The organism is Tengunoibacter tsumagoiensis, from assembly GCF_003967535.1.
GTDB lineage: Bacteria > Chloroflexota > Ktedonobacteria > Ktedonobacterales > Ktedonobacteraceae > Tengunoibacter > Tengunoibacter tsumagoiensis.
The window spans coordinates 2018501-2133843 of the sequence record NZ_BIFR01000002.1; the positions used below are offsets into that span (position 1 = coordinate 2018501).

91 protein-coding genes (2 of these 91 running past the window's edge) are annotated in these 115343 nt (G+C 47.6%); 48 read left to right on the forward strand and 43 right to left on the reverse strand.

Annotated elements, in window-relative coordinates; genetic code table 11:
- Nucleotides 1–389: the start of a VPS10 domain-containing protein gene (locus EL628_RS28175; protein WP_126583302.1), read on the reverse strand. Its footprint begins 2674 nt before the window's first position; only the first 389 of its 3063 coding nucleotides appear in the window; it begins with the start codon at nt 387–389; the stop codon falls past the left edge of the window.
- A gap of 260 nt (nt 390–649) precedes the next feature.
- On the opposite strand from EL628_RS28175, the gene EL628_RS28180 reads away from it, so the two are divergent.
- Nucleotides 650–1693, forward strand: a complete 1044-nt coding sequence (locus tag EL628_RS28180) for a LacI family DNA-binding transcriptional regulator (protein WP_126583303.1) — start codon at nt 650–652, stop codon at nt 1691–1693.
- A gap of 251 nt (nt 1694–1944) precedes the next feature.
- Here the strand turns inward: EL628_RS28180 and EL628_RS28185 are convergent, their stop codons facing one another.
- Nucleotides 1945–2700 carry a hypothetical protein gene (locus EL628_RS28185; RefSeq protein ID WP_126583304.1) on the reverse strand — a complete coding sequence of 252 codons (756 nt, stop codon included), beginning with the start codon at nt 2698–2700 and terminating at the stop codon, nt 1945–1947.
- A 654-nt stretch (nt 2701–3354) separates the two neighbouring features.
- Here EL628_RS28185 and EL628_RS28190 point away from each other — a divergent pair.
- The gene (locus tag EL628_RS28190; RefSeq protein ID WP_126583305.1) at nt 3355–4215 is read left to right on the forward strand and encodes a zinc metalloprotease; all 861 of its coding nucleotides are present in this window, start codon (nt 3355–3357) and stop codon (nt 4213–4215) included.
- A 69-nt stretch (nt 4216–4284) separates the two neighbouring features.
- Here the strand turns inward: EL628_RS28190 and EL628_RS28195 are convergent, their stop codons facing one another.
- Nucleotides 4285–4488 (reverse strand): hypothetical protein, encoded by a 204-nt coding sequence (locus EL628_RS28195; RefSeq protein ID WP_126583306.1) that lies wholly within the window; start codon nt 4486–4488, stop codon nt 4285–4287.
- A 49-nt stretch (nt 4489–4537) separates the two neighbouring features.
- Entirely contained in the window at nt 4538–4861 is a 324-nt protein-coding gene (locus EL628_RS28200) for a hypothetical protein (protein WP_126583307.1), read from the reverse strand.
- A 762-nt stretch (nt 4862–5623) separates the two neighbouring features.
- On the opposite strand from EL628_RS28200, the gene EL628_RS28205 reads away from it, so the two are divergent.
- The 5 genes from EL628_RS28205 to EL628_RS28225 all read left to right on the forward strand — a co-directional run bounded on the left by EL628_RS28205 (nt 5624) and on the right by EL628_RS28225 (nt 10080).
- Entirely contained in the window at nt 5624–6640 is a 1017-nt protein-coding gene (locus EL628_RS28205; protein ID WP_126583308.1) for a glycoside hydrolase family 25 domain-containing protein, read from the forward strand.
- A gap of 144 nt (nt 6641–6784) precedes the next feature.
- Nucleotides 6785–7750, forward strand: a complete 966-nt coding sequence (locus EL628_RS28210; protein ID WP_161975843.1) for a Kelch repeat-containing protein — start codon at nt 6785–6787, stop codon at nt 7748–7750.
- Nucleotides 7751–7972: 222 nt separating this feature from the next.
- Nucleotides 7973–8536 carry a TetR/AcrR family transcriptional regulator gene (locus EL628_RS28215; protein WP_126583310.1) on the forward strand — a complete coding sequence of 188 codons (564 nt, stop codon included), beginning with the start codon at nt 7973–7975 and terminating at the stop codon, nt 8534–8536.
- Nucleotides 8537–8653: 117 nt separating this feature from the next.
- On the forward strand, nt 8654–9316 hold the full coding sequence (locus EL628_RS28220; RefSeq protein WP_126583311.1) for a peroxiredoxin-like family protein: 663 nt from the start codon (nt 8654–8656) through the stop codon (nt 9314–9316).
- 353 nt (nt 9317–9669) lie between these two features.
- Entirely contained in the window at nt 9670–10080 is a 411-nt protein-coding gene (locus EL628_RS28225) for a nitroreductase family deazaflavin-dependent oxidoreductase (protein WP_126583312.1), read from the forward strand.
- A gap of 277 nt (nt 10081–10357) precedes the next feature.
- On the opposite strand, the gene EL628_RS28230 is transcribed toward EL628_RS28225, so the two are convergent.
- Complete coding sequence (locus EL628_RS28230; RefSeq protein ID WP_126583313.1) at nt 10358–11584, reverse strand: zinc-dependent alcohol dehydrogenase; 1227 nt, start codon at nt 11582–11584, stop codon at nt 10358–10360.
- A gap of 15 nt (nt 11585–11599) precedes the next feature.
- Complete coding sequence (locus EL628_RS28235) at nt 11600–12826, reverse strand: zinc-dependent alcohol dehydrogenase (RefSeq protein WP_126583314.1); 1227 nt, start codon at nt 12824–12826, stop codon at nt 11600–11602.
- 345 nt (nt 12827–13171) lie between these two features.
- Here EL628_RS28235 and EL628_RS30920 point away from each other — a divergent pair, with 345 nt between their 5' ends.
- The 7 genes from EL628_RS30920 to EL628_RS28270 all read left to right on the forward strand — a co-directional run bounded on the left by EL628_RS30920 (nt 13172) and on the right by EL628_RS28270 (nt 24045).
- A complete protein-coding gene (locus EL628_RS30920) occupies nt 13172–13774 on the forward strand; it encodes a lytic transglycosylase domain-containing protein (protein ID WP_126583315.1) in 603 nt (200 codons plus the stop codon).
- Between the two features lie 232 nt (nt 13775–14006).
- On the forward strand, nt 14007–15311 hold the full coding sequence (locus EL628_RS28245) for a glycoside hydrolase family 140 protein (protein WP_126583316.1): 1305 nt from the start codon (nt 14007–14009) through the stop codon (nt 15309–15311).
- Between the two features lie 221 nt (nt 15312–15532).
- Nucleotides 15533–16753: an MFS transporter gene (locus EL628_RS28250; RefSeq protein ID WP_161975844.1), complete on the forward strand. Its 1221-nt coding sequence runs from the start codon at nt 15533–15535 to the stop codon at nt 16751–16753.
- A gap of 212 nt (nt 16754–16965) precedes the next feature.
- Nucleotides 16966–19263, forward strand: a complete 2298-nt coding sequence (locus tag EL628_RS28255) for a hypothetical protein (RefSeq protein ID WP_126583318.1) — start codon at nt 16966–16968, stop codon at nt 19261–19263.
- A 122-nt stretch (nt 19264–19385) separates the two neighbouring features.
- Entirely contained in the window at nt 19386–19898 is a 513-nt protein-coding gene (locus EL628_RS28260; protein ID WP_126583319.1) for a hypothetical protein, read from the forward strand.
- A gap of 548 nt (nt 19899–20446) precedes the next feature.
- Nucleotides 20447–22189, forward strand: coding sequence for an ABC transporter ATP-binding protein (locus EL628_RS28265; protein ID WP_126583320.1), 1743 nt, complete (start codon nt 20447–20449; stop codon nt 22187–22189).
- Nucleotides 22186–24045, forward strand: a complete 1860-nt coding sequence (locus EL628_RS28270) for an ABC transporter ATP-binding protein (RefSeq protein ID WP_126583321.1) — start codon at nt 22186–22188, stop codon at nt 24043–24045. The genes EL628_RS28265 and EL628_RS28270 overlap by 4 nt, the downstream gene beginning before the upstream one ends.
- A gap of 205 nt (nt 24046–24250) precedes the next feature.
- Here EL628_RS28270 and EL628_RS28275 read toward each other — a convergent pair whose 3' ends face one another.
- The 4 genes from EL628_RS28275 to EL628_RS28285 all read right to left on the reverse strand — a co-directional run bounded on the left by EL628_RS28275 (nt 24251) and on the right by EL628_RS28285 (nt 27429).
- The gene (locus EL628_RS28275; protein WP_161975845.1) at nt 24251–24646 is read right to left on the reverse strand and encodes a PPOX class F420-dependent oxidoreductase; all 396 of its coding nucleotides are present in this window, start codon (nt 24644–24646) and stop codon (nt 24251–24253) included.
- Nucleotides 24647–24783: 137 nt separating this feature from the next.
- Complete coding sequence (locus tag EL628_RS30045; RefSeq protein WP_161975847.1) at nt 24784–24921, reverse strand: hypothetical protein; 138 nt, start codon at nt 24919–24921, stop codon at nt 24784–24786.
- 107 nt (nt 24922–25028) lie between these two features.
- Nucleotides 25029–26210: an RNA-guided endonuclease InsQ/TnpB family protein gene (locus EL628_RS28280; protein WP_126583323.1), complete on the reverse strand. Its 1182-nt coding sequence runs from the start codon at nt 26208–26210 to the stop codon at nt 25029–25031.
- A 148-nt stretch (nt 26211–26358) separates the two neighbouring features.
- Nucleotides 26359–27429 (reverse strand): PLP-dependent cysteine synthase family protein, encoded by a 1071-nt coding sequence (locus EL628_RS28285; protein WP_126583324.1) that lies wholly within the window; start codon nt 27427–27429, stop codon nt 26359–26361.
- Nucleotides 27430–27825: 396 nt separating this feature from the next.
- On the opposite strand from EL628_RS28285, the gene EL628_RS28290 reads away from it, so the two are divergent.
- The gene (locus tag EL628_RS28290) at nt 27826–29046 is read left to right on the forward strand and encodes a glycosyltransferase (protein ID WP_126583325.1); all 1221 of its coding nucleotides are present in this window, start codon (nt 27826–27828) and stop codon (nt 29044–29046) included.
- Nucleotides 29047–29050: 4 nt separating this feature from the next.
- Here the strand turns inward: EL628_RS28290 and EL628_RS28295 are convergent, their stop codons facing one another.
- The gene (locus tag EL628_RS28295) at nt 29051–31000 is read right to left on the reverse strand and encodes a bifunctional homocysteine S-methyltransferase/methylenetetrahydrofolate reductase (protein WP_126583326.1); all 1950 of its coding nucleotides are present in this window, start codon (nt 30998–31000) and stop codon (nt 29051–29053) included.
- A gap of 210 nt (nt 31001–31210) precedes the next feature.
- Entirely contained in the window at nt 31211–31525 is a 315-nt protein-coding gene (locus EL628_RS28300) for a hypothetical protein (protein WP_126583327.1), read from the reverse strand.
- 176 nt (nt 31526–31701) lie between these two features.
- On the opposite strand from EL628_RS28300, the gene EL628_RS28305 reads away from it, so the two are divergent.
- Nucleotides 31702–32790, forward strand: coding sequence for a hypothetical protein (locus EL628_RS28305; RefSeq protein ID WP_126583328.1), 1089 nt, complete (start codon nt 31702–31704; stop codon nt 32788–32790).
- Nucleotides 32791–32843: 53 nt separating this feature from the next.
- Here EL628_RS28305 and EL628_RS28310 read toward each other — a convergent pair whose 3' ends face one another.
- The gene (locus tag EL628_RS28310; RefSeq protein ID WP_126583329.1) at nt 32844–33131 is read right to left on the reverse strand and encodes a DUF1330 domain-containing protein; all 288 of its coding nucleotides are present in this window, start codon (nt 33129–33131) and stop codon (nt 32844–32846) included.
- 200 nt (nt 33132–33331) lie between these two features.
- Between EL628_RS28310 and EL628_RS28315 the strand changes: the two genes are divergently transcribed.
- On the forward strand, nt 33332–34246 hold the full coding sequence (locus EL628_RS28315) for an LLM class flavin-dependent oxidoreductase (protein ID WP_126583330.1): 915 nt from the start codon (nt 33332–33334) through the stop codon (nt 34244–34246).
- Between the two features lie 130 nt (nt 34247–34376).
- Here the strand turns inward: EL628_RS28315 and EL628_RS28320 are convergent, their stop codons facing one another.
- Nucleotides 34377–34946: a DinB family protein gene (locus EL628_RS28320; RefSeq protein ID WP_126583331.1), complete on the reverse strand. Its 570-nt coding sequence runs from the start codon at nt 34944–34946 to the stop codon at nt 34377–34379.
- Nucleotides 34947–35113: 167 nt separating this feature from the next.
- The gene (locus tag EL628_RS28325) at nt 35114–35740 is read right to left on the reverse strand and encodes a polysaccharide deacetylase family protein (RefSeq protein ID WP_161975849.1); all 627 of its coding nucleotides are present in this window, start codon (nt 35738–35740) and stop codon (nt 35114–35116) included.
- A 503-nt stretch (nt 35741–36243) separates the two neighbouring features.
- Between EL628_RS28325 and EL628_RS28330 the strand changes: the two genes are divergently transcribed.
- The 7 genes from EL628_RS28330 (at nt 36244) to EL628_RS28360 (ending at nt 47885) form a co-directional block, all read left to right on the forward strand.
- Complete coding sequence (locus EL628_RS28330) at nt 36244–39126, forward strand: LuxR C-terminal-related transcriptional regulator (protein WP_126583333.1); 2883 nt, start codon at nt 36244–36246, stop codon at nt 39124–39126.
- Between the two features lie 135 nt (nt 39127–39261).
- Nucleotides 39262–39885 carry a Yip1 family protein gene (locus EL628_RS28335; RefSeq protein ID WP_126583334.1) on the forward strand — a complete coding sequence of 208 codons (624 nt, stop codon included), beginning with the start codon at nt 39262–39264 and terminating at the stop codon, nt 39883–39885.
- 30 nt (nt 39886–39915) lie between these two features.
- Nucleotides 39916–40422, forward strand: coding sequence for a hypothetical protein (locus EL628_RS28340; RefSeq protein ID WP_126583335.1), 507 nt, complete (start codon nt 39916–39918; stop codon nt 40420–40422).
- Nucleotides 40423–40866: 444 nt separating this feature from the next.
- Nucleotides 40867–42843 carry a serine/threonine-protein kinase gene (locus EL628_RS28345; protein ID WP_126583336.1) on the forward strand — a complete coding sequence of 659 codons (1977 nt, stop codon included), beginning with the start codon at nt 40867–40869 and terminating at the stop codon, nt 42841–42843.
- Between the two features lie 464 nt (nt 42844–43307).
- Entirely contained in the window at nt 43308–44918 is a 1611-nt protein-coding gene (locus EL628_RS28350) for a glycosyl hydrolase family 28-related protein (RefSeq protein ID WP_126583337.1), read from the forward strand.
- 378 nt (nt 44919–45296) lie between these two features.
- Nucleotides 45297–46313 (forward strand): zinc ribbon domain-containing protein, encoded by a 1017-nt coding sequence (locus EL628_RS28355; RefSeq protein WP_126583338.1) that lies wholly within the window; start codon nt 45297–45299, stop codon nt 46311–46313.
- Nucleotides 46314–46337: 24 nt separating this feature from the next.
- Entirely contained in the window at nt 46338–47885 is a 1548-nt protein-coding gene (locus tag EL628_RS28360; RefSeq protein ID WP_161975851.1) for a CHAT domain-containing protein, read from the forward strand.
- Nucleotides 47886–48137: 252 nt separating this feature from the next.
- On the opposite strand, the gene EL628_RS28365 is transcribed toward EL628_RS28360, so the two are convergent.
- On the reverse strand, nt 48138–49244 hold the full coding sequence (locus EL628_RS28365; protein ID WP_126583340.1) for a DUF929 family protein: 1107 nt from the start codon (nt 49242–49244) through the stop codon (nt 48138–48140).
- Nucleotides 49245–49687: 443 nt separating this feature from the next.
- Between EL628_RS28365 and EL628_RS28370 the strand changes: the two genes are divergently transcribed.
- The 3 genes from EL628_RS28370 (at nt 49688) to EL628_RS28380 (ending at nt 52610) form a co-directional block, all read left to right on the forward strand.
- Entirely contained in the window at nt 49688–50416 is a 729-nt protein-coding gene (locus tag EL628_RS28370; protein WP_126583341.1) for a ThuA domain-containing protein, read from the forward strand.
- A gap of 90 nt (nt 50417–50506) precedes the next feature.
- Entirely contained in the window at nt 50507–51463 is a 957-nt protein-coding gene (locus tag EL628_RS28375; protein ID WP_126583643.1) for an aldo/keto reductase, read from the forward strand.
- A gap of 151 nt (nt 51464–51614) precedes the next feature.
- The gene (locus tag EL628_RS28380) at nt 51615–52610 is read left to right on the forward strand and encodes an aldo/keto reductase (RefSeq protein ID WP_126583342.1); all 996 of its coding nucleotides are present in this window, start codon (nt 51615–51617) and stop codon (nt 52608–52610) included.
- 130 nt (nt 52611–52740) lie between these two features.
- On the opposite strand, the gene glk is transcribed toward EL628_RS28380, so the two are convergent.
- Both glk and EL628_RS28390 read right to left on the reverse strand, forming a co-directional pair.
- Entirely contained in the window at nt 52741–53724 is a 984-nt protein-coding gene (glk, locus tag EL628_RS28385; protein ID WP_126583343.1) for a glucokinase, read from the reverse strand.
- Between the two features lie 487 nt (nt 53725–54211).
- Nucleotides 54212–55456, reverse strand: a complete 1245-nt coding sequence (locus EL628_RS28390; protein WP_161975852.1) for a YihY/virulence factor BrkB family protein — start codon at nt 55454–55456, stop codon at nt 54212–54214.
- A 460-nt stretch (nt 55457–55916) separates the two neighbouring features.
- Here EL628_RS28390 and EL628_RS28395 point away from each other — a divergent pair, with 460 nt between their 5' ends.
- The 3 genes from EL628_RS28395 (at nt 55917) to EL628_RS28405 (ending at nt 57966) form a co-directional block, all read left to right on the forward strand.
- Nucleotides 55917–56777, forward strand: coding sequence for a PHP domain-containing protein (locus EL628_RS28395; RefSeq protein WP_126583345.1), 861 nt, complete (start codon nt 55917–55919; stop codon nt 56775–56777).
- Nucleotides 56778–56810: 33 nt separating this feature from the next.
- Nucleotides 56811–57272, forward strand: a complete 462-nt coding sequence (locus EL628_RS28400) for a nitroreductase family deazaflavin-dependent oxidoreductase (protein WP_126583346.1) — start codon at nt 56811–56813, stop codon at nt 57270–57272.
- A 142-nt stretch (nt 57273–57414) separates the two neighbouring features.
- A complete protein-coding gene (locus tag EL628_RS28405; RefSeq protein WP_161975853.1) occupies nt 57415–57966 on the forward strand; it encodes a GNAT family N-acetyltransferase in 552 nt (183 codons plus the stop codon).
- A 254-nt stretch (nt 57967–58220) separates the two neighbouring features.
- Here the strand turns inward: EL628_RS28405 and EL628_RS28410 are convergent, their stop codons facing one another.
- Nucleotides 58221–58760 (reverse strand): methyltransferase, encoded by a 540-nt coding sequence (locus EL628_RS28410; protein ID WP_126583348.1) that lies wholly within the window; start codon nt 58758–58760, stop codon nt 58221–58223.
- A gap of 208 nt (nt 58761–58968) precedes the next feature.
- Nucleotides 58969–59199 (reverse strand): hypothetical protein, encoded by a 231-nt coding sequence (locus EL628_RS28415; RefSeq protein WP_126583349.1) that lies wholly within the window; start codon nt 59197–59199, stop codon nt 58969–58971.
- A 538-nt stretch (nt 59200–59737) separates the two neighbouring features.
- On the opposite strand from EL628_RS28415, the gene EL628_RS28420 reads away from it, so the two are divergent.
- The 3 genes from EL628_RS28420 to EL628_RS28430 all read left to right on the forward strand — a co-directional run bounded on the left by EL628_RS28420 (nt 59738) and on the right by EL628_RS28430 (nt 63189).
- Nucleotides 59738–61144: a helix-turn-helix domain-containing protein gene (locus EL628_RS28420; RefSeq protein WP_126583350.1), complete on the forward strand. Its 1407-nt coding sequence runs from the start codon at nt 59738–59740 to the stop codon at nt 61142–61144.
- A gap of 114 nt (nt 61145–61258) precedes the next feature.
- Nucleotides 61259–62281, forward strand: coding sequence for a hypothetical protein (locus EL628_RS28425; protein ID WP_126583351.1), 1023 nt, complete (start codon nt 61259–61261; stop codon nt 62279–62281).
- 152 nt (nt 62282–62433) lie between these two features.
- Nucleotides 62434–63189, forward strand: a complete 756-nt coding sequence (locus EL628_RS28430) for a carbon-nitrogen hydrolase family protein (protein ID WP_126583352.1) — start codon at nt 62434–62436, stop codon at nt 63187–63189.
- 124 nt (nt 63190–63313) lie between these two features.
- Here the strand turns inward: EL628_RS28430 and EL628_RS28435 are convergent, their stop codons facing one another.
- Entirely contained in the window at nt 63314–63703 is a 390-nt protein-coding gene (locus tag EL628_RS28435) for a winged helix-turn-helix transcriptional regulator (protein WP_126583353.1), read from the reverse strand.
- 188 nt (nt 63704–63891) lie between these two features.
- Between EL628_RS28435 and EL628_RS28440 the strand changes: the two genes are divergently transcribed.
- The 4 genes from EL628_RS28440 (at nt 63892) to EL628_RS28455 (ending at nt 67540) form a co-directional block, all read left to right on the forward strand.
- Entirely contained in the window at nt 63892–64245 is a 354-nt protein-coding gene (locus EL628_RS28440) for a DoxX family protein (protein ID WP_126583354.1), read from the forward strand.
- Between the two features lie 349 nt (nt 64246–64594).
- The gene (locus EL628_RS28445; protein ID WP_126583355.1) at nt 64595–64831 is read left to right on the forward strand and encodes a ferredoxin; all 237 of its coding nucleotides are present in this window, start codon (nt 64595–64597) and stop codon (nt 64829–64831) included.
- Complete coding sequence (locus EL628_RS28450) at nt 64821–66248, forward strand: NAD(P)/FAD-dependent oxidoreductase (protein ID WP_126583356.1); 1428 nt, start codon at nt 64821–64823, stop codon at nt 66246–66248. The genes EL628_RS28445 and EL628_RS28450 overlap by 11 nt, the downstream gene beginning before the upstream one ends.
- A gap of 20 nt (nt 66249–66268) precedes the next feature.
- Nucleotides 66269–67540: a cytochrome P450 gene (locus tag EL628_RS28455; RefSeq protein WP_126583644.1), complete on the forward strand. Its 1272-nt coding sequence runs from the start codon at nt 66269–66271 to the stop codon at nt 67538–67540.
- Between the two features lie 204 nt (nt 67541–67744).
- Here the strand turns inward: EL628_RS28455 and EL628_RS28460 are convergent, their stop codons facing one another.
- Nucleotides 67745–67975 (reverse strand): PNPOx family protein, encoded by a 231-nt coding sequence (locus EL628_RS28460; RefSeq protein ID WP_245994514.1) that lies wholly within the window; start codon nt 67973–67975, stop codon nt 67745–67747.
- A gap of 204 nt (nt 67976–68179) precedes the next feature.
- On the opposite strand from EL628_RS28460, the gene EL628_RS28465 reads away from it, so the two are divergent.
- The 4 genes from EL628_RS28465 to EL628_RS28480 all read left to right on the forward strand — a co-directional run bounded on the left by EL628_RS28465 (nt 68180) and on the right by EL628_RS28480 (nt 74884).
- Nucleotides 68180–69184 (forward strand): pentapeptide repeat-containing protein, encoded by a 1005-nt coding sequence (locus tag EL628_RS28465; RefSeq protein ID WP_126583357.1) that lies wholly within the window; start codon nt 68180–68182, stop codon nt 69182–69184.
- Nucleotides 69185–69417: 233 nt separating this feature from the next.
- A complete protein-coding gene (locus EL628_RS28470) occupies nt 69418–72615 on the forward strand; it encodes a WD40 domain-containing protein (RefSeq protein ID WP_126583358.1) in 3198 nt (1065 codons plus the stop codon).
- 54 nt (nt 72616–72669) lie between these two features.
- Entirely contained in the window at nt 72670–73977 is a 1308-nt protein-coding gene (locus tag EL628_RS28475) for an ArsB/NhaD family transporter (protein ID WP_126583359.1), read from the forward strand.
- A 103-nt stretch (nt 73978–74080) separates the two neighbouring features.
- A complete protein-coding gene (locus EL628_RS28480) occupies nt 74081–74884 on the forward strand; it encodes a formylglycine-generating enzyme family protein (protein ID WP_161975854.1) in 804 nt (267 codons plus the stop codon).
- Nucleotides 74885–75026: 142 nt separating this feature from the next.
- Here the strand turns inward: EL628_RS28480 and EL628_RS28485 are convergent, their stop codons facing one another.
- Both EL628_RS28485 and asnB read right to left on the reverse strand, forming a co-directional pair.
- Nucleotides 75027–78575 (reverse strand): nSTAND1 domain-containing NTPase, encoded by a 3549-nt coding sequence (locus EL628_RS28485; RefSeq protein WP_126583361.1) that lies wholly within the window; start codon nt 78573–78575, stop codon nt 75027–75029.
- Between the two features lie 69 nt (nt 78576–78644).
- Nucleotides 78645–80495: an asparagine synthase (glutamine-hydrolyzing) gene (gene asnB / locus EL628_RS28490; RefSeq protein WP_126583362.1), complete on the reverse strand. Its 1851-nt coding sequence runs from the start codon at nt 80493–80495 to the stop codon at nt 78645–78647.
- Between the two features lie 226 nt (nt 80496–80721).
- Here asnB and lipP1 point away from each other — a divergent pair, with 226 nt between their 5' ends.
- A complete protein-coding gene (lipP1, locus tag EL628_RS28495; RefSeq protein ID WP_126583363.1) occupies nt 80722–81672 on the forward strand; it encodes a LipP1 family hormone-sensitive lipase in 951 nt (316 codons plus the stop codon).
- A gap of 26 nt (nt 81673–81698) precedes the next feature.
- Here the strand turns inward: lipP1 and EL628_RS28500 are convergent, their stop codons facing one another.
- On the reverse strand, nt 81699–83891 hold the full coding sequence (locus tag EL628_RS28500; protein WP_126583364.1) for a WD40 repeat domain-containing serine/threonine protein kinase: 2193 nt from the start codon (nt 83889–83891) through the stop codon (nt 81699–81701).
- 459 nt (nt 83892–84350) lie between these two features.
- Here EL628_RS28500 and EL628_RS28505 point away from each other — a divergent pair, with 459 nt between their 5' ends.
- Nucleotides 84351–85304 carry a phosphotransferase gene (locus tag EL628_RS28505; protein WP_126583365.1) on the forward strand — a complete coding sequence of 318 codons (954 nt, stop codon included), beginning with the start codon at nt 84351–84353 and terminating at the stop codon, nt 85302–85304.
- A gap of 162 nt (nt 85305–85466) precedes the next feature.
- The gene (locus tag EL628_RS28510) at nt 85467–86048 is read left to right on the forward strand and encodes a lysophospholipid acyltransferase family protein (RefSeq protein WP_126583366.1); all 582 of its coding nucleotides are present in this window, start codon (nt 85467–85469) and stop codon (nt 86046–86048) included.
- Between the two features lie 126 nt (nt 86049–86174).
- Here the strand turns inward: EL628_RS28510 and EL628_RS28515 are convergent, their stop codons facing one another.
- Nucleotides 86175–87071, reverse strand: a complete 897-nt coding sequence (locus EL628_RS28515; protein ID WP_161975855.1) for a 5'-3' exonuclease — start codon at nt 87069–87071, stop codon at nt 86175–86177.
- Nucleotides 87072–87381: 310 nt separating this feature from the next.
- Here EL628_RS28515 and EL628_RS28520 point away from each other — a divergent pair, with 310 nt between their 5' ends.
- Nucleotides 87382–87954 carry a GNAT family N-acetyltransferase gene (locus tag EL628_RS28520; protein WP_126583368.1) on the forward strand — a complete coding sequence of 191 codons (573 nt, stop codon included), beginning with the start codon at nt 87382–87384 and terminating at the stop codon, nt 87952–87954.
- Here EL628_RS28520 and EL628_RS28525 read toward each other — a convergent pair.
- Nucleotides 87951–91508: an adenylate/guanylate cyclase domain-containing protein gene (locus tag EL628_RS28525; RefSeq protein WP_126583369.1), complete on the reverse strand. Its 3558-nt coding sequence runs from the start codon at nt 91506–91508 to the stop codon at nt 87951–87953. The two genes, EL628_RS28520 and EL628_RS28525, sit on opposite strands and share 4 nt — an antisense overlap.
- A gap of 234 nt (nt 91509–91742) precedes the next feature.
- Between EL628_RS28525 and EL628_RS28530 the strand changes: the two genes are divergently transcribed.
- Together EL628_RS28530 and EL628_RS28535 are read left to right on the forward strand one after the other, a co-directional pair.
- Entirely contained in the window at nt 91743–92567 is an 825-nt protein-coding gene (locus tag EL628_RS28530) for a hypothetical protein (protein ID WP_126583370.1), read from the forward strand.
- A gap of 210 nt (nt 92568–92777) precedes the next feature.
- Complete coding sequence (locus EL628_RS28535; RefSeq protein WP_126583371.1) at nt 92778–93110, forward strand: hypothetical protein; 333 nt, start codon at nt 92778–92780, stop codon at nt 93108–93110.
- Between the two features lie 503 nt (nt 93111–93613).
- Here the strand turns inward: EL628_RS28535 and EL628_RS28540 are convergent.
- From EL628_RS28540 to EL628_RS28615, 16 genes are all read right to left on the reverse strand, one after another.
- Nucleotides 93614–94432: an ABC transporter permease gene (locus tag EL628_RS28540; RefSeq protein WP_126583372.1), complete on the reverse strand. Its 819-nt coding sequence runs from the start codon at nt 94430–94432 to the stop codon at nt 93614–93616.
- On the reverse strand, nt 94429–95436 hold the full coding sequence (locus EL628_RS28545; RefSeq protein WP_126583373.1) for an ATP-binding cassette domain-containing protein: 1008 nt from the start codon (nt 95434–95436) through the stop codon (nt 94429–94431). Before EL628_RS28545 ends, EL628_RS28540 begins: the two co-directional genes overlap by 4 nt.
- 206 nt (nt 95437–95642) lie before the next feature.
- A complete protein-coding gene (locus EL628_RS28550; RefSeq protein ID WP_218029018.1) occupies nt 95643–96302 on the reverse strand; it encodes an alpha/beta hydrolase in 660 nt (219 codons plus the stop codon).
- Between the two features lie 134 nt (nt 96303–96436).
- Complete coding sequence (locus tag EL628_RS28555) at nt 96437–97783, reverse strand: Nramp family divalent metal transporter (protein WP_126583374.1); 1347 nt, start codon at nt 97781–97783, stop codon at nt 96437–96439.
- Between the two features lie 27 nt (nt 97784–97810).
- Nucleotides 97811–99136, reverse strand: a complete 1326-nt coding sequence (locus EL628_RS28560) for a magnesium transporter MgtE N-terminal domain-containing protein (protein ID WP_126583375.1) — start codon at nt 99134–99136, stop codon at nt 97811–97813.
- A gap of 739 nt (nt 99137–99875) precedes the next feature.
- Nucleotides 99876–100580 carry a GNAT family N-acetyltransferase gene (locus EL628_RS28565; protein WP_126583376.1) on the reverse strand — a complete coding sequence of 235 codons (705 nt, stop codon included), beginning with the start codon at nt 100578–100580 and terminating at the stop codon, nt 99876–99878.
- 327 nt (nt 100581–100907) lie between these two features.
- The gene (locus tag EL628_RS28570; RefSeq protein WP_126583377.1) at nt 100908–102317 is read right to left on the reverse strand and encodes an ABC transporter ATP-binding protein; all 1410 of its coding nucleotides are present in this window, start codon (nt 102315–102317) and stop codon (nt 100908–100910) included.
- Between the two features lie 34 nt (nt 102318–102351).
- The gene (locus tag EL628_RS28575) at nt 102352–104169 is read right to left on the reverse strand and encodes an ABC transporter permease (RefSeq protein WP_126583378.1); all 1818 of its coding nucleotides are present in this window, start codon (nt 104167–104169) and stop codon (nt 102352–102354) included.
- A 543-nt stretch (nt 104170–104712) separates the two neighbouring features.
- On the reverse strand, nt 104713–104985 hold the full coding sequence (locus tag EL628_RS28580; RefSeq protein WP_126583379.1) for a metal-sensing transcriptional repressor: 273 nt from the start codon (nt 104983–104985) through the stop codon (nt 104713–104715).
- A 141-nt stretch (nt 104986–105126) separates the two neighbouring features.
- The gene (locus EL628_RS28585) at nt 105127–106200 is read right to left on the reverse strand and encodes an ABC transporter ATP-binding protein (protein WP_126583380.1); all 1074 of its coding nucleotides are present in this window, start codon (nt 106198–106200) and stop codon (nt 105127–105129) included.
- A gap of 5 nt (nt 106201–106205) precedes the next feature.
- Entirely contained in the window at nt 106206–107339 is a 1134-nt protein-coding gene (locus EL628_RS28590; RefSeq protein WP_126583381.1) for an ABC transporter ATP-binding protein, read from the reverse strand.
- Nucleotides 107339–108391 carry an ABC transporter permease gene (locus EL628_RS28595; RefSeq protein WP_245994517.1) on the reverse strand — a complete coding sequence of 351 codons (1053 nt, stop codon included), beginning with the start codon at nt 108389–108391 and terminating at the stop codon, nt 107339–107341. The genes EL628_RS28590 and EL628_RS28595 overlap by 1 nt, the downstream gene beginning before the upstream one ends.
- A gap of 3 nt (nt 108392–108394) precedes the next feature.
- Complete coding sequence (locus EL628_RS28600) at nt 108395–109375, reverse strand: ABC transporter permease (protein WP_126583382.1); 981 nt, start codon at nt 109373–109375, stop codon at nt 108395–108397.
- 176 nt (nt 109376–109551) lie between these two features.
- Nucleotides 109552–110667, reverse strand: coding sequence for a LacI family DNA-binding transcriptional regulator (locus EL628_RS28605; protein ID WP_126583383.1), 1116 nt, complete (start codon nt 110665–110667; stop codon nt 109552–109554).
- A gap of 385 nt (nt 110668–111052) precedes the next feature.
- Nucleotides 111053–112183: a LacI family DNA-binding transcriptional regulator gene (locus EL628_RS28610; protein WP_126583384.1), complete on the reverse strand. Its 1131-nt coding sequence runs from the start codon at nt 112181–112183 to the stop codon at nt 111053–111055.
- Between the two features lie 285 nt (nt 112184–112468).
- Complete coding sequence (locus EL628_RS28615; RefSeq protein ID WP_245994520.1) at nt 112469–114160, reverse strand: ABC transporter substrate-binding protein; 1692 nt, start codon at nt 114158–114160, stop codon at nt 112469–112471.
- A gap of 646 nt (nt 114161–114806) precedes the next feature.
- Between EL628_RS28615 and EL628_RS28620 the strand changes: the two genes are divergently transcribed.
- Nucleotides 114807–115343 carry the 5' end (the start) of a zinc ribbon domain-containing protein gene (locus EL628_RS28620; RefSeq protein WP_245994523.1) on the forward strand. 1347 nt of this gene lie beyond the right edge of the window, so the window shows 537 of its 1884 coding nt (coding positions 1–537); its start codon is at nt 114807–114809; the stop codon falls past the right edge of the window.

Sequence of the window (115343 nt, forward strand, 5' to 3'; positions counted from 1 at the left end):
CTGTCGTTTCCGCTCGCAACAATCACTTCTTTTTTATGCGATTGACTTAACGCAATACTTTCGACATTGTAATCGCTGGAAACACCATCAGAGACCCCATTGGCTGTGATCATCTGCACCCAGGCCTGTGTCTTAGCATCCCAACGATAAGCTCCCCCGACGTCCGTACGTACGTATCTAACGGATGGATCAGTAGGATGCATAACGATGCCAGTCACAAAGCCGCCACCACCAATTTTGAGTTGCTTCCAATCATAGCCAGATTTGGCACTGGCGTTTTGAATATTCTGGAAAAACTCTCCCCCAACCACAAAGAGGCCACTCGATAGTAGGACACTCGCCATCGCTGCGAGCAGAAAGATACGAAACCTGCGCTGTTGACGTATCATAATACCTCACCTTTGATCCAGGTTCCAACCCAATGCTGGCACCTGTACACTTCTAGAAGACAGAGCAAAGAAAAAGAACTACACGATTAGTTCTTCTCTATCTTGAGTGTAAATGCCAATAATACCGTTGTCAAGGGGATAGGGCTGATTAGTACTTTCATTCTTCGACGGAAAACGACTATAATGAAAGAGAGCCATCGCAAAGAGAAGATGGTTGCTGTTCCTACGCATCGGGGATAGCTACAGCTCCAGGATTGAATATGACAGAACAAAGATCGCACAAGCGCCGGGCCCCCTCATTAGAAGATGTAGCCAGAATTGCCGGGGTTAATCGGGTCACTGCGTCAATTGCTCTACGGCGGGGTTCTCGCGATACGACACGAGAGGGCACACGCATCTCAGAAGCTACACGCCAGCGTGTGGTTGAGGCAGCCGATTCGTTGGGGTATAGCCCGAATGCTATTGCCCTGGCCCTGCGCCGCCAGAGTACAGGCCTGATTGGATTTTATGGGGGTTATGGAGAGTGGATGAATGCTCATCTCCCATTTATCGCTGAACTCATCAACGGGTTGCAGTTTGGTTGCGTTAAACGGCAACATCATCTCTTATTCTATACTGGTTTTGAGGACCATACTGTTGATGAGCGATATCGAATCCTGGCCAATGGGAGCATCGATGGCCTGATTGTCTTTCCAGCCCCCTCTCACATTGCTCTGCTGGAGCGGCTTGCACACTCTCATGTTCCTCTTATTGCCATAGCCAATCCACAACCTGCTATCCCTTCAGTTACCGTTGATAATGCTCATGGCTCTTATCTGCTTGCCGAACATCTCGCAGCCCAAGGGCACCGTCGTGTTCTCTACCGTTGCGGAAACTTTGATCACACTTCAGCATCAATCCGCCGGAACGCTTTTCTTGAGGCTGCGCAAAAATTTGGTCTGGAAGTGATTATCTCGCCCCCAGAAACATTACCTGGCAATCTCACAGCTTTCGAGCGCGAGCTCTTGCAACAACCTCGCCAGCAACGCCCCACTGCTGCTGTGTGTTGGGAAGATATGAGCGCTTATATTCTATTGCAGGATTGTGAGCGCTATGGCATCACTGTCCCGGATGATCTAGCTATCGTTGGCTTTGATGGGATCGAAACACGCATCCATCCTTGCCGAAGTCTGACGACTATTCGCGCTCCCTGGAATAAGGTTGCTGAGACCGCTACAGATCTCCTTCTCGATCTCATTCATGGCAGAGGTGTCGCACCAGAGACTATTCTGCCTGTTTCTCTTGTGGTGGGTGATACCGCTTGAAGGTTGTCAACACTCTATCATTGTTTTATGCACACAGAAATAGGCCATCCATCGGTGGATGGCCCACTGTTCTCATCGTTCCTCTTAGATCGTCGTGCGCGCTTTGACCGCTACCAGGGTCACGTGCCCACTCTTATCATTCCTCTTAGATCTTAGTGCGCGCTTGTGACAGGAAAGCTATCCTGCCATTTCTTACAGCATCCTACTCAAAAATGTGCCAGACTCTGGTGCAAATAGGGGTGCTTTTTCTCTCAGACACTGACGCTCGATGATGGGCTGGAGGACTTACTCTCGTCATCGGCCTCGATCATAACCTGCCACTGATTAACCATGTGAGGGAAACCATCCTGACAGTCCACAATGTATCTGGATGATACCTCATTTGTAGCGACTTTTCCACGCATGCTCATAGAGCCACTTCGTGCGGTATATTTACGGCTCGTCGATTCTTTGCCTGCTGGCAGAACGTAAACAATCTTCCCTGCACTTTTCTGCTGATGATCTTCAATCGTTACCACGTCACCAATGTGATATTCACCCTTATGGAGTGGACCAAAAAGCTGCGTAAGCTGTTGTCTATCATTGACATTGAGGGTGTACTGCTCATAAATACGCTGCCCATCCCTGATATACTCCGCAATAGCTATGCGCTTATTTGTCTCCACGGTCAGAATCCAGAGGCTGGCAAAAGCTTGTGGTTGCACTACATCAACAGGGCTCCAGATCAAGACTTTGAGATCTGGGCGAGCTCCCATAGCCTGAAGAGCTGCATGCTCGAACAGTTTTATCTGAATGCTACGCAGAATTGAGGCACTATCCTGACGGGTCAGCTCTATCAGGTCCGCAATCTTGATCTTATTGACTGTCACACCCGCCCTCATCCCAAAATTCTGCCAGTCAACCGGATCAAGTTTGATCGAGAGGCCTTCACAAATGGTCGTGATCTGCTGGACTTTCTGCGCCGCCTCTTTTTGCTCTTCGACCATATTTCTGTGTGAGTAAACCATGGCTTTTAACTCCTTTTGAAGCAGACGTATGCCTGCTCTCTTCTCTGTTTAGGTTTCACCAGCGTCAACTCGCATGGAGAAATAGAATAGCTAGAGATCACTCTGGAGAAGCACAAGGAGTAGGGATACAGGAAGAAACATTCCTAGTCTCTCCTGTTCTCCTTTCACGGCTTACAAGAGCCGAACCTTGCATTGGCATTGTCTCCAATGAAAAGGAGAGAAGGTCTATCCCCGCAAGAGAGAACAAAACCATCCTCAGATGGCAGGGTCCGTTCATGCATGGAGATTCTGATCGCCAGTTTCTACAAGAGATCTAGTTGGAGGGTAATGCTCATAACAAATTTTATCAGCCTCTCTTAGTATACACTATTTTTGAGAAAATTGTAATGGGTACCAATTAGTATAAAGCAAGCCCACAAGAGGCATGAGATTGCTATCTCTGACGAAACTGGATAATGCTTGTTTATTGATCGGATTCTGGCTATACTGAAGTTTAGGAAACAAAAATTTAGGGAACAAATCATATGATAAAAGAAGTGAAGGTATGCCAAAATCTGCAACGTATGCTCTAGCAGAGGTTTTTTGCCATGGCTAAAACTATAGTCAGACTTATTATATGACTTCAGCATACCGTGAGAAGAAGGAGATGTATCAATGGAATTTTCGCCAATGCAAGAACAGCCTGTGAGAACGGATACAGAGCAGGTGCTGGCTCCTACAGCACGCATTGATTTGATAACGGTGGCAGCCATCGCTATTGTGGCCTATCTGCTGGGAGTAGTTGTTCATGAAGCACTGGGGCATGGTCTGGCCGCGCTCCTGGTGGGATTGCATCCAACTCGTGTGACTTCAGTCGATCTGGAAGTAGATTTCACTCATATCGATGCCTGGAAAGTTCGTGCTGTAGCGGCGGCTGGCTGTGTTGCAAATCTTATCACAGCACTGATTGGCCTTACGCTTCAACGTATCATCCCAAAAATGTCCCCAGGAACGCGTTATTTTCTCTGGTTACTTACAACCATCAATCTGCTTATCCCTGGCGGTTACCTGATGGTACTCACGTTTGCAGGCATTGGTGACTGGAACGATTTTATTCAAGGCTTGCCCAACCCAATCATCTGGAAAATAGGTTTCACTCTGCTTGGTATTCTCATCTCACTGCTGGGCCTGAGGTATGGCGTGCGAAGCATACGCCCATTCCTGGGTGCCGATCCCTCTCAACGCAGAACAAGAGCTCAAACGTTAACGCTTATCTCATACTTTGTCGGAAGTTTGACCAATACGCTGGCCGGTGCGCTTAATCCTACCAGCCCTCTGCTGATACTGATCTCTGCCGCCGCCTCTTCATTTGGTGGAACAGCTTTTTTGCTGTGGATTGGGGGTCTGGTCAATAAAACCCAGGCTGGAAATGCTGAAGTTTTTATAACGCCAACACGCGATTGGATCTGGATTGCGCTTGGTGGCGTTGCACTTATTGTCTACTTCTTTATTCTGGGGCCCGGTCTTCCACGTTAGGATAGCGATCATAGCCTATCTCCCTGTGTGCAATCGTACGTGCAGGCCGTCGGGAGGTAGGCATCGAGGCTAAAGATTATTCAGGGCTATTCGCACATCATCAACAAGCTCAGACGTAAGTTCTTGACTGACGCGAGCAGTGTTAGCTACTTCCCAGACAACGTTCCACTCGCGTTCCGAAGGAGAATCATTACTCGTATGCTTGCTTTCATAGGTTCTGAGATACGCATCTAAACGCATGGACAATCGCATTTGATGAATTGTATCAGCCATCAGTCTCGCCTCCCTCGCAAAAAGTATGTACACTAGGAACTTAAGGAACTTATTGAGCACTTGCCATAGTGTTCAATTCGCTTTTTTCCCAAGCCTGCTCTACTTCTTGCTTAAGCGCCTCTTTATTACTCATTCTGATCTCGTACACCTGAACTTCTCGTCCGAGCAGAAGCGTGAGGTCGGCCATATATTGCCGATAGGGGAGAATAAAAGGGCTGCTCTGGTCTAATGTCTGATAGTAGGCTCGCACGCGAGGATCATCCGACACCCACCAGTGATTCTCTCCATAACTAGTAAGAACTGCTAAGAGTTCCTGATAGGTGGTCGTCTCTGGGAGGAGATTCTTCTGCTTCAAATATTCTGCATTGTTCATATTTTTTACTCTTTCTTCTCTCACAGGGGTCTGATACAGACGCCCTGGTGCAATGAGATAACAGGTCTCTGCTTTATGAATGACAGAGGCCAGCGTCGCTAGAAGCATACCGTTACAGGCATGCATACAGGATGGTGAGGAGATCGGATAACAGATCTCATAACAATGGTGACAGATATCGTTCTACTCAGATCCAGAAGCACTCACAGACAATTGCTGAGGAAAGAGTAAAATGAGAGAGGAGACAGACATTCTCAAAAGCTGCCAATTGGCCTTTGAAGAAGATATGTTCCAGACGCCATTACATATGTGGGACATGGCTTGAGGAACGGGACCATAAGAAGATCTATGATCCTCTCTAAGCATAGTCTATTTTTTGTCGCAATGCAATCTTTTCACCGCCTCTATACAGAACATTCCGGCTCTGAGTCGGTCCTGTTCTTATAATCTGCTCCCTAAAACTGCGGTAAGAAGGGGCTATTCCTGCAAAATTATTTTTCCCATTCATCAAGAGTGTCTCTCTCATACTATTCTTTTGCTCATATGGCCCTCGCAAAATGAAATTTTCTCGCGTTAGTAGCCGCTTATTGAAATTACTGAATGAATATGTTATATCTATTATAGAATATATTCAATGCTCCATTGGCTTTAGTCGAATATGCAGTGAGAGGAGAACTGATGTAAAAAAAATCCTTATAGTATTTTGTTTTATATAGGATTATTTTATTCGTATGACAGGTCTACATATCGAAAGGACTCAGAATGAGACTTCGCCAACGCCCCTCAGAACAGATTCATGCTGATGCGCTAAAAATGGGTATACAGAAGGCCAAAAGTGGCTGTTTCTCATGTGCTGAAAATTATTTTGAACTGGCAAAACAACATGGCGCAACGGAAGAAGAGATCTGCCAGGAGCTTACAGCTGTAGCCGTCCCTCCAAAACAAGGCTTAACCCGACGCGAACTGATTCGTCTGGCCGCAGCTGGCGGATTGGCGGTGAGCGCAGCCGGGTTATTTACAACAACATCTCATGCAGCAGTCCCGACCTACTGGGGAACTGACAGTAATTCACAGTCATGCTGCCAGATCGCACAAAACTTCTATGTTGGTCGTATGGGCTACGGTGGCGAACCCAGCGGAGATGGCTATTATTTTAATACGGCTGCTGCAAGTGCCGCCGGAGCCTCAAATACCTTTGGCTATTGGGGAGTTGTTGGACCAGATAGCCGGGGAAGTTATTCAGCCTACGATTGGGGAAAAAAGCAGGCTGATAATGCCTGGAATGCCTGGTACCATAGCCCCTATGAGAGCTATATTCATGGCTATACCGTCTTCGGCGATATTGAATCGGGCTTCGGTGGCTGGAGCGCTGGCAACTATGGTCCTAATCAAGATGTTATCAATGGCTTTTGTACCGAACTCTATAATATTACACCCTCAAATCCTGTGGTCTGGCCAGGTATTTATGTCAGCCCCAATACCTGGAGCCAGTTTTTTGGCACGAACTTTAAAACTGCAACCTCATTTGTACTCTGGCTAACGGGCTGTGATACCTGTGGTGGAGATATCTGCGATCCCTGCGATAATTCCTGTAATACCCTGACCACGGTCGCCGCACGCCTTAACTCCACGGTCGTAAACATTGGCCTGGGAACCATGAAACCTGTCCTCTGGCAATACTGGATCAGCGATTGCGACTGCGGCGATTTCAATGTTGCTATTCAGCAGAACATCAGTTTCAGTGCCATCACTGGCGGGTCCATGTATTCATCTTGCTAAATGGCTGACGATTCTTTCTTTTGTCAGCCTCCGTCTGCTTTCCCACCCAGATCCATCACGAGATAGTATCAGACTTTCTGGCTGACAGAAGGTGTCACAGTGGTGTCCCTGATGAGAAGACAGTACAAGAAGAGGAAGGTACGTATGTCAATTCAACAGACGCAAAGTCGACAGTGGAAGCTGCTAAATCCAGCTCAGCAACCAGCTCCTCGCAAGGCGGGAAGCGTTGTCTATGCTGGCAGTCATGGATATAGTCTACTCTTTGGTGGTGGCGGCAAGCATGACACCTGGGCCTGGGATGGTTCGACCTGGAAAGAGCTAAAGCCAAAGACAGTCCCACCCGCACGTCTACAAGCAGTAATGACCTATGATGAACAACGACAGACAGTGGTATTATTTGGGGGCGTAGATGCACATGGAATGCCTCTGGGCGATACATGGCTCTGGGATGGGTCCAACTGGCAGCAAGCAAGTTCGACCCAATCACCACAGCCACGGCTAGGAGCCAGCATGACCTATGATGCAGGGCAAAAGTGCGTTGTCTTGTTTGGAGGAGAAGCACTGGATGGCCGCGTTGGAGCATTGTTGAATGATACCTGGGCCTGGGATGGTCAGTCATGGCAGCAGATCAGCACAACTGGCACACCTGATGCCCGCCGCGGTGCCTGCCTGACATATGATCAGCAGTATCAGCAAGCTGTGCTCTTCGGAGGGGTCTCCCAGACAACTATCCTGGGCGATACATGGCTACTAAACGGCTCACAATGGATACAGGCCGCTCCCATCGTAAACCCACCAGCACGTACCTGGGCCAATCTTACCTATCATGCTCAGTTACAACAGAGCTTTCTGGTGGCAGGCGTTGGCGATGGTCCAACCAGCCTGCATGATACCTGGACCTGGGATGGGGCCAATTGGCAGCTCACCGTTAGCTCCGCACCCTTTGAGGGAGGCTATCACAGTCTGGCTTATGATGCTAAACGTCAAGAATTGCTGCTTTATGCGACAACGACGGCCAGTAAACCTATTCTGCCTGGCAAACAGCAAACAAATATGCAACCGCTCCAGACAACAAAAGAGCCGACCAGCCTTACCTGCGTCTTAAGCTAGGATTAGTCCCGACATTGTTATTGCTGATAGAATCTTTCACTCTCAGACATCATTTTCACTGATCTTAGGGAACCTTTTCTTAGGATCAGTGACCGCTGCTCCATCTCTCTGATTTCATCTGAGTGCCACCCTACTTGACATAGTCACTTTTTTAATCCATAATTCAGTTAGTTATCTGACTAAAATCACCATCAGATCATCAAACGGAGGTTCCAGAGCACGATGGCAAGAGGCGAGAAACGAGAACGCTTGATTAAAGCCGCTCAACAACAGATGTACGAGCAAGGGGTTGCACAGACAACGCTAGCAAATGTTGCAAAGGCATCTGATGTACCATTGGGAAATGTCTATTATTATTTCCGCACGAAAGATGCTTTGATTGATGCTGTGTTGGATTCACGCCTGGATGAGATTCGCAGCGCTCTAGCTCGCTTTGAACAATCTTCTTCTGAGCCACTTACACGTCTGAAATTGCTGGCTGGTTCTGGGCGTGCATTTCAAAATCAGTTGGCAAGGTTCGGCTGCCCTTATGCCAGTTTATGCCAGGAATTAGAGAAACAAAGCGACCTGACCAGTGATCGCTCTGGTGATCTATTTCGCTTATACCTGGATTGGGCCGAACAACAATTCCGCCTGTTGGGCAAAGGGGATGCATCTGCTGATCTGGCACTTGACTTGCTCTCAGGGATGCAAGGTGCCTATCTTTTGACGCATTCATTGCATACACCTGAATTTCTAGAACGTAAAATTTTACGACTGGAAGCCTGGTTAGAAGACCTTGCCTGATGTGGTCAAGGGCTTCTTTTTTCAGATATACATGTAGATACAACCAGTTTTTTTTTCGCACATTGTAAGTTAGTTAACTAACTTACAATGTGAAGATAGTCTAAGAAAGGCTCACTTATGTCAACAACAACAACTCTACAGCAGCAGCTCGATGCTTTTAAAAGTCAGATGTCTAAACAGGCTCCGCCCGCAGTGATGGCACAGGTACAGCAGCACATTGATGATCTGGTCAACTCTGGGCTGGCCCAACAGGGTCTGAAGGCAGGGCAGAAGGCTCCAGATTTTAAGCTACCTGATGCATTAGGGAAACACGTCGAGTTAGCCACACTGCTACAGGAAGGGCCAGTTGTCGTCACTTTCTACCGTGGTGAGTGGTGTCCTTACTGCAACCTTCAATTACATGCCTATCAACAGATCCTGCCTCAAATTACGGCAGCAGGTGCAACCTTAGTTGCAATCTCACCACAAAATGCCGATCACTCGCTCTCTCTAGCAGAGAAACACGCTCTCACTTTTCATGTTCTGAGTGATGCAGGCAATAGAATCGCCCACCAATATGGCATTGTCTTCTCATTAGATGAGCAATTGCGCTCTTTATTCACTCAAATAGGCTCTGACCTGCCCTCCTTTAATGGCGACACGTCCTGGGAGATTCCGATGCCCGCAACTTTTATTATTGCTCAGGATGGCACTATTACGTTTGCTCATGTTGACGCCGATTTCACTCGTCGTCTGGAACCAGCCCGGCTCCTGGCTGAATTAGCAGCCTTAACCAAATAATTACTGCTTGTAAGCTAGAAATACCAGGCCTCCGAAAGTCACTTCTGTAACTTTCGGAGGCCTGTCGTGTATGAAGCCTCGACTGCAAGAAGGCGTTCCAATTCTTGCAGTCGAGGCTATGAACCAGGAAGAGGAAGAGAGGCGGGTAGGCGCGCTCAATTTCCTGATGCGGTCTTTTTCCTCTTCTTCCTGCTCTTCCCGATGCGAGAACCTCGTTGGCCGCCAGAGGACCAACTTCGTACTGGAACACTCTGAACTGCAAGAAAAGAGAAAACATGAGTAGCAATCTTATGCTAGAATAGAGTATTGAAAACCTATTTGTCTACCACAAAACTACAGAGGAGATCTGCTCAATGAATGAATGGAATGAGCGCAATCAGCACGTAATCGAGGAATTTCGTGCTAATCATGGCCATGTTAGAGGGGGGGCAGCATTGATCCTTCTCACTACTACGGGAGCTAAAACTGGTCAACCTCGTATTGCTCCGTTGATGTATGTTCCTGATGGCGATCGCATACTGGCTGTCGCATCTAAAGGTGGCGATCCTAAACATCCTGATTGGTTTCTCAATATTTTAGCCCATCCTGAGGTTACAGTTGAAGTTGGAAACGAGAAGTTTACCACAACGGCAAACATCCTTTCCGGTGCAGAGCGCGAAAAAGCTTATCGCAGAGCGGCTGAGGTCTTCCCTCCCTATGCCGAATATCAAAAGAAAACATCTCGTGAGATTCCTGTGATCGCGCTCGAACGCCCAGCAAAATAAAGGGATGTTGCGATAGATTGCACATAATGTAGAGCTCGCGTTGATGATACATGTCTGTTGAACAAGGCGCGCTGTTGATCTTTTACCATTCAGGATGACCAGAAGTCAAAAATGCGCCTTGCTCATAAAACGCAGGCCATGAAGATGACTGTCGAGAACACTATTCGCCTATGTGGCTTCCATTCTCAAAGATTAATGGCGCTCGCGCATTGTTGCCAGACGAAAACGTCGAGGATCACCTAATCTTTGGGCCAACTGAGCAGGCTGAATATTCAAGCTAGGACATTGCTGGCTGGAGCATAACTTTGATCCAGCCTGGTTGCCGTTCATCAAAGGCTTTGTAGGCATCTATGGCGGAGGTAAGGCTCTCTTTTTCTGTCAGAATGACAGTAGGATCAAGCACACCATCAGTAACCAGTTCGATCAGATGAGGAATATATTTACGGTGTGGACAGTGACCCATAGTGACAGTAATATTTCTATTCATCGCCATGCCCAACGGAAATTCTTGCACAACTTCTGGATACACCCCTATGATTGAGAAGGTACCAGCTTTGGCGGTTGCTTCCACTCCCCATGAGAGCGCACGACCAGGAGCATCTCCTGGATGCCAGTTATCGCCCTGTGGATTAGACTCTTGTTGAATTGAATGGCCATTGTGACCATTGGATTTATGCAGCACACCAAGTACAGCCGATTTTAGCTTATGTAAACCATGATGCGGACGATTGGCATCCACTCCGACAGCATCAATAACACGGTCTGCTCCGATCTGGTCAGTAAACCGCTTGATCGCTTTAACTGGATCTTCCGCGTTATAATCGATGACCTCTGCACCAAGCTCACGAGCTTTTTCCAGGCGCGAAGGGATGGTGTCAACGGCAAAAATGCGGCCAGCCCCTAACAGCTGAGCACACATAATGGTCGCGAGACCTACGGGCCCACAACCAAAGATAGCAACCACGTTCCCTGCTTTAATCTCTGCCAGCTCCGCTCCGTAGTATGCTGTGGGAAAGATGTCAGAGAGCAGGATCGCTTGCTCATCACTAATAGAGTTTGGCAATTTTATAAGGGTATTGTCTGCAAAGGGGATGCGCGCCTTTTCAGCTTGCAGTCCTTGAAATGATCCTGTGGTTTTGGGGCCACCAAAGAAGGCTGTTGCGCCTCTGGGTCCATTGGGATTGGCCTTGAGGCACAGATCATAACGGCCAGCCTGGCACTTTTCACAGGTGCCACAGGTAATAGAGGAGGTCACAACGACACGATCACCAACCTGAATCTCTTTGACGTTTGAACCAATCTGCTCCACAACGCCAATTGCTTCGTGTCCAAGGATCGTATTGGGCTCCATACCAGCCTCTGTCCCGCGTACAAGATGGAGATCAGTGCCACAGATGGCGGTCCCTGTAATACGGACAATCGCATCGGTCGCTTCTTGTAACTTTGGCTCGGTCACATCATCCAGGCGAATATCTCCAACTCCATGGAAAACAACTGCTTTCATCTTCGTGATCCTCCTCTATACGATAACCGGGCTCTTTGCTGGCACGAGCTCTACCTTAATCCAGCCGGGCTGACGTTCATCAAAGGCTCTGTAGGCATCAATGGCTGACAACAGTTGCTGATGTTGTGTGAGCACGCGAGAAGGTGCAAGAAGACCAGCCTCCACAAAACGCACGAGCTCGGGGAGGTACTTACGATGATTACAATTGCCCATATTGATCTTGAGCTGCTTCTCCATGGCGGCTCCAATTGGAAAGGACGTTGCCGTCTGGGGATAGACGCCAACAATGCCCAATGTGCCACCTTTAGCGATAGACCCAACAGCCCATTGTGCCACCTGCGAAGGTGCATCGCCCGGATGCCAGTTGCCGCCCTTCTCTTTCTTAACCGGCGCAACCTGCTTCTGCTCATGTGCGAATTGCTTTTTCTGCTCAGGTGTAGGTATCGCTGGACCTGAATGAGGCTGATTGGCATCTACCCCCACTGCATCTATAACATGATACGCTCCCAGGCCATGAGTGAGCGAATGAATGACCTCAATTGGATCCGCGCTATTAAAGTCAATCGTTTCAGCCCCTTGCTTGCGCGCCATCTCCAGGCGAGTGGGAATGGTGTCGATGGCAATAACACGCTCCGCTCCCAGAATTTTGCTACAGGCAATGACAAACTGACCAACGGGTCCACATCCAAAGACTGCAACCGTGTCACCAGGACCTACCTCAGCCAGAAGGGCACCAAAGTATGCCGTAGGGATGATATCTGACAGCATAATGGCTTCATCATCAGGAATAGCATCAGGAAGTCTGACCAGATTCACATTGGCAAAGGGCACACGTGCATATTCGGCTTGCAATCCATCAAATGGACCGGATAATTCAGGCCCTCCAAAGAAAGCTGTCCCCGCATTCTTTCCTTTTGGATTGGCGATATCACATTGTGCATAATACCCTTGACGACAATAGGCACAATTGCCACAGCCGATTGTTGAGGGGATCACCACCCTATCGCCTGGTTTAAAATTGCGTACGTCTTTGCCCACTTCCTCTACTATCCCCACCCCTTCGTGACCCAGAATCGTTCCTGGTCGCATGCCTGGAAAGGTACCACGGACCATATGCAGATCCGTCCCACAGATCGCGCTGGCTGTGAGACGGATAATGGCATCCGTGGGCTCTTTGATCCTGGGCTCGCGGACTGTATCGAGCCGAATATCGCCCAGTCCATGATAGACAACAGCTTTCATCCCCACAACTCACTTTCTCATCAATTAACGAACAGAAGATCACACAGGCTTCACAAGAGACTAACACTAACCCTACGGACGAAAGAGTATTTTCGTGTCTCATCCATTCAAACCAATAGAAGGATCGTCTTCACGCACGCCTTTTCCGCTTGTGAGCCCAATGGTAGAATTTTTTGCCTGAACGTGAGCCATATGTGAGGCAGAGCTTCTATACTTCAACCATTGAAGGAAACAGATCAACATCACAGCATGGATGTCTCACTACTCAAACAGTATCAGTAAGCGACTTACACGCACATTCCTGACACTATCCATTGAGTTCTCCTGCGAAAGGGAAATTTCTGTATGCTCAATCCGACAACTCTGCATCCTGTCCGCCGTACGAATAAAAAACAGACAACTGGCTGGAGTGCAGCTGTCGCCGGTTCCGTTGCTGGTCTGGCCCTTGTTGGAGTGATGGGCTTCCAGGCCATCACAAACGCTCCTCAAGCACATGCAGCAGCGGCGCAGCCTTCTACTTCAAGCACCATTCAATATGTTCAGACTTCGCCTGTTGCGGCGGTAAGCCCCTATGTGGCAACAGCCCGAGCAGCAGCAACCAGACATGGCATTAATCCAGATCTTTTTGTCCGTCAGATTCAGCAGGAAAGCGGCTTTAACCCCAATGCTCGCTCTTCAGCTGGTGCCATCGGTATTGCTCAGTTTATGCCCGCTACAGCTGCTTCGATGGGTGTTAATCCCCGCGATCCCAATGCTGCCCTCGATGGCGCTGCTCGCTTGATGGCCGATAACAATCGTATGTATGGTGGTGATTATGCGAAAGCGCTGGCCGCTTACAATGCTGGCCCTGGTACGGTGAATGCCGCTGTACGCGCTGGCGGAGCTCGCTGGCTCGCTTATACACCAGCTGAAACACAGCACTATGTGCATGTTATTATGGGTAAGTAAACAACCTGCTTATTTAAGCGCCAGGAAGATTCAGATGGCTGAATCTCCCTGGCGTTTTTGTATGCTTTATCTCTCTTTCCTTTAGAAAAGGTCTATTAGACAAAGGCGTTCTTTACAGAGTATGATGATGATAGTAAGGCTTCTCTTGCAACGACGCTGTACAAGAAAGTACGTTGAGATCCTTAAGAAGATAAGGATAGACTGAAGAGAGGGCTCTAAGGAAGGATAGACAATGCAGACGCTTAAGGTCAGTGATAATCGACGCTATCTGGTCACCGAAGACAATCAGCCATTCTTCTGGCTTGGCGATACCGCCTGGGAACTCTTCCATCGTCTCTCGCGCGAAGAGGCTCACGATTATTTAGAAAATCGTTCTCAGAAGGGCTTCTCGGTGATTCAGGCAGTTATTCTAGCAGAGGTAGATGGCTTACATACGCCCAATCCTTATGGTCAGATTCCACTCTTCAATGATGATCCAACGACCCCTAATGAGGCCTATTTTCAGCATGTTGATGCTATTTTGCAGATAGCAGAGGAACAGGGGCTCTATATTGGCCTGCTTCCAACCTGGGCCGATAAGATTCGCCCCGCCTGGGCAGCCAATTCTAAGGTTATTTTTACCCATGAGAATGCTTATATTTATGGGCGCTACCTTGGTGAACGTTATCGCAATGCCACAAATATTATCTGGGTACTGGGGGGAGATCGCAGTTCAGATGGCCTTGAGGAGTTCTGGGCTCAGATGGCTGCTGGCCTTAAGGAGGGTCTGGGGCATCCTTCTCTAATGACTTTCCATCCCATGGGAGGCTACTCTTCATCTGCCTGGCTTCAGCAAGCTGACTGGCTGGATTTTCATATGCTCCAATCAGGCCACAATAATCATGATAATCCAACCTGGGAGATGATTGCGCACGATTATGCATTGTTGCCTGTTCGCCCAACCTTCGATGGTGAGGCTAATTATGAGGATCACCCCGTCAACTGGCGACCTGAGCTCGGTTATTTTACAGATTACGATGTGCGCAAACAGACCTATCGTTCTATCTTTGCTGGTGGATTTGGAATTACTTATGGGCATCAAAGTATCTGGCAAATGTATCAAGAGAAGCGCGAACCGGTGGCTGCACCTCTCTATCATTGGCGCGCCGCTCTCGATCGGCCCGGGGCTTTCCAGATGCTTCATGTACGCAACCTTCTGCTTTCTCGCCCGTTTCTGACCCGTATTCCTGACCAGAAGTTACTTATTTCAGAACATGCAGTTCCTGCTAAATATGTAGTCGCAACACGTGACTCCGAAGGCAGCTTTGCCTTTGTCTATCTCCCAGTAGCAAATCAAAAGGTACATCTCGATCTGAGCTCATTAAGCAGCTCACGCCTCAAGATCTGGTGGTATAATCCTCGCACAGGGGAGCCCATGTTGTATGGAGAGATTGAACGTTCCTCGTCATTCAGCATTCGTTCTCCAGACAATGGTCCAGATTGGGTGCTGGTTATTGATGATGGAGAGAGAAATTCCCCCCCTCCTGGACAGTACTAGATTCTGCTCTTGCCCACTGAATGCTAAATTGTAGAGTTAGTTCAGCAGGATTTTGTGGCAGGATTGTGAGTAAAGCTGGTTGACAATCTAAATCATGTCGGTTACTCTGACCAGAGAGAAACGAAAAAATTTCACTATAGTAAGATGCAACATTGCATTATTATTATCAGCAAGTAAAATATTTTATACTCTCACTGTCATACATTAGATTGGATATCTTTGTGAACTCTCCTGCTTCCACTCCTTCACTAGCATGGCACAAACAGCCTATTGTGCGCTATCGTGTCTGGGTTGCTTTTTTTGCCCTGCTTCTGGTCGGGCTCAATGATGGCGTCATTGGTATTCTTATTCCAAGCTTTCGCAGTTATTATCACGTCAATGACGCGACCATTGGTCTGCTCTTCCTCTGCTCTACACTTGGCTACCTTCCAACGACCTTGAGTAGCGGCTGGATGATGGAGAAACTTGGCTTACGCACTTATTTGATTACAGGCATTCTTCTCTACGTTGTACTGTTTATTCTTCTTAGCCTCCATCCTCCGTTTGTCATGGTAATGGCGCTCCTCTTTCTGATTGGAGCCTGCGCGGCAATAGTGGACCCTGGCTTCAATGCCTATATTGCCACTTTTCCTGATAATACCGTGGTGTTTAATTTTCTCCATGCCTTCTATGGTCTGGGAGCGCTGATCGGACCACTCTTAGCATCGAGTATTATCGCGCTTTCGTCAGGCTGGAATCTTGTTTATGCAGTGGAGGCAGCGGCGGCGGCAGTGCTCTTAGCCGGATTTTTGCTGGCCTTCCGCTCATGGCAAGAGACGCCCCATGGCACTGGCGATCAGGTTCAAGGCAATATCTTCCTTGCAACCCTTCGTTTACGCCTGGTGACAATGGCTGCGTTTTTCTTGCTCTTCTATGTCGGGGTAGAGGTAAGCACTGGTGCCTGGGGCTTTACGTTTTTGACCGATCTACGCCTTGGAGTGCCGCTTCAGATGGGCTGGATTATCAGCGGCTACTGGACTGGTCTGACTCTAGGCCGGATCATTCTGGCGAATATGGCTCATCGTATCGGGGATAAATGGCTCATACAGCTCTGCCTCCTGGGTGTACTGCTTGGTCTCCTGTTAACCTGGACCTTCTCTCAAATAGGTGTCAATGCGCTCGGCCTCGGCTTTATGGGCTTCTGCCTGGGACCGATCTTCCCCACAACAATTGCTTTGCTGTCACGCCGTGTCCCCGGTCGCCTGATGCCCAGTGCGATAGGCCTGGTCACTGGTCTGGGAAGTATGGGTGCGGCCCTCTTTTCATGGCTGGCTGGAAATTCTATTCAGCATCTTGGACTCTGGTTCTTGATGCCCTACGAAATCATCTTGACTCTTCTGATGATTGGCTGCTGGCTAATTGTGCAATCACGTGCCGTCTCACAGCAGGCCGGTTTGAAATAAAACTTTCAAGCCAGCTCATCTTAAAAATCTTTCATAGTACAAAAGTCAGTAGAAGCGTAAAAATTCTACTGACTTTTCTTCTTTGTAGTGTTTCATCAATACCATAACTTTTTTCTATTTTACAATTTTTCTATCTTAGAATATGTCTGAAGAGGCTCATTACTGTGAACTGGCTTCAGAGATACTCTTATCACTATCCATAGGGAGTTGAAATGAAACACTATTACCAGGAATCGCAAGTGGAAGAGGGTATAAGCAACGTTCTTCTTCAAAATCGTTGTGGCAATCGTTTGACGTTACTTTTTCATGAACAAGAGACGGAAATCGAACTGGTCTATAAACCTCATGCAGGCCGTCGCCGCGAATTTAGGGCGCGAAACTTCTCTAATCGTGATAATCAAACAACATTATTTGCAGCCCTGCGTTTGCCAGAAATAACGGTCTCTATGGTCCAGAATTATGGCTATGATCCTTTTATTACTACTATAGACACAAAAGCCCCGATAGGCGCTCGTAACACGCTCACTTTTTTAAATCTGCCAGAAGAAAATTGTTTTGCCCTGGCGGCTCGCTGCCCGCTTCTTATAACGGTAACGCCTCATGCGAAATTTACGATTACAGATGGGCTGCTCAGCGAAAAATTTACTGATCGAGGCGAAGAGATCGTGTCATTCCTGCACTTTCCTGGCTTTGAAGAGAATCGTTTCCGCCAGCTTGAGGATGGTCGAGTTGTGCTTCAGCTCCTGGAGAATGATGTTATCTTACTGGGTGGAGAGGAGAATCTCTATCACGTTCAACGCGTCGTAAAAACATTGGGGAAGCTTTCATTACCTGAATTAACGGATCTCATCAACCGGCAATTGGCTCCCACCCTTGCTATTGCACAGCTCACGAGTAGTGATGAGCAGCTACAGCGCATTATTGATCTCAATAAACGCATCATCTATTCTGGCTTAGATCAAGGAGGAGCCTGCTTTGGGGCGCTCAACCGTATCTATTATCTTATCTGGATCCGCGATGGCTCTATGACGACAAGCTTTATGGCTCGCGCTGGCCTGCCCGAATGGTTGGGTATCTGGACGCCTTTCTTATTAGCCAATCCCAATCAGAAAAAAGATGCTGCGGGCATCATTGTTGAGGAGTTCTTACAGGCAGTTGGCACCCGCTGGTCAAAAAGCGAAGATGATGGTCTCTACTATGCGATACTGAGCCTGTTTACGCTCTATCAGACCACTGCTGATGCTCATCTCCTTCATCCCTCTGTTCTTGATCCACTTCTAAAGATTCTGAATCACACTATCGAGACCCGGTATGAACCCTCACTTCAACTCTTTGCCAGCGATACCCGTGGTGAGACGACGCTCGAGAGCTCTCCCTATTTTGGCTATGATATTGTCAATGGGACAATTGAACATTGGGTTCATGATAGCCAGCATCAAGGGAAAACGATCTGGAAGGCAGGCAGCCTTTATCACAATATAAATATGTATAATGTTCTTTTGATGATCGAAAATCTCCTTGCACAATCGCCCTTCTACCAGACACGCTCAGTTACCTATGTTCCTCTGGCTCGTGAGTTACAAACCTCCCTCAAAAAGAACTTTATCAATCCAGAGGGGAATTATTATTCAAGCCTGCTTTTCTTTGAGGATGGGACACAAAAATGGGATACCTTTGCTGAGGGGGATTTCTGGGAATATGCCTGGGCGGTCTCGATCGGCCCCTTCTTTCCTGATAGCATTACCGCACTCAAGAGTGCACAGATGGTCTACCAGACCTGGCCTGGCATTCGCAACTATGGCTATTGCCCCTGGAATACACTGGCTCGCACACTCAAAGAGTTTGGGATGAGCAGTACCGAATATCATCAGATGCTTCAAGATGAGATACGCGATGCCCTGCTCCAGACACGTAAGTATCCACTCATTGGAGCTCTTACAGAGTATCAGAATGATGCTGAAGGGTGGCGTGCCCTACCTTTCTCTGCTGGCAGTCTGATGTTCTCACTCAGTTCTCTTCTCTTGAACTCGCTTCCTCAAGGCCTGGCTGTACGAGCCAATACCTTGATTACTCAGATCGAGTATTTTCAGTTTCGTGCCTCTACCTTAAACATTCAACAGCAGCAGGGCGGCGATCAGGTTGTTGAATGGACCTTGAATGGTCAGACGATCAGCGGCACACTGCAAATTCCAGAACAGTTTCTGCGCACCGGCCCCAATACGCTGACAGTGAAAGGGGGGAAGACGTATAACAACTGGCGGCTCTACAGTTCAAATGCTCGCCTCTTTTCCATGACGACCTCAGCAACAGGTCACACCTATGAATTTATGAATAGTGCACCATCTGAGCTTATCGTTGAAAATTTTGGGCAGGCACGCTCCATCCAGGCGACAACACGACAGGGAGAGAGCATCAACCTTACGACGGAGAGTATTCCAACCACCAGTCTGACCAGGATTCTAATTGATACAAGCGGAGAATTTCTCTTGACCGTGATTTTGTCTTCCTAGCTCTATCTCACTCATTAGTGGGAGAGAAGAACCAGCCGTTTGTGTGATGCGATCCTGTCTGGAAGGTAGGTATACTGGTGGCGGATCTCCGGAAAGTTTTGCCATCACACAAGGAGTTAACAATGAATCTTTCAACAAATTTCTCTCCCGATGAGTGGAAAATACTTGCTGACACACCAGTCGTTGTAGGAAAAGCCATGATCGCTGCATCGCCATCTGGCATGCTCGGTGCAGCAGAAGAGGTCATGACGTTGAGTAATTCGCTGAAGGAGCTGACAAAAAAACAAACTGCCAACCCATTTTTAAATGAGCTCGGATCGCAGCTACAAAATAAGGTCAACGTCACTAAAGATATTGGCAATACGTTGACCGCTGAGCTCCGCTCGCTCATCAAAAAACCAGCGACCAACGACCCCAAAGCCCTGGCAATTGAAGCTTGTAATAATGCTTCTTCGATTATGGATAAGGCTGATCCGCAGGATTCAATGGCCTATAAGCAGTTTGTTGTCTCTGTCGCTCAGAAGGTGGCTGAATCTTCTCGTGAAGGTGCCATGAATTTTTCTAATCAAAAAGTCTCTCCTCAAGAGCAACAGTTCCTTACAGAGATCAAATCAGCCATTCATGTAATGCAGTAGCCTCCATTCAGAAAAAAGGGAGTGTGCTTCCCGGCACATTCCCTTTTTTTCTGTTCTTTCCAATCAAAGGCTGGCTCCTCCACGCTTTCTCTGCTCTGCTCTCACTCCACACACTAACAAATCCATCATCTCAACCCCTCGTTTTGCAAGGCTGACAGAAATGCTCTGCTGAAAGAAAACGTTTCAGCATCATTACAACGCCCCATATAGGCTTGAACTTTGAATTATTGTATGATACTATTCCTATAGATAATTAAGGTTTAAGAAACAGGTTACGCTCGAGCGCAAATACACTCCCTGCGCTCTCCAAATTTCATTCTTGACACAGCAGGCATCTATGCCTTCTACTGTTGTTTTGTTGTGCATGTTCAAACAATAAGCTACCTCAACTGATCATCCATCATCTTTGATACTACTGCCAGAGATAGGAAAAGTGTTTTATCTCTTGACTATTATTGTGCACTACAGGCGTATCATCTTATTCTGCTGTCTAATTAACCTATGTGAAACCTGGGGATAGTTGTGGGTGCCTACTGTAAGGAGGGACAATGCAAATTCCATTACAGCGCTATCTGACATTACTTGGCGTGTATCTCAAACCTCAATGGTATAAAACGGTACTGATGGTGGTATTACTATTGGGAAATATCGGTCTGGATCTCTATCGACCACAAATCACAAAAACATTTATTGATACAGCTGGAAACGGTGATGTCAACAATCTGTTACATCTGGCTATTCTATTTGTTGTCATCGCCATTGTAAGCCAGATCTTCTCGATGCTCTCGGGTTATTTGAGTACTGTGGTTTCCTGGACGGCTACCAATACCCTCCGCCGTGATCTGACAGAACATATCCTCTCGCTGGATATGAGCTATCATAAAGAGCATACTCCAGGTGAAATGATCGAGCGAATCGATGGCGACGTGGGCGAACTGGCCAGTTTCTTCTCGGAGTTTCTAGTCAATGTCTTTAGCAATGGCCTGCTCCTCATTGGGGTCCTCATTCTTTTTTATACGATCTCGTTGCTGGTTGGCCTGAGTATGACCATCTTTGTAATCTTTGCCTTTGTCGCACTCACAGCGATCCGACGCCGCTCCATATCTGTCTGGAAACAAAAACGCGAGATGAGTGCTCTCTTTTTTGGTTTTCTAGAGGAACGGCTACGAGGAACTGAAGATATCCGCGCCAATGGAGCCACAGGCTATACCATGCGGACATTTTTTCAAATGCGCCGTCTCTACTGGCCCATCAATTTACGCTCTGCATTTGCAGTTATCTCGCTCTATGGTGGTTCGCAGATACTCTTCGCTATCGGGACCGCTCTAACCCTGGGGCTAGGAGGCTATTTATGGAGCACAAAGAGCATTACGCTGGGAACAGCGTATCTGCTCTATTCCTATATGAACCGGCTTAACTGGCCAATTCAACAGATTCAATCTCAATTTCAGGATCTGCAACAGGCCGAAGCCAGCATGAAACGCGTTGAAGAGCTGTTCAATACACAATCGGCATTACAAGATGGCCCTGGCACTCCGCTTCCAGCCGGACCTCTCTCGGTCGATTTTGAGGGGATGACGTTTGGCTATCTGGAAGATGAGGCGATCCTGCATGATCTGACCTTCCGCATTCCAGCAGGCAGGGTCCTTGGGGTGTTAGGGCGTACAGGCAGTGGGAAGACCACACTTGGCAGGCTGCTCTTCCGTCTCTATGATGCGCAGCAAGGGACGATCAAACTGGGCGGGGTTCCGGTCAAAGAGGCGACCTTGCACGAATTACGCCAGCGTGTTGGCATTGTAACGCAGGATGTGCAGATCTTTCATGCGAGTGTACGAGATAATCTGACGTTTTTTAATCCTGATATTCCTGACGAGAAGATTATTCAGACGCTCTCTCGTATCGGGCTTTCCTACTGGTATGAGGCATTGGAGGAAGGTCTGGATACGACACTGGGGAGCGAAGGATCGGGGCTCTCCGCAGGTGAAGCTCAATTGCTGGCATTTACCCGCGTCTTTTTACATAATCCAGGTTTGATTATTCTCGATGAGGCCTCTTCACGACTCGATCCAGCAACGGAACATCTGATTGAGCAGGCTATTGATACATTGTTCACCAATCGGACGGCGATCATTATTGCCCATCGTCTGGCAACCGTCCAACGAGCTGACGATATCCTTATTCTAGAGAATGGTCGTATTCTTGAATATGGCGAACAGGCTGCCTTAGCCAGCCAGCCTGATTCTCGCTTCTCTTATCTATTGAAAACTGGTCTGGAAGGAGCATACGCGTGAAACAACAGACGGACACAATGCCAATAGCTCCTAGCCGTCCCTGGTACTCGCTCTGGCAGCTTATTCGCTATCAATTTGGCATCATTACATTTAATAGTCTGCTTCCTTTTCTTGCACAAGGAAGCGTCCTGGTGATGGGGCTCTTTCAGCAGTCCTTCTTCAATTCGCTCTCAACGGCTGATAAAGCTCAACATTTTACGTTTATTCCGCTTCTCTGGTCACTTCTTGCAGGCTATCTGGCAGCTAATGTGATTCAATTTGGGATTCTAGCGACATCAAATATAGCCAATACCTATACTAGTTTTGTCCTCATTAGTCTGCTTCAGCGAAATGTGTTTGATCGCGTGCTCAAACGACCAGGTGCCAGAGCAGTTCCGATGGCAACTGGAGCTGCGGTGAGTAGTTTTCGGGATGATCCACAGTTTATTGTGGACTTCATCGGCATTCTCGTCGGGCTGATGTCGCAGCTCTTCTTTTCTATCACAGCATTTCTCATCTTGCTCCAGGTTAACGCGACGGTCACACTGGTCGTCTTTCTACCCTTGATTGGGATTATTGCGCTCGCAGAAAGCTTTCGATCACGCGTCAAAACATATCGTAAAGCCAGCCGAGAGGCGACTGGAGCACTGACAGGGGCCATTAGTGAGATGTTTGGCGCAGTTCAAGCTATTCAGGTCGCTGGTGCCGAGAAACGGGTTGTCAAACACTTTGAAAAGCTCAATGCGAAGAGAATGCAGGTTGTTCTGAAGGAAGCGATCTTAATGTCTGTGACCAATGCGCTCTTCTATGGTGCCACTCCCATCTGCACTGGTATTATGCTTATCGTTGCCTCGCTCTCTCTGCGTACTCATCCGCTACAAGCTGGCGATATTGTGCTGTTCAATACCTATCTAGGCTCTGCAACTGGTCTGGTACAGATGATTGGTCGAACGAGAATGCAGTTTATTCAGATTCATGTCTCATTTGAACGTCTGATGAAACTGCTTCAGGGGGCGCCTGCTGAACAGCTCGTTGCTCACCATCCTCTCTATCTCCATAAGAATGAGCCTCCAGCCATTGAGTTTCAGTTCCGTACACAGGAGCACAAGCTTACCGAACTTTCTGTACGCAATGTAAGTTACCATTTTAGCGATACAGGTCGTGGAATCGATGACATCTCTCTGACGCTTCAGCCAGGCACATTAACTGTGCTGACTGGTCGCATTGGCTCGGGCAAAACAACGTGCGTTCAGACGCTACTCGGACTCCTGACAAAAGAGCGTGGAGAGATTTTCTGGAATGGGGAAGAAGTCTCTGATCCTGCCTCGTTCTTTGTCCCGCCTCGCAGTGCCTATACCGCCCAGATTCCTCATCTTTTCAGTGAAACGCTCAAGGAGAATATTCTGCTTGGTTTGCCGGAAGAGAAGGCCGATCTCCCCGGGTCTGTACGCATGGCAGTCATGGAGCGCGATCTCGAAACGCTCGAGAAAGGACTGGATACGCTCATTGGAAATCGTGGCGTCAAGCTATCTGGCGGTCAGGCACAACGTACTGCTGCTGCGCGTATGCTTGTACGCAATGCAGAGCTCCTGGTATTTGATGATCTCTCAAGCGCACTGGATGTAGAGACGGAGCGTATTCTCTGGGAGCAGCTGTTTCAGAATCAGAAGGAGCAACATACCTATCTGGTCGTCTCTCATCGGCGTTCCGTCTTACAACGCGCTGACCAGATTATTGTGTTAAAGGATGGACGCATCGATTCCCAGGGGACGCTCTCCTATCTGCTTAATACCAGTGAGGAGATGCGCAAACTCTGGCGCGGCGACTTTGGTGAACCTGCAACCGCCCCTGAAATCGAGCCGGTCCCAGCATCCTGATAGCCACCACACATGGGTCATGTGCCTATGGGGCAAGGCACGTTTTTTAGCTCTCCTCTCTTTTCTTCAGAAGAACAAAAGAAAGACGGGAGGTTTCCATGGCCATGATTATGGCTATAGAAACCTCCCGTCTTTCTCTACACACCAAACGGCTACGATCTTGACTGACTTCCGTCATAAAGCAAACATTATAAATGGTGGGCGCTCAAAGAACAGGTTCAACCACGATATAGGTGGTCTTCTCTGTCTCCTCACCTGCAATCTGATCGAACTGAACGCCGTATTTTTGACGTAATAGGGCACGAGCCTGCACACGTCCTTCCGCATCAATAATCTCATGAGCATTACCCTGGACCGTGGTGGCTTCCACAACCTGTCCCATCCGATCGGAAGGCGTTAATGTAACACGCGGATTATTGCGGATACGCTTTACCTTGCCTGCACCTTTTTGAGTCGTAATAAACAGCTTTCCACCTTCGTTGGCAAACCAGACAGTTGTAGGAACAGCTGTGCCATCTTTACGGAAGGTCGTGAAGTTGATAAAAGGATGACGGTATAAATAAGCGAAGGAATCTGTAGTCAATTCTTCTTGTAAAGACATAAAAGTATCATACTCCATGATGGAAACAATAAACTTCGCTCATTGTATCTTATGCAAGCGTGCTTGGCTCAGCAGCAATTCCTACAACAAACGAAGTTTGCCTCTCATTAATCAGACTCAACAACTTGTGAGTGAGCTCAACTTAACCGCAGGCCAGCCAGCCATTGAATGGACAAAGGTTCTCGGTGCAGGCCAGCAATATAAGAACGAAAAACACCACGATTGTGGGTAGTATCAAAAAAACTTCCTGCCTCTGCCATATTCATTGCCTGCACAGACGCTACCCTTTCTGCTCACAATCTACGCGATCGATATCGCTTATGTGGTTGCACCAGTCTAGTTTTGACATCCTCCCCCGACTAAAGCCGGGGGATTCCCGACCTCACGATCGGGGTTTCCTGCTTCGCGGAGACGTGCCAGGCTTGGTTTTCACCGCACCAGGTCTTACGGCCTCTCCACAGGCATTGAATATCGCCAGTCCGGCGACATGGATGTTTTTCGACGCATTGATGTCGCGATCATGATGGACTTTACATTTGGGACAGGTCCAATGGCGCACATCTAACGCTAAAGAGTCGAGAATATGACCACAATCAAAACAGCGCTTGGAGGACGGATACCACTTGTCGATCTTGACAAGGGTTCTGCCATACCATGCGGCTTTGTATTCCAGTTGGTTCACAAATTCCGACCATCCAACATCGCTGATCGCTTTCCTGAGATTCGGATTCTTGACCATGTTTTTCACAGCCAGACTCTCCACACAGATCGTTTGGTTTTCACGGATCAGGCGGGTGGAAAGCTTGTGCTGGAAATCGCGGCGACGATCAGCGATGCGAGCATGAATCTTCGCCACTTTGAGGCGAGCTTTGTTTCTATTCTTCGAGCCTTTTTTCTTTTTCGCGTGCCGTCTCTGGGCTTTGGCCAGCTTTTTCTCGTCAGTGCTGAAGAACTTGGGGTTACCGATGGTTTCTCCAGTGGAGAGGATCACATACGACTTCAAGCCCAGATCTGCACCTACCGTCTTTGGAGTTGTCGGCAGTGCTGCACTATCTTCTTCCACCAGAATACTGATAAAGTAACGATCAGTGCTGTCCTTTGAGACGGTAACACTCGAAGGGACCGCATGCTTGGGCAGAGGACGCGACCAAACAATCGTGAGAGGAGCACTCATTTTTGCCAGGGTGAGCACTCCATCTCTCCACGTGAAGGCATTGCTGGTATAGGTGGCTGATTGCTGGTTGCGTTTCTTTTTGAAGGTGGGATATTTGGCACGGCCTTCAAAAAAGTTGATGAACGCTTTATCGAGGAAACGCACTGTTTGTTGCAATGGAACAGACGAAACCTCATTCAACCATACATACTCCTCTTGTTGCTTCAATGCGGTGAGCATCTGGCTGAGGTCCTTATAGTACAGACGTTTCTGCTCGTTGTAAAAGGCATCGGTCTTCTGACGCAATGCCCAATTATAGACGACACGAACACACCCAAAGGTACGAGCGAGGAGGCTTTTCTGCTCGTCTGTTGGATAGAATCTGTACTTAAATGCTCTCTTCTGTTCCATACTTTACATGCTATCAGAGATGGTGTAAAATGTCAACCATATCAAAAAGGAACGGCGCTCTCATCCCCCGCATGAAATGCAGGGGTTTTCCCGCGCTCGGATTTATAACATATAAAAAATAGCCTGTCGAGAAAGGGTTATGGGATGGTCAGGCATCTTGTTTCCAGAAACCTGATTGAATAAATCGTCGCATCATCTCTAAATATGGTTCAATCTCAAAACCCTGATCGATCAACCATTGAGCATTATAATAAGTATCACGATACAGCTCGCCAGAATCACAGCCCAGCATAACCAACGAACCACTGACATTATGACGCACCATATCTGCCATTAAGAGACAGGCTCCATAAAAATTTGTCCCCGTAGAACCACCGTAGCGCTTCCCTACCAGCTCTTCGAGCAAGTGGATGGCTGCATAGGAGGCGACATTAGGAACTGAGATCATATGATCAATAATCTCAGGCAGAAACGAAGGCTCAATCTGAGGTCGACCAATTCCTTCAACTCCTGATCCACCGGTTGCTGTAGCACAGGTTCCACGATTTTTATAAAAGGTATAATACGCAGAATGCTCAGGGTCTACCACACAGACCTGTGTCTCATAGCTACAATAGCGAATATACCGTCCTAATGTGGCCGCCGTTCCACCAGTTCCTGCTCCACAGATGATCCACTGTGGAATCGGATATGGCTCATCTTTGAGCTGCTTAAAAATTGATTCTGCAATGTTGTTATTCCCACGCCAATCTGTCGCTCGCTCGGCAAAGGTAAACTGATCCATAAAATGACCATGCAGTTCAAGAGCGAGCTCGCGAGCCTTCGCCCGATCCTGTGTAGGGTCATCGACGAGGACACATTCGCCTCCGTAACTGGTGATACGTCGGATTTTCTCCAACGAAGTACTTCGACTCATGACTGCAATAAAGCGTAATCCCAGTAAGCGCGCATAGTAGGCTTCAGAAATGGCCGTACTTCCTGATGACGCTTCAATAATAGGTGTATCCCGCTGTATCCATCCATTACAAAGAGCATATAAAAAGAGTGAACGCGCCAGGCGATGCTTTAAACTTCCAGTGATATGTGTTGATTCATCTTTAATATATAACCGAATTTGCGGGAGGGATGGTAAAGGAACTGCTACAAGATGGGTATCCGCAGAACGGGTAAAATCAGCATTAATGGCTGCGATGGCTTCACGAACCCATGGGTTGGACATATTCTCTTCTCCTCGTCGTTCCAGACTCCTTCTGAAAATGAGCCTGCTTCCTTGATTGTAAACGATGAGTTTTCATGCGGTCAACTCGGACAGCTTGCAGATCAGGGCATTCCCATTCCGAATTGATCCTCGTCCTCTGGAGTTCGAAGGGGGTCTTGCATAAGGAACCTGTGTAAAAAAGAGGAAAATGCTGGATCTGGTTTGCAGACAGGCGTGGGGAACCTGTGTAAAAAGAGCTTTACCTACCCATATATCCAAAAATACTAATTTCTGGCATTTTTCAACTGAAGCATTCTATACTAGTAATGCGATCTACTACCTTTATATTGGTTGGCAAAGAAGGCTTACGCTCGTTAGTATTGTGGTTGTTTGTGTGGCGTGTCTGGAGGATAACTGATGAGGATTCTGTTTGTAGCTCCTTACCCTCTCTCGGATGTTCGTTCGCGTTCCTATGGATTTGCCAGTCAGTTGGTTAAGCACCATCAAGTGACGATTCTTGTACTTTGTTCAACACGTCAGGAAAAACGAGATGCTCAGAGACTTCGAGATAAGGGGTTTACGGTCATCGTCGTTCCCGATCAACGCATCTGGAAATTCTTTCGCGTCCTGTTCGCGCTCTTCAGCACCCTTCCTCTACAGGTAGCCTATGATGCTGCCCCTGGCTTCCGGGCAGCGATCACACAAGAACTTTCAAAAGGCTATGATCTCTTGCATGTTGAGTTTATTCGCTCGATTGGGGCCCTTCCTGAACAGAACGCTATCCCTATTGTGTGGGATGCAGTTGATTGTGTCAGTCATCTTTATCGACTGGGGTCGTCTTTTAAACCTACGCTCCTCTTGCGTCTGCTTGGAAATCTCGAATGGCGACGTACACAATGGTACGAATATCAATGCATGCAGAGATTTCAACATATTCTGGTGACAGCGGAACGCGAACGACAGGCATTTCTGCAACTGGCTCAACGTTACTCACCTCAGACAGAGCGTTCTTCAGCACCTGCCAGGATTACTGTCCTCCCTCAAGGCCTTGCGCATGCCACAATGCAACCATATTATGGACCACGGTGGCCGGAGACGCTGGTATTCTCTGGCAAGATGAGCTTCCATGCTAATATAGCCGGGGCGCAATTTCTGGTCAAACAGATTATGCCTCTCATCTGGCAATACCGCCCATCTGTTCGTCTGGTCATCGCGGGCAGTTCCCCACCATTTTCGATCCAACGACTTAGCTACCACCCTCAAATTGAAGTCACCGGATATGTTCCAGATCTGAGCCTCTATATTAAACAGGCCTGGATCGCTGTCTGCCCACTTCCTTATGCAGTTGGGCTACAGCACAAAATCTTAGAAGCAATGGCTCTAGGGACACCAATTGTTACCAGCTCTACCGTTGCAGCTGGACTACAGGCCATTCCTGGTGAAGATCTTTTCGTAGCCGATGACCCGGCTGATATTGTCAGCCAGATTATTCGTCTGCTTGATGAGAAAGAGGTGTGGGAAAAGCTCTCACTCAATGGAGCCAGATATGTTGCGACCCACCATAATTGGGATCTACTTGTTGAGCGATTAACAGCAACGTATATTCAAGCCATCTCAGAAAGCAGACAAACAGGCTGACGCTCTATTGTGCAGCATCAATTTCTATACGATCAGGCTCACCATCCTGCGCACTTTGCTGCATTAGCACGCGCTCACGAATATACGCGACAAGTTCACTGGCAAGCTCAAAGCGATCAATTGGCATCAGATAGACGCCTTGTACAAGGGGTGCAATAGCATCAATCATCTCTCTGGCCAGAGCGATCCCCAGCTGGCTACCGGCCTCGCCAGCCTCCCGCAGGCGAGTTCGGATGCCATCAGGAATTACCAACCCTGGAACCTCTTGATGAAATTTCTCGGCCTGTTGATAAGAATGTAATGGCTGAATACCTGCTAATAAGGGGATAGGTAGCTTTCCATAACGCTGGTTGTAGCGCTCAATGTACGCGAGTAAAGTGTCTGTATCAAAAACGGGCTGCGTCATAATATATTGTGCCCCCTGCTCGATCTTCTGTTGGAGGCGCTCTATATCTATCTCAATATCAGTTGCAGTGGGGTTAGCCGCGCAGCCAATACAGAAAGCACTTTTTACTGCCAGCTTACGGCCTCGTGCATCAAGGCCTTGATTGAGCTTATTGAGAATGGCGATCAGGCCAATACTATCCACATCCCAGATGCCTGTGGCGTTGGGGAAATCTCCATGCATTGGAGGGTCCCCGGTGATGATGAGCATATTTCGTATATCGGTCGCATGAGCGCCAATGACATCGCTTTGTAGCGCCATCAGGTTACGATCCCGAGGCGTAAAATGGACAATGGTCTCAATCCCGATATGTTGTTGAATTAAACGAGCTGCCGCTATATTATTCATGCGTACACGGGCCATCGCATTATCCGTAATGTTGATAAAATCAGCTCCGCTTTCCTGAATGGTTCGAGCATTTTGCAGAAAACGCGTAAATTTTACGCTCCGCGGAGGGCTCATCTCAACGCTGATGACAAACTTGCGCTGCTGCAAAAGGCGTGCCAATTGTGTCGGGGGGAGATGGGCAGCAGTCTCATCCGATGTTTCGCGCACACGCACGCGCTCACGCACATGTTCAATCATCGTAGCTTCCTGGTGAGGAAGTTCAGGAGCATATTCGACAAGAACTTTTTTCATCGCAGCGATATGCTGAGCAGTGGTTCCACAACAACCGCCAATCAAACGAACGCCACTTTCAAGAAAGCGTTGGGCTGAGGCTGCAAAATAATCTGGCGTTGCACCATACATAAAGCGATTACCAACCCGCTTGGGAAGGCCTGCATTGGGCTGAACGGCGATCGTCAATGGTTCAATCTGGCTGCCTGACATGGTTACCACCACATCGAACATGCTGGCCGGCCCCAGTGCACAATTAGCACCAACGACATCTGCTCCGGACGCGCGTAACTGCTGAGCAACCAGTTGCGCATCCTCCCCACTCGCCACTGTTCCATCTTCACCAAAGGTCATGAGCGCCACAATCGGAAGATCAGTCAGATTCCGTATCACACTGAGGGCCTCTTGCATCTCTGTGAGATCGGAAAAGGTCTCCAATAAAAACAGATCAACCCCCGTTTGTAGTAGTGCTTCGGCCTGTTCTAAAAAGGCCTCCCGGGCCTCTTGCGCTGAAATACCACCTAATGGGCTTAGTGGATGTCCCAATGGACCAATATTCCCAGCCAGAAATATTGGTGTCTCACTCAAATCTCGTACTTCTCTTGCAATTTTTGCACCTGCTCGATTGATCTTGCTTACGGTATGCTCAAGTCCATGCTCAATCAGACGATATCTGTTTGCACCAAAGGTATTTGTCTCAATAATCTGAGCTCCGGCGGAGATATACTCAAGATGGATGGATTTAATGAGTTCAGGATTGGTAAGATTAAGTTGCTCAAAACAGCGGTCGTAGGAGATTCCTCGAGCATAGAGCTCGGTTCCCATGGCACCATCACATAAAAGCGGTCCAGCGGCCAGACGCTCTAAGAAAGGGCTAGTTGTACGCACCATTTCTACTCCCTTTTTACCTCTTTCGCAATTTGCCCGACAAAGATAACGGGCAGCAGGAGGCTTTCTTTCAAGAGTATGCCATTTTCGCACAAAATACAATCCTTTAACAGAAGTATCTGGTCAATGACTTTATCTGGTGCTTCTTTTCAATATACAAAAAGCCAGTGATATTTTTCATCGCTGGCTTTTGACAATAACGACGATCTGTCTTTATTCAGAGATATGCGCTGTCTGTTCTTTCCAGGCCTGTGCAAGACCAGGGTCGACATAGACAAGACTAAACATCTCTGCTACATCCGATTCACCATCTACCTGCTGGAACGCAAGGGCGGCCCGGGCTGGCGTCTCTTTCTGGAAGCGATAGACAATATCAATTGGATCTTTCGGCTTCTCTGAAGACTGAAACAGCTCATCTACTTTAATGTGTTGTGCTACCAGAGGGGTGGTCTCTATCGTATGCTGTGCCTCCACAAAATGGTGGATGGCCTCTTGTGAGTAGCGGCTCTTCTGATATGATTCTGGCATAACAATGCTCCTTTAATTTCTATTGATCTTAGTTGTAGCACGATTAGCCAGGGCAAATCGTTTCCGCAAGAACTTATCTCAAACAGGTGATCCGCCCTATACTTCATATCCATTGTCATTTATAATGGAAGATATATATATCATTGTTAGAAACTTGCTTAGGCTGGAGATCTTTTATGCAAATCTCTCTATCATCATGGCGCTGGCGGCTTCTTCTGCTCTTCCCACTCTTTCTAATGATCGTATTGAGTGCGTGTAATAACGAAGATGCTAGTAGCACGACGCCTGCCGCCACACCTCTCCCAACACCTACTCCTACAACAGTTCCAATGTTGACCTTTCATGATCCTCATAATTACTATACGATTATTTACCCTGCCGAATGGCTCTCTCAGTCAGACGATACCAGGACACAGTTTACTGCCCCCAATCAGGTTTCGGCGCTGTCAGTGATCTTTGACGCCTCTCACGCTGGAATTACTTCCCCTAAACAATATATTGAAACGTACTTGCAGGAGCTTGCTAAGGACGCAAGTATCAAGGATATGGTCGTCCCTTCTCCAGTAATTATCAACGGGACCTCCTGGCAACAGCGATCGGCAACCTTAACTACGACAAAGAATACAAAAAGCCAGGAGACGGAATTCAGAGTAACGCTTCTCACACGTGCTTTATCCAGTCGGCTCAACCTCGGACCCTCTTTAAGTATCCTGGAAATTGCGCCAACAAAAACCTTTTTACAAGAAAATACCATTAACTTTCAACCAATGCTGCAATCATTTGAGCTCAGTACCATTGGCGCGCTCCAACCAACAGTCGCGGCTGAAGGCAATTCTCTCAATGCAACGTACCAGGGTGATAACTATACGATTCAGTACAATGCTACCTGGCTCACCTCATCTGATGGAGAGGCAGGAGTGCTCTTTTCCAATCAGTCTGCTCCCGATATACAATTCCATGTCTATAAGCAAAGCGATATTGATCCACTACAGGAAGAATTTGGCCTGCTTGCGACAACCAATTGTTCCAGCATAAATACCATTTCTGCAACCCGGATGCTCAATAGTGGTCTGATCTGGAATCAGCGTCACTATCTCTGCCACTTGACCACCACAAATGGAGCAAATGAGATTACTATCATGACCCTTGCTGAAGGGCAGGGCAAACCTATCTATAGCCTTAATTTTACTGCACCACAAAATGACTTCCATGCATACTCAACTGGCTTATTTGAACAGATGCTACAGACTTTTACATTTAAATAGGAGAAAGAGAACCTGCTAGTGGATAGCAGGTTCTCCCTGGGAGAATGGCAAGGCTAGATACCATCCAGCAGGATCGCACGTCCATTCGATGTTCGGAAGCGGATTGCACGAGCTTCAGTATATTCAGGTGAGTTGTACCATGTGTAGAATTGTTCGGTCGTCGCAAATTCAATAATAACGCGCCTTAGTTCTGGCCACTCACCCTCAATTACCTTAGATGCCCCTCCACGGACAAGAAATTTTCCATGATATTTTTCAAGCGTTGGACCCACCAGCTTGCGATATTCCTCATAGAGTTGTGGATTGGTGACATCAACTTCAACTAAAAAATATGCTGACATGGCTCTTCCCTTTCTTCAATCTGTAGCCTGCACACATTATCTATCATTCTAATTAACCATACTGAAAGTATAAAATATGGCTTTCCTTATCCGCTACCTCATACTTCTTCAGGCAACCACAGAGGTAGTAACCGGGTTAATATGGTAGAATCAGGCAGGTCTCAAGTGTTTCAGGGCTACAGTATTTAAGGAGAAAAAATATGCGTATAGGATTGCAAGTAGGAATTACGAATACACTGCCCCGACCTGCCGGTGATTATCTCAGCCGTATAGCAGAAGAGGCTGATCAGGCGGGCTTTGCTACGCTGACGGTGCCAGACCATTTTTCTCTTCGACCAGAAAGTACACCGTTTCTGAGCAGAGATAAAAATGCGCCTGCTGTTACTGACTTCTTTGAAGCATGGAGTGTGCTTGCATTTATCGCAGCTCGCACGAAACGTATTAAATTGAGTACTATTGTCTCGGGTATTACTATGCGCTATCCAGCGGTGCTGGTGAAAACAGCCGATACATTGGACGCTCTCTCCAATGGCCGCGCATATCTAGGCCTCGGTGCAAGTCCCGACTTTGGCGCTGATGAGCATCAACGTATGGGCTTGCCCTTCCCACCTGCAGGTGAGCGCGTCGCACGCCTGGAAGAGGTTTTGCAGATGGCGATACAACTCTGGTCGGGTGAAGATAGACCTTTTGAGGGGAGCTATTATCAGCTCTCAAGCACTATTGGTGCTCCATTCTACCTTCAGCAGCCCCATCCTCCTATCCTGATTGCAGGTCAAGGGAACAGGATGCTACGATTGATGGCGAAATATGCCGATCTGGTCAGTATTGGTTTTGGTCGTGGAATTGATGATATGCGTGCAAAACTGGAGACGCTCCGCGGCTACTGTGAGGTTCTGAACCGCCCTTATGAGGATATTCAGAAAACGACGCTGTTTATGGCCCCTCTTGTCCATGGTGGACACGTGGATCAGGCAGCATTAGACTATCTTCAGGCTCTGGCTGACCTTGGTGTTGACGAAGTTATGATTCGCTACCCTGATGATCCTGCAACCTTTGAGCAGATTGCAACGACGGTGATCCCGGTCGTTGAAAACATGTCTGTGGCGGGACGATAACAGAAAGGAGTACACTTTACAGATGTTGTGCAGTGTACTCCTTCTATAAGAAGATGCTGCAAATTCCTTGTACGCCTTCCAGGAATGTACGTTTCATCCTCTCGACGTGACATGATGCTGGCTCTTCAGATCAGGCTCGAGCCTCTTTCGCCTGACGGACAATCTCTCGCAACTGATCTAGATGATCGGCATCATGATAGAGTCCAAGGATGAAGCGAGCAATCGCATTGAGCTCACCAGCTTGAGGGAAGGGAGAATAGGTTACATCCAGGTGCGGCTCATCAGGCCAGGCATCCAGGAGAGATTTACGCATACGACGACTTTCGGCCAGGCGCTGACGGAGCTGAACAATGGTCTTCACACTTTCCCAGGGTGTCTCATAACGTGAACGACCCTCTACTGGTAGACCACGGGCAAGCGTTAAAGCCAGTGCAGCCGATTCCTCAGAAGAGGCCGTTACGTGCACAATGACATGACCAAGGGTCCAGGCCAGATCTTTCTCTTCAGGAATCCCAAACTGATCGTTCGCATTGGGGTCAACTGGCACAAAGACCACATCAGCATCTGTCGCCTCAGAAATAATTGCTTCTATAGTATCGACCATTTCATCAGTGGCGGCATACAGATCAGCCTTGGTTAATCCAGCAGCCAATGCAGCAAACGACTGTTTTTTGTCCTTTATGGGGCTAAAATCAATCATGTGACATATTCTCCATCATTTTTGTTAGAGAAGATATTGAGTGTTCGTCCCATATCTCCCCACGCTACTCTACAGCACAGAGATGGTATCTTCCCTTCTCCTAGAACATCTGCATCGGGATCTTTATTCCATGGCTCATTAATCGACTGATCGGTTGTTTCCATAGATCAGGAGAGAGAGGCTATCAGTTCAGAGACTGTCACTAATTGATAGCCTTTAGCTTGTAAACCTTCAATAATTTTTGGCAATGCCTGGATAGTCTGTGAACGGTCTCCGCCACCATCATGCATGAGAATAATTGCTCCATTATGTGCTTTCGAGATGGCTTCATTGGTAATGGCATCAACGCCTGGAAGCTTCCAATCCACTGTATCAATATCCCAGAGAACGGTCGTCATATGCTGCGCAGCAATCCGCTCTTTGACTTGATCATTCACAGAACCATAGGGTGGTCGCATTAATTGAGGAGTGACTCCATCAGCCCTGGTAATGGCGGCATTCGCCCTGCTCAACTGGCTATCGATCTGTTCGGGGCTCAATCTGGTCAATTCAGGATGGTTCCAACTATGATTCCCAACTGTATGGCCAGCGGCTAGTTCACGTCTCACCAGTCCGGGATTAGCCTGTGCTTCGCTTCCTTCAACAAAGAATGTGGCATGAACACGATGAAGAGACAGCACATCAAGAATCTGACCTGTATTTTGAGGATAGGGGCCATCATCAAATGTTAAAGCAATCTTCGACTGATCACTACGCCCCTGCGCAATAACTTGCGGCTGCACGATGTTCTGCATCTGTCTGCCCTGAACAGAAGAGGGGAAACTTTTACTCACTACCTTTACTGAAGCCGCATGGACTAATGGAGAAGCGACACTATGTAGTAATAGTAAGAAGACAATAATAAGAGACAATTTTATAGCTAAAAAACGCATAGACCTCACCACATAGTGTAAATACCTGCCCCTGAATCTATTCATCTGTAAACAGGCTCTCATGATCATCGGGGAGGGCACTCCTTTCCTCCAATCTATCACTGGCTCTCGTACTTGTATTCTACCAGTTCTATCTTCAATCTACATCAGATATAAAATGTTTATAGTGTGAAAACAGAGAAAAAATTTTAAAGCAGCAATATGTGAGTAGATTGTGACATACCTATGCTTGCCTTCTGCCAGAGCAGATAATGCTCTTTTTCTGAAAAGTTCCCAAACATATGGTATACTGTTCGGGAACTTCTTACTACTTAAAATCGAAAATTACACGACAATGGTAGGTGATAAAGCTTCAGGGGGACACAATGGCACGCACAACCCCGACCGTTAAACAGGGTCAACTCTCATATATATCTTCACAGGGGCCACAAACGTGTTCTGTAGAATCGCCCGCGTGGTATACATGGTTAGAGACCGCCACACTCTTCGCTTTTGAAGATAGAGAGGGATCGTTCACTGCACGTAAAGAACGTTCTGGAAATAAGCGTGGACAGCCCTATTGGAAAGCTTATCGCAAACGTGCGGGGAAGCTCTATCGAGCCTATCTAGGCTCTTCAAATAGATTGACGCTCTCTCACTTGAAATCTATTGCCAGCCAGTTGACCACTCAGGTCACCTCCCCACTCATACTACCGCCATCAGCAACAAAAGAACTACCACCCTCTCACCATCAACAAACGTTCACGCATATACCAAAATTGCTCACCTCTTTTGTCCCAAGGGAGAAAGAACTGACAAGTCTTCGTCAACTTCTCTTGCACACAGAAGTCCGGCTCCTGACACTTACAGGGCCGGGAGGAGTCGGGAAAACTCGACTGGCCCTTGAGCTCGCTCATCGGATGCGCAACGATTTTTCGGCTGGAGTCACCTTTGTCTCTTTAGCCTCGATCACCGAAATTGAACTCGTACTTCCCACGATTGCCCAAGTACTTGGTATCAAAGAACGTCCCAAACAGACTCAAGAAGAGCGGGTCCTCGATTTTCTACACAATAAAGAATTACTTCTTGTGCTGGATAATTTTGAGCAAGTTGCCTACGCCGCTTCAAGTCTCCCCCTGCTACTCGCTGGCTGCCCACAAGTCAAACTTCTTATTACGAGCCGGGCTGTCCTGCATCTTAGTGGAGAATATGAATTTCCTGTTCAACCTCTTACCATTCCTGACCCATCAGGGCAATCCTGGCAGACCCTGGAACATGAGAGCAATGCCGTGGCTCTGTTTTGTCAACGGGCCCGAGAGGCGCAAGCTCACTTTCAAGTAACTGCCACCAACGCCTCAGCCATTATAGAACTCTGCCTTCGTCTAGATGGCTTACCTCTGGCCATTGAGCTTGCAGCAGCTCGGAGCAAAATTCTCCCTCCTCAGGCGTTACTTGTCCGCTTAGAGCAGGGACTGCACCTCTTAAGCAGCTCTGCAATCAATATTCCGCTGCGGCAACGCACACTCTACAATACGATGCAGTGGAGCTATCAACTGTTAACACCTGATGAGCAAACATTCTTTCGTCTCCTGAGCATCTTCGAAGGCGATTTTTCTCTTACGGCAGCCGAAACCCTCGGTTGCAGGCTTGCACTGCCAGATCCACTGGAGAAGCTTTCATCGTTAATGGACAAAAGTCTTCTCAAACAAACATGTGATGAACAAGAAAATCCACGCCTGCTTATGCTAAAAACTATTCGTGATTTTGGGCTTGAATGCCTGATAGAATGCAACGAAGCTCAACAAGCTCAACAAGCCCATGCGGAGTACTATCTACAACAGACCGAACAGATTGCCACTCATCTCTTTGGATCAGAACAAGCCAGCTGGTTGGAACAATTGGAGCAGGATCACGAAAATATTCGGGCAGCGCTACGCTGGTTCATTGAAGCACAACATAGTGAGGAGGCGCAACGACTCTGTATCGCCAGTGCCCGCTTCTGGACGATCCGTGGCTATGTAACAGAAGGATGCCAATGGTTTCTGCTTGCACTGGACTTACCCATAAACACACAGAACATACCCACTACACTGGCCAGAGCCCTGAGTTGGGCCGCCTGGCTAGCAGTTCTCCAGGGAGACCTGGAGCAGGGTGAAAAGCTCTGTGAACGGAGCCTTCTTCTCTACCAGACAGGGATCGATCCCCAGGGAAAAGCCCTGGCCTTGCATCGAATGGGGTTGATTAAAGCCAGACAGCAGAAGTTCCCAGCTATGGAAGCGTTTCTTGAAGAGAGCATTCATATTTATCATACACTGAGCGATAATAGCGGGCAGGCCTATTCTTTAATGGCTCTCGGAAGATTAAACATCGGAAGACAGGACCCGGCAAAAATATCACAATGGCTCACAACAAGCTATGAACTATTTGTGCATGAGCATAACGAAGAAGGGATGGCCTGGGCCCTCTATAGTCTGGCCAGAATAGCAATCCTTCAACAAAATTGGAAAGAGGGTGCCCACTTTGCAGATCAGGCAGAGATCTATTTTCGTAAACTTCAACTTGATGAAGGTCTGATCCATCTTATGCTGCTGTGCTGTCAGCTCTCCTTTCAACAACAACAGCCGACATATGATCGATTACTGACACTACTTCAAAAACAACGCACTTACCTGAATGATAGTATGATCGCTACGATTCTCATGTCCCTCACTGCTCTGGCTCTCCTTACTCACCACAAAGAGCAAGCCACGCACTATTGGAGTGAAGCCATCGCTATTCTTCAACAACCACGGTATAAACAGGAACGTCTTTCTGCACTGATACAGTTCATCACAATACTGGCACACGGCGCCAATCCACGCTCAAGCGCACAATTACTCGGACTTGCCAGCACCTTTTTGAATTCAGAGACTCCGACCTCCGCACAGATCTTTATGACCAATACCTCGACTTCCTTACAGACAAAACTGGGCAAAGCATCGTTCCGACGAGAATGGCAGAAAGGAGAGCAACTCACATTGGAGGAAGCCCTTTCTTGCTGGTATGCTCCTCACAATCATGCAACAACCAGAGCGTCAGAGCTCAGCCCGCGAGAACAGGAAGTGCTTCAATTACTTGCTCAAAGCCTCACGACAGTTGAGATTGCAGGACGATTAGTCATTAGTCCACGAACCGTTGATGCACACATTCGTTCAATTTTTGTCAAATTGGCCGTAACCTCGCGCAGTGCTGCCACGCGCTATGCCTTAGAACATCATTTAGTTCCATAACATGGGGAGGAGGATCTTCTTAAAATAGGTAGTCTTAACGATGCGTAAAGCTCTTTTTGTAGGTAAACTGTCGTTAGAAGTACTCAAAAAATAGTTATCCTACATTTTCTATCTCTGCTACAAAGGAGCCTAACGATGCAAAACGAGCTAGCCCAGCCGCAACAACATACGCGGTCAACACTGATTGCGAGCTATTGGAAAGTGATCACTCATCCAGGCAGCCAGACATTTCGGACAGAAAAATTAAATGCTCGGTGGGGGAGCATCTGGCTACAACTCCTCTTCCTGAGCATTATCAGTACTGTTCTCTTTGTCATCTCAAGCTTTATCACTCCTCCTCAGGTCAGTGCAGTGGCTGGTATGAATGCAGAAACTGCGAAATCTGTGACGATTATTACTTCAGCAATAGTTACTTTTATTGTAACTCCCATCTCCTTCCTCGTATCCAGTGCGATTCTGTTTGGTCTAGCTAAAGCGTTTAAAGGGACAGGAAGCTATCTGCAACAGACGTATGCCCTTGTACTGATCGGAGTGCCTATGGTTCTTCTCAGTTCACTGCTACAGTTGATTCCAGCAACCACGAACTGGCTTCCCTATCTTCCACATCTGTATAGCCTTGTCCTTGTCTTCTTTGCTCTCAAAGGCATACATGATCTTACAAGCGGTAAAGCGCTCACCATTATTCTCCTACCACTAGGGCTACTCCTTCTATTAGCTATTCTCATTAGTGTCGTAGTGATCCTGATTCTTCCACATTAAGTGCTTCTAAACGGTGAAAGGAGAGGGTTTATGGACAATCTTCGCAACTATATCGGTCAAGAGCTTCAGTGGCGACATCCTAAATTTCTCAAGCCTGATTATGAGCTTCACACCCAGGACACAATCGTTTTACATATTCATCGCCAGGGATATGCAGGCAACCAGGCCCTGGTCGAAGCAGATGAGAATCGCTGGTTACTTGATCGGCGAGGCTTCAGGAAAAAATTTTTTATACTAGATCCTCAGACGCAGGCGGAGGTCGCCACTATTAAAGGAGGCATCAGCGGCAAAGCCACTGTTCTTTTCCCTGATGGACGTGAGTATAAGTGGCAATCCATGAGCTTCTGGCGTAGTACCTGGGGCTGGTTCACCAGTGAAGATGTGCTACTCATCCAACAAAAACGAGGGGCTCGCGTTGAGCTTACTCCCAATAGTCAGGATGTACCGGAGATTGCTCTGCTCGTTGCTCTTGGTTGGTATCTGACCAGGCTCGCGGCAGAAGATGCTTCTTCCACAGCATACGCTCCAGTTACTTAAAAGCAGCAAAATACAGATCAAATTCCCTGGCGCTGTTCATCTTTGCCATACTAAAATGATGAACAGCGCATTCTCTTCTTATTCTCTCCACATGTAAAAAACTCTTGCCAACAACATCTTGTGTATGTTACTATTTACAACAAATCCCATGACTTCTGTCCTACTCTCCGCATACTCGCGCACTGATGCGCACATCCCTGCCATGCGACGCCTCTATAGAGTAGATAGATATATATGAGATAACGACGATAGTTATTTCTATATATTATCAACCATAAATACATAAATATTATTACACAGTATTCAAATTTTGCTCGTTATAGAACAAGTTTCATTCGTTATATATAGATAACAGGGGTCAAGAAGTCTTCATTCTGTCTTTGATAATTGCGTCCTCTCGGTAGCAACATTGGTTAGGAGGACTAAAGGTGGAGAAAGCTTATCATGAATACTGTCACTCACGAGATTCCGTTTTCTTTCGAACAACCTGAACAGATGCTCAATGCTCTTCTTAAATTGTTGCAACAAAGATTAAATCAACATGCGGCCAGCCCCACGTTTCAAAAAATGCAGATCCGTCAGGCTTTAACAGTACTCATTATTGATAAGCAGCAGCATCGCGGACATTATATAGAAAATTTACTTCTCACTACTGGATATCGACCTGTGACTGTCGTTGATGCGCTGGATGCTTTTACATTATATCTACAAGGCAGTTTAATACCTTTTGCGATTATCCTGGGGCAAGAAGATGATTCAAAACGTTTTTTTCTCTTGCGCCTTTTACAACAAGTCATGCAAAAATACGAGTGGGAAGCGCCTATTATTCGACTTACTAGCGGTCAATCCCAGCCCTCTACCCAGACGGGAATTGGAGGGCCTCTTTTAACTCAAAATACGACCTTCCCCGCTCCACCACAAGCCTCTACAAGAGCTTTTCAGACTGGCTCTTCCTTTCTACAACAGGATCCTGGCAGGTCGTCTCAACTCCCTTCTTTTGCTCAACCAGCTCCGGGCAGGCCGTCGAACACTGATCCCTTTAATCCTACTATACAGCAACCTTCTAGCAGGCCTTCAGATACCGATCTCTTTCATTCTCCGATGCAATCAGTTTCTGGCAAGTCTTCAAGTACAGGGCCACTTACGCCAGAAGCTATCCCTTTTCCAGACTATGTTTCCGCCCCACCTCTGCCAAATGCCTTCTCGGATGCCTTTTCTGGGACGCCATCTAGAGCAGACGAAAACTCTTTTGGTACCTTTACCTTTCCTAATCCTCTGCAACAAAAAAAGGATTCTTCAGTCACCCCCCGAACAAATACGGTCCCTTTGAGTGGTGAGAAGAACACTTTAGCAACTACACCAACGCAACCACTGCCTATTCTGACAACGCCAAACACCTCGACAGGTCCGTTCGTCTGGAATCCTCCGCCACCTTCACACGTAACACGCAGTGTTCCCGACAGCACAATTCAGCAAGTTCCATTTCCAGAGCAGCGTATACCTCCCACTACAACCCGTAAACTGCCTCCTCCTCAAGAGCAGAAAAAACGCGAAAAGGTTTCTTTAGTTGGGCAAAGTCTGGGCCGTTATCAGATCGATGCACTTATTGGTGGAAGTACCTATAGCAACGTCTACACTATTTATGATCGTTTACGTGAACAAACTTGTGCAATTAAGGCTGTCCAGACTGATTTTCTTTCCATTGATACTTTAGAGCTCCAGTTTGATGAATTAAACATCTTTGAACAAGAGGCAGAGATTCTTGACAAGCTAAAACATCCACATATCTTTCCTATCTTAAATCATGGCAAATCCTATGTCAGTGGCTCTCCTTTTATCTATAAAACGATGCCTTATTGTGCTGAACGGTCTTTAAAACATTGGATCACTCATCATGGCGGCATAAGAAACTTCCACGCGCGACAGCTCGTTCCTTTAATTGTTCAGTTAGCTGATGCGATACAGTACGCTCATGAGCACCACGTTCTCTATCAGAACTTTAAGATGTCTAATATTCTTGTCTTGCACAACGAGAGCCAGATAGAAAATTTACAGGTGGCTATAGCTGATTTTGCAGGACAGGATGGCTCGTTCGTCGCAAATTCCTCCGATGCGTATTTATATGTCGCACCTGAACGATGGGAAGGACAGGTTCAGCCAGCCTCCGATCAGTATGGGTTAGCCGCTATCGCCTATGAACTTTTTACTGGTCGCCCTCCCTTTCAAGGCAATGCTGAGCGGATTGTGAAGCAGATGCATCTTACGATGCAACCTCAAGCCCCCAGCGTTTTTAACCCTCAACTTCCACCAGCAGTCAATAACGTGCTTCTCTGCGCACTGGCCAAAAGGCCACATGATCGCTTTGCTTCCGTAGCTATCTTTGCACAAACACTACAACATAGCTTTGGATTAATGCGCTAATTCTTCCGAGTCAAAAGGGGACAAAAAGTTCCTGGTTCTTTTTTGATACCCCTTTGACTCTTTCTTTAAAAGATGATCTTTTATAGTTGACAGGACCATTCTCTCCAATTCTATCTAGTTATAGCCAGCACACACAAAAAGGTTATAAACAACGATTAGAAGAAGCCCTCTTAAAAATATGCACTTGACAAAATAAAAAAATTATTACATACTTTCAACGAAGTATAAAAACAATTTCACTTAAATTGTTCTAATAAGGTGATTTTCTTTGTACTCTACCTCACTTTATTCCTCAATCCAATCCTTTGTTATCGCGTAGATGTGTAGGACAATTGAAATACAAGAGTTGTTCATCTGTAGCATGAGAGTAGATCTTATTCTCACTTCCTATCTACCGTAAAAAATACTGCTCTAGAAACAAATATTCGTTTCCTACTGGCTTGTTGAGGTTGGAGGGATGTCTTATGGCCACGCTGTCTGAAAATCCTATTATCAATGTTGTTACTGCTGCTAGCTCGCTCAATCACCCCATCGATCTATCCGGCTCAACTCCTGCGGATAAAGGTATCCAGGCTGTCATTGATAGTTCGCCCCATGGAGCTCTCATCTACTTTCCAGCAGGGGTCTATCAACTAACTTCCACGATTGCGCTTAAGTTTGGTCAGCGCTATGTGGGTGCGAATAATTCAACGGGCCCCAATGGCACTATTATGAAACAGGCCTCCGGGGCTAATCTGCCCGCTCTGTTTGCCTCTTTTGAATATCTCTCGAATAGTCCTTATACTGCTGAGGCTATTACGATTGAGCATATGAGTTTCGATGGCAATTCATACAAAAATTCTACGCGGGTTCAATGGAAAGATGAACCTCATTCAACAAGCAATGCCTATGGTGTCAATAATGGGATTATTCTGATGGGCTATCGTTCGACAATTCGTCAATGTTTTGTGTTTAATGTCTCCGGATGCGGCATTATTGTGGCCAGTATGTCGCAAAATGGGAGTGGTTTGACCAATACTTCTGTGGAAAATCGCATTGAAGATTGTATTATTGAGGGCTTTGGCTACTATGGACTGCTGGTCTCTGGTGCAACTGGCTCTTGTACCGATGGGTATATACGAGATTGTATAGTGGATGGCGATAGTGGAAGCGCGCTCTATTCAGGGAGCGACTGCATTCGGCTCAATAACGGAGCTGGCTGGTTTTTGGCAGGAAATCATGTCTATGGCGGCGCTGAAAATGGCATCCAGGTCTATCAGGCCTTTGCAACGACGTTGCTCGAGAATGAGGTGGATGGCTATGGCAACGGACCAGCCTTTCCCTTTACATCCAGTCCTTATTACTATACTGGTATTGGGGTTACCTGCAATTCTGGGGTACGCGGAACGGTTCTTACGAGCAATGTCATTTACTGTTCAGAGAATCAGAATGTCCATTATCAGCATCTCTGCCTCTCAGCAGACTTTCAAAGCGATAGTCCTAAAAATGAGAATACGCGCATCATTGCCTCCAATAATATTGTCATTGGCAATTATCAATCCAGTCGACCCATGGATTACTCGGTTGGCATTGTGATTCAGAATCTGAGCTCCCAGAATGTCCCCAATCATGTGATTGTCTTTGGGAACCGCGTTGATAACGTGGGCTATATCTATCAGACGTATGTTAACGGCGGGATTTTAGATCTGGCACCTGTTCAGATCATCGGCTCAGCACTTGCCGAACTTGACGTCCAGAGCAATCGACACTTTATTGCAGGCAGTACTCATGCACCACAAGTCAGCAAGGGCTCCAATAACAATAGCACTTTTTTTAAAGCTAATGTCAACGGCAATGATATCCGCGGGGTCGTGACGTTTACATCTGGTTCTACAAGTGGCGAACTACTCGTTGTCACTTTTGCGGTACCTTATTCAACACCTCCAGTCGTTTTGCTCACTTTACAGGGCGCTACCAGTAGTTCAGTCTCACCAGTCTGGTATATCAATACTGTAAAAACGACCGGCTTTAGCATCTGTAGCACAAATAATTCTAATCCTGGTACGTATACGATAGGGTACGCAGTTATAGGGTAAATAAGACTATTCGCTCTATTATTAGGAAGAGATTTTTGCTCTTTTCGCAAGCAGGCAAAAAATCTCTTCCTATGCTTTCTTTGTGCATTCAAGACATATCTGCCTCAGAGAGATCTATTTTGCCTCTACCTTCTGTTCTATCCAGCTTCAGATCTTTTCATCAAAATAAATCTGCTATCTATCAGTATATTTCCAAAACTAAAAACTTTTCCTGGCCAAAAGTCATATAACATTGAAAAAATATTATATTATGATTTAGAATTATAGCATGTGACGGGTTACCCCACTGGCATCATAAAAAGGATTATCAGATTTAAGGCTATACTCATTCAAAAAAGTTTATCCTCAGTACTTTCTATACTTAAGGAGAATTTTGTTATGCCTTTGTATTGCCAGCAATGCTCACAAGAAAATTTGGATGGAACCGTGTTCTGTAAACAGTGTGGAACACGCTTGCCAGTTAGCGCGAATAATGGGCCTCAAAATGCCTTTACTTATTCTTCTCCTAATCCTGATGCACAATATTCATTTCCGCCCCCAGCTGGACAGTTTCGGCCTGGTCAACAGACTGGTATACAGCAACAGCCAGCACCGGGCCTGGCAAATCAACATCCCACCGCTTCTTTATCCCTCACCGAACTTGGTATCCGACGCGCGTTTGCAGGCCATGGGCATGTCATTCAGCATCAATCCTGGCTCCTCCCAGGTGCCAGTGCTCAGTTAAATGAGACGATCAAAACGGTCAATCTACTCTTCTCTCAGACGGGGATGGCTCCAGAATTACAACAGATTACTGAACGTTTGAAAGACCAGAGTCTGATTACAGAGGAACGCGAATTTATTCGCTTGAAAAGAAAACTTCCTACCATCTTTGTCTATGCCACCTCCGCTGGCCGCGATCTTTATATCTCGCGTGCGACGGTGGTGAAGCCAGCTATCAGTACGCTTCGCATCATTATTGCTGCACTTTGCGGACTGGCATCATTACCTGCGGTCTTCCTTGTCTTTGGTATCTTCTCACTCTTATTTGTCGGAAGTGCCAGTACCAATGGAAACACGAGTTCTCAATATGGAAATACGTCTTCATTCACCAGTCTTGCCCCTCTATTCGTAATCCCATTTATTTTTTTAGCAATCGTTACTAATCCCTTTTTCATGATTATTCTTGTCGGGATTGCACGTTCTATCCGTTCCTGGGTTCTTGAAAAAGATTTTTGGGAATTGCTTCGACCCAATCGGTTAAGTGAGTTCCAGCGCGACGATATCGCTCTTCTGGAACAGGTCACCGACGATGTGATTCGCTCTTCGCTCAAACAACTCAATCTTGATGCAGATAAGATTGTGCCACCCAGTCAAGGCTATCAGGCTCCTTCACAGATACGCCGCTTTATTTAAAGAAAGGCGATGAAGCTTTCCATTATGGCGCCATTCATTCGTTTTACACAGATACCTGGAAGCGCCGAACAATGGGCATTGTTCGGCTTCTCGCTCCCTCTTTTCTCTGCCTTACACGAGAATGTGAAGGGACAGCAGGCTCCTGCCAATCCAGCCGAACAGATCCACTTACTTCGTATGCTCTGGCAAAGTGGAGTTGTTGGGCTGGATCTCCGTTTCCTCAAGACAGCGTCTGCCGAGTTAGAGGTTGGTCTTCTCTGCCGCATACACGTTTTCCAGGCCTCGCTTCAGCAATTTCATGCCGATTGTCACCATCTGATTCAACATATTCAACAACTCTTTACAAGTCAGGGCTATCCTTTACAGAGCATTACCACCGAAACGCAGTTCGAACACTTTTTACGGAGCCAGCACCTCCCTTTTCAGGCAGAAGTTCGCCGCTTTGAAGAGATTTTTTATATCGACGCAAATCGTATGACGCAAGAGACGTATGCAACTATTCCCTGGAAAGCTCGTACGATCGAACAGATCTATCTCAAGCTGCTTACCCCCCAGACAAGTCTGCTCAGTATCTATCTTGAACCAACACGACTGACGCCTGCTGAGGAGATGCTTCTTACCCGTGTGTCTTCCCCGGCAACGCAACAGTTTCTCAGGCAGGTAGGGAAATATGGTCAGCGGGCTGCACAGGCCTATCACTATCTCGCAGCAAATTTACATCATCCTTTTCTACTCCGAGTCGCTGTTGCCGCAACGTCTCAACAACAGGCACGACATATGGCAGAGGCGATCAGGCAAGAGGTAAGCGGGGCACAAGATGAGGAGGTCAAGGCCGTTATTCAGTATCCAGACCACCCTGCCGAAAAACAGGCTCTTCAACAAAGTCTTCAGATGCTCTGTTGGCGACCATGGGGAAATAAAAGAGAGTCCATGGAAGAGACTGGACGCTTACGCTATCTCGTCGATGCGCAAACTGCACACACAATTTTCCGTCTCCCCCCAAGGAGGTTTATTATGCCACCCAAAACAAACGTTCTCTTCGTACAATCTGACCCAACCTCTCTACCACACTTACGACTCGCAGCAGATGAGCGTGCAATCAAAGAAGCAATTCAATTAAGTAGATATCGCGATAATATCGCCATCCAAACGTGTCCCGATTCAACTATCCATGATTTACGAAGGGCACTCTTAAATGATACGTTTCATATTATTCATATCTCAGGCCATGGCACCGGTGAGGGCCTGATCCTGGTAAATGAACAGGGTCAGCAGATCTCTGTCCCACCGCTGGCTCTGGCAAAGCTCTTTGAAGCGTATAAAGATCATCTTCATTGCGTCGTCCTCAGTGCTTGTTATTCATCAATGCAAGCAAAGCTTATGACGACTATCCCTTATGTGATTGCTATGAACGGACCTGTAGGAGATCAGGCGGCACGAGAATTTTCTCGCGGCTTCTATGATGCTCTGGGAGCTGGAAAAGATATTCCTTTTGCGTATGAGGAAGGCTGCCGAAGCGCGGCTCTCTCTGCGTCTCTCAGTACGTTTGCTGCTCAAATTTTTGCGAATTGACACGGTCTTTCCTCGGTTCGCATCACTGGCAACAAAAACGAGCTGTGCATTGATCCCGCGAAGAGGTCTGTAGTCCTGAGGAGTCTTCAACAAGAAAGAGCCTGAGCAACTTTAATTGGTGCATTTAGTAAATAAAAGGTCCGTTCAATGTAAGAAGCGGCTCAAAAGAGTTCTATCATTGCCCTTTTATTTTACTAAATGCACCAATTATGCCGGAAACAGCGATTAGCATCATATCCGTTTTGACACTATTTATGCTGCTTTATTACCCTCGCGACGAGAGGTCCAGATGGGGCTAGTAGTGGTGAGAGCCAGACTATTCCCTGTTCCATGGAATGCGCCTGGTTTCAACGATTTCTCAATTGCGGAGATTGTAGAGTTGGTACATACCTCGCTTGGCTTGTTATCTGTCGCTAAACAGATGGCGGCTGTGAAGAGATTAGCAGATCCAATGATATTCTTGGTGACCTCATCATCAGCATTGGTTAACTTGCTTGCAATATCACGTTGTGAATATCCTGCTAACACATCAGGGTTGAAGATGGGAGCGGAGTCGGTAAATTGCTCAGCAATATCAATAAAAGGGAAACCATTCACTTTGTACTTTGTGATAATTGCTTGCTCATTCGGACCTGGAGTCTGCAATGCTCCTTGATCCCGATTTTCTGCCTCAACGGGGACAAAATCGACATAATCACTGCTGTATTTACTATCGACAAAGGTAAACGTTGCCGTATTTGGAGATGAATCAGTACTTGAAGATGCGGTCTGATGCAATTCTTTGAATGTGCCAAACTTACTTAATGCAATCACCAACGGCCAGCGTTCAGCGGCACAAAAGGGGCAGAACTCAGCACCAAAAAAGAAAATTTCTGGCTTACCATTGGGCCCGGTCAATGGGGACGAACCAGCGGCGGTTGGCTGAAAGGAATTCTGGATTCCGCCATTGCCGACATTAGTAAATACCTGGGAATTAACGGAAGTGATCTGATGAAGAAGCGTCGCATCTGTCCCGCCTATAGTAGCCTTCATTTGGGGATGGTTGAATTGATAGGCAAAGACGATAATGACAGCTGTTGCCAGGATTAATGCTGCAACAATATACCAGACAGGATTCTTATACCAGAGATTCTTTTTAACATACCGACGCCGAGATTGGAGTGAGGATGAAGAGTTTTTTGACTGCGCCCTCGCCGCAGATGCGCTCTTTGGTGCAACCGCAGCAACGGGCCGGGGAGACTTGGACAAGGTGGTGGTAGCTCCCCTGGAGCCTGAGCTCTCTGCTTCGGTCAGGTCGCTCTTCACGGGAGAGGCCACGTGCTGGCTCACCGATGAAGAGGACCGTTTCTTTTTGGCCATGGATAGATCCTTTCGCTCTACAGTGCTTCCTTCGCAAGAAAATATCTTTCATCAGGTCCATACTATTTCTTTAAATACTGCATAAAACAGACAGACGATATTTGAGTATTCCTGCGAAAGCTCTCTCTGCATAGTATTTTTGTGTTAAAGGCAGTATATCACATGTTGCTCTGTTTTCTCAGCTTCTACCATCCCATCCTACACTTGAGCAAGCACAGGGGAGGCTTCGGAAAAGCCTGGCACATCCAATAGATTTATTCCAATTTAATAGATCTCGTGCTACAATGAAGCAGAAGGTATTCTTTTCGATCTCTGGACTAGTCCAGATAGAGTTGAGGGTACCACATATTCGCTTACGCTGCCACAAATGACGGGTAAGCGCTCAACGTTCTATAAAAAAAGGCCCGATGAAGGGCTTTTTCTAGCGAGAAATGAGGCTTCTTATGACAGCACCTATACGCGTTACGATCTGGAATGAATATCGCCACGAACGTCACTCAGAAGTTGTAGCGAAGGTCTACCCTGAGGGGATTCATGGTACTCTGGCTAACGCTTTGGGAAAAGAGGAAGGCTATAGCGTTCGTACGGCTACGCTCGACGAGCCAGAACATGGCCTTACCCAGGAAGTGTTGGACAATACAGATGTTCTGATCTGGTGGGGACATATGGCTCATGGCGAGGTTCGCGATGAGATCGTAGATCGTGTACAGAAGCGTGTCTTAGCAGGAATGGGATTGGTTGCCCTCCACTCGGCACACTATTCGAAGATTTTCCGCCGCCTCCTTGGGACCGAGTGTGATCTCAAATGGCGTGAGGCTGATGATCACGAGCGCCTCTGGGTCATAGCTCATGGGCACCCGATTACTGAGGGTATTGGCGATTACATCGAACTTGAACATGAAGAGATGTATGGTGAGCCATTTGGCATTCCTGAGCCTGAGACGCTGGTCTTTGTGAGCTGGTTTAGCGGTGGTGAGGTCTTCCGTAGCGGTTGCTGTTATACCCGTGGTCAAGGCCGCATCTTCTATTTCCGCCCTGGTCATGAGACCATCCCAACTTACCATAACCCTGAAATTCAGCGTGTGATCAGCAATAGCGTTCGCTGGGCTGCTCCAACCGCTGCTGTTAAAAAATCACTGGTAATTGGTAATACCCAACCCCTAGAAAAATAATTACTTTTACAAAAATTTCGATTAAAAAGGGAATGCTCTACTGTGTCAGAATTAACAACTCATACGTTTGCCGATGATCGCTATGACTCCATGACCTATCGCCGTAGTGGGCGCTCAGGTCTGAAGCTTCCAGCTATTTCGCTCGGCGCCTGGGAGACGTTTGGTGGGTATCGTGGAGAAGAGGTTGCTCGCGCCTGCCTCTATCGCGCCTTCGATCTGGGTATCACCCATTTTGATCTCGCCAATAACTATGGTCGCCCGGCTGGAAATGCTGAGGTTGTTGTTGGCAAGGTTCTCAAAGATATGCCACGCGATGAGCTCATTATTTCTACGAAGGCTGGCTTTTACATGTGGCCTGGTCCTTATGGTGAATGGCTCTCGAAAAAATATCTGGTCTCAAGCCTTGATCAATCGCTCAAACGCCTGGGACTGGAGTACGTCGATATCTTCTATGCTCATCGACCCGATCCTGAGACACCATTAGAAGAGACAATGGCCGCGCTGGATCTGATCGTGAAGCAAGGGAAGGCGCTCTATGTCGGCGTCAGCAACTTCTCGGGACCTCAATATGTTCAGGCAGTTCAGGTCGCTCAACGTATGGGTTTAAGTCCGATTACGATCCATCAGCCTTACTACAATTTGTTTGGAAGATGGGCCGAAAAAGATCTCTTTGAGCATACTGTAAACAATGGTACAGGTGTCATCACTTATAGCCCGCTTGCTCAGGGCCTCTTAAGTGATAAATATCTCGACAGCGTTCCTGGCGATTCTCGCGCCGCACAATGGTGGGGGAAAGAGAATAAGAACGATGTTGTAGATGCTGCGACTGTTGACAAGCTACAACGCTTGAATGCAATTGCCAGAGAACGCGGTCAGTCCCTGGCTCAAATGGCGCTGGCCTGGAATCTCCACTTCCCAGCTGTTACCAGCGTACTTATTGGTGCCTCGAAGGTTGAACAGATTGAAGAGAATGTTGCCGCTCTCAACAATCTGGCGTTTAGCGCTGAAGAGGTTAAAGCTATCGATGCGATTGCGCCTCAACCCTAGCAGTTTTTCGCCATACATTTAGCATACGACCCGTGACGAATCTTCTCATGAAGAGGATTTGTCACGGGTCGTATGCTGAAAACAGAAGACTTATCGACACTGTCTATTTGCGCTTCTCTTAAATGGTTGGATAACAAAAGGTAGGAAAACCATGACATTTGCGCAGAACCGCTATGATTCAATGCTTTATCGGCGTTGTGGTCGCTCTGGTCTGATGCTACCAGCTATCTCTCTGGGAGCTCACGAGACTTTTGGCGGCTATCGCGATGCCGAGGCTACCCGCTCCTGTCTCTATCGCGCCTTTGATCTAGGCATCACCCATTTTGATCTGGCCAATAACTATGGACGACCGCCAGGTACCGCTGAGTCAATTATTGGTCAGATCCTCAAAGATATGCCGCGCGATGAGATTATTGTCTCAACCAAGGCTGGCTATCGCATGTGGCCCGGACCCTATGGAGAGTGGCTCTCAAAAAAGAATCTGGTCGCCAGCCTTGATCAATCACTACAACGGCTCCAATTAGAGTATGTTGACATTTTTTATGCCCACCGCCCTGATCCCGAAACGCCTTTAGAAGAGACAATGGCCGCGTTGGACTTGATTGTCCGTCAGGGGAAGGCGCTCTATATAGGTGTCAGTAATTTCCCTGGAGCCCATGTCGAGCAGGCAGTGCAGATTACTCGACAAATGGGCCTGACGCCTATCACTATTCATCAGCCACGCTATCATATGTTTGAACGGCGCTGCGAATACGAACTCTTTGATCATACCGAGCGCAATGGTATTGGCGTGATCGCTTTTAGTCCATTGGCAAAAGGCCAGCTTACCGATAAGTATCTTGGAACCGAACTTCCAGAGGATTCCCGGGCCTCTGCTCTCTGGCATAAAGAACGCATTGAGGATGTCGTCAGTAGCGAGAAACTTGCGAAGGTTCGTCGCCTTAACGCTATTGCTCGTGAACGTGGTCAATCGCTGGCTCAAATGGCACTTGCATGGTGCCTGCGTCTCCCTGCCATCACAAGTCTGGTGCTCGGTGCGTCTAAAATTGAGCAGATTGAAGAGAACGTCGCGGCACTCCAAAATCTTGAGTTCAGCGCAGATGAGCTCAAAGCTATCGACGAGATTGTCCCTCAGACCACGCTATAACAATGCTGAAACATTTTTGCTAACTTCAAACTTCATAGACTCTCCTACCTGGAGCAGACTTCCAGGGACACAAAAAATTATCCTGCCTCTTATTTCTGAGAGGCAGGATACACAGTAGCTATTTTTCTGCTTAAAGCATGTTAAAACCATAAGCTGCTGCTCCAATAAGGCCAGCGTCTGGACGCAAAATAACATGAACAGGCACATTCCCTAACATATTAGAGAAGCGCCCTTTATTGCGGAAAGCTCGCATAAAATCATCACTCTCCAGAAAAGGTAAAATGCGGGGAGGAATACCACCACCTAGATAAACACCGCCTGTCGAAAGAACCTTGATTGCCATATTGCCTGCTTCAGCTCCTAAAATCGCGGCAAAAGATTTCAACGCAGCCATACAGATCGGAGCTGGCTCGGCTGCCATGGCACCATCTGCAATGACCGGGGTGCGATCGGCCGCATTGGCAAGCTTCTCACTCAACCATTCTGGCTCAACAAACATACCAGACTCTTTGATATATGCATAAATATTGGGAAGACCAATACCTGAACAGACATGCTCATAGCTCACATGTGGCAAGCGCTCTAACATATAGACCAGGAGGCCAACCTCGAAAGCGTTTGTAGGAGCAAAATCTGCATGACCTCCTTCTGAGGGATAAATAGCATATTTTGAACCGTCCCAGACCAGAAAAGCTTCCCCCAACCCTGTACCTGGAGCAACGACTGACATAGTTCCATTTTTCATTGGCTCACCTGCATTCAAGGTATGGAGATCAGCAGGTTCCAACGCTGGGATTGATTGAGCTGTTGCAGCTAAATCATTGATTAAGCGAATAGTGGGAATTTTTAGTGCGCTCTGAAGCTGATTCTCTTCCATGACCCAGGGCAGATTGGTAATCTTGGCTTTCCCTTCAAGCACCGGCCCCGCCACACCAAATACGGCACGATCAATCGGAAGGTCCACCTCAGATAAAAAATCAGTTACCAGGGCTGCCAGGGTCGTATATTGCGCACTTGGAAATTTTTTTGCATACAGTGGTTTACGAAGCTCATCCTTCGATGAGAAAACCGCCAAGTTCGTCTTGGTTCCCCCAATATCGCCTGCCAATAACATAAGAAACGTCCACCTTTCACTAACATATAGTTGGCGATATCCCTTATTGTCCCAAACTAACTTTTAATAGCTAGCACCTATGAGGATTGATAAGAGGATATGTGCCGTAAGCTGCAATGCTTTTCCAGGGGTTTTACAGACTGCTGCACAAGACAAGAGGTAAGCACGACCATAATGTAAGATAATAATTGTACATTGCCCCCATTTTTCACAATCTGCTATCACTCTACTAAGTGAGCAGAGACCCTGGTCAGAGAGCAACACTTGCATAATTGCACGTACAATTCTCTCTGCTTATCCACACTATATCATAGAACGAACCAAACAGGGAGAAGGGCATGATTGACCCTGCCTTGATGAGAAGAAGAGGTTGTACTGCCTCCCCATTGCACAAGATTTTGCTAGATCTGCAAAATCCTGGCATGGGTCAGACCAGAAAAGATCAGGGCATGTTTGATCCTGAGAACGTTGGAGCAGCCTTGTATACTCAATGAGCTCTGACTTTACGTCTGGGCAATCTAAAAAGTTGAAGGCCGAAAGCCAGCACAGATCCAATGCCCACTTCAAGCATGGTGATGCTACGCGCCGGATACGTTCGCCTGATAATTTTCACTTTCGTCTGTTTGCCTGTCACCTTTTCAGGCTCATGACTCGCGTGCTCCATACGAGGAGAAGCAGAGCTCTGCGCTGATGGTTGCTGCTTGTGAAAACTTCCCTGACCCACCGCATCTTGAATATGTTCTCTATCAGCCTGCTCTGTAGGATTCGTGTTGACATGTGCATCAGACTCAGTTTCAGGCTGATCCTGGTTTATAATTCCCCCTATAGTGCTGACAAAGCTCGCCAGGTCATTAGGTAACGGCTGAACATGTTCAGAGACAAATGCGTTGACCTCAGCACCGAGAATCATAATGACGGCAAAATAGAAGAAGAAGACAAGCAAGATCAATGTAAAGCCAACTGCGCCAGCTGCATTACCTAGAAAATGTGTGGCATACAATGGGAACAGCGAAAGGTAGATCTCCAGGGCAATAGCCGCTACAAGAGCTCCTAACCAGCTATGCTGTAACCGAATCTTCTGATTGGGCACAACCAGATAGATGGTCTCAAACAGAATAAAGGCTGCCAGTATCCCTCCAACTACGCTAGCGACGGTAGCGAGGAACGGGACCTGTCCTAAAAAAGTCTGCTTGAGCAATGAAAATGCCAATGTTGGCAGACTTGAAATAGCGACCATAATTGGAATGAGAACGACAAACAGCAAGACCATAAAAATCGCCATGATATTCTGCCGAATGAGTGTTCGTGGACGGACATGGTAAATGATCGAGAAACAACCTTCAAGCAGCACAAACAACCGCGAGCCAAACACCAGAGCACTCACAACTGCAATTATCCCCAGAATACCTGTCGCTTGACCCAGATAATTCTGTACCGCTTTAATCATGTTTGCAGGATCGACTCCTGGAAGATGTGGAAAACTTCGCGTCAACGTGTCAGTCAAAAATGCAGTCGCATTCCCTCCCGACAGACTTAAAACAACCCCCAATAACGAAAGCAACGCAACAAAGAGCGGAAAGATCGAAAGCAAGAGATTATACGCTAAAGCAGCCGAGAGTTGCATTGACCAATCACCTGTAAACTTGCGTACAAAGGCTTTGATTGGTTGCTCGCCTCGCTCATTACCGTGAGCCGAGGGTGAGAATTGTTGTGGTAAGGTCGCCTGAGTCATAATGGAAAGAGCTCCTTTGCAATGAAACATCCAGAATGCAGCAGCTCTTCTTATCGCCGATGAGTTGGAATGGTCCGTTGCCGTTAGTCTGGGACATCGTTCATTGAACAGAATAGACGTGTGGATGATTGACCCTACAGATTTTTCACCAAAAAGAATTAGCTTGATGTTCTATGGTTACACGACCAATCGAAAAACAAGGTTACAGCAATATACGAGACAGAGACAAAACAATTTCTCAAAGCACACTATCATCGATAACTCACTGCACAGGCCCGTTGTACGCGATACCACTCCACCAATGTCCAGTTGGAGCTCTACTGCTGAGGTTCGCTCAGGACACACTATCCTCTTCGATTAGCTGAAGAAGACAACTGGCGGAGAAGTGCTCAATCATTGTGATAAAATACAATCACAAATGGTGCTATTTTTCACTAGCTATACCAGAAGGAACCTCTCAATGCCAATTACGTTAGCCTCAGATGCCCCTATTGATTTACATATGCATACAACCTATAGTGATGGGCGCTGGTCAGCAGAAGCGCTCTTAGATCATCTGGCAAGTGAGCATTTTAGCTTAGTGGCTGTGACCGATCATGATTATGTTCAGAGTATTCCACTGATCCAGGATCTGGGTCACGCCAGACAGATTCAGGTCCTGGCGGGTGTTGAGATCAGTGCTCAATGGCAAGGAATGATGGCTGATCTTCTCTGCTATGGGTTTGATCCTCACAACGAACATATTCTGGCCGTTACCGAACGCGTCCGGCTGGGCCAGAAGGCAAATGCGGAAGAGGTACATGCGGAGCTTATTCGCCGCGGATATCGTTTTCCCAATCAACAGGAGCTGCTAAAAGCCCGCAATGGAGAGTTGCGTGTGGCTGGTGATTGTGCATACCTGCTGATTAAACATGGATATGTCTCCGATCGGGCCGCTGGCTTACAGCTCATTATTGATGCAGGCTATCGCAGATTCAAAGTGGAGATGGCAGAAGCCGTTGAAGCAGTCCATCGCAGTGGCGGGGTCGTCTTAATTGCGCATCCTGGTCGAGGTCTCACTCAGCCAGCAGACTTTACCTACTATAGTACAGACCGCCTTGATCAGGTCCGCGCTGAAGTCCCCATTGATGGCATCGAAACGTACTATCCCACACATGCCCCCGAACTTGTCGCAACGTATGTAGCCTATGCTCAACAACACGATCTGCTTGTCAGTGCTGGATCTGACTCCCATGGCCCTCCGGGGCGGCTCCCGATGAAATATTCCGCCAGCCAATGTCAGGCTCTATTTGAACGAGTGGGTATCCGCATAGATCATTAATAGTTAATCAACAGAGCAATAAGGAGTACTAGCATGTCAATTCAAGATTCAAATACACACAAAAAATCTTCTGGCAGCCTGCTAAAAAATCTGGCTCGCTTTGGAATGAAGGCGCATGTCTCTCTCTATCGGCGCACAAATGGGAAAATTGGTGGTGGACCCCATCTACTGATACTAACCACCACAGGTCGTAAAAGTGGAGTTGAACGCGATACCCCTCTTTTTTACTTCAATGACGGAGAGACATTCATTATCATTGCATCTGCTGGAGGCTCTGCCAAACATCCCACCTGGTGGCTCAATCTCAAAAGCAATCCACAGGCAAAAATTCAGGTGGGAGCAAACATACTTTCCGTCACTGCTCGTGAGGCAGAAGGCGATCATCGCGCTCGGCTCTGGTCGATCATCGAACAAAACTACAAACAATTTGTTGGCTATCAGAAACGCACAAATCGAACGATCCCGGTTATCGTTCTATCCCCCACCCTTGCATAACAGAGATGCATGTCTCAGCCAGCTTGGAACAGGCCATTGATGACAGGTCTCGATGGTCTCCACATTAAAACCTTATGAAAGAGGATGCAGCTCACCAGAACCACGAATGAGGAGTTTAGTGGGAAGAACAAAAGGAACCTCTATGATACAGTACAGGACGCTTAAAAATAATCTTCCACTCACAATCCGCTCTGCCGAACGCTCCGACGCGGAACAGATCCTGGCCTTTTTTAATGAAATCGGTGGCGAAAGTGAGAATATCCCGTTTGGCCCGGGTGAGTTTGGGATCAACATTGATGAAAAAATAACATTTATTGACCAGTCTATCGCCTCGCCAACGCAGCTTGTCCTTATCGCTGAGGTCTCAGATGAGATAGCTGGTATGCTTACATTCAACACGAGCAAACGCCCCCGCCTCCAGCATGCTGGCGAATTTGGGATCTCTGTACGACGCAAATACTGGCACATCGGTATTGGCAGCCACCTGCTTGCCTACCTGATCGATTGGGCAAAGCAGACCAGGACAATTCGTAAGATCAATCTGCGCGTCCGTGTCGACAATGATGCTGCCATCTCACTCTATGAGAAGTATGGCTTTACTAAAGAGGGGATGATCACTCGTGATATGTCTATCCACGGTGAATTTATTGATGCCTACCTTATGGGTCTCCCTATCGATCACTCAGCACCATAAACAATCATAACAGTCACAGGCACTAACTGTTTCATCGATAGCAATCGTTGCATTGCTCAAACAGACGACAAACGTTCAACCGCATGGAACGACAGAAAACTTACACCACTCAGAGACGCAAAACGGGCATTTAGAAGAGAGCAGCATGCTTGATAGTACCTTCTAAAGGCCCGCAATGGCTCATTACCAGAAGAGCCACGTTCATGACACAGTCATCACTGACAGAAACCAATACGCCTCGAATAGCAACCAGACTACACAGCCTTTCCAACAATGATGCTCAGCGGCGAATTGGTTGGAATTATACGTTGAACAGCAAAGTCAGCCTCTTCTAATAAAAGGAAATAGTTTTGTTTAACGCTCTCCGTCAATACACCTTGTTGCTGAAAGGGGAGCTGATCGCTATCAGAAGAAGTCATAAACTGCTCAATGACAAGAAGCGTTGCCCCTGTCTGGGAGGCAGCACGCAGGGTGTGAAGAATCTTTCTTGCATCCTTATCACTCCAATAACGAAGAAGCATCTGGACAATAGCCACTCCGCTACGTTCTAGATAAGGAACATACTGTAGATAATCACTGCTAATTGATTGGCAATGACCAATGGCCTCCTCAAATCCCTCTATTGTGCTTTCACCAAAATCTGACGCTCTCGTCACAAGAATACCATGAACGGAGGGGTAGCTCTGGACAATCGTCTGTAACAGACTGCCATGTTCCCCACCAATCTCCATAACGGTACTATGAAGCGAGAAATTATAGGCATCGACAATATATTGATGCAGGTCCTTTTCCATACTATTCCTCTCTCAGCAAGATACGCAGTTGTCTTACCGACTGCGCAGGAGTAGACCCCATTTGATGAGCTTTCTCATAAAAAACGCATCAATCGATGATAAATCTCAGGTGACTCTTGCCATCTACCTCTAGTTGGACCCTTGTACATCTCAGGAATTTTTTTTAAGCTCGTTGGAGGCTTTCAGCCCTTACACCGTCGAAATGCCCCTAAGGAGCCTTTTTTAGCTCATCAGAGACCATGGCGATGGCAATATCACCAACAATTGATTGGAGCTGGTTATGCAGCACTCCCATGTTCTCCATTTTTTGCGTAATAAAATCATGTTGAGCAGATCCATATGCTAACCCGATCAGACCTCTCTGACCAGCTTCATACTCTTCTCTGATCTGAGCCAGAAGTCTCGCAACCTCACTTCGCTGTTCTTGTGCTCCAAGCATAGTACACACCCCCTATTTATAATGACTGATAAATGGCACTATAAAGAAGTTAACTCTCTATCTTATTAACACAAATAAAGGAGATGGCGATAGTGAGTTGGTAGCATCTTCAACCATCACCATTTCCGTATCGCTTGCTCTGGTGGACAGAAGAGCAGTATCGTGACGACCATCTTGAGTTTAGCATGAAATTCCCCTTTTCACTTGTCATACAATAAGCATTTATTCATCTCTTTTTCTTACAAAGGTTAAACAATTAAAAATTTAACAGAACAGGAGAACTGCAATAGAACTAATTTGCATTTACTTGTCATTCTTAACCATACAAAACAGCTTTTTATCTCCTGAAAACACTTGCAATAGGCAAGTAATTTTTTCTATTTGAAATGTATGTCATAAAGATCAAATATCTATGAATACCTGATTTTACCTGGTCGCTTGATATTTTTCGACAGAACAGACATTTCAAGTTATAATAAGCCAGGATTTTCCAATGGCCTGTTGTTAAAAAAAAGCATATTTTGGGGAGGTTTGGCGCATGGAGAGGACACATTTAATTTTAGCGCGCCAGGAGCGGCATTGGACACAGGAAGAAGCTGCCCAAAAATTAGAGACGAATGCACCAACATTATCTAGATGGGAGCGGGGTATCACAACTCCTCGTCCCTATAATATTCGACGCATCTGCGAAGTGTATCATAAAACAGCTGCTGAACTTGACTTACAGCATAGCTTTGCTTCTCTTTCTCAGGAGAAGATAAAAGATCAGGTCCTCTTTCCGCTTCCCCCAACCTTACAGCGCTTTCAACTCGACATCACGACACGGCTCATGGCCCTGGTCATCGCACACCATACCCTTACCGATCTTGGTCTACTACAAGATCGTATCACAAACACGGTAAAAGAGATGGACACGACAATGGATACAGACACAACTTATCAGATCGATCGGCGCGAAGCCTTGACACGCCTGGCGGCTCTCCCCCTCCTTGCATTTGGATTCGATTCTCATGGAATTGAAAAAAGTTATAAAGCTGCTGAGCTATTACCACAGATTGCAGCAGCGGTGACCGCCTGTAGCTACTTAAGTCAGGGAGGTCATGAAGATATTACGCTGGCGATACAGACCCTTTCTTCTTATCTTGCTCCTTTGAAAACTATTATTAGAGAGTCAGCAGAACATCGCAAAGATGCTGCTCATCTCATTACGCAGAATCTTCTCCTCCTCTCAACATTGAATATTCATCAGTCAGGTTCCCAATCAGCAATTCCGATCGCAGAACAAGCAGTGCAGTATAGCAAAGAAAGCGATGATCCACCTCTACAGCTTGTCGCTCTCAAACGTCTAGCCTGGATCTATTCCTGTAATCGCCAGTATACACAAGCTTCCACTCAGGCCGTTCTGTCTGAGCACATTTTGAAAACAACACATAAACCTGTGCCTACTCCCATTCAATGGTCAACCTATGGTGGTATTGCTAAATTTCAAGCTCAAACCGGGCAGAAAGAACAGGCGCTTACCGCTATTGAAGCGGCTCATACCTGTCGGACAAAAACAGGGCCTGTTTATAATGATCACAACCAGTCAACAGCTTATCTGGATGAGGGTCTCACTTATTATCATCTGGGCTGGTATGAGAAAGCATTCAACACCTATACCCAGGCAATCTCGCTCAACACGCTGACTCCTACTGCAAAAGTGTCGTCAGAACGCATTCGCGTCGAATTACTTAATAATATGACCCTGACGTCTCTTAAGCTTCCCCAGAAACGAAAAGATAAAGAGCTCTCTATCAGATTGTGGAAAGCAGGCATTCAAGGCTCTAAATTGCTCCAGAGTGAACAGCGTTTTCAGGAAGCGATCCGCGCTTACGATATTATGGAGGCGCTCTGGGGCGATGATGCCGATATCATCGAACTTCAGGAGATGACTGCCCATTGGTAATCATCCGTATGTTATACAGATAGACCGCAGAAGTATTGCAGAGACGAGATGTAGAGAGCAGAAGGATGCCTTTCTGCCGCAATAAAAAAACACTATGGTGGGAGATCAAATGATATGGATACCACAAAAAAGTTGAATCGACGCGAAACCCTGACTCAATTGGCCTCCCTCCAAACGTCCCCCCAACCCTCCAGGCAGACGTCATATACGTCTTCTGAAGCTCTTTTACCTCTCATTACCAGGGGAATCGCTCTCTGCCATGAACTGGGACAGGGCGGCTATGATGAGATTACACTGGCAGCTCAAACGCTTATCTCGTATCTCCACCCGCTACGCTCGATTGTAAAAGACTCCTCATCACAGCGAAAAGTTGCCGCTCATCTGCTGGCTGAAGCCCTTTTATTGCTCGCAACGCTTGGCATACACAGGGAAGGCATACTATCTTCTGTGCACTATGCTGAACAAGCATTTGAATATAGCATTGAAAGTGAAGATATTGAGCTACAACTCATTATTTTAAAACGTCTCATGTGGATCTACTCATGCAATCGACAATATAAACAGGCCACCTCTACAGCCAGTGCAGCGCTCTCTATCCTCAACAATACAAGGATGCCTATTTCAGCCAGGACCAGGCGATCAATCTGGAGCGGCTTTGCTAAATTTCAGGCTAGAGTAGGCCAACAAGTCAAAGCACTCCAGGCTCTTGAGCTTGCTTATACCTATTTTATAACTAACGATGAAGCTTCTCCTATTTATAGCGATTATCACTGGCTTTCTGGAGCTCTGTTAGATGAAGGGCTGACTTATTACTACCTGGGACAACATGAGAAGGCGTTGAATGCTTTTGCTAAGATTATCCCCCTGGGGACAGTCAAACCACAACTCCCTATCTCGTCTGAACGCGTGCGCATTGAGATTCTTAATTATCAGACGCTTGCCTCACTCAAACTCCCCAATTCCAGGAAGGATAAGGCTTTATCAATCTGCCTCTGGAAATCTGGTATCGAACATTCTAAATCCCTCCAGAGCGAGCTCCGTCTGACAGAGGCTATTCGGGCCTACGATATTATGGAAGCTCTCTGGAGTAATGAGCAGGATGTGATCGAACTACGTGATATTGCTACACATTGGTAAATTCCAAAACACTTACAGACCCCAGGCTCTTTATGAAGGCAATAGATTGAGGCAGGCTCTATTTTATAATGCTTGCTTGATACTGCGCGGAGAAGATACAATATTGTAGAGCTGAATGAAATCATTTGTGAAAAGGATTGGTAAAAAAGAGAATGAAAGTTACCGTGTGTGAACTTCCAGACGAACGCGAGGCTTTTCCATCGGCCTGGAAGGATCTGATTACGCATATAAAGGAGCAAAAAAGCGAGCTGGTCTTACTCCCAGAATTACCTTTTTCGGCCTGGTTTCCCAGAACTCCGCAGTTTGATGCTGAGATCTGGCGTAAAGTACAGCAGGAACATGAGAGGATGATGACTCAGTTGTCTGATCTAGCACCTGCCATCGTGCTGGGTACAACTCTTATAACAGAAAATGGGCACCATTTTAATCGTGGCTTTATCTGGAGTTCACAGACAGGCTTTCAAGGGGTGCACGATAAATATTATTTTCCAAATGAAGAAGATTTCTATGAACAAATCTGGTTCGATCGCAATGAAGAGGATTTCTCATTAGCTCATGTTCAGGATGTGGCAGCTGGTTTCTTGATCTGTACTGAAGTCATGTTCACCGAACGCGCCCGCTCTTATGGAAAGCAAGGCGCAAACATTGTTGCTGTTCCTCGTGCCTCGTGCCTCAATTTTGAACGTTGGCTGGTCGCTATTCGCATGGCAGCTATCTCATCAGGAGCCTTTGCCCTCTCCTCTAATCGCGTCAGCTCTGATCTGTTCATTGGACGAGGCGTTGTGGTGAGCCCTGACGGCGATGTCCTTGCATCAACATCTCGGCAAAATCCATTTGTAACCGCTGAGATCGACCTGACTGAGAGTACGCGGGCAAAAAAAACGTATCCCCGCGATGTATTAGAATAAAGCTCCTACGTTCCTTCTATCAAACAGCGATACCCATTACAGGCCAGGATACACATAACGCTCAACCAGAGAAAAAGGATTGGGATATGTTTCACCATTTGTCGATTGCACGATGCGAAATATATTATTCCGTATCCAGAGCACAAGGACTACAAGAAGTAGGCTTCTGACCAGAGAGGTGCTTTTTTCCAAACTGTTCAAGTGCTTCAATCACAGCCCCTAGTTCCTGGCCTTGCTCGGTCAATTGGTACTCTACCCGCGGTGGAATCTCCAGGAACGCGTCTCTCCGTATAAACCCCAGCTCTTCCAGGCCCTTTAAGCGTTGAGAAAGGGTTTTTGAGCTAATATGCCCCAATTCTGTCCGTAAAGCGTTGAAACGCATTGGTCCCGGCAGAAGATGCATAACAATAAGCAATATCCATTCATCTCCCAGGAGACGAATCGCATGTCCTAGTGGAGTTGCTGTACATTGCTCTTGCGCTGGAGTTGTCTGTTGGAGGTTGGATCTATTCATAATATAGCGACTATACCATATCCAATCCAAGAAAGCAAGGCACTTGACAAACTTTGCTTTCTTGGATATCCTTACTTTCGTAAGGAAAGTTAGGCGGCTAGAGAAATCGTTGGCCTGGCTCAGTTCGTGCTTATTTATTGCTCATTGTATATGTTCATGAGCGTTAGTTGAACAGGAGTTTATTTACGATGTTTACTTTTTATATTGTCCTTGGTATCTTAACAGCTGCATTGGCTGCATTCTCTGGTATCGCTAAATTACGCCGCGATCCTCGTATTGTTAAGTCCCTTCATGAGGTTACCAAAATCCCGCTGAGCTGGCTTCCTGTACTGGCTGCGTTGGAGATCGCTGGCGCACTGGGCCTCATTATCGGTATCTTCTGGGCTCCTCTGGGCATTGCTGCCGCTATTGGACTCGTCCTCTATTTTGTTGGCGCAGTTGTTGCTCATCTTCGTGTAGGTGACTATAAGGGTCTGACTAATCCGCTGGTGCCTCTAGCGCTATCGATTGCCACTTTAGTCACACGTTTCTTAAGTCTCTAATTCACATTCGTAATTATTTCCTCATTTCAGAACATTTGCAGAAAAGGATAGAGCAGTTCTCCATTTCTTTTCTTAGAAGAGGGGAGAACGTTTACTGAATGTCATTCTACATGCCCTTTCTGCCGCAGAGTGTGTCTCTCTGCGGCAGAGTCTATTTAGCCCTCATCAACTGCTGTCTGCCCTCCTCCACCCTGCTCGTAAAAACGCTCGCCCTATCTGAGAAAGCCGCTATGCCGGGCGTGATATCAGTAGAGATAAACGTGTAACAATGCCAGGATCTGAAACGTTTTTAGACTGTTTACTGTTGATCGGCCTTTTCATTCGTTTTCCCCCAAAGAGGTTCAGATCTATGCGCATGATTGTTAACTTAAATCGCTGTCAGGGTTACGCTCAGTGTTGTTTTTTAGCGCCAGAAGCCTTCCAACTTTTGGGAAACGAGGCACTCCTCTATAATCCCGCTCCTGATGACGATCTCCATGAAAAGATTCAACGTGCCGTTGTAGCCTGTCCAGTTCAAGCTATCCGAGTAGAATGGCAGAAGGCACACCAGATCAGCCGTACGGAAGAGGGTTCGCATGGTAACTAGAAGAGATCTCCTGGATCGCTTTCGCAAGGAGGGGCGCATTGTGATCGTTGGCGCTTCACTGGCCGGGGTAACTGCGGCTGAGACAATGCGCAAAGAAGGATATCATGGGCAGATAACGATCATTGGAGATGAACCATCCGAGCCGTATGATCGCCCACCTCTATCCAAACAGGTGCTCATGGGCATGGCCTCAGCGATGAAGACGACTATTCCTCGCATACCACAAGTTGAGGATGTCCAGTGGCGATTGGGAAAAGCTGCGACCAGACTTGATCCAGATAATAGACAGGTCCTTCTCGCCGATGGGCAGAAGGTGGATTTCGATCGTCTCTTGATTGCAACTGGAGTGCGGGCCCGGCTATGGCCCAATGAACAGGAGTCTACACTCAAAGGAGTCTATGTCTTACGCACCAATGAAGATGCGCAAAAATTGCAGCAACATCTGAACACTGCACCTGAGCATGTGTTGATTATTGGAGCTGGCTTTACAGGCTCTGAAATTGCCTCCGTCTGTCGGAGTAAGGGCTTAAAAGTAACGGTGACCGAACGTAGTGCTTCCCCTCTGATGAGTGCTCTCGGTGGGGAGATTGGTTCTATCGCCAGACAACTGCAAAGCGAGCACGGGGTTGATCTCCGCTGCAATACCACAGTCACGGCGCTAGAGGGCGATGACCAGCACCGCCTCCGACGTGCTCACCTCTCAGACGGAAGTATCCTGGATGTAGAGATTGCAATTGTCGCCCTGGGCTCTATCCGCAATACCGAATGGCTCCGAGGATCAAACCTTGCAGCCGGTCAGTTGGGGATTACATGCGATGCAGGTTGCCGCGCTTTTGATATCAATGGGATCGTCACCGATGATATCTTTGTCGCCGGTGATGTCGCGCGTTTCCCTCATCCTCTCTATGACTATCAGCTTATTGTCCTGGAGCATTGGGGCAACGCTATGACACAGGCCGAAACTGCCGCCTTTAATATGGTCAATCTGCCGACCCAGCGCCGCCCTCATCTGGCCATTCCTTCATTCTGGTCAGTCCAGTTCGAGATCAATATTAAGTCTGTTGGCCTCCCTCCATTTGCCGATGAAGTGGCAATTGTACAGGGATCAGTGGAGAGACGCGAGTTTATTGCAGCCTATGGGCACAAAGGACGAATTGTAGCAGCCGTGAGCTTTAATCAGGGGAAATGGCTCCCATACTATGAACGGCTGATCGCACAGGCGGCTGCCTTTCCACCAGTTGCACCAGCCTATGATACGACCACACCGCTACAGATTAAACCCGCTCAATTCCCAGCCACGCCTATTCCCTCGGCAACTCCATCAATAGCGCTCACAGGCTATGCGCCAGGAGAGCTTCGCGCAAAGTACCTTGAAAATATGCCAGCTGCACCAAAAGTTGCAGTATCGCATCCATAGTTTAGCAAAGGGGAGAGATGATGGCAGCGGGAACGCTTTTCCAACAGATTAATGACTATGCCAATCGGCATAATCCCTATCCACTTTACGCGCAATTATTAAAAACACCTATTATACGCGAGCCCGATGGCAGCTATGTCATTAGCAGTTACCGTCTGGTAACGCAGCTCCTGTCTGATCCTCGCATCAGTTCTGATGCACGCATTCGGGGTCCAGAAGATAAAGCTGCTCGGGCTGCTGCCTCAAGCGAGTTCCCTGCTGGTTTTATCCGCACTGACCCTCCTGAACATGATCGATTGCGGCGTATGGTGACACGTCAATTTGGCCCTCCTCATACTCCTGATCTGATTGATAGCATGAAACAGGAGCTCGCCACCATCGTCAATAAGTTGCTTGATACGTTGCAAGGTCGCACACGTCTCGATATAGTTGATGATTATGCCTACCCATTTCCCGTCACCATTATCTGTAAGCTATTAGGAGTGCCTCAAGAAGATGAGCCCAGGTTTCATGAGTGGGCAGATGCGATTGTTATGGGACTTGATCCGCATCCGCAAACCTCCGCTGATCATCCGGTCATGGACGCGGTTGAGGCGAGAAATCAGCTTGGTCACTATATGGCAAAGCTGATCCTTGAACATCAACAACATCCAGGCACTGATATGCTGTCAAAACTTACAACAGACCAGGGACCCGATGGAACGTTACCGTTGGGTGACCTGATCAGTACGTCAGTCTTACTCTTAATTGCTGGTCATGAAACAACGGTCAACCTTCAGACGAATGGAATGTTGACGCTTCTGCGCAATCCATCTATTCTAGAACAACTGCGGAATGATCCCGATCTGGCAATTCCATTAGTTGAAGAACTGCTGAGGTTTGAGCCGCCAGTGCAGTTTAATTCTCAGCGTACAGTTGCAGCTGATATCACTATCGATGGAGTAACGATCCCGAAAGGATCACCCATTTACATGATGCTGGCAGCGGCTGATCGGGACCCGGCTCGTTTTCCTGATCCAGATCGCTTCTGGCCCGAGCGCCCAGATAATCAACATCTGGGCTTTGGCAGCGGGATTCATTATTGCTTTGGAGCACCCCTGGCTCGTCTGGAAGTACAGATTGCATTGAACACACTGGCCCAACGCCTGATTAATCCTCGCCTGGTTGAAGATCCTCCACCGTATCGCCAGAGTGCCGTCTTGCGCGGCCCTCGCCATTTACTGGTTGATATCGATGGCATACGGCCAGCTCAAGGTCAAGCCCACTCCACACCACTAAGCAAGAAAGCTTAAACCTGACCAAGTGATACTATAGAGTTATTGATCACAAGATCAGCAAAAGTGAGTTTTACCAGCTTTCAGGGAGTACGGGAAGAGAAACAAAAAGAGAAGTAGCAACCGCTTTTGGCAGCCCAGGCTAGACTCTGCATTATCAATCAGCCTCTAGCCTGGGCTGCCAAAAACAGGTGTGGAATGTCAGCTTTAAAACCAGGATCGTTATTTCCAGATGATTTTCTTGATAACCGGCTTACCATCCTGAAAAGCAGGTCCTTCAATACCACTACTCCAGGAGACCTTTGGCGTAATCACAATATATGTACCAGGACCCCGGAAGCCCTCCTCAAGATGCAGAATCTCGGCCTCTCCATGAAGCTTGATCGAGCGTGGCTCCAGGGAATCGAGCGAGCGTAGTTCATCAATAAGTAGCGACACCTGACTCTGGGACATTCCATTGAGTCATAATCATAGAAGAGTCAAGCCACATCTCATAGAGATTATTTGTGCTGGTGTATTTGATAGAAGCAGGTTTTTTTCCATAGACTATAACAAAACGCAAGAACGCCTAAAAAAACACTACCAATTGAAAAAAACACATCCTTATCCGTCTATACCTAATAAGGCCGTATTCTTTCTAAGGAAGGTGAGATACAGATGCCAAATCAACAACATGTAGATATCCTTAAACGGGGCGTTGATATCTGGAACAAATGGCGACAAGATCATCCTACTATTGAACCAGACCTTCGACAGGCATCACTTCAGCATGGCAAATACAGAGGCATTAATTTACGAAATGCAAAGCTGATTAAAGCGCATTTAGCATCTGCTGATCTCCAGGGGGCAGACCTGACCAATGCTGATCTCCAGGATGCCGATCTTACTGCCACAAAGCTCACATATGCAACCCTCGAAAATACGCATCTCGCTCGTGCACAGCTCAATAAGGCTGATCTCCGGGAGGCGCGCTTAGAGGGGGCGAATCTGAGTAAAGCCAATCTGCAAGGGGCAGATCTACGCGAGACGCTTCTTGATGATCGCACAAAACTTGATGGGGCTCACCTGGGCGGTGGTGGCACCAGCGAAATCTCATTAGTAGATATTCGTTGGCGTAATGCGAATATTGCTGTGATTGATTGGCAGGGACTTAAAATGCTTGGCGATGAACAGCGAGCACGACAAGAAGGGACACAGAATGCCTATAAAATAGCGCTACGAGCAAACCGGCAACTTGCTCTGGTCCTGCGCGAGCAAGGATTAGGTGAGGAGGCCGATTTCTTTGCTTATCGTGCACAGGTTATCCGTCGCGCTATCCTAAAACTGCGTAAACGCACGTTCCATCAGTACCTTTTTTCATGGTTTCTTAACCTCCTCGCTGGCTACGGCTATAAGCCAATCCGAAGCCTTATCTTCTATGTTATCAGTATCTTTGCCTTTGCGTTAGCGTACTTCTTCTTTGATTTTTTTACTCATCAACCAAAAAACTTTGCTATTGAGCTCCTTATTAGCTTGAATAATTTTCATAGCCATGGTCTTTTTCTCGTTCAAGAGATTACAGGCAGCCTCCCTGATGTGCTGGGAACGCTCGAGGGCATTGTAGGACTGCTGATTGAGGCCAGTTTGATTGCCACCTTTACGCAACGTTACTTTGGCCGTTAATTGTTTCAACGGTGTATTGTGTAGAAATGAGAGATGTGGTACTATGCGTTTATATACTTGGATTTTCGCATAAAATAATGTATTATGAGCATAGTAACAACGTTACAGAAAATTTGGTTATCTGTAATCGATGTTCGCAGCTACGGTAAGATATTCATTCATCGTCTCTGGTGAGGAAATCAAGCCATTCATTTCATGAGTAAGCCTGGAATGTTGAGAGGAGTCGCAAGAGTATGCATCTGTATAGCGCCATGCTTCTAGGTTCCATCCCTCCCTTTGCACTAGGGATTCCTTTATCAAAGCTCGTCTCCTTCCTTGTCTCACTCATTGTTGGTCTGTTGCTATTGCCTGGCCTCTATTCAGGAATATTTCGCAATCTCTTTGCGAGAAATAAACAGCCAGCTCCATCTTCGCTCGAAGAGCCTCCTTTTGAGGATTGGGAAGTACTCAAAAAGCAATGGAAAGAGGGGGCCGAAGAACGTGCCCGCAATAAGCCTATAGGCCTTACACTAGACGATCAGACAATTCTCCCCAAAAATCTCCAGAACCCTATCGCTCTATCACCCAATGGCGCGTTTATTGCCTCGGGCTCGCGCGATACGATGATTCGTCTCTGGGATCTCTACAAACAGCAAAATTTAACCCGCCTGAATGCACATACGAAACTGGTCAGCACAATTGCCTGGTCGCCAAATAATCTCCTTGTCTCAGGAGCAAATGACAAAACAGTTCGTATCTGGGATGTGAACAGGCCGGAGCCGTTAAATACATTGGAAGGCCACCAGGATGTGATCAATGCTATTGCCTGGTCGCCTGATGGGAGCAGACTGGCATCGGGCTCTGATGACAAAACGCTTCGTATCTGGGATACGCTTTCTGGTCGACCGCTGAAGGTCTTGCCAGGGCATCCTAAAGGACTGCGCTGTGTCGTCTGGTCGCCAGATGGAAAACGCATAGCCACAGGTGGCAATGGTGGATTGATCCGTATCTGGAATGCCGAGACAGGACAGCCAATCTGGTCAAAAGAGTCACATACGAATGGGGTCTATTGCCTTGCCTGGTCTCCTCAGAACGCTCAAGGCAGTAGCTATATTGCCTCAGGTGGTAAGGATGAGACTATTCGCATCTGGAACCCTTCTACAGGACGTGAAGAGCGCATCTTAGAAGGGCACTCCAATAGTATAACGCGTGTCTCGTTCTCTCACGATGGACTTCTTCTCGCCTCGCTTTCGCCTGGAAGCGGGGCCGAGATCATTTTCTGGCGCACAGATACCTGGGAGCGCGTAGCCACACTCCCTATTAATCCATCAGCTCGCAATCCACCCATGGCCTTTCAGCCCAATGAGCCAAAGCTCTTAACACTGGGCGAAGAATTGGATGAGATTGCTATCTGGCACGTAGATAGCCATAAGCTGATCGAACGGATTCTCCCCTCCATCCAATATGTCAATGCAAAGGTTGTTCTGGTTGGCGATACGGGTGTTGGCAAAACGGGTCTCGGATTGGTGCTGTCGAGTAATCCATTTGTCCCCACTGTTTCCACTCACGGTCGCCATATCTGGACGCTCAAAAAAGAAGAGGTCGTCATCCATCATGACAAAAAAGAGCTCCACGAAATTATCCTCTGGGATCTTGCAGGGCAGCCTGGCTACCGCATCATTCATCAGCTTCACCTGAACGAAGTTACCGTCGCTTTAATTGTCTTTGATGGGGCCAGTGAGACCAATCCATTCGCAGGAGTACGGCATTGGACCCGCGCCTTGCGTCAGGCTCAACAAAAACAGCGTGAAGGGGCTCTACCACTCAAAATCTTCCTCATTGAGGCGCGCATCGATCGCGGTGGGATTGGTGTAAGCGATGAACGCATTAAAGCCCTCATTCAAGAATGTGGCATCGACGCACATTTTAAAACCAGCGCCAAAAGTGGCGAGAATATTCCTGAGTTACGCCAGGCTATTATTGATGCCATTCAATGGCAAGATATCCCTCCAGTCAATTCAACAGAGCTTTTTCAACAGATTAAAGGGTTCCTTTTGGAAGAGAAAAAAAGTGGACAGTTGTTGGTTCAGGAGAGAATCCTCTACCGTATATTCGCAAAAGATAAAATCGATGCCCCTTCCCTGGCTCAATTTATTACCTGTATCAAACATGTCGAAGCCAGTGGTTTTATCAAACGGCTTAATTTTGAAGAGTTTGTCCTGCTACAGCCTGAGTACATTGATGCCTACGGATCAGCTCTGATGAATGCTGTTCGCGATGAACCAGACGGCCTGGGCTCGATCTCAGAGGATGATGCCAAACAGGGTAGATTTAAAATTCCTACGGATGAACGGATTAAAGATAAAAAACAAGAGCAGTTCCTTCTGCTGGCAATGATCGATGATCTGCTTTATCATGAGCTTGTGCTCCGTGAGCAGACCAATACGGATACCATGTTGATCTTCCCTTCTCAATCGACTATTGCCAATAAAGAGATGCCCAATCCCAAAGGGAAGATTGTTAGCTTTACGTTTGAAGGGCCAACTCGCAATATTTATACAACCCTTGCCGTCCGTCTGGCACGAAGTGAACTTTTTACAAAAAAAGATTTATGGCAGGATGCTATCACCTATAAAGCGGCAACTGGTGGGACCTGCGGCTTATTTTTACAGAATCGCGAAGAGGGAGAGGCTGAACTGATTCTCTTTGCAACCAGTATGGGAGAAGAGACCCAAAAACTTTTTGTCCATTTTGTCACCTTACACCTGCTCAAACATGCCATTCCAGGTTCTATTGAACGCCAATATATTATTATCTGCCCCAATTGTAAAGAAGAGATCTCGGCCAGAGTCATTCAACTCCGCCAGGAACGTGGCTTTAAAACACTCAATTGTCCAATCTGTGATACCCTTGTCAATATCGATACAGGGAAACAGCGGCTCGATACGGCTCCACTACCAACCATTATTGAAATGGAATCGACCGCGGATAGTCGGCGCGATCTGGCTATGTTACAGGCCAGGCGAAGTAAGAACGATCAAAAAAATGTGTACGATGTCTTTCTATGCTACAATGAGGCTGATAGTCAGACAGCTAAACAGATCGCTGATCACTTTATCGAGCATGGGATTATTCCCTGGATCGATCAATGGGAAGCCGATCCGGATAATAATCATACCATCCAGGAGTATATTCATCAGATCAAAAATGTCACTCTCTGTATCGGTAAAGATGGTCAGAATCCATCTCAGCAGCCTGCTACACAGGAACTTTTACAGGCCTTTCTCAATCAAGGGGCTACCATTATCTCTGTTATTCTCCCAGAATATCAGCAGGAAATGCTGGCAATGCCATTACCGATGGGAAGTACGGTTCAATTCGATCTCCGCGATGCAGATAAAGAAGAGATGAATGATCTGATTAATTACATCTATGTCTCAATAGAGCCATGATCATGAGCAAGATCATATAATTAATACCTGTGGTGGTTATTAAGGAGTAAGGGTATGAGTTCCTCTCTGGTGCATACAGCACTGGCTGGTGCACTGCTTGTTGTTGTACTTGCATGTATTCTTATTCGGCCACGAAACATCCATGTAGCCTGGCCAGCTGGTATTGGCGCTTGCCTGGCAATACTCTTCGGCCTGATCTCTTTCCCCAGCCTGCAAACGATTTTCCATACCACATGGGATGCCTCAGCCACATTAATTGCACTCTTTATTCTCTCTGAAACGTTAGATAGCAATGGTTTTTTCAGTTGGGCAGCACTTCTTCTCGCTCGTTCGGCTCGGGGATCGGGTTGGCGACTCTATCTTCTCATGCTTTTTTTAACAACTATTGTAACTGCACTTCTAGCCAACGATGGTGCGATTCTTATGCTTACCCCTATCTTTGCCCATCTTCTCTCTACCGTGTATCCAAAACGTAAAGAGCTCTGGCTTCCATTCCTTTTTGCAACTGGCTTCTTCGCCGATTCGATGAGCACACTCTTTATTCCTAGCAATCTGACAAATATCATCATTGCTGATGCCATGCACTTGCAATTTATTCATTTTGCACTCTGGATGGCACTTCCAACCTTAGGCGCGTTTCTGATGGGGAGCATCGCCTTCGGTCTCCGCTTTCATACGCAGATTAACACCATGTACACGACAACGCTCCTCGCGTCACCTGCAACTGCTATCCGTGATCGCCAACTCTTCCGGATCGGCTGGCTTGTCCTGGCTGGATTGGTTCTGGGCTATATTATCAGTAGCTTTATAACGATTCCAATCTCCCTGGTTGCAGGAAGCGCCGCTCTCGTGATGCTCCTTCTGGTGCATATTCGTGGACTCCGTTCCATCAATAAGGTTCTTCTGGCTGCGCCATGGAATATTCTGATTTATGCTCTGAGTATGTTTGTCGTTATTACAGCAGCATTTCAAGCGCATGCGCTCTCATTTCTTACTGAACCATTACAGCAGTTTGTCACCTCAACTGCATCGTCTCTGCAAGCACTTGTAGCTGGCGGTATGTTAGCTGTCTTGTCGGCTGTGGTTAATAATCTACCAGCAACCCTGATTGGTGTGCTGGTCTTACAAACAGCCCACACTACCAATCCCTTCTCCGTGTATGCCTTGATTATTGGGGTTAATATTGGACCGAAACTTACTCCATTCGGCTCCCTTGCAACGCTCCTCTGGCTTAGCATCCTGGCTAAACATGATATTCCTATCTCCTGGGGCAGGTATCTACGTGAGAATTGGTGGGTTACTATTCTCGTTTTTTGCGCCGCTTCCGCATTTCTCTCTCTGTCTCACTTAATATTGCATTAAGCAATGAGATGGAGTATAGTTAACTATATAGATACGGATTTTTAGGCATTCTTAGAGAAAAGAGCCATCGTCATCTATTTTGCAGAAAGGGATGATCTCGTATATGTTTCTTCCACCTAGAATGACACAGCTTGGGTTCAAAGCCTTCTCAACCAATGGGGTTGAGTATGTCATTCCACCCACCTGCCATATACCTGGTGGCAAATTTGTGATGGGGAACCGCATTGAGATCGATCCACAGATGATGGACGATGAGCATCCCAGACATCCTCTTCTCCTTCCCGATTATTATATCGCGGCTTATCCAGTCACCGTAGTAGAATATGAATTGTTTGTCCACAATGGCGGCAAGGCACCTGAGACACGTGGCCTTGTCTCCTGGGCTCAACAGATACGCAATCCTGAGCACCCGGTTGTCTGCGTACAATGGGTCGACGCGGTTGCTTACACAAAGTGGTTGAGCGCACTCAGTGGACGAAAATGGCGTTTACCAACAGAACCTGAGTGGGAGAAGGCTGCACGTTGGGATGTCAAAAATGCCCGCTCTCTTATCTACCCATGGGGCAACCAGTTCGATAAAAATCGCTGCAATACAAGAGAAAGTCAGATTGGCACCACGATCCCTATTGGGTACTATGGCGCAAAAAATAAAAGCCCCTACAATGTTTTCGATATGGCAGGCAACATATGGGAATGGACGAGTAGCATCTATAAACCTTATCCCTACGTGGCTACCGATGGGCGCGAAGATCCTACTCCACAAGAGCATAGTCATCGGGTCTCTCGCGGCGGTGCCTGGCGCTTACCACTCGAGGTCTCACGCTCCGCTTGCCGCAATTTTGAGTCACCAACCAACTTTGCAGGCTACTTCGATGATGAAGGTTTCCGACTTGCTCTTGATCTGTAGTACGCAACGTTGGGCACTGGCAACAGAGCAGTGCGGGTGGCTGGCAATAACCTTGAGCCAGAACGAATGATGGCAGAGAGCTTACTGTATGCTCTTTTTAGTTGTCCATTCTTTTCTCTATGGATGAGAAAAGAATGGGCAACTAAAAAGAGCGTGCAACCTCAAGCATGTCTTTGGGTTGCCAGAGCCAGAGATCAATGCTGCCATCTCTCTGCGCCGTGACAATATAGCGATCATCAGGGCTAAACATAATGGTTGGCATGAGCCCGGGATAATGTAACTGCACAATCTTTTGCTCGGTTGCTATATCCCAGACACGTACATACTCATCTACTGATGCCGTTACGAGATAGTTACCATCCGAGCTAAAGGCCAGGGCTTCAACTGTACTGTGATGCGGGAGGAGAGCACGACGAAAACCTGTCTGAGCATCCCATAACAGCGCATCACTGCTGGCTGTGGCAATCAAACTCTCGTCCGGACTGAGCGCCAGGGCATACACAGGTCCCTCATGCGGTAGGTCAATGTCATAGAGCTCAATCGTGGGCCCCCAGCGCCAGAGTCGAGCGTAAGCCTCGTTGTTGTGCGCTGTGACAAAATAAGTATCTCCCCAGGCCAATGCATTTAATACGCTCGCTTGCTGAATTGCAAGTTCGCGATAGCCTTCATGCTCATTTTGCATCCAGAGGGTTATACACCCATCAGGTGTTGCCAGGACAAGATAGCGTTCGTCTGGGCTAAAAGCCAGGTGGCTTACTTGCCGATTCGATAAAAAATCTTGCAGACGATCATCTTTCAGATGATACATCAAAACTGTACGCTCTTTTCCCGCTGTGAGAAGATAGCGCCCGGTTGGGCTAAAGGCCAATGCTGTTACATACTCTTGATGACGATAATGGACGATCAATTGCTCGGTTGCTACTGACCATACATAGACGCCACCTTGCTTATCTGTAGCTACGAGATGCTGCCCATCAGGACTGAAGAGGAGACGATCCACGGCCTCGTCTGGTGGCAACTGCAATGGCGGCAAATGAGGTAGATACTCTTGTGTTAAAACATAGATCGTCCCTTCTCGGCATCCCACTGCTAATGTCGAGGCTCCATCTTTTTGAGGGTTGCGCACAATAGCGTTGATGGTCATCGAAGAAGAATGCAAAACAGGTTTCACCAATGGAGCGCTAAATAGATCCCAGATGCGCACTTTCTGATCACTACAAACGGTAATGAGCTGATTCTGATGAGGGCTGAAAAGCTGTGCGATCAACGGAGCGGGATGAAAAACGCGCTTGATCTCCTGCTGAACGATTAGATCCCATACATACACTGTACCATCCTCCAGACCGATAGCTACATACTGCTCATTTGCACTAACGTTGAGCTGAGTAATCGGTAAGGGAAATGAAAAAGTGTGCAATGCGGTGCCATCAGGCAGTTGCCAGATCGAGGCTGATCCATCGGAGCCAGCAGTTACAAGATAAGTACCATGTGGGCTAAACTGGACAATACGGACGGTTGGATGTTGGATGGAAAAAAGCAATCTTCGCTCTTCCCAGATTGGAAATTCCTCTATAAACGCACTTTGATGCTCCAGATCAGATGATTGGATCGGTATCTGACAGACGGCAACACCACCAGCCTGACTGGCAGTCACAATATACTGTCCCCCTGGACTGAACAGAATCGTATGGATCGAAGCACTATGAGAGATAAGCGGCAGAGAGGTCGTACTTTGTACCGGCCAGAGATATACCTGACCATCATCTCCACCTACAGCAAATGAGCCACCATCTGAACGAAACGCTACGGCTTGAATAAAAGTAGCATGATTACGTCTGGGAAGATGCTCCCCTTTGACCAGGTCATAGAGTTCAGTCCAGCCTCGCTTCGTGTTACTATGCACAGTCATCAGATAGCGATTCTGAGGACTAAAAAGAAGCGATTTGACACCTGCTTTCTGGACAGCCATGATGTGCTGCTGGTGAAGAAGATCCCACAGATGAATCATTCCATCTTCACTGACTGTGCCCAGCAATGTTTCATCGTCATTGAAATGTGCCTGCACAATAGGCGTACCGTTGGTATAAAATTCCGCGTAGATCTGAGCCGTTGCTAATTCTAATACAAGCAGTTGAACCTGATCTCGCACAAACGCCACAAAACGTCCCTGTGCACTGAGCGCCAGAAAGCGCATCTTTCGTCCATCTCCATAGGTATGGAGTAGTTGAGGCAACAACACAATACCATGCCGCAACGCCTGATCAGCCTCAGCAGATGGGGAGAGCTCATGAGCTTCAATCGCTAATTGTAACCCCTGAAAATGGGCCATCGGCTGCTGATAAAGCTCTTGAGCGGTGGCAACAAGCATACGAGCTTTGCTCAACTGAGCATGTTGTTCAGTTACCTGTTTCTGTTGTTGGGCGAATAAGCAAGAATCAATAAATCTATGCTCTTGAGATGTCAGACGCTCAGGTGTTCTTTGTCTCCAGGCCTCAGCCATCAATAAAGTCCCCCCGGTCAGAAAGGGTTCTGATAACTGCACCTGTCGTTGAAAAGACGCATACCAGAGCTGAAATTGCTGCTCTTCCTCTATCCAGGTCCGTAACCGACTCCACTCATAAAGCAGTACATCGCTGGCTAAAGCAATCATTTCTTGCTGAGAGTCCGGGTCAATTCGTACGAGAAAGAGCCCTTGCTCAATACACAAAGAGAGTACTTGCTGATGATCAGGTCCTCTATTTAGAATGGATAAGTGCCTCAAAGGCAATGTTATACCGAATCTCTTTTCATTCACGTCTACCAGTTGGAGAACAATACGCTGGACATATGATTGTTCATCAAGACTGAGAGAGTGGAAGAGCTGTTCAAAATGCTCCTCTACGGTGCTGATAGCGCGTACAGGTTCTCGTGCAAGAACGCTCGGTTGCTTATGTTGGGCCCATATCCCAGCCAATCGCAACTGATAGCGTGAGAACAAGCTTAATTGACTCTGCTCGCACATCACCTGATCCAGTATTGTTTCAGCTAATTCTCTCGAAAGAGCATAGTTATGTTTACGAGCCTGCTTGTGAGCCAGGGCAAGCAGGTCTGAACGCCGATGAGGTGCGACAACATTGACCAGATTCTGCTCAACATAGCGCATAAGACCCTGTTGCCTGGCTAACAAAGCATAAGAGCTATCGCGTAACACAAGCACAATCACTGCTGCACGCCGTTGCAATACTCTTACTATCTGTTCAACAAATTGCGTCTGTACTTCGGAAGAGGCAGAGCGTAAAAACTCCTCATAGTGGTCAAGAATGAGCACCGTCTGATCATAATCATAGCGCTCATTCCATAGCTTTATGCTTGTCAGCAGGTCCATGGAGGCGCCTTGTAGCCCACATTGTTCCAACTGTGCCAGCGGATCTGTTGTTACAGATAGTTTGAGCAGACCAGGCGATCGACCCTGTACATGTGCATTCTGCTTCACAAGCGGAATGAGATAAGCTTGAACGAGCGACGTTTTGCCACAACCTGCCGGGCCTATAAGCGTCAACAGAGTTGTTGTCTGCTGCCAGCGTTGCTCTAATAGAGCGAGAGTCGCCGGGTCGCCCACAAAGAGTTCTGCCTCTTCCTCGGTACAGGGCTCAAAAAAATATCTATGTGATGCAACGGAACGACAATACTCTGAAAGAGAGTGATCTTGCATGGCGCACCTCTGTAGACGCTAAGAAGTACGGAATACAAAGACAATGTTCTTCACTGACGATCAAAAAAACTAGAGGACAAGCTTTACGTGGTATTCCTTCAACCAGGCATTAAGTTGAATGACAGACTCGCACAAGGAGACAACCATCTCCGTTGAAGGAAGTTGCACGTTTCCCCTGACAATAGCTTCTACGACCCTCGGATTGATCAGTGCATGCACTGGCTCATTGGTAGCACTTAGAATACTAAGGGTCCACTCCTGCATAGCTTTTAAATACGAAGGATTCTGTGTTGCAGGATATGCGCTCTTCTTCCGGTTGCGGACATCATCCGGCAGGACATCCGAAAAAGCATTGCGCAAAATTCCTTTCTCTATCTGGCCAGTATTCTTCATATCCCAGGGGATATTCCAGGCATATTCAACCAGACGATAATCGCAGAACGGGACGCGGACCTCAAAGCCAACGGCCATACTCATACGATCTTTGCGATCTAACAGCATCGGCAAGAACCACGTCAAATTCAAGTAGAAAATCTCACGCATTCTGGCAGCTCGCCTATCTTCACCTTCTAGATACGGCACCTCAGCCAGTGTTGCCTCATACTGTCTGGCGGCAAACTGGTCAAGCTGAAGCTTTCGACTGAAATCTTCATTAAGCCATCCAGATAAGCTTCTCTGCTGACTGGGCACATCTGAATCTCTCTCTACCCCCATACTCACAAACCATGGGAAGGTTGGGGTTGAGATAGCTCGTTCATTATGAAACCAAGGATAGCCCCCAAAAACTTCGTCGGCAGATTCTCCCGAGAGGGCAACTGTTGCATTCTGTTTCATCGCCTTGCACATAATATAGAGCGAGGTCTCCATCTGACCAAGCGCGGGTAGATCATGTGCACGCATTGGGATGAGGAGATTCTCAACCAGTTCCGGCGTATCAATCATACAGGTATGATGATCTGTCCCTACATGCTCTGCTACTCTCTGCACCCAGGGAGCATCCAGAGATGGACGCAAAGTCTGATTCTCAAAATGGGTTGCGCTATCAACAAAATCAATAGAATAGCTACTCAGGGTCTTGCCCGCACGCTGAAATTCTCTACCAGCCAATGCCGTTAACCCGCTCGAATCCAGCCCTCCTGAGAGCATTGTTACTACAGGCACATCTGCGATAAGCTGCCGTCTGACAATATCATCCAGCAGGAAACGGAGATGTTCTTCAGTCGCCTTCAGATCATCTGTATGAGGAGCGCTCTGTAACGACCAGTATGTAATCGTCTGCGTACGCTCTCTCTCACAAAGCACCATATGCCCGGGTCGAAGCTCATGGATATTGCGGTAGCCACTTGAACCTGGTTGATGGCCAATGGGAAGAAGGATACTTGCAAGATTCTCTCTATCAACTTCAGGCTGCACCAGCGGATGAGCCAGGAGGGCCTTTAGCTCTGAGGCAAAAAGGATTGCGCTGCCTCGCTGCGTATAAAATAATGGTTTGACCCCAAGATGATCGCGAACCAGTAGGAGGCGCTGCTTCTCTTCGTCCCACAGGCCAAAAGCGAAAATTCCATTCAAACGCTGGACACAGTTCTCACCCCATTCAAGATAACAATGAAGCAACACTTCTGTGTCTGAATGAGTACGAAAACGATGACCCAGGTTTTCTAATTCCTGGCGCAATTCACGAAAATTATAGATCTCGCCATTATAAGTCAGAGCATATTTCTCGTTGTACACGAATGGCTGAGGCCCACAATCTGGATCAATGACAATTAAACGGCGATGAGCAAGAGCCGCATGCGAAGAAAGCCAACTTCCCGCCAGATCTGGTCCTCGATGACCCAGTGTAGCAGACATGTGTTCAAGCGCTGAACGTTGATTGGAGAGGTCATCAACCCAATCAACCCATCCTGTGATACCACACATAGAATAATGGTCTCCTTTTGCTTTCTTGTCCAACATTCACTCAAAAAATCGCTAGATCAGTATGCATCTCCCGGTCACTTATTCACGAAGAGAAATAAAAACTCCGATCAGCATTATATGTTCCCCAGGAGCAGAGCGTCAAGAAATTAGAGAGATCAACAACATAGACGTCCAGGACATGCTATGCTAGAATTGCATTACACATCAGCTTTAGGAGGATTCGCTTATGCCCCTCGACCCATTAGTTGCGCGCTATCTGGAAAAACTTAACGCGCTTCACAACGATGAGCCTGCTCAAGATCTCTCTCTGGCAGAAAAGCGTCTGCGCTCCGAACAAAACGCTATTGCTCAAGCTGGCGAACGAGTGAGCATCGGCTCTATTATGAATCTCACCATTCCTGGTCCAGCAAGCGATCTTCCTTTGCGCGTCTACATTCCTGAGGAAGAAGGGCCCTTCCCAATCTTTGTCCATTTTCATTCGGGTGGCTGGGTCTTTGGAAGTATCGAGGCGAGCGATGCAGTCTGCCGCTTACTTGCGAAACAGGCTCATTGCATTGTCATCTCTGTGGGGTATCGTCTGGCTCCAGAACATAGATTTCCTGCGGCACCCGAGGATTGTTATAGCGCCACCGTATGGGCACACGCGCATGCACACGAGATCAATGGGGACCCTGACCGAATTGCAATTGGTGGAGATAGTGCTGGTGGCAATCTTACTGCAGCAGTAACCTTAATGGCTCGCGATCGTGAGGGGCCGAAGCTTTGCTGTCAGGTCATAATTTATGGCGAAACAAACTATCCTGAGCCTGAGACTGCCTCTTACACCTTCTATGCTCATGGCTATGATCTTACACGTGAAGACATGATCTGGTATTGGGATCAGTATCTCGCCTGCAAAGAAGATGCCAATCATCCTTATGCATCTCCGTTACGGGCGGAAGATCTCAGTCATCTTCCGCCTGCATTGATTATTACCGCTGAATACGATCCCGTTCGCGACGAAGCCGAACTCTACGCCCAACGCCTGCAGCAGGCTGGTATACCAGTCCAACTCACACGCTATAACGGCATGCTCCATAGCTTCTTTCGCATGTTTACCATTTTCCCTCAAAGTAACGTTGCCCTTCAAGAAGTGGCAAACTACCTGGCAGGTGCCTTTCAGAAGGGTTTTGTCTAAGAGAATGTCAGTACAGGTGACGAAGGTCAGGAGATATGCCAGAGCTTCGTTACTTTATCATAACAACCTGTTGCCAGATGCATGCTATCAGGCGACCAGGAGAGTCCGTAGACGACTCCTGTACTGATGGTCTGCTTAACGTTCAAGGTGGTTGCATCGAGAATATCAACGGAGGCATTGCCAGGATAGGCGGCAACCCATTTTCCATCTGGCGACCAGGCAACATTCCCCATGGGAGCGCCACCAGTATATTCGTGTGTGACAAGTGTACGTACCGTCTGAATATCCCAGATGCGGACAATATAGTCCTGGGCTGACGAGACAAGACGTTGACTATCATTCCGCCAGGAGAGCGCTGTAACCTCCTGGCTCTGGCCGCTCAGCACCATTTTTGTCTCTGCTGTCTGTGGGTCCCAGACACGAATCTTGGTATCATCACCACCTGAAGCAATATAACGGCCATCCGGTGACCAGCTAATAGCCTTTATAAAATCTGTATGCTCTCGAAAGGTTACACGCGGATTCCAATTGGGCAGATCATAGATCACAATGGTGTTATCTGTTGAGCTTACGGCCATCTGTTTGCCATCGGGTGACCACGACATCAAAGGCACCGGTGTGACATCTTTATCTCTTGAGAGAAGACGCTGTCCATTGGTAACATCGAGAATCTGGATCGATCCATCAGCAAAACCAATAGCGACCTGTTTAGGATCATGTTTTGACCACACAATCGACCAGGGATAAGCATCAGATTGATGGGGCTCGAGATTGCTCACAACGGAGAGGACACGTTTGCCATCCGCAGCCTGCCAGATATGACAGGTTCCATCATGCGAGCCAGAAGCCACATATTTCCCATCTGGCGACCAGGCCACGAGCCAGATCCAATCGGTCTGCCCTGTATACGTCTGCTCGGCCTGTTCCCCCCCTTGCCCCACCGTTTGCCCCACTGCACTACTGCTTCCCGTAAGATTTTTTAAGGTCGTAGTGGAATGTGTATTCGTATTGTCCCCAGGCAAAATTTGGGCATTGGACAATACTGAAAAGGCCGTCAGGCCAACCCCAACGACTGCGATTGACGAGATACCCACGATCAGCTTCCGACGCGATACCTTTGGTGCGGTCACTGGCACGCTATTATGAGGATACCCCTCGGGAACTGAAGCTTGCAGATATGTCGATTGAGTCACCTGCTTGACTGGTGATGGGTTATAGAATTGAGTCGCCTGATTGACTGGTGGCTGGCCGTAAAACTGAGTCGCCTGCTTCATTGGTGGCTGGCCGTAAAACTGAGCCGCCTGCTTCATTGGTGGCTGACTGTAAAAAGGCTGCTGTGCAACTGGAGGTGACAGATATCCATAGCCGGGTTTCACCATCGTTGGCTGTTGCTGAGGATGTGTAAAGACTGCCTGCGCAAAGGCCTGTGCAAAATCGAGAACCGTAGGAAAGCGCTGCTGTGGATCTTTATGAAGCGCAGTCATAACAACTTGCTCGACAGCATCTGGTATGGATGGCATGAGATTGCGCAATGGGGGTGGAGGAGACACGGAATGCTTGATTGCAATCTCGGTATACGAGCCCTCAAAAGGGCGCTGTCCACAGAGCCATTCATAGACGACTACCCCAAGCGAATATTGATCACTGGCCGGAACAGGATGCGCCTGAATCTGCTCAGGTGCCATATAGGCAACGGTACCAGCGATATTCTGTGTACTGGCTTTTGAAGAGGTTTGTGTTACAATCGCGATCCCAAAATCTCCCAGAATCACTTCATTTTTGGCATTCAGCATCATATTCTCAGGCTTAATATCGCGATGAATCACCCGCTGACCATGCGCATAGTGTAAGGCTGAGGCAACTTGCAATAAGACAGGCACAATCTCTCCAATAGGTACGGCCTGACCTTTAGGGAAACGCTGGCGCAACGAGCCATTATAGGCATAGTCCATCACCAGATAGGGAGTACCAGCCTCAACACCAAAATCGAAGATGCGCACGATGTGCGGATGACTGAGCGCTGCAACAGTCTGTGCCTCTCGACGAAAAGCCTCGATATCTTCATTGGCAAGATGAGTATGAAGAACTTTTATAGCGACCAGGGTATGCAAATGAATATGTTCAGCCAGATACACATCGGCAAAACCGCCCGAACCAAGCAGGTTCTTTAAAATATAGTGACCAAGCTGCTGCCGAAAACCTTTTTGCTGTTCTGCCATGTTGCTTCCTTACGGTAATTTTTAAGTGAAAAGAGAACGAGCATCCTTCTATGATCTGCCATGGCTTGAGGATGTATTTCTTCCTTGATATGCCTGATCTCTTATTCTCCAAGCATAAAATAAATGCCGCATAAAAAGCATTACTATAGGACCTTTAGCTGGAATGTCTTTCTTTACAAGAACGGGTAAATTGCGTATACTTACTTTGCAAAACTACATTTATCTTCACTCAAATCTTGTCAGCCTCGAATATCTGGCAAATATTGCTGGCTGCATGCATAGAAGCCGTCTTGTTTTATTCATTGCTGTCCTCATGCAATGAACTATCCCCCACTTACTTTTTAGAGCTTCCTGTTCCATCAATTGAATCGATAGCTCGCTGTCAGCAATTTTTAACCATACTCTTTACGGCTGTGCCATCAGCATAGTTTGCACATACAACAAGCGAAAGGGTCTTGAATGATGACGACACAACCTGCACGAACACTCGCAGCAAAACTTACAGCCATTGCCAATTTCTTCGCGCTTGGTGAGGTTCTTGATCACCAGCGGATTCACCATTCCACGAATGAGAACTATCTGGTAACGACGTCCCAGGGAGAGTATCTCTTCAAAATTATCGTTAATACTACAATCGAGGATATCTGCAATGGTCTCCCTTTTCTACAACGTCTGGAACAGCAGCAGTTTGCAAGTACTGCCTATTATCTCCCTTCACCGCTGGGAGAGGTTGCCTATTGTAGCCACGACTGCAATGCTGTTGTCCTCCGTAAACTGCCAGGGAACATTCCTGATCCATCTGAGCAGGTCTGCGCTGCTATCGGTCAGCCTCTGGCTAAACTACATCTCATTCCCCATGATCAGCTACCCGAGAAACGTCACTGGCTAGATGCTCGTTATCTGCCAGAGGCCATACAGGCGGTGGTGGCACGCTATGGCACAGATCGATTACACGAGACCCTCAAGGTCTTCTCTTCTTTGCAGGATTTTAAACCTGCAACATTTCCACAGGCGATCATCCATGGCGATCTCTGTACGGTGAATTGTTTGTTTGAGGGCGATCAATTGACAGCATTTGTAGATTGGCAGGAGATCGGAATTGGGGCAGCGCTGATTGATTTTGTCTCCACGGTCCTTGGTTTCTGCTTTATCGATGAACCTGAGGGAGCAGATTATTGGGCGATCTTTGATCCCAATCTCTATTGTGCCCTCTATCAAAGCTATACGAGCATTCGACCATTTTCAGACTATGAGAAGGCTCACCTCGATTATGCGTTCAAGTATGTTGGACTTACTCAGCCCGTCTGGTCGATGTTGATGTGGGATCAGTATCATCAGGGGCAAGAGATGATTGAAACTAATACGATGTACTGGAAATTTGGGCTGGATAAGATCACGTTGCCCAAACTCTAAGCAAACTATATGCTCAATGATCAGATGTGCGGGATTGTATCATGAAAGATGGAATCTTGCATCTCTGATCACCCTCATGATGATACTGAGCATACATCTTTCTATTATAATAGAAGTAATGCATAAGTCTGGGTACAGATCCCGTTTTGTCAGGAGTGCACTATGTATTACTTTTTTGTCCTGCTGGGCTATCTCATTATTCCGCTCTTCTGCCGTTTACACATTGTTGGACATGAACATATTCCACGCCGAGGGGCAGTGGTCTTAACATGTAATCACCAATCCTGGATCGATGTGATTATACTGGCCTTTGCTATCCGGCCTCGAGTTGTCCATTATATGGCTAAACAGGAGCTTCTGGCTTATCCAATCTTAGGACCTCTATTGGCTGCGGTCCATGTCTTTCCGGTTAATCGAGAACATCCTGGTCCGAGCGCGATTAAGGTTCCACTTGCTCTTTTAAAGCAGGGGGCAATGGTTGGGATCTTCCCAACTGGTACCCGAACAAGTGAAGATGTCGCGCTAAAGCAAGGAGCCATTACAATTGCGTTCCGGGCCCAGGCTCCCCTGATTACGGCCAATTATACAGGACCCACAAGCATGCATTGGAGCTTCCTCTTTAAACGTCCCGAGGTCACGGTGCGTTTCTGGCCTGCAATCTCCATTCCTGAAGGCAATGATAAAAAGCAGGCCATGCAGATGATGATGGAAAAGATGACCAGCCAGCTAAAAGCCAATGGATAATGATGATGAAATTTCATCAATCTATTATCCACCTTCTTACACAAAGCAATGATAGTGCTTAAAAATGCACGCCCTTTCCTATAAAAAAAGAGCAAGACCATTTACGTGTGTAAATGGTGCCAACCTTTATTTACCTTCTTCCACAGGATCTTTAACAACCATTTTCTGAGCAACTATTTTCTCTTGAAAGACTCCTAGCTGAATAAAAACCTGTCTTACCGAGAGGTGTAATATTTTTTGTGAATCAAGCTCTGTCAACAAGAGCTGATCCACTGGATACTGATCCTGAATGGCGACAATCCGACGATTAATTTGAAGCCTCTGTTCGTATTCCTGAAGAGTGGCAGCCATTTTTGGCTTGAGCTCGGCCAGACGGAGATACACCTGCTCAAGTGAGCCATACTGTTGCAACAACTGGGCCGCCGTCTTGGGTCCAATCCCTGGAACACCTTTAATATTATCCGAGCTGTCACCGATCAATGCTTTATAATCCACAAATTGATCTGGTTCAACTCCAAACTGCTCTTTCACGAGCTCCGGTGTAAAGAGCGTTTCATTCTTTCCGCGTTGAACGCATAAACTGATTCGTTCATTCACAAGCTGCAAATAATCACGGTCAGCCGATAAAATAATCACCTCATAGTCGCGTTCTAACAATCGTGCATAGCTGCCAATGAGATCATCTGCCTCCACTCCTTCGATGGAGAGATAGGATAAGGAGAGATATCGAAGCGAATCATAGACAATATCAATCTGCTCAAATGGATTCTCTCCCTCCGCAAAAAATTGTGGCCGATTTGCTTTATAGGTCGACAATAGCTCCACACGCTCTGATGGGACCGCGGTATCAAAACAGACCACAACTCTCTCTGGCTGGAAACGCTGAATAGTTTTGAGCAGGGCACCAATCATTCCATAAGCTCCATGCACAGCACGTCCATCGACCGATGTAAAAACCCGTGGCATCCCTAAAAAATACTTAAATAGTATATTATGCCCATCAATTAAAAGTGCTTTCTTCACTGTAAAACCTATCTTTTCTTGTGTGTAACGCTCACGCAATAAAAAAACCAGCTCATCTGTCATACCCAGACAGCAGAGCATTCTCTCTACACCTTCTTTTTTCAGGAGCGAAAAACGTACGCTCATCGCTCATAGTCGTTCAGTCTCTTCTATTGATGTTCCAATCATACGGTATTGATAAAGATGGTCGTCTGAGTCTCGCCAATGTATGGCTGTATACATTTCTATCTGTCCGCTAGTATAATAAAAAATAGAAAAGTAGAGAATATCAATGCTTAGATTATGCCAATGCTAAAGGAGGTATATATTTATGCCATTTGCAACATGGTGGCGAGGGGATGCTATCCCGGTGCTCTCACCGTTACCCAATCTTTCCATTCGTCGCTCAACCGATGCAGAATGCATTGCTCAGCTCTCACATGTGCCGGTTGCCGATATTGCTCATCGTTTTCTGACTGGTGATATACTCTATCTCGCCTTTGTGGATGATGTCCCTGTCGCTTATGGCTGGACAACAACACATACAGGACATATTCATGAGTTTCAACTTCATTTTGCGCTCCCACCAGAGAATTGTTATCTCTACAATTTTCAGACGCTTCCTCTCTGGAGAGGCAAGGGGATCTATCCACGATTGTTACAATTTATCATTCAGCAAGAGCCATCTCCACGTTTTTGGATTGGATATGAGCCGAATAATGAAGCGTCCGGGCGTGGTATTACCAAAGCTGGCTTCCAGAGCGTCTGTGACCTTGCCTTTCAACAGGAGCGCGTTGTGGGTCTTCTTCTCTACGAAGAGAATGAACGGGCTCACGTCAGTAGCGATGTCTTCCATCTACCAGTAGTTGCAAGCCCTTCTTTCACTGACCAGCCTGAACGCTAGTCTCTCTGCGCTACGCTCTTCTCTATCACCGCCTTCAGGCGGCGTAAAAATTGGCGATCACCAAGGTGCTCTAGCACAGGTCGAGCCAGTTGTAGCTGATGCATATCACCATTCTGCTCGGCCAGAACCACACGCATACGAGCCGCATGAGGCACAAGAGAAGCCGCTTCAACTGCATCGATAGCACAAGCCAGACGAAGATTATCGTTGGCCTGAATAGCCATGGCAATCTCTTTCAGGCTGCGATTCCCTTCATTTGAGAGATTAAACTTTGCCAGGGTCTCTGCTGGCAAAGGCTGCCTATGTTCATTAAAAAAGAGCAGGAGCGCAATACTGAATTTCTCGCCCATATAAGAAGAGGCATCAAATGAGAAGAGCTTCACATCTTCCTGAACAAGGGCTGCCAGATAATCAATCAGATGAGTTCCAAGCATCGGAGCAGATGCCTGGATCTTTGCTGTCAGAACTGGAATCTGGTCGTGGTTTTCTCGTGCTAAAGCCAGTAAGAGCAGGGCATGGTAGCCCTGAACCAGTTGAGACTGCACACTTTGATCATAACGCATACACTCATAGATCTCGTCTAAGGTAGAAGCAAGCTGCTCCAATTCATCCCATTCGCCACAAAAGTACGCTGCTCGCGCGGCATCGCTGGTTACGCGCCCTAAGCGGGCCAGAGGCTGATCTGGCTTGAGATTGGCGAACGTCTGCCGCGCATGTGTCAGACAGTCATGATACCTGCCCATTACAAGAAAACAATAACTGACTGAACTGACTACATCCTCCCATTCACCAATTGGTAGATTAGGGATAGTCAGTCGACGCTGTTGAGCCTCTAAAGCTTCTGGCAAATCATCTAGCAAGGTCGATAGACATCCATACGCATCCAGAGCCTCGCTCAATGCCTCCCAGGAACTGACCCGTTCAAAATAGTCAACCGCTTGACGGGCGAGTTCTCGCTTCTCTTGAATCAAAAGAAGTTGTGAATCTGAAACAGGTTGTGTATGGCGAAAACGTGCATCAAAACAGGAGGTAAGCAGAATTCGCCAGCGCTCATCCTGATCATGTGCATCTTCAACCAGAGCTAATGCTTCACTGCGCATGCTCTCTTCCTGTTCTGACGAAAACTTTGGAAAGTGCGAATGTCGTGACCCGGCCATGAGAATTTTACGAAGCAAGCGAGCTCCAGTCAGTGGCTCTCGCTTTTCATCTGCGCGCCAGCAGTCCAGCGCTTTTTGATAGGCGTGAAACGAAGTCTCCCCATAAGGAAGGCTTTCTGCAAGCTCTTCATATAAACGAATAGGCTCTGTACCTGATGCAAGCTCAATTGCTAACTGAAGATTCTGTCTGGCTTCCGAGTACGAGCCCGCTCGACCTGCAATCAGACCTGCACGTTCAAGTGCCAGAGCTGCGTGCTCGCTATTGAAGGGTAGTGGCTGGGGCACAACTGACTGGCGCGACAACTGAAAAGCTTCTCGATAGTGGTAAGCAATAAGCTCAATGTATTCGTCTAGATGATCAGAGGCCAGAGCCTCCAACCAGAGGGCAATCTGACTATGCAAACGCGCTCTCTCAGTGCGTGAGAGGGTTCCATAGACAATATCACGAATAAGCGCATGGCGAAAGACATACTGAGGACTATCCTGTCCACCCTGTAGTTGCACCAGCATCTCGCGCCTTTGCAAGCTTTCAAGGACCTGATGAAGCTCCTCATCACTCAGCCCATCTGACAGGACCTGTAGTGTCTGATAGCTCAACGTTCGATTCACTACTGAGGCCCTTTGTAAAAGCATGCGTTCCAGAGGCAAGAGTTGATCCAGACGAGCCAGAATAGTGGCATGAATGGTATCTGGTAACGCAAGCTCCTGACCATCGTGTTGAGATTGCTCACGCGTGACATGAAGCAGTTCAAGTGCAAAAAATGGATTTCCGCCAGAACGCTCAGCAATCTCGTGAGAGATAGACTCTGGAAGCTCTGGATGACGTTTCAGAAGAAGACGCTGAATCTCTTGTGAAGGCAGTGGCTGCAACAATAACGTTTTCACAGTATGCTGTCTACCCTGCCAGGCCAGATTCTTTTCGAGAAGTTCTGGTCGTCCAATCACAAGAAAGAGAATTGGGGCTTTCGTTCGACGCTGGCTCAGGTAAGCGATCAGATCGAATAAAGCGTCGCTCGCCCAATGGAGATCCTCAAAAACCAGAATATGAGGCGACTTTTGAGCCAGCAGTTCAAGGAGGATACGCCAGGCCTCAAACAGACTTTCACGGTTCGTGGCAAGAAATTGCGATGGTACGATCTCATTGAGCGTCTGATAGAGATTCTCGCTGACACTTGTGAGAATCTGTTCAAGCAAGGCAGTACCGATATCTGCACCATGCACCTTGAGACTTTCAAGAAGCTGTCTGGACTGCATACCTGGTGGAAGAGGCGGTGAGGCTGGTGAAGGCCGTGGTGGGACAGCTAAAGGGTTGATAATCTTCACGCCTCTCTTAAGATCATTGAGGCTAGTTACCTTTTTTAAATTCTCTTTATCGCTTAACCAGCTAAGGCGATTATGTAGCTCCGTTTGTTTAGGTTCAAATGGTACAGACAAGGTGTCCTGCTTAGTTGATACAGACGGATCATTCTCGTCAATACCCAGAGTCAACAAAATAAGATCTGCCAGCCGCTCACTATCATGGTTGGAAAAACCACCCTGGCGAAAGATGGTCTGAAGCAGACCTTTCTCTGGAGCCTGCCCTAAGAGTCTGGACAGCAGCCCACGCATAGGCCAGTAGGTAAGCGTCTGCCCATATGGTAAACAGGGAGCAAATGCAACCTTAAAACCTTCAGAAGGTTGAAGATGAGCCAGAAACTCTTCAATCAGACGCGTTTTTCCTGTCCCTGCTGGAGCTATAATCTGAGCAACCTGTGGATGCTGCTCTTTCACGACCTGCAATCTTAACAATTTTAGCTGAAGTAGGTCTTCAAGCCGACCAACAAATGGCGGACGTTCAATAAGACACGTTGATCGTCGTCCCTCTAAGGGAAAAACCGTCAAGGGTACCTGTTTGCCTTTTGCTTGTAACAGTCGGCTTTCATGAAAAGAATAGGCTGAACGAGCAGCTTGAGCCGTCCGCTCACTCACTAGAATCTCTCCAGGCGTGGCCCCCTGTTGCAAACGAGCAGAAACATTAACGGCATCGCCTGTTACCAGAAAATCCAGACGATCGGGGTTATTGGTAGCGACTACCACTCCAGTGTTGACCCCAATTCGTAAATTGAAGTGTCGATTGAGAATTTCATCCTGTGCGATCGCATCGCGCAAGGCCAGAGCCGATGCCAATGCCCGTTCAGGATCATCATCGTGTACCTGAGAAAGTCCGAAGATCGCCATCACTGCATCGCCAATAAACTTCTCTAATGTCCCACCACGGGGAACGATAATGCGGCGCGCATGATCATAATAGCGGTTCATCAAAGCGCGAACATCCTCAGCATCAAACATCTCCCCGAGCGCAGTTGAACCAACTACATCGGCAAACAGAATCGTTACCAGCTTTCGCTCTTCAGACATAAAACACTCCTCACATGCGGCTCGCTTGTCATCGTCTTCTTCCTTCTAATTTTAACCGACTACTAGCTTTTGCGCAAATTTCTGAACGTATACACAGGGCATTTTAGCGCTCTCAGAAGCGGGCAGGCGTGAGAAAGCGCGAAGAATATGAAACTTTTGCAGCGTTTATAAAAAGAGTGTAAAATGTATCTTATTATTGCTACGATGCGACTCTCATTCGCAAGGAGGCCCACTTTGCAACAGCAGCCATATTGGCGGTACGATAGACATCTCGCCTCAACAGATCGACTTCCTTCGCCACAAACGCTCCCACAAGAACGAACATTCTTCGCAAGCTTTATTCAGGCTCTCGCAATAATCATGCTAGCGCCTATCCTGATTGCAAACCTGCATCCATTCTTTGATCAATGGTGCCCGGCTCTGCCTGATTTCTTTGCGCACCATCATCTGACCGAGCTGAACGCCTTGCTCACGACCTGCCTACTCCTTGCACTGCTTATTCTTTTTATTGGATTGTTTTTCGTGGCCTTCTCAACGTTCTATACCATCCTTATGGTCACGCTCTATTATCTCGCCCTCATTCTCCTCAGTCTATTATTGCTCAATGTGGTTGCGACAACCTTTGCAGAACAGGCATTACAAGATATGTTGTTGAATGGGTATGCAGGTATATTACACTTTTTTGATAGTCTGGACCCTTCTCTTTTGCCAATCGTTGGGGTTATTACGCTGTTTCTCGCCTATACGTTCAATGCTTATCTGGCTCTCAAGTATGTTGAGCGCAAGAGAGTGCAACAAAGCCCTGTACTTTTCCTGGTGGAGACAATGGCGATTCTTTCAATCTTTGGCGATGGAGTTGGAGGTGGGAAAGCGCTTTTTACCTTGATTAATAGTGCCAGCCTCCATCCTATTAAGGCTAACCTGCTTGCGTCGAATGCCTATCCCTTTAGTCTGGCTGCGAGTATCGTACTCACATTGGCCTTTGTTTTTATCGAGATCGCTGGAGCCATTCCTCAAACGCAAGCAAACTCGCCTGCTTTCAGGAGAAGGATGTCTTAAACTCTGTCGGTCTGTATGAAATGATGTTGTCTTACATTGTTAAAGGGGAGGGGCAGTCCAGCAACAAAATCTGGGATGAGCTACGTGCCGCTTTGTGTCAAAAGGTTGGCCGCACATCCAAAACAACGGTCATATACAACTCTCCATCTTTTCTCGCGTATATCAGTTAAGTGAGCAGTCTACCAAACCCAAATAGGAGGAACATACGACATGATGCCGCAAAAAGAAGTGGATGATTCACGCCACGAGCCAACAGAGCCAATATATGGGAGATACGAAGAGGAGCAGCCATCTGCTCGCCAACAATATGAGACCACCAACAAACAATCGCAGGGCGGATCGTCAGCAAAAGTGTATCCGATGCCGCGTGACAACAAGAATAGATACTATCTCGCAGTGTTCATCATTTCGCTGGTGATGCTTCTCCTTTTTGCTCTTCTGACTGTATTTTTTATAGGAGGAACGGGAGGATGGGTCAGCCTCATAGTCATCGCTGGGGTCATCTTCCTTCTAGCCACTGTAGTAGTCGAGAAGATGAAGTAAGTAATGATCATATGCCCGAAGAGATCTAGCACGTGTGCACACACTTCCCCTGGCTATGTTCACCTTGATCGCGTGCAGGAAGCCCCGTGCCTTTTAGGCCTGATTCTTACCCACATCTTTTAAGGTTATCAATAGCAAGCCCGATGAGAGGCCAAACGAAATTCTCCTCGCTCTCAGGAATAGCTTCAAGATCATCCTTGCAGATACGCCTGAGAAGCGGCTCTAGGAACATATGGGTAAAGACAGGATTGTAAATAGGGGGTTCATGACCCTTAGAGCTATGAAGTACAACGTCGCTTGTTCAACAGACGAACTTTTCAGCGTCAAACGGAGATCCGCTTAACGCTATGCCAGGCCTTAGCCGATTTCTACGGCGTCACCACTGTCTCAAGCGTACGTTTCACAATAACGCGAGTGCCAATCAGCCTACTTGAGAGTGTGCTCATCCCTTTGTCTCAAACTCCAATTGGGCGTTGAGAGCACACTCACCCTCTGCCTGAAGCTTAACGCGCCGTCCGATTGCCATACGTCCAGACTGAGAGAGGAACAAAGATAATCAGGATCCCCAGACACCACGCCAGAGCCTGCCAGAGTGTTGTCACATCGACCTGATTGAGAAGAAGTCCACGAACAGCATTCACAACAATCGTCACTGGCTGGTGCTCCGCAAAGACACGTAGCCAATCAGGCATACTATCAGTCTGAACAAAAGCGCTACTTGCAAAGGTAAGCGGGAAGAGCCAGATAAAGCCCGCCGATTGCGCTGCCTCAACGCTGCTAACCGCCATCCCAATCGTCGCGGAGATCCATGAGAAGGAAAAACTGGTCAACAATAGCATTCCTACGGCGCCAATCCAATAGAGAACCGGACCGTCTGGCCGAAAGCCCACAAGGAGCCCTACTACCCACATAACAAAGACGATAAAGACATTGCGCATCAGATCAGAGATAGTTCGACCTGTTAACACTGCCGATTTGGCCATTGGTAAGGAACGAAAACGATCAACCAGACCGCGTTGCAGGTCAGTAGCCAGACCAATTCCAGTGGTCGTCGAACCAAAGATAACGGTCTGCGTAAAGATACCAGCCATGAGATAATTCACATAGCTGGTTCCTTTAATTGCAATTGCCCCACCAAACACGTAGCGAAACAGGAGGACGAACATGATTGGCTGAATCGTGGAAAAGATCAGCTCTTCAGGAATACGCGGAATCTGGGTAAGATTTCGTTTGGCAAGAACCCAGGCATCTGCAAGTGTCCAGTACAGAGATGATCCTTTTGCAGGCTGTAAATGTTCAACAGATTGGAGATCGCTGTTCATCGAGCACTCCTTTGCGGTGTTTTGTCGCTCACAAGCTTGTCACTTAAAGCATTGCCCTCTTCAGCAGCATGGCCTGTGAGGGTCAGGAAAACATCGTCCAGCGTTGGACGGCGCAAGGCTAAGTCGTCTATCTCAACTTGAGCCTGATCCAGATCACGTACAATCTCTACTAACAGGTTCGTTCCTTTTTTGACTGGAACAATCAGATGACGATGTTCGCTGTCAATCTGGATCTCGCCTACGCTATATTTGCGCACTGACTCTAAAGCTGCATTGAGATCTCCACCACGACCAACTGTAAGCTCCAGACGCTCGCCTCCCACCTGCGTTTTCAGCTCATCAGCAGTGCCTTTCGCAATAACCCGTCCATGATCCACAACCGCGATCTGCTGAGCCAGTTGATCAGCCTCCTCAAGATATTGTGTTGTAAGCAGTACAGTTGTACCATCATGAACAAGATCACTAATGACTTTCCACATCGCCAGGCGACCACGTGGGTCCAGGCCGGTAGTTGGCTCATCGAGAAAGAGGACTGGTGGCATCATAATCAAGCTGGCTGCCAGATCCAGGCGGCGACGCATCCCACCAGAATAAGTTTTGACCGTGCGTCCACCAGCCTCGACAAGATCAAAACGCTCCAGAAGCTCCTTTGCGCGTCTTCTGGCATTGGCACCTGAAAGATGGTAAAGCTGGCCAAACATTTTAAGATTTTCATAACCAGTTAGATACTCATCCACAGCCGCATACTGGCCCGTCAGGCCAATTCGTGCCCGTAGCTGCTCTGCCTGTGTGACGACATCCAGACCTGCAACCATCGCCCGGCCAGCATCGGGCTTCAATAGCGTGGTGAGAATGCGGACGGTTGTTGTCTTGCCAGCTCCATTGGGACCAAGTACTCCTAGAACGGTCCCTTCCTCGGCAATCAGATCCAGGCCTGCCAGGGCCTGGGTCTTGCCATAGGTCTTCTGTAATCCTTCAGCCAGAATGGCTGGTGCATTCGTCATATATGTCTTCTTCCTTTGTTCTATCATTTCCAACGTCAGAAGCGCAGCGGCACGCATCAAGAGCGGCGGCTTTACATTGATGGATTGCGCTCGCCAGGAGACCCTTCAGAGTAGCAACACGTTATGCAGTGACCATAACCTGCTGCTTCATTCCAGCTTCATAATGGCCAGAGAGATAGCAAGCAAACTCTGGATGCGAACGCAATCTATACCACCAGGAGGCCCTTCATCATCTCGATGACAAAGGTGATCTCATCTTCATTGATCGTATGGCCCATACGCGGATAGATGCGCTCCGTGACAGCAGCCCCCAGCTTTTCAAACACCTGTGCAGAAAGATCGACGCGTTCCTTTGGGATATGCTGATCACGATCGCTACAACCCAGAAAGACAGGCGTGTTCGCCAGCGAGCCTGCATAATTTCGATCGATACCATCAGGTCCAATCAATCCTCCACTCAGGCCAGCAACACCACCATACCTCCGCGCATTACGAGCCGCAAATTCCAATGAAAGACAGGCTCCTTGAGAGAAACCCAGCAGGATTGTTCGCTCCGCCGAGATTCCGCTGGCATCTAAATGGGCAAGTAAGTCCGTAATTACCGTCAGAGCAGAAGAGAGTCCTGGTTCGTTTTTCTCAATTGGAGAGAGAAAACTATACGGATACCAGGTGTAATCTGCCGCCTGCGGGGCCAGATAGACAAAACCTGGCTGATGAATCTCAGTTGTCAGGCCAAGAATATCTTCTGGCGATGCTCCCCGACCGTGAAGCATAATCATCGCCGCTTTGGCCTGCTCAATGGGCTCTCCAGCTATTAAAACAGGTTGTCCCTGATGTGGCCTATTTTGCTGTGTCATATCGTCCATTATTAACCTCTCCTGGCCTGTCACGTTCTTCGTAGCCAGATATTCTCATAGTATGAAAGCTTTAGACTGCTCAGATCGATTCTACTATGCTCATTATATCCGCTCTGACTGCATAGCTGCCTGAAGTTCTCGCTCTAAGAACCCAATAAGTGGATTCCGAACAGGCCCAACACCTGAATCGCAAGATAAGCAATTGCCAACAAACTCACAATGACTGCTAACCCATAGGCCATGGCATTGAAGACCGGGCCATTGGTATAGTGACCCATCAGAGATTTTTTGTTGACCAGATAGAGAATAGCAAACAGAATAACGGGCAGAACAATGCCATTTAACATCGAGAGATTGAGTAAGATCTGAACAACAGGAAGGTTGGGCAACATCGAGATAACAACCCCAAGGACGATAAGAGTGGTAAAGAGGCCCCAGAATGCTGGAGCCTCTTTCCAGCTTCGGCTCACGCCATTCTCCAGGCCCAGGGCCTCAGTAATCGAGTAACAGGTTGAGATGGGAAGCACACCAGCCGCGAGAAAAGACGCTCCCAGAAGGCCTAATGCAAAGATGTATGTCGCATAAGGTCCTAGAAACGGTGCCAGTGCCTGTGCTGCATCTGCAGCATCTTTCAGAACAACTCCTTTTCCACCACTATGGAGAAATAGTGTTGCTGATGTGCAGATAATAATAAACGCAGCGACAATATTGGAGAAAACGGCGGAACTATAGACATCTACACGTTGTGGATTATAATCGCGCATAGTTACACCGCGCTCGACTACTGCACTCTGGACATAAATCTGCATATACGGACTGATTGTTGTTCCCACTGCCGCCACAAGAGTCAGCAAAAAACCACTATTGAATTGAATAGTGGGCACAAACGAACCAAACGCGACATTTCCCCAATCGGGCTGAGCCATAAACGCTGCAATAAAGTAGGCAAAAAAGACGAGCGTAAGGGCCAGAAACACCTTTTCAACGCGCTGATACGACCCACGAGCCACCAGCCACCAGAGAATAATTCCAGCACAGGGAGCCCCAATCCAGGAAGGGATATGGAACAGGTTAAGAGCAGCCACAATACCAACAAATTCAGAGATGACAATCCCGCCATTTGCCAGCAAGAACGTCAACATCACCAGTGCAGTCAGACGAATAGGAAAATTTTCACGAATAAGATCCGACAGCCCCTTGCCTGTTACAGCTCCCATACGGGTGCACATCTCCTGGACTATCCCCATACCAAGCGTCAGCAGGACCATAACCCAGAGCATCTGAAAGCCATACTGCGCCCCCATACTACTATAGGTAGCAATCCCTGATGCATCGTTTCCTGCACTGGCAGCAATCAGACCAGGACCGAAGAGCCCCAACAAGATCAGCCAGCGCGAACGTCGTCGCCCTTTCACGACAGGAAGCTTCCCAGTCACAGAAGCCGCTGGCAATGGAGCACTGATGATAGGTGTCTGTAATTCTTCTTTCATGCTTCTCTCCCTCTTACAGCGTTGAACTCAAGCTCCCTGTAGCATACGACGACGCTTGCCTTCGCGACGATAAGTAAAAATCTTCGCGACACGATCGCGGAGCTCATCCGGCAAGAGGATATCCAGTGCATCATCAAAGGTGATAATACCAACCAGCGTGCCATCCTCTTCAACAACGGGAAGGGCACGAAGACCATATTCAGTCAGGAGAGCGGCTGCATCACGCTCTGGCGTGGTTGGATGCACACTCACAATATCGGACTCCATCAACATTCCAATGGGAGTTGAGCGATCAGGGCAGAAGACCAGTTCGCGTAGTGAGACGATTCCAAGTAAGCGTTCGCTACCAGGTTCATGAAGATAGATGTAATCGGCAAACTCTGGCTGCTCCTCCTGTTCACGAATCTGCTGCAACGCTGCGGAGACTGTCAGATTCGCAGAAAGGAACAGAAACTCATTTGTCATTAAGCCGCCAGCTGTATTTCTTTGATATGCCAGGAGCTCACGAAGCTCATCAGAATCTTCGCTTTCCATCAGACTGAGCAGGGCCTCAGCTTTCTCATCCTCCATGTCACTGACCACATCAGCCGCTACATCTGGACGCATCTCCTCCAGAATATCTGAAGCTCGCTCCTCGGCAATCTCTTCGAGGATCGAGGCAGCCTCATCCGAGGTCATGGATTCCAGGGCATCCGCCACAGCCTCGTTCGAAAGAGACTGCATAATCTCATCGCGCTGCTGATAAGAAAGGTCGTCTAACAGGCGAGCCAGATCAGCCGGGTGCAGTTTTTCAAGCCTATCATGCGAGACATGAAGCTGTACGGCTGGTGCATTGGAGGCAAAGTATTGCACATCAGCCCAGTCGAGCAATTTTTCGTTTCGCTGTGGAGCCGCGCCATTCCATAAAAAACCAAATGGGAGAATGCGACGCGAGAGGGCACGAAAGGAGACATCTACCGCTAGCAGGCGTACGAGCTTCTCGCCCGGCACCACACCCAGGGCCAGATCGTTTACGCGTACGACCCGACGCCCTTCAATATCCACCAGTTGTTTATCCAATACATCTTTACCAAGCAGAATCTCATCCACACGACGAGCAAAATGCTCAAGATTCAGGCTTAAAGAGGATAAACGCAAGTGACGTTCTGTAAACTCAGCAATCTGTTGAGCAGGGATGTAAAAATCACGATGAGCAGCATGGGCAATCAGTCCTGCCAGAGCAGGATAGGTCTCTTCACTCTTGCCCACAGTTGGATTGATTGACACAATAACATCTTTTAGGGTGGCCACTTTCTCGTGGCGTGCGTCCAGCAGGGGGATTCCTACCAGCTGGCTAAACATAAGCAGCGTCATGGTATTCTCCTATGTCTTGTCTGTCATCCAGGAGCATGAAGGCTCTCAGAACATCATTTTGTGCACAATAATAGACAGAACTGAGCAAAAGCAGCGGGGAGGCGGTGAAGAGTATTCTTGTTAGTACACAGCTAGCAGGCCATACCAATCCTCACTTCATAACATAGGGAGATGCAACTCATTTTTTGCATAACCTATCACAGCCCATGGTAAGAAGAGAGAGGAAAGAGGCCAGTGGTCACTAACAAAGCACACTAGACGATGTTCCTCGCGCAGTTGCTAGATTGTAGGAAGAGCTCCACAGCAAGCACCTGACGCGAGACGAGGAAGATGAGAGGTGAGGAAAGAGGAAGATTACGATCACCAGTCAGCCATCAACTCACGCAAGCGACGCTGTGAAAAAGGTGTAGAGCCTCACACGCATGGGGAGGGCGACTACTACCAGCGTCCATTCGGTTCCTCCTTTAGGAATGTAAATGGTATTTTTGAATACGGCCTTCGCATCTCCATATGCTACCTGGAAAGCGAGCAGAAGGCCTACTGAACCTAATCAGTACACGTTATAAAATCAATAAACGATCCAGTGTCCCCCGATGGGGGATAGAGTTCACTCGTACTATAGCCAACATTATGGCAAATGTCAAGATGAATACAATAAAGTCAGTGCATTTTCAAATGAACTGATGAGAACCGGCGTCCAAAAGGACGTTGTGCACACACTGGCTCTCCATTCATCCTCTTACAGGCTTGAAGCTATGCCACTCTCTACTTTGACACTACGAGCAAATGGCCGATAGCCCGCAGCAGCAGCAAGCCGCAATGAGGGTTCATTCTCGCTCAATGCGCTATATATTGGTATGAGCCCCTCGCTTGCTACGATCTGAGCCCAGACTAATGTCGCGGCGAGAGCATAGCCCTTACGGCGCGCCTCTGGTAGGGTATCAATGCCTAACTCACAGACCTCTGTAGTCCGACGCGAACTATGTGCCAGGCTCAGCAGACGCCCATCCACAATGGTGCCTATAAGGGGTCTACGCTGAAGATGCAAATAATAGTCCAGTCCTCCTGGCTGAAAAGCCTCTAAGAGATTCTGATCCTGCTCTGTCAATAGACGAGCATGCTGATGTGCGGTCGAGAGGTCCATAGTAGGAGATGCAGTCTGGATCAGGGCTACCTCTCGACTAATCCCTGGAGGTGCCTTCTTTGCCTCTGGAAGTGCCAGCGCTTTCTGCGCCTGCTGAAGCATTCTTTTTCGATTCAAGGCGGACGTCTTCGATCGCCAGATCGCCACTTGCCAGCCGCTCGTGAGTTCTGCAAGGCAGAGTTGCCAGGGTGGTAACAATGTGGTGGGCAACAGTTCTACTTCTGTCTGTACCAATGGAGGTAAACGAATATCCCAAACAGCCTCCAGATGGAGGCGTAGAAGATCTATTTCACTCTTCATAACCTGACCTAACTATGAATCTCTTCTGTAGATCTCAATCTACAAAATGACTATTTCTCTATCATCAGTAAAATTAGCAACGAGAAAAAACCTCACACGATTATACCATATTTTTTATTCATACGAATCAAGCAAACATAATTTCTGATAAATTCATCAAAAAATGGGAGGGCAGCTAACAGGTTGTTGTACACGCAGGCTCTCCGCTATTGGCGATGAAGCGCCAGATAATGGAGAGCCCACGTGTACAACAATCTGTAGAAATGATAGAGGGGAGATGCTCTTTCCTTCTCATCCGACAAGAGAAAGGCAAAAGCAAATCGCGATCTAGCCCTGTTGCACGGCCTCTGGCTCTCCCAGACGGAAGATTCCACGATCCTCTATATAGGTAAAGAGCTCTGCATAACGGCCCCAATCTACCAGACGTTCTAATTGTTCAATCGCTTGCTCTTCATTGAGATGGTTCTCAAGTAGACTCAGGACATATTCTTCAGGCATCGAATGGCCAGGAGTTGTCTCCAAGACCTGGAGAATCTGCCTTAAGAAGGGAACACGCTCAAGCACCTGCTGTCGAAAAATCTGTTTCTCTTCCAGCACATTTGCTTCAGCAAAACGGCGACCAACCTGTGTTAAGACGAGGTCACCCTCCTGGGCTTCGGCCAGACCCAAAAGATCGACGGCCTCCAGCAATGGCTGCAATTCATCAAATTCAAGCTGTAGCTCACGACCAATCTGATAGAGATCCACCTTATCGCCTCGTGCATGCACAAGTTCAATCAGACCTGTCACATCACCAATGGCGGCATGAGGGAGCTGCCGGGGTTCAGGGACTGTCGTAGATTCATTGCGCTGCACTCCGTCAAGTATCAGGGTTGGAGAATATTTGGAGAGCAGTGAGCCAACATCTGTCTTAGGGCTGGTCATGATACGATAAATTAAATCAACCATCCCTGTATGAGCCTCGCTTGCCATACTACGCATACCTCGTGGCAGGCCTGGCAGTTCGATACGAATATGACCAGGATTGGCCCCTAGAACGATAATACGATCGGCCATACTGACGGCATCATCGATATTATGGGTCACCATCACAATTGCGCGGGTAGGAATACTCCGCGATTCCCACAGGCTAATGAGCTCTTTCCGCAGATTCGCAGCGGTCAACACGTCTAACGCACTAAAGGGCTCATCCATAAAGAGGAGTTCTGGTTCAACCACTAAAGCTCGAGCAAAACCTACACGCTGGCGCATACCACCTGAAAGCTCCTTTGGATAGGCATCCTCAAACCCATCCAGACCGATGGTATCAATGGCCGCCAGAGCTCGCTTCAAACGCTGGGTATGCGTCAGATCTTGCGCCTCCAGACCCAATTCGACATTCTGTAGCACAGTCAACCAGGGAAAAAGGGCAAAGGACTGAAAAACAATTGCCAGATGAGGGTTTGTTCCATACTGAGGCTCGCCCTTAAAGAGCACCTGTCCCTCCGTTGGATGAATTAAACCTGCCAATGCACGCAATAGGGTTGATTTGCCTGATCCTGAGGGGCCAAGAAGTGCGACAAACTCCCCCGAGCGAATCTGAAGATCGATCGAATCCAATACAAGTTTGGGCTTTCCCGAACGCGATCCTTTGCCCTCTGCCCCAAAGGACTTGCTCACACCTTTTGCCTCCAACAAGACCTCGCCGTCATGCTGATCGCTTCCTTTATGCGTATTCTGCTGATTGAAAACTGTCATTGCGTTTCCTCTCTTCCTTTATTAGCACGAGCTCTCAAGCAAGCGTATAACGGCGTTCGGCCAGGGCATACAGGCGCTTCCACAAGAGACGATTAATTAACACGACCACTGCTGCCATCATCAAGGTGCCAGCTAATAATAATGGGAAATTGGCATCGGCTGCCGACTGAGCGATAGAAGCCCCTAGCCCCAGGGTCGTAAGCGTCTTCTGATTATATTGCACATATTCAGAGACGATGCTGGCATTCCAGGCTCCTCCGCTGGCTGTTAATAACCCTGTAATCAAGTAAGGGAATATTGCAGGCAGGAACAGCGTCCGCCAGCGCCTCCAGGAGAGGACATGATAGATGGTGGTGGCTTCGCGTAGATCGCTAGGAATCGCCATTGCTCCTGCAATCACATTAAAGAGAATGTACCACTGCGTTCCCAGTAACATTAAAATGATCGCTGCCCAGGAGAGCCCTCCCGGCAGACCAACGAACAGTAAAAGAATAACCGGGAATAAAGCTGTCGCAGGAATCGATGCAATCACCTGGACCACTGGCTGTAAACGACGCGACCAGCGTGGCGAAAGTCCAATCGCCACTCCGACGGGCACGGTCCAGGCTACCCCAATCAGAAGCGCAATGATGGTCCTTACCCAGGTAGCCCCTGCTGCAATCACTAATAATAACCACATAGACCATGAAACATGGAGCAATAGCTGACCCATCCTCCAGATACCAAAAAGCACAATAACCGAGAGGGCCAGGAGCATTATGCTATTAAAAATACGTCTGGCCGATAACTTACGATTCGTTTTCTCCTCCACACGTACCACACTATTATCTGGAAGAGGCTGCATGCGATTTAAGAAGGAGGCCAGCAGGTTGCCTATTGGACGAAACAGACGCCGATTCATATTGGCAATCAGCGCGGAGCGCTGCAACAGATTTAAGACAGGTGAATAGGGTACATCAGCGCTTCCACTCATCTCTACTTTAAATTTATCTGCCCAGGCCACCAGAGGCCGCCAGAATAATATATCGAGGAGCACAATCATCGCGATTAAGACCACAAAGCCCATGATTAAAGCTGGAATATTCCCTGCCAGCGTGGCTGCTTGCAGATAAGAACCAATCCCTGGCAACTGGAAGGAGCGATCTCCTAAAGTAAACTGTTCTGATGCTGTGAGAAAAAACCAGCCCCCGGCCCAGCTCATCATGCTATTCCAGATGAGTCCAATCATTGAGGCTGGCACAGCTAGCTTGAGAAATTTCTGCCACGGTCGCAAGCGTGCAATTGCAGAGAACTCTAATAGTTCTGCGGGAAGTGTACGCACCGAATGATAAAAACTAAAGGTCATATTCCATGCCTGGCTGGTAAAGATTAATAGCACACTCGCTAACTCCAGGCCAATATTTGAATGGGGAAAGATGGCCACAAGAGCGAGAAGTACTGCTGGCAAGAATGAAAGAATAGGGATGCTTTGTAAAATATCTAACAAAGGCACCATCACAATACTTGCTCGCTTATTAGTAGCGGCGATATGTCCGTAAGTGAGCGTAAAGATGAGTGCGATGAGATACCCCAACATCATCCGCAACAGCGAGTAGCCAGCATAAACCGGCAGGGCCAATGGTGAGAGATCAAGATGTAAGGCTGGAGTCATTGGAGCGGTCCAATGAGAGGCCGCAACGACCAGAAGGCTAATACTGGCAATAATAACGACCGCTATCAGCAGGTCGATGCTGCCAAAACGCCGGGGTTCATGGGTTTCACGGCGCGAGAGAACTGTTGATGCAGCAGGTGTAGAACCCTGTTGCAATTGTTCTCGCTCACGTGGATTTTCTGGGATAAATACTTGAGCCATAAGCTTACCTCCATACTTCCTAGCACGCACAGGAGGCACAGAGTGTTGCCAGTTAGCTCCTCTACAGCAGCCATGTTCGCTGCTGCATACGAGCAGAAGCACACTGATAGACTCTCTGCACAATCTGGACATTCATAACAGGTCTGTAACAACAATGTTGACTCTGGTCAGGTTCAGGATCGGCGTCCACGCCTTATCACCTCCAATTCCTCAAATTCAAGCGAGCAGGCAGAATTAACTACCAAAAAGAGCCGGCTCATCGCAAAAATCATGCGCAGGGGTAAGCAGCAGAAGCAAAAAGTGAGCATCGTGCGCACAAAAGAAAGGGTAATGAAAGAGTCAGGCTCTTCCAATCACATGCTGCTTAAATAATGTATTGTTATATGAGAGGAAGCAGAGAGGGTGAGGAGATAGCAAAGAGGACAGGAGGCCCGGGCCAGGCAGGCTATCAGATCAGATCAACACTGTTTCCATCTAAGAAGGTTGGCTATTTGCAGGACTCATAGTACTCCTTCGCTAAGGGACAATGCGCAAAAACAGGTTTTAAATGAAGCGACCCAATGCATCCTTTAGATCACGAGTGGCCTCTTCGGGATGACCGGCTTCGACTGCCCGTGTGACCGCCTGATCTATATGAAGTTCCAGGATCGCACGCCCAATCTGATCCAGGGCCGAGCGGACTGCTGCAATCTGAGTCAACATATCATCAGCCGGACGATCCTCTTCCCACATACGCTTGAGGCTGGCGGCATGGCCTGCCACGCGCGCCAGGCGCTTTGTCACATCATCACGTGCTGAATCATACTGTTGCGTCATTCTTCTCCCGCTTTCTTGCCTACAATCCACTAACCCCCCTTGGGGGATGAATTGTATCCATTGGGGATTATATACACGCACTTGCAAGAAAGTCAAGTGCGTGTATATAGACACAGCTTCAGATCCGGCCAGTTTCGCGCCCTACTCAGCGTTGGAAAGGGTGCCCTTCTGGGCTGGCTGTACGGTAATTAAAGGCGCATTCGCACTATCACCATACAGATGACAATGGGTCCAGTGACCACCCCCCAGTTCGGTACGCTGAGGGAAACGCTCTTTACAGACAGGCATGGCGGATGGGCAACGCGGATGGAAGCGACACCCGGTTGGTGGATTAATCAGGCTCGGGATCTCTCCTCGGGCCGTCAACTGGCTTCCGGCCTTCTCTTTGATACGATCTGGATCGGGGGCTGCCGATAATAACAATCTGGTATAAGGATGTTTAGGCTCTTGAATCACTTCTTCGCTTGGACCACCTTCTACCATCTGACCAGCGTACATTACGAGCGTCTCATCAGCAAAGTATCGCGCACTGGCAATATCATGCGTGATAAAAAGAATAGCTAGCTGCTCTTCTTCTTTCAGCCGAGCCAATAAATTCAGAATATCCAGACGGATCGAGACATCCAACATCGAGACAGGTTCGTCTGCTAATAAGACTTCGGGCCGCACCGCCAGGGCGCGAGCTATAGCCACGCGCTGACGCTGACCCCCACTAAGCTGGTGAGGATATTTCTGAATAAACTGTTCCGCCGGACTTAAACTTACACGATTCAGAAGGGCAAGCACTTGCTCGGTAATCTCTTTCTCGCTCTTCGCATGCCCAAACACCTTTAATGGTCGGCTAAGGTGATAACGCACATCATGAACGGGATTCAGCGAAGAAAATGGATCTTGAAAGACCAGTTGTACATGATGGCGGTACTCACGCAGGTGTGAAGAAGATTTCGAGAGCTTGATTGGCTCTCCACGATACCGCAACGTGCCTGAGGTTGGCTCATAGACGCGAGCCAGCATACGGGCAATCGTGGTCTTGCCGCTGCCACTCTCTCCGACGACCGCCGTGACTTTGCCCGGATAGAGCGCTAAGGAAGCATCTTCAACAGCATGAACCCCTTTCGACCTGGCAAACGGGTTGACCTGATGAAGAGGAAAAACTTTGCGTATATGCTCCGCCTCTAATACAGGAAGCGAGCTATTCTCCTTCTCAATACTCATCGCTCTTATCTTCTTTCCGCTAAGGTTTCGTAACTGGCCGTCAAATCCTGGGCTGTCGGAGGCTCCGCACGATAGTGTGGATCATAGAGATGGCAGGCAGCCAACTGGCCTGGTGCCGAGGCCGAAGCTGGACGTAAGGTGGGACGGATGGTTTTACACGCACTAAATGCCATCGGGCAACGCTGTTGGAAAGGGCAGCCTGGCGGCACCTGACGGAGATCAGGAGGTGAACCTGGAATCCCCACCATTTTGCGGCGAGGTCCACGCAAGGTCGGGAATGAATTGAGCAGACCATGGCTATATGGATGACGCGGATGGTGATAGATATCTAAAGCGGCGGCTGTCTCGACTAAACGGCCAGCATACATAATGGCGATATTATCGGTCAATTCCAATAATAAGGAGAGATCATGGGTGATAAAGATCATAGCCATACCCAGCTCGCGACAGAGGGACTTGACCAGATCCAGAATCTCACGCTGCACGACCACATCAAGCGCTGTAGTTGGCTCGTCCATAATAATCAGCTCCGGGTTAAGCGCCAGCGCAATCGCAATCACTGCACGCTGGCGCATACCGCCGCTCAGTTCATGTGGATAACTGTTTAAGCGATCAGGGGCAATGCCAACCAATTTTAAGAGCTCTGCTGCATGTTCCTTACGTGCATGCTTAGTGAGATCTGGGCGATGCGTCTTGAGAACGTCCAGAATCTGATCGCCAACCTTCATGACAGGATTAAGCGCATTCATTGCACTCTGGAAGACAATTGCCAGCTCATTCCAGCGAAAGGCACGCAGTTGCTCATTAGTAAGATCGAGGATATCCACTGCATCGAGAGCCGCCCCTGCCGCTTCTTCTGCTCGCTGCTTCCTTGATAGAAAGCCACGACTACGATGATCGCGTGCATGAGGATAATAGAAGATCTCGCCGTCTGTAACCACAGCAGGAGGACGCGTTAAACGCGCAATAGCATAGGCAACCGTGGATTTACCGCTCCCACTTTCTCCTGCCAGTCCCATAATCTCACCACGGCGCAACGTAAAGCTCACATGATCGACGGCATGTACAGCACCGCTCGCCGCCTGATAGTCGACACACACATCTTTTACTTCAAGGAGAAGATCATTTTTTGTTTCCATTATGCTGCCACCGCCTTTTTCTCTTTCGCCACCTTGACCTTTGGCTCTTTCCGTAAGCGAGGATTAGCCACTTCATCCATACCAAAGTTAATCAACGATAACGCTGCACTCAGGAAGGCAATACATAATCCTGGTGGGAGGAACCACCACCATGCCCCCAGTAGAATCGCGTCGTTATTCTGTGCCCAGAAGAGCATAACGCCCCAGCTTACATTATTGGGATCACCCAGGCCCAGAAACTCCAGACCAGCAGCGGCAAGAAGGGCATAGACAATGGCACCAATGAGGTTGCCTGCCACAATCGAGATCTGATTGGGAAGAATCTCAAAAAAGATGATGCGCCATGTATGCTCTCCACTGGAGCGTGCGGCCTCCACAAAATCACGATTACGAAGCGACATTGTCTGGGCACGCAATACACGAGCACCGTATGCCCACCCTGTAATCACAAGCACCATTGTTACGGTAACCGATCCTTTCCAGGGAAAGAAGGCTGCCAGCACAATTGCCAGAGGAAAACCAGGTAACAGCAAGAAGACGTTAATGATAACCGAAATGATATCATCAATGACGCCACCAAAGTATCCTGCCGTTAAACCTAAGACAATCGAGATCAGCGTGACCAGAACGCCTGTTACCAGCCCCCACGTTACACTAGAACGCGCCCCAATTATAACTTGAGTGAACACGTCCTGGCCCGTCTGGGTAGTCCCCAACCAGTGGTCTGCAGAGGGAGGAGCCAGAGAATCAATCCCGAAGGCATTGGGATCTGCATGAAGAAACACAGGTCCAAGCAAAGCAATCAAGACAAACACAAGCGCGACAAACGTCCCCAGAGTCACTTTGCCATTGCGCGTCACCAGACGCCAGACATCGCTCAGACGGCCCGTTACCACACCAGGACTGCTCACTCCAGCGATGCCAGCCGCCCCCACGCTTGCCGCTGGTACCTGCTGATCGTCCAGCTGCACTGTACTACTCCGGTCTGCGGAATTCTCAATCTCCATTACGACGTCGGGCTGCTGCTCTGGAGAGGAGGAAGTATTCGTCATTGGTTAACTCCTTCCTTGACGTACACGAGGGTCAAGCATAGCATACACCAGATCCACTAAGAAGTTTGCCCCTAATACCGCCAGCGTAATCAATAAGAAAATACCTTGCATCAGCGGATAATCTGAGTTCTGTACAGCCTGCAACAGTGAAAAACCGATGCCTGGATAGGAGAAAACAATCTCAATCAGTAATTGTCCGGCCACGACCGTACCCAACTGCATCGCCAGACCTGTCACACTGGGCAGGACTGCATTACGAGCAGCATAGGCAAACATCACTCGTCCGTTTGAAAGCCCTTTGGCCTGAGCCATCAAAACATAATCCTCTGACAGGGTCGTCACCATTGAATTACGCATGGTCATAACCCAGCCCGCTATATTTGCAAGCACAAATGAGATAGCTGGCAAGAGCGCATGTTGAATCGCACTCCCAATAAACTCAGGCGACCAGTCTGGAACCAGCGACGTATCATAGCCGCCTTTAATGGGAAAGAGGTCCAGCGTATAGGCAAAGATATAGAGCATAATCAATGCCAGGTAGAAGTATGGCACAGCTGAAAAAAAGGAGAGAACAGGCACCAGATTCTCTAGAAATGAGCCACGTCTCCAGGCAATGACCGTTCCCAGAAATGAGCCCAGCGTGAAACTGATCAGAAGCGAGAGCGTAACCAGAACCAGGGTCCATGGTAACTCTTGCCTGATCATATCGATCACAGGGGTAGGGAAATAGGTAATAGAGATACCTAAATTTCCATGCAGAATATTGCCAAGATACTGAAAGTATTGCAGCCAGAGTGGATCATTGGATACACCAAATTGAAGCTCAAGCGCATGAAGCGCCTCAGGCTGAATGCGACCTTGCATTCGACCAATCAGAATCAGTGCCGGGTTACCTGGCGCCAATCGAGGGATCAGAAAGTTCAGCGAGACCGATGCCCACAAGGCAACCAGGTAAAAGCCAATGCGACGAAGCAAATGGCGCATCAGATGCCTCCTTTAGGATGATGCATACACTACAATACCAGAACAAATACATCGTACAAAATGCACTCATTGATCATGACTGTCTGTGCACAATACAGGTAAAAATACGTTCCATTCTGTTGTTTCAGTATGGTGTTTCAGTACAGTGTTTCAGTATGGTGTTTAAGGTATGAAATTTAAGGGAATGAATCTTTCATATGGTGATGAAGAGGTTTCGCACCACATGATGAGCGCACAACCAGTCTGGTTGAGAGTACAATCTGCACAGAATGAGCTTCAACCTGCTGTAATGGCTGGCGGGATGTTTCTGCTGAAGGAAAGATAAAGGATGGCTGGGCTGAATCGTCAAGCAAAGAAAGCAGCAGCTCAACGCCATGCTTTCCAATCTCGGCAAAAGGTTGTTTGACCGTGGTTAATGCTGGACGAACCAGCAAAGAAGAGGCAATATCGTCAAAACCTACGAGAGCGATATCTTCCGGTACACGCAGACCAAATGAGTTTGCAACATCGATTACCGCGTAAGCGGTCAGGTCGTTTGCGGCAAAAATTGCTGTTGGTCGCTGTTCAACGGGCAAAGAGAGGAGCTGCCTGGCGGGCTCAACTCCCCCCAGGTATTCAAAATCGCCCTGGCTCACCAGCGTCTGGTCAACCGCGATTCCTGACGCCTCCAGTTCCTGACAATAGCCCTGATAACGCTCAAGTGTACAGAGATAGTCTTTTTTCCCGAGGATATGTCCAATGCGCCGATGACCAAGTGCGATCAGATGCTTGACCGCCTGGCGAGCCCCCTGGACATTGTCCACATTAATCCATGGCATAGCAGTATGATGAGCAGCATCATCAATCATGACCACAGGGAAACCATGAATATGCAAGCGTTCAACATATTGAGCGGAACGTCCGGGGAGGATAGCAAGCAGACCAGCAGGAAGTTTTGTGGAAAAAATATGGTCGAGGATATCTCCCTTATCATTATCACGTGCCATATCATTAATGCTATAGACTAATAATTCATACGGTGTATGACCAATAGTCTCGGAGACTCCACGCATGATATCTGCCACATAAAACCAGTTAAAGGAGGGAATAAGCACACCGAGGAGGCGATTCCGCCCACCTGCCAGACCAGAAGCGGTAATGCTAGGGACAAAACCTACTTCCTGCATGATCTGAAGAATACGTGCGCGCGTGGCAGGATCTACATCTGGCTTGTTGTTAAGCACCCGCGAAACGGTTGCCTTCGATACTCCCGCCAGTTTCGCAATATCGCCAATCGTATGCTTCCTTGCCATAAGCACAAACCCCTTTGCAACAGCAACTCTGCTATCTTATACTATGCCTGAATGACATCTCTTTCAGCACACAAACATGGAAAAAATGAAAGACAGAACATTGTCTCTTCATTGCATACTTTTCCTGATACCGATACCGTAACCGGTTTCGGTATCGGTTACGAGAAAGTATACCCACTATTGTTGAATTTGTCAATGGATTTTAAGGCAATTACAAAGCGGGGGTGCATGTATTACAAAATGGCTGCGCTATCAAACGGACCTGAGAACGACTCAACCAACCATTGCATTTTCAGCGATACATTCAAAAACCACCTCTCCAATTGAGTCATGGAGAGGCGAGTAATTGCTTTTTTATCCGTTCTGTTCAATCGAGAGATAAGCATTAGAGAACCTTTGAAGGAATAATCTCATCGACACTTTGCTGTTGGCGCTGTGCACCACAGGAGGCCCTCACTACTAACGTTGTTTGCAAGGAGATATGAGGAGGGCGCACCATTCCTTCAGATGGAGTGAGAACAGGTAATGATAAAGCAAGCAGGCTACTATCGGCACGCTGGACTGGTGTATTTAATAGAGCGAGTAAGAGCTCTACTCCGCATTTCCCAATCTCCGCAAATGGTTGCCTGACCGTGGTAAGTGCTGGACGAATTCGAGCAGACGACTCAATATCATCAAAGCCAACAACTGCTAGATCGCCTGGAACACGCAGACCATAGCTATCAGCGACGTCAATGACAGCATAAGCCGTAAGATCGGTGGAGGCAAAGAGCGCGGTTGGTCGAACCTCTGCCGGGAGAGAGAGGAGTTGATGGGCTGCATCTAACGCGCCATGATACTCAAAATTCCCCTGAGCGACTAACAGTGGATCGAGGGCGATACCTGCTTCCTCTAACGCCTGGCAGTATCCCTGGTAGCGCTCGTGAGCACAGATAAAGTTTTGCGGACCATAAATATGGGCAATCCTTCGATGACCAAGCTCAATCAGATGCTTAACCGCTAAATAAGAACCATGCACACTGTCCACATTGACCCAGGGCATATTCGGATGGTGCGCTGTATCATCTACCATCACCACTGGAAATCCATGCGTGTGAAGACGCTCAACATAAGGAGCCGAATGCCCTGGTAAGATCGCAAGAAGACCGGCAGGCAACTTTGTAGACAGAATATGATCGAGAATATCACCCTTATCATTATCACGTGCCATATCATTAATACTATAGACCAGGAGCTCATAGGGGGTATGGCCAATCATTTCGGAGACGCCACGCATAATCTCACCCACAAAAGACCAGGAGAACGAAGGAATCAGCACTCCAACCAGGCGATTTCTCCCACCTGCCAGACCAGAGGCCGTAATACTGGGAACAAAACTGACCTCTTGCATAATTTGATGAATCCGCGCACGAGTCGAGGGATCAACGTCTGGCTTGTTGTTCAATACACGCGAGACGGTGGCCTTTGAAACACCTGCTAGTTGTGCAATATCATCAATGGTATATTTCCTTGCCATAAGGCCCAACCCCTTTTTCACAACACGAATAGTACACGATGTATCAGCAGAATATTCACTAGAAAGACATACGATGAAGAGAAAAGACTTTTCCTCTTCGTAGAGGCTATCAAAAATGCTAAAAACGATACCAGGGACAATTACGAACAATTGTACCAGTACCCTGGATATCTGTCAAGAATATTGGCTCATTCGGCATTTCCTAGAAAAAAGCTCCGAAAGAGCTCCTTCGCGCCAGTGCGAAGGAACTCTTTCATTTGCTTCAATGGCTACAAAGCTTTTTCCTTATTTGGCAGGCTGAAGGTTAAGGACTACCTGTTCAGCATCGGGATAGGTATAAGGAGAGGCTACAGAATACTGATGGTCTTTGTCAGGCCAATTGACAAAATTGGTGGTATTGTACTCATACCAGCTCACCCCATAGACCAATGGCACTGTAGGAACCTGTTCCACCATTACCTTCTCAAGACCTTGAACCGCTTTCAACTGTGCATCTTTGTCAGTTGTAGAAACATACTGGTTCAGCAGATCATCTGTGGTCTTGTCCATCCAACGAGCATAGTTCGTTGAGGCCTTCTGTCCAATGGGCGCTGAGCCTGCGCTATTTAAGAAACCATTGTACATAAAGTATGGTGAAGGACCACCAGCAGGAGAGTTGATAGATGCATCGTAATCACCCATCTGTAATGCGTTGGTGTACGCCGCATACGAGAGCGGGTTGACGGTGACATCCATTCCGATGGCTTTCAGATTCTGAGAGGCAATCTGACAGATGGTAACCCAGTCGGTCCAACCAGTTACCACGTTCAACTTGAAGGAGAGTCTATTGCCATCTTTATCAGCATAGATACCATCGCTACCTTTTTTGTACCCTGCATCTTCCAGAAGCTTGGTAGCAGCGTTTGTATCCAGCTTAAAGCTCGCATCTTTGTACTCTGGGGCCAGATAGCTATTAAAGTTGGGGACAATGACTCCCGTAGGATGAGCAACTGGTTCGTAACCACTCTCGGCAACATGATACATCTGATCTCGATCCAGTGCCGTACTGATGGCCTTACGGACTGCGATGTTGTTGAATGGAGCCTTGGCATTATTCAATACAATCATCACTAATCCACCAGGCGCGAACCAATACTTATGATGGGTAGGATCTGGTTTGACAAAGGTCTTGTCGATCTGTGGTGTAAAGAGTCCAGTCCAGTCCAGGTTCCCTTTGTTCAGATCCAACTCAACTGAGGTATTGGAGTTGTAAGCTGGATAACGCAGCTCCTTCACCGCAGGTTTTGTACCCCAGAAGCTCGTGTTCTGCTCCATCGTATACAACTGTGGCGTGAATGACTTTAATTTGAAGGGGCCTGTTCCAACTGGATCAGGATTGGGATACTTCGAGATATCTCCCACACTCGACCAGATATGTTTCGGCAGAATCCAGGTGTTTCCACCAGCATACCAGAGAATTGGGGAATACGGCTGCTTCAAAGTAATCGTTACCGTATGATCGTCTGTTGCAGTCACATCCTGGAAGTAGTTCCATAATGCATTACCATCAGCCGCTGGATACTGTTTCAATAGATTGAAGGTGAATGCTACGTCTTCAGCGGTAAATGGCTGTCCATCGGACCACTGGACATTCGAACGTGTGGTGAACGTAAGTGTTTTCGCATCACTGGAGAGATTGTAGCTGGATGCAAGCCAGGGTTTTACGTCTCCATTGAGCTGGTTAATGTAGAGCAATGTCTCATAAATCAGACCCGAGGTACCCGGATCTCCACCAACGGCTGCGTAAGGATTGAAGACACGCGTGAAATCACCATTTGGACCGGTCTGAATTGTCAAATAATCATGCTTAGCAGCTGAGGTCTTTGTGCTATTCGCACCACCACAGGCTGTGAGAAGCAGACCAAAGACAACGAGCAACGAACAAAGCATAAAGCCGGTTTTTGCTTTCGTTCCTGAAAAAAAAGAGGTATTGGACACGCTAGGCCTCCTACATAGGGGATAATGAATCTAACGTTGATTCGAAGTGTCAATTACCATACAAAAAAACATACTTTAGTCAGTTGGCGACAATGTTGCAAGTTCGTATCCTCCATCCATCAGGGCAAAGACAGAAAAAATTGAGGAAACAAATGTAAGAAGAAGTGCTGTTCGCAGGTGGAGAATGCTCGCGTAAAGGCGGTTCTTACCATGTGCCAGGGAATGCATGTACACATGAAAAAGCCTTACTCCTGGTCTGATATTCCGCATCTCGGAGCAGATATATCCACTTACCAGTCGTAAGAACTCAGGTATCTTCTGCTTCCTTGCGTTCATGCTAAACTCCTTTACAACAGCAACATTGCTATCAAACTCTGTTTGAACTACAATTGTTCAAAATCCGTGTGACAAAATGGGAACCCGTTAAATCTTGCCTATTTTGCCTCGGTACCGTTCCCGTTACCGATTTCGGTATCGGTTACGGAGAAAGTATACCCAGTATTCCTGGGTTTGTCAATGAAATTGCGGAGCAATTTCAGGAAAAATGCGACAGCGGCCTTTATCTATTTGTGAGGGTATCGGCAGTTGACAAAAAGAGCAAATCATGCTATACTTTACTTGGTATCACTACAGGAGGTATCAGCAGTTGAAAGCGCAAAGCTTGTCATTCCCCATTCGGTTGCCCGAAGCCATACAGGCTGAGGCGTTGCGTTTGCTTGATGCTTCCCATGGTGCAATCAATGCCATTGTATGCGAGTTGTGGCCTCAACTTGATCTGTTTGCAGCTGATCGGCGAGGACCCGCCTGGAAGCAGGTCGAGAAACATCTTATTACTCGTAATGGGCATGGCAGCCGCCAACAACGCAATGAATGGGAGAGCGCTGGCAGAATTCTCCGGGCCCAGGCCACTCGCAAGCAGATCTTTGAAACGGTGGTGCCTCTGCTCACCGATGCCTTGATCCGTCCCGCTGATGAGAAACGGCCTGCTCGCAAAGACCACCGCGCCATCAGTGATCAGGTTCGTGCTTTACGCACCCAACTCCGTGACGAGGGTGAGGATGTTGATGCCTTTATGGCGATGACCAATGTTTTGGAGCAGGCGTGCAACGTCTTTTTGCGAACCGGCACGTTCCCCCAAACCTATTCAGAGCTTCAACCCGTTCCCGTTCACTCCGCCGGACAG

Coding starts and splice junctions, on each gene's coding strand:
- EL628_RS28180 (WP_126583303.1), top strand. CDS start 650: ATGACAGAACAAAGATCGCACAAGCGCCGGGCCCCCTCATTAGAAGAT.
- EL628_RS28185 (WP_126583304.1), bottom strand. CDS start 2,700: ATGGTTTACTCACACAGAAATATGGTCGAAGAGCAAAAAGAGGCGGCG.
- EL628_RS28190 (WP_126583305.1), top strand. CDS start 3,355: ATGGAATTTTCGCCAATGCAAGAACAGCCTGTGAGAACGGATACAGAG.
- EL628_RS28195 (WP_126583306.1), bottom strand. CDS start 4,488: ATGGCTGATACAATTCATCAAATGCGATTGTCCATGCGTTTAGATGCG.
- EL628_RS28200 (WP_126583307.1), bottom strand. CDS start 4,861: ATGAACAATGCAGAATATTTGAAGCAGAAGAATCTCCTCCCAGAGACG.
- EL628_RS28205 (WP_126583308.1), top strand. CDS start 5,624: ATGAGACTTCGCCAACGCCCCTCAGAACAGATTCATGCTGATGCGCTA.
- EL628_RS28210 (WP_161975843.1), top strand. CDS start 6,785: ATGTCAATTCAACAGACGCAAAGTCGACAGTGGAAGCTGCTAAATCCA.
- EL628_RS28215 (WP_126583310.1), top strand. CDS start 7,973: ATGGCAAGAGGCGAGAAACGAGAACGCTTGATTAAAGCCGCTCAACAA.
- EL628_RS28220 (WP_126583311.1), top strand. CDS start 8,654: ATGTCAACAACAACAACTCTACAGCAGCAGCTCGATGCTTTTAAAAGT.
- EL628_RS28225 (WP_126583312.1), top strand. CDS start 9,670: ATGAATGAATGGAATGAGCGCAATCAGCACGTAATCGAGGAATTTCGT.
- EL628_RS28230 (WP_126583313.1), bottom strand. CDS start 11,584: ATGAAAGCAGTTGTTTTCCATGGAGTTGGAGATATTCGCCTGGATGAT.
- EL628_RS28235 (WP_126583314.1), bottom strand. CDS start 12,826: ATGAAAGCTGTTGTCTATCATGGACTGGGCGATATTCGGCTCGATACA.
- EL628_RS30920 (WP_126583315.1), top strand. CDS start 13,172: ATGCTCAATCCGACAACTCTGCATCCTGTCCGCCGTACGAATAAAAAA.
- EL628_RS28245 (WP_126583316.1), top strand. CDS start 14,007: ATGCAGACGCTTAAGGTCAGTGATAATCGACGCTATCTGGTCACCGAA.
- EL628_RS28255 (WP_126583318.1), top strand. CDS start 16,966: ATGAAACACTATTACCAGGAATCGCAAGTGGAAGAGGGTATAAGCAAC.
- EL628_RS28260 (WP_126583319.1), top strand. CDS start 19,386: ATGAATCTTTCAACAAATTTCTCTCCCGATGAGTGGAAAATACTTGCT.
- EL628_RS28265 (WP_126583320.1), top strand. CDS start 20,447: ATGCAAATTCCATTACAGCGCTATCTGACATTACTTGGCGTGTATCTC.
- EL628_RS28275 (WP_161975845.1), bottom strand. CDS start 24,646: ATGTCTTTACAAGAAGAATTGACTACAGATTCCTTCGCTTATTTATAC.
- EL628_RS28280 (WP_126583323.1), bottom strand. CDS start 26,210: ATGGAACAGAAGAGAGCATTTAAGTACAGATTCTATCCAACAGACGAG.
- EL628_RS28285 (WP_126583324.1), bottom strand. CDS start 27,429: ATGTCCAACCCATGGGTTCGTGAAGCCATCGCAGCCATTAATGCTGAT.
- EL628_RS28290 (WP_126583325.1), top strand. CDS start 27,826: ATGAGGATTCTGTTTGTAGCTCCTTACCCTCTCTCGGATGTTCGTTCG.
- EL628_RS28295 (WP_126583326.1), bottom strand. CDS start 31,000: ATGGTGCGTACAACTAGCCCTTTCTTAGAGCGTCTGGCCGCTGGACCG.
- EL628_RS28300 (WP_126583327.1), bottom strand. CDS start 31,525: ATGCCAGAATCATATCAGAAGAGCCGCTACTCACAAGAGGCCATCCAC.
- EL628_RS28305 (WP_126583328.1), top strand. CDS start 31,702: ATGCAAATCTCTCTATCATCATGGCGCTGGCGGCTTCTTCTGCTCTTC.
- EL628_RS28310 (WP_126583329.1), bottom strand. CDS start 33,131: ATGTCAGCATATTTTTTAGTTGAAGTTGATGTCACCAATCCACAACTC.
- EL628_RS28315 (WP_126583330.1), top strand. CDS start 33,332: ATGCGTATAGGATTGCAAGTAGGAATTACGAATACACTGCCCCGACCT.
- EL628_RS28320 (WP_126583331.1), bottom strand. CDS start 34,946: ATGATTGATTTTAGCCCCATAAAGGACAAAAAACAGTCGTTTGCTGCA.
- EL628_RS28325 (WP_161975849.1), bottom strand. CDS start 35,740: ATGCAGAACATCGTGCAGCCGCAAGTTATTGCGCAGGGGCGTAGTGAT.
- EL628_RS28330 (WP_126583333.1), top strand. CDS start 36,244: ATGGCACGCACAACCCCGACCGTTAAACAGGGTCAACTCTCATATATA.
- EL628_RS28335 (WP_126583334.1), top strand. CDS start 39,262: ATGCAAAACGAGCTAGCCCAGCCGCAACAACATACGCGGTCAACACTG.
- EL628_RS28340 (WP_126583335.1), top strand. CDS start 39,916: ATGGACAATCTTCGCAACTATATCGGTCAAGAGCTTCAGTGGCGACAT.
- EL628_RS28345 (WP_126583336.1), top strand. CDS start 40,867: ATGAATACTGTCACTCACGAGATTCCGTTTTCTTTCGAACAACCTGAA.
- EL628_RS28350 (WP_126583337.1), top strand. CDS start 43,308: ATGGCCACGCTGTCTGAAAATCCTATTATCAATGTTGTTACTGCTGCT.
- EL628_RS28355 (WP_126583338.1), top strand. CDS start 45,297: ATGCCTTTGTATTGCCAGCAATGCTCACAAGAAAATTTGGATGGAACC.
- EL628_RS28360 (WP_161975851.1), top strand. CDS start 46,338: ATGGCGCCATTCATTCGTTTTACACAGATACCTGGAAGCGCCGAACAA.
- EL628_RS28365 (WP_126583340.1), bottom strand. CDS start 49,244: ATGGCCAAAAAGAAACGGTCCTCTTCATCGGTGAGCCAGCACGTGGCC.
- EL628_RS28370 (WP_126583341.1), top strand. CDS start 49,688: ATGACAGCACCTATACGCGTTACGATCTGGAATGAATATCGCCACGAA.
- EL628_RS28375 (WP_126583643.1), top strand. CDS start 50,507: ATGACCTATCGCCGTAGTGGGCGCTCAGGTCTGAAGCTTCCAGCTATT.
- EL628_RS28380 (WP_126583342.1), top strand. CDS start 51,615: ATGACATTTGCGCAGAACCGCTATGATTCAATGCTTTATCGGCGTTGT.
- glk (WP_126583343.1), bottom strand. CDS start 53,724: ATGTTATTGGCAGGCGATATTGGGGGAACCAAGACGAACTTGGCGGTT.
- EL628_RS28390 (WP_161975852.1), bottom strand. CDS start 55,456: ATGACTCAGGCGACCTTACCACAACAATTCTCACCCTCGGCTCACGGT.
- EL628_RS28395 (WP_126583345.1), top strand. CDS start 55,917: ATGCCAATTACGTTAGCCTCAGATGCCCCTATTGATTTACATATGCAT.
- EL628_RS28400 (WP_126583346.1), top strand. CDS start 56,811: ATGTCAATTCAAGATTCAAATACACACAAAAAATCTTCTGGCAGCCTG.
- EL628_RS28405 (WP_161975853.1), top strand. CDS start 57,415: ATGATACAGTACAGGACGCTTAAAAATAATCTTCCACTCACAATCCGC.
- EL628_RS28410 (WP_126583348.1), bottom strand. CDS start 58,760: ATGGAAAAGGACCTGCATCAATATATTGTCGATGCCTATAATTTCTCG.
- EL628_RS28415 (WP_126583349.1), bottom strand. CDS start 59,199: ATGCTTGGAGCACAAGAACAGCGAAGTGAGGTTGCGAGACTTCTGGCT.
- EL628_RS28420 (WP_126583350.1), top strand. CDS start 59,738: ATGGAGAGGACACATTTAATTTTAGCGCGCCAGGAGCGGCATTGGACA.
- EL628_RS28425 (WP_126583351.1), top strand. CDS start 61,259: ATGGATACCACAAAAAAGTTGAATCGACGCGAAACCCTGACTCAATTG.
- EL628_RS28430 (WP_126583352.1), top strand. CDS start 62,434: ATGAAAGTTACCGTGTGTGAACTTCCAGACGAACGCGAGGCTTTTCCA.
- EL628_RS28435 (WP_126583353.1), bottom strand. CDS start 63,703: ATGAATAGATCCAACCTCCAACAGACAACTCCAGCGCAAGAGCAATGT.
- EL628_RS28440 (WP_126583354.1), top strand. CDS start 63,892: ATGTTTACTTTTTATATTGTCCTTGGTATCTTAACAGCTGCATTGGCT.
- EL628_RS28445 (WP_126583355.1), top strand. CDS start 64,595: ATGCGCATGATTGTTAACTTAAATCGCTGTCAGGGTTACGCTCAGTGT.
- EL628_RS28450 (WP_126583356.1), top strand. CDS start 64,821: ATGGTAACTAGAAGAGATCTCCTGGATCGCTTTCGCAAGGAGGGGCGC.
- EL628_RS28455 (WP_126583644.1), top strand. CDS start 66,269: ATGGCAGCGGGAACGCTTTTCCAACAGATTAATGACTATGCCAATCGG.
- EL628_RS28460 (WP_245994514.1), bottom strand. CDS start 67,975: ATGTCCCAGAGTCAGGTGTCGCTACTTATTGATGAACTACGCTCGCTC.
- EL628_RS28465 (WP_126583357.1), top strand. CDS start 68,180: ATGCCAAATCAACAACATGTAGATATCCTTAAACGGGGCGTTGATATC.
- EL628_RS28470 (WP_126583358.1), top strand. CDS start 69,418: ATGCATCTGTATAGCGCCATGCTTCTAGGTTCCATCCCTCCCTTTGCA.
- EL628_RS28475 (WP_126583359.1), top strand. CDS start 72,670: ATGAGTTCCTCTCTGGTGCATACAGCACTGGCTGGTGCACTGCTTGTT.
- EL628_RS28480 (WP_161975854.1), top strand. CDS start 74,081: ATGTTTCTTCCACCTAGAATGACACAGCTTGGGTTCAAAGCCTTCTCA.
- EL628_RS28485 (WP_126583361.1), bottom strand. CDS start 78,575: ATGCAAGATCACTCTCTTTCAGAGTATTGTCGTTCCGTTGCATCACAT.
- asnB (WP_126583362.1), bottom strand. CDS start 80,495: ATGTGTGGTATCACAGGATGGGTTGATTGGGTTGATGACCTCTCCAAT.
- lipP1 (WP_126583363.1), top strand. CDS start 80,722: ATGCCCCTCGACCCATTAGTTGCGCGCTATCTGGAAAAACTTAACGCG.
- EL628_RS28500 (WP_126583364.1), bottom strand. CDS start 83,891: ATGGCAGAACAGCAAAAAGGTTTTCGGCAGCAGCTTGGTCACTATATT.
- EL628_RS28505 (WP_126583365.1), top strand. CDS start 84,351: ATGATGACGACACAACCTGCACGAACACTCGCAGCAAAACTTACAGCC.
- EL628_RS28510 (WP_126583366.1), top strand. CDS start 85,467: ATGTATTACTTTTTTGTCCTGCTGGGCTATCTCATTATTCCGCTCTTC.
- EL628_RS28520 (WP_126583368.1), top strand. CDS start 87,382: ATGCCATTTGCAACATGGTGGCGAGGGGATGCTATCCCGGTGCTCTCA.
- EL628_RS28525 (WP_126583369.1), bottom strand. CDS start 91,508: ATGTCTGAAGAGCGAAAGCTGGTAACGATTCTGTTTGCCGATGTAGTT.
- EL628_RS28535 (WP_126583371.1), top strand. CDS start 92,778: ATGATGCCGCAAAAAGAAGTGGATGATTCACGCCACGAGCCAACAGAG.
- EL628_RS28540 (WP_126583372.1), bottom strand. CDS start 94,432: ATGAACAGCGATCTCCAATCTGTTGAACATTTACAGCCTGCAAAAGGA.
- EL628_RS28545 (WP_126583373.1), bottom strand. CDS start 95,436: ATGACGAATGCACCAGCCATTCTGGCTGAAGGATTACAGAAGACCTAT.
- EL628_RS28550 (WP_218029018.1), bottom strand. CDS start 96,302: ATGGACGATATGACACAGCAAAATAGGCCACATCAGGGACAACCTGTT.
- EL628_RS28555 (WP_126583374.1), bottom strand. CDS start 97,783: ATGAAAGAAGAATTACAGACACCTATCATCAGTGCTCCATTGCCAGCG.
- EL628_RS28560 (WP_126583375.1), bottom strand. CDS start 99,136: ATGACGCTGCTTATGTTTAGCCAGCTGGTAGGAATCCCCCTGCTGGAC.
- EL628_RS28565 (WP_126583376.1), bottom strand. CDS start 100,580: ATGAAGAGTGAAATAGATCTTCTACGCCTCCATCTGGAGGCTGTTTGG.
- EL628_RS28570 (WP_126583377.1), bottom strand. CDS start 102,317: ATGACAGTTTTCAATCAGCAGAATACGCATAAAGGAAGCGATCAGCAT.
- EL628_RS28575 (WP_126583378.1), bottom strand. CDS start 104,169: ATGGCTCAAGTATTTATCCCAGAAAATCCACGTGAGCGAGAACAATTG.
- EL628_RS28580 (WP_126583379.1), bottom strand. CDS start 104,985: ATGACGCAACAGTATGATTCAGCACGTGATGATGTGACAAAGCGCCTG.
- EL628_RS28585 (WP_126583380.1), bottom strand. CDS start 106,200: ATGAGTATTGAGAAGGAGAATAGCTCGCTTCCTGTATTAGAGGCGGAG.
- EL628_RS28590 (WP_126583381.1), bottom strand. CDS start 107,339: ATGGAAACAAAAAATGATCTTCTCCTTGAAGTAAAAGATGTGTGTGTC.
- EL628_RS28595 (WP_245994517.1), bottom strand. CDS start 108,391: ATGACGAATACTTCCTCCTCTCCAGAGCAGCAGCCCGACGTCGTAATG.
- EL628_RS28600 (WP_126583382.1), bottom strand. CDS start 109,375: ATGCGCCATTTGCTTCGTCGCATTGGCTTTTACCTGGTTGCCTTGTGG.
- EL628_RS28605 (WP_126583383.1), bottom strand. CDS start 110,667: ATGGCAAGGAAGCATACGATTGGCGATATTGCGAAACTGGCGGGAGTA.
- EL628_RS28610 (WP_126583384.1), bottom strand. CDS start 112,183: ATGGCAAGGAAATATACCATTGATGATATTGCACAACTAGCAGGTGTT.